We start from the raw sequence: 111,475 nt of genomic DNA, 5'->3' as shown, positions 1-111,475 counted from the left end.
GACGGCCCACCCGCGATGCCCGGATCGGACAGCCGGCCGGGCGGGTCCTCGACGCCCAGGCCGCGCAGCGCGGAGTCGAGCAGGCCGTCGTCGGTGAGGACGACCTGCCGGATGACGCTGACCACCACCGAGCTCAGCACCACGGGGGTGAAGAACACCCTCCGCGGCGCGACGTGGAGCCGGGTGGGCCGGTCGAGCAGCTGCGCGATGAGCAGGCCGCCCACGTTGGCCGGCACCATCACGATGACGGTCACCACGACGGTGTTCGCCAGCGCCTTGAGGAACTCGGCGTCGCCCAGCGGCTCGGTGTAGTTGCGCAGCCCCACTCGTCTGGTCGGCGGGTTGAACGGGTTGCGGTTGGTCAGGCCGTAGTACGCGGTCATGCCGATCGGCACCAGGACGAACAGCAGGTACGCCAGCAGCCCGGGAAGGGCGAACAGGGCAAGGTGGTGATCCTGCCGCTCACCCGCCGCCGGCCGCGGACGGGGGCGGCCGCGAGGGTCAGGCGGCCGGGGAGGGTGGGCGGTGCGCCGCGTGACGGTGCCGGTGGAGCTCCTCGCGCGGGGATCGGGGGAGTCGGCCCCCGGGACCTGACGGCTCCGGCGCCGTCGTCGCCCCGCCGCCGTCCCCGCGAGGCGAATGTCCAGGCTTCTTCGCCGGCCGCGTGAAAAGCGCGCGGCAGCGCGTACCCGTGCGTGTCGAGCCGGACACGAAGGGTAGTCGTCCTTTGGGGGGATTCCCGCGAGGGCGGATGTGACGACGGCGATTCGTGAGACCAGGTGGAGGGCTTCGGGCATGGAGACGGGAAAGCTCGCGGAGGTATTTCTGGACAGCGCCTACGAATCGGTCGGGCGGGCGCGCCGCGAGACGCACGAGGCCCTCGGGCCGGACCACGTCCTGCTGCCGGACGTCGTCCAGGTGGTCTCGGAACTGCTGGCGAACGCCGTGGAGCACGCCGACCGCGGACTGGTGGGCGACCTGATCGGCCTGACGCTGACCGCCACCCTCGACTCCGTCCACGTCGAGGTCTCCGATCCCGGCTCCGCCTCCCGCGCCCCGCACATCCCGCGGGACCTGCCTCCCGGTGCCAGGCGCGGGCGCGGCCTGCTCATCGTCGACCGGCTCTCCGGCGGGCGCTGGGGGACCCGCGAGCACGGCCCGGGGCTGGGCCGGACGGTGTGGTGCGCCGTTCCCTACGTGCGGCCGGAGCCACCCGCGGCGGAGGAGGAAGAGGCGGAGCGGTTCTCGTCGTGGGCCCTCTCGGCGGCCTGCCGGAACTGAGCCGGAACGTTCCCGCAGGCCGGGGAGCCGGGCCAGGAAGCCGGGCGGGGGAGCCGGGCCGGAGCGGGCCATGCCCGCCCGGGTCCCGGAAGTAGTGATCTACTTTGTAAAAGGCGGGGGTCTCACGCCTGCCCCTTGATCTCCAGACGGAGCAGCGCCTTGGCGATCGGATGGGCGGTCAGCCCGATCTGCCACTCACGGGCGCCCAGCTCGCGCAGCCGGGCGGTCACGGCCTCGTCGTCGATGACCGGGGGAGGCTCCCAGGTCAGCCGGCGTACCGCGTCGGGCTGGATCAGGTTCTCCGCGGGCATGTGGTGCTCGTCGGCGAGCGCGGCCACCACGGCCCTGGCGGCGGCCAGCCGGCGGGCGGCCACCGGGTCGCGGTCCATCCACCGGTTGGCCGGCGGCGGTCCGTCGCCGGGGGTGCTGGGCTGCGGCAGCTCCGCCTCGGGCAGCGAGCGGGCGGTGCCGATCGCGGCCAGCCAGTCGCGCAGATGCCGCCGGGCGCTGCGGCCGGTGAACGGGGGGATGTCGGTGAGCGCCTTGGTGGTGCGGGGCAGCTCCAGCGCGGCCGTGACGATCGCCGAGTCCGGCAGGACCCGGCCGGGGGCGACGTCGGACTCGCGGGCGAGCCCGTCGCGCAGCGTCCACAGCTCCCGTACCACCGCCAGCCCGCGCAGCGAGCGGACCTTGTGGATCCCCGAGGTACGCCGCCACGGGTCGGAGCGCGGGGCGGGGACCTTGTGCGCGAGCACGGCGGCGAACTCCTCACGGGCCCACGCCAGCTTGCCGCTGGAGACCAGCTCCTCGTACAGGACGTCGCGGAGCTCGATCAGCACCTCGACGTCGAGTGCGGCGTAGCGCAGCCAGTCCTCCGGCAGCGGGCGGGTGGACCAGTCGGCGGCCGAGTGGCCCTTCTCCAGCCTGAATCCGAGGACGTTCTCCACCATCAGGCCGAGCCCGACCCGCTCGTAGCCGAGCAACCGGCCGGCCAGCTCGGTGTCGAACAGCTCGCGCGGGTGGAAACCCAGCTCGGCCAGGCACGGCAGGTCCTGGGAGGCCGCGTGCAGCACGATCTCCGCGTCGGCCAGCGCCGCGTCTAGCCCCGACAGGTCGGGGCAGTGGATGGGGTCGATCAGGGCGCTGCCCGCGCCGGCCCGGCGCAGCTGGACCAGGTAGGCGCGGCCACTGTAGCGATAGCCGGAGGCGCGCTCGGCGTCGACGGCGACGGGGCCGGTGCCCTCGGCGAAGGCGCGCACCATGCGTGCGAGAGCGGCCGGGTCCTCGATGACGGGTGGGATTCCCTCGCGAGGTTCCAGCAGCGGGACTACGGTCGTCTCATCGGTCACGTTCTGAAGGGCTCCGGATCTTCGCGACGGCGCGGCGGCAGCGCCGCCACGTCGGGTGGCAGGGGTGGTATGCCCGCGGCAAGGCACATCAGGTCGCACCAGGCGGCGACATGGCCGGAGAGGTCCTCCTGCAGCGGCGACCAGGACGCGCGCAGCTCCAGCTCGGTGGTCACCGGGTCTTCGGCCTTGTTGCCGAAGCCCTCGGAGACCGCCCGGGTGACGGTGCCTCCGGCGGCGGCGTAGCCGGCGTCGTGCGCGTCGAGCGACTCGGTGAGCCAGCTCCACGCGACGGGCCCGAGCAGCGGGTCCTCGGTGATCTCCGGCTCCATGTCGGCCCGCACGTAGGCGACGAGCCGGAACTGGCCGTCCCAGCCACGCTGGCCGTCGGGGTCGAAGAGCACGATGAGGCGGCCGACGGCGAGCTCGTCGTCGTCGCGGTACACCGACGCGCCGATCGCGGCCGAGTAGGGGGCCAGGCGCTGCGGGGCCGGGATGTCCTCCAGCTCGATCTCGGGCCTGACCTCCGCGGGGCGCATGCTCGCCACCGCGCGCCTGAAGGCGGCGGGAGCGGGCGGCGCGTCACCGACGGTCATATCGGAAGCGTAGGTCGAAACTGAGCGCATGGGGACCACTGGGGTATGTGTAGGAGCCATTGGAGCCGATCAAGCCGCTGCCGGAGGCCTGCGGAGGGCGGGGACGACCCCGCCGACGGGAACTCCTGGAAAGAGCGCGCGACCGCGCGTGGCGCCGGCCCGTGCGGTGCGGGGCCGTTCCGGGCTCCCGTCTCGGCCTTGGTCGCCGGAGTGGGGTCGTGGTCGTGGAACCCGTCCGCGGGCGCAGGAGGCACGGTGCTCACCGCGATGTTCGGGTGAACTCCACATGGTGGACATCGCACGGGCCTTTCGTCGGGTCGTGGTCCGACGTTGGCACGTCGCGCCGACATTTCCGCGCAGCGTGCTCGGCGTGTCCCCAAAGTGGTGCGGGAATCGATGCCGCGCGGTGAGTTGGCGAACATTTGGACCAGCCGGGGGCCGGGCCAGGATCGCCGATGGGAGGAACTGTACCCGGAAACATGATCGCTTCGCTCCGCGCGACGGCACTTGTCGCGTACCAACATCGGATTTCAGTGGACGAAGCTCTCAAAACCGGTAAGACACGATCATTGTCATCACTTGGTCGTGCCTGGGTGGTGTGAGGTGGGATCTCATTGGATAGTCGGTGATTTCGTATCGACCTCACCGGTCGGCGGCCTTGGTGAGCCGACCGGTCCCCCGACGTGGCACCCTGGTGGGGTGACTTCCGAGCCCGCCGACTCCGCTTTCCTGCGCGCCTGCCGCCGCCGGCCCGTCTCCCACACCCCGGTGTGGTTCATGCGCCAGGCAGGGCGCTCGCTGCCCGAGTACCGGGCGCTCCGCGAGGGGGTGCCGATGCTCACGGCCTGCGCCACCCCCGAGCTGGTCGTGGAGATCACGATGCAGCCGGTCCGCCGCTACGGCGTGGACGCGGCCATCCTCTTCAGCGACATCGTCGTGCCGCTCAAGGCGATCGGCGTCGACCTCGACATCAAGCCCGGCGTCGGGCCGGTGGTGGCCGCGCCGATCAGGGACGCCGAGGCGGCCAGGGCGCTGCGCCCGATCGAGCCGGACGACGTCTCCTACGTCACCGAGGCCGTCCAGGCGCTGACGAAGGAGCTGGGCGCGACCCCCCTGATCGGTTTCGCGGGAGCGCCGTTCACGCTGGCGTCCTACCTCATCGAGGGCGGCCCCTCCAAGAACCACGACCACACCAAGGCCATGATGTACGGCGAGCCGGAGCTGTGGCACGCCCTCATGGACCGGCTGACCGAGATCACCCTGGGCTTCCTGCGCGTGCAGCTCGCGGCCGGGGCCTCCGCCGTCCAGCTCTTCGACTCCTGGGTGGGGGCGGTCTCGCCCGACGACTACCGCGAGTTCGTCCTCCCCTACACCAGCCGGATCTTCGCGGGCCTGGCCGGCCTGGACGTCCCGCGCATCCACTTCGGCGTCGGCACCGGCGAGCTGCTCGGCCTGCTCGGCGAGGCGGGGGCCGACGTCGTGGGCGTCGACTGGCGGGTCCCGCTCGACGAGGCCGCCCCGCGGGTCGGTCCTGGCAAGGCGCTGCAGGGCAACCTGGACCCGGCGATCCTGCTCGCCCCGTGGGAGGTCGTGGAGCGCCGCGCGGGCGACATCCTCGCCCGCGCGTCCAAGATCGAGGGTCATGTGTTCAACCTGGGGCACGGAGTGCTGCCCGGCACCGATCCCGACCAGCTGGCCCGCCTCACCGACTTCGTCCACGAGGCCTCGGCCCGCTGACCGTCCCGCTCGCCGAGGCCCGCTCACCGGGGTTCGTCCGCCGGGGTTCGTTCGCCCGGCCCCGTTCCCCGGAGGCGTTCACCCGGGGGTGTCGTTCCTTCGCGGGCTCATGGGGACGGGCCCCTCGTCGTCCTCCACCCTGTCATCGCCGTCGTCGACCTCCCTCTCCCTGTCCTCGACCGGCGCGGGGTCCGGGTCCGCCGGCGCGGGAGCGAGCGGCCTGTCGCCCCGCCCGCCGCGGCGCAGGCGCAGCAGGAAGGCCAGCACCAGCCAGACCAGGCCGATCAGGACCAGCCAGGGGAGCAGCACGCCCAGCAGCGTCAGGCCGATCTTGACGGCGGCGACGAAGGCGCTCCACCCCGTTTCCAGGCCGCCGAAGAAGCCGGACGGCTCGTCGTCCTCCTCCTGGACCACCGCCGCCGGGCCGACCAGGTTCAGCGTCAGCGTCGCCATGCTCGTCTGCGAGGCGAGGGTCCTCTGCCTGGCCTGCAGTGACTCCAGCTCGCTCTCGCGGTTGGAGACCTCCCGCTCCACGTCGAGCACCTCGCCGATGGTGTTGGCCCGCTTCAGCAGCGTGCGCAGCGAGTCGAGCGCGGCCTTGGCCGACTTCAGCCGGCTCTCCACGTCGGCCATCTGCTCGGTGACGTCCTTGGTGTTCTGCTGCAGCGACTCGCGCGTGCCCAGGTCCTTGCCCAGGCGGTCGAGCGTTCCCGGGTAGTTCCCCGGGGGGATCTTGAAGACCAGCGTCGCGGAGCCCTCGCCGTTGGAGTGGGCGTCCGACCTCTCCCTGGCCAGGTAGCCGCCCGCGGTGGTGACGATCTGCCGGGCGCGGTCCGCCGCGGCGGTGACGTCCTTGGCCCTCACCGTCATCTCCGCGGTGTAGACGATCGCCCGGTCCTCCGGGACCACCTTCACCTGGGCGGTGTTCTGGGAGTCGGACTGGGACGCCGGGGACACCGGGGACGCGGAGGACGCGGCGGCATCCCTGGCGGCAGACTCCCCCTCGGGAGCCCGCATGTCGGAGTCGGCGGCGGGTGCCGCGGCGCCGGACGTGCTCTGTAACTCGCCGCCACCGCAGGCGGACACCAACAGCGCCAGGCCCACCAGGGGGACCGCCAGGCGCGGGCCGTACCGGAATCTGCTCATGAACATCATGACGGCGGGCGCGGCGGAGGGGTTCGGCGAAGGGCAGTCACGATGGCGTCACGTTCTCCGCGCCGTCGGGTCACGGGGGCGCCGGGCGGGATGCGCGGGCGGGCGGGGGGACCGATACGGTCGGGTCATGGAAGGCAAGCGGAGGCATGTGGTGGTCGTCGGCGGCGGGATCGCCGGACTGGCCGCCGCGTGGCACCTGCGGCGGCACGGCGAGCACCTCAGGGTGACCGTCCTCGACGGTGCCTCGCGGATCGGCGGCAAGCTCCACGCCACCGAGGTGGCGGGTGTCGCGATGGACGCGGGGGCCGAGGCGATGCTCGCCCGGCGGCCCGAGGGCAAGGAACTGGCCAGGCTGGCCGGGCTGGGCGAGGAGCTGAGGCTCCCCGGCACCACCAAGGCGGGCATCCTGACCAGGGGCGTGCTGCGGCCCATGCCGGAGGGGCACGTCATGGGCGTCCCCTCCGACGTCCTCGCGCTGGCCAGGTCGGGCGTCCTGAGCCCGGCGGGCCTGGCCCGGGTGCCGCTGGACCACGTCCTGCCGGCCACGCGCGTCACCAACGACGTGTCGGTGGCGGCGTACATCCGGGCGAGGATGGGCGAGGAGGTGGTCGACCGGCTCGTCGAGCCGCTGCTCGGCGGCGTCTACGCGGGCAGGGCCGAGCGGCTCTCGCTGGACGCGACCATGCCGAGGATCGCCATCGCGGCCAGGTCCGAGCGGTCGCTGCTCACCGCGGCCAGGGAGATCGCCGCCGACGCCCCCAAGGACGCCGGACCCGTCTTCACCACCCTGAGCAGGGGGATGGGCAGCCTGCCCGAGGCCGTCGCCGCCGCCTCGGGGGCCGAGATCAGGACCGGTGTCACGGTCCGGGAGCTGCGCAGGACCGAGGACGGCTGGCTGCTGGTCACCGGCCCCGTCCCCGCGCCTGAGACCGTCGAGGCCGACGCGGTTATCGTCGCCGTTCCGGCCCCCGCGGCGAGCCGCCTGCTCGCCGCGGAGGTGCCCCGGGCCGCCGCCGAACTGGCCAGGATCGAGTACGCCAGCATGGCCATCGTCACCCTCGCCTATCCGCGCGAGGCGTTCCCCAAACCGCCGACCGGCAGCGGCTACCTGGTCCCGGCCGTCGACGGGCGCCCGATCAAGGCCGCCACGTTCAGCTCGGTCAAGTGGCCGCACCTGGCGGAGAGCGACCCCAACCTGGTCCTGCTGCGCTGCTCGATCGGCAGGATCGGCGAGGAGGCCGTGCTCCAGCGCGACGACGCGGAACTGGTCGCGCTGGCGATGGCCGAGATGGTCGAGGTCATGGGCGTGCGCGGGCTGCCCCGCGACTCCCGGGTGACCCGCTGGGGAGGCTCCCTGCCGCAGTACGAGGTGGGCCACCTCGACCGGGTGGCCCGCATCCGGGCCGCCGCGGCCGACCAGCCGGGCCTGGCCCTGTGCGGTGCCGCCTACGACGGCCTCGGCATCCCCGCCTGCGTCGCCACCGCCCGCACCGCGGCGGCCCGGATTCTCGACCACCTGGACCCCGCGGGAGAATGGCAGGACAGCACCGATTCGTTGACAAAGGGGTGACGATGACGGACGGGAACCCGCGGCCCAAGGCGCGCGACCTGAACCAGGTGATCCGCTACACGATGTGGTCGGTCTTCAGGATGAAGGAGCACTGCCCGGGACACCGCGAGGGCATGGCCGCCGAGGTCGAGGAGCTCATGGCCCAGATGGGGCGCAAGGACGTGGTCACCCGCGGCCTGTACGACGTGGCGGGCTTCCGCGCCGACGCCGACTTCATGTTCTGGTGGCACGCCCCGACGGCCGAGGACCTGCAGGAGACCTACTCGCGCTTCCGCCGCACCGGCCTGGGGCAGCTGGCCGAGCCGGTCTGGTCGGCGATGGCGCTGCACCGCCCGGCCGAGTTCAACAAGTCACACATCCCGGCCTTCCTGGCCGAGGAGGAGCCACGGGCGTACGTGAGCGTCTACCCGTTCGTGCGCTCCCTGGAGTGGTACCTGCTGGACGACGCAGACCGCCGCCGGATGCTCGCCGAGCACGGCAGGATGGCCCGCGACTATCCCGACGTGCGGGCCAACACCGTCGCCTGCTTCTCGCTGAACGACTACGAGTGGATGCTGGCGTTCGAGGCCGACGAGCTGCACCGCATCGTCGACCTGATGCGCGTCCTGCGCGGCGCCGAGGCCCGGCGGCACACCCGCGAGGAGATCCCCTTCTACACCGGGGTCCGCAAGCCCCCGAGCGAGCTGATCGCGGCACTGCCTTGACGCGCTCCCCGGCCTGAAGGCCGGGGATTCAGCCTGTGCCGCGTCAAGCGGCACCTCTGAGGCTTCCTGCGCAGGCTTCGCGCGTTCCCGCGCCACCGCCGGGTCCGGCCCGGCGAAGGCGCGGTTTCCGCGAGCCTCGCGAAAGCCGTGAGTCCCGCGGACTCCGCGGATTCTGGGGGTTCGGCGGGTTCTGGGAGGTTCGGGAGTTCCGCCAGGTGAAGGATGTGTCTCCTGGGACGACCCCGCGAAAAATAATCCCGTGAAGGTCTCTTTACCGCTCCTTGGCTTTGTCATACTCGGGGAAAATCACCTGTCTATGTGAGGCCAAGGGTGAAAAGGGGCGAAGGTCTGGCACGATCCAGGCGGCGTGCTCGGGGGCGCCGGAGGAAGAAGTCTCGCTCGCACGTTCTCGAGGTCTCGGTGGCCGTCGTCGCCTTCGCGGTGGGGGCCCTCGCGGTGAGCGGGTGGTTCTCCGGTGGGGCGGCCCCCGCGGGCGGGACGGCTCGGGCGCCGGTTCCCGGCGGCGTGGCCGCCATGGCGCCCCCCGGGGCCCCGGCGGCCGGCACGGTGGTCGCCGCCGATGTGGACGGGAAGGGTGAGGGGAGCGAGGAGACGGCCGAGAAGCGGGCCAAGGCCGAGAAGAAACGCCAGAAGGACAGGGAGACCGAGGCGTCGGGGCCTTCCAGGCACACCGACAAGAAGGCGGTGGCCTACTTCGAGAGCCGTAAGGTGACCAAGCGGATCAAGGACATCCGCATGGTCGGCGGCTATCTGCGGATATATACAGACTTGCCGGAGACGGCGGACAACTCGAAGCAGGCGATCAAGCTCTGCGAGGCGGGCGTCGACTATCTCGTCGGAGAGCTCGGCATGCCCAGCCCCGTCGTCTTCGTCCAGGCCGAGTTCGGGGAGAACGGCAACCCGGTCCTGGCCAACGTCCTCGGCCCCGACGACGCCGACTGCCGCCTCACCTACCCGAGTCCGCGATAGTCGACGCGGGGGGCGCCGGGGTCACCCGGACCCTGGTCCTGCCGCAGATCGAGCAGCGCTGGGTGACCACCCGGCCGATGGTCTCGATGATCTCCCATCTGTGGCGGAGATGCACGGGAGCTCCTTAGGTGAACACGCTACGGATGTGTCCGAGCACTACGCGTCATCTCGCTCTGCCCCTCCTGGAGGCGATTAACCTCCGGACGGAGCGAGGCGGCCGTCCGAGCGCGGGAAGGCCCCGCCGGAGGTCGGTCCGGCGGGGCCTTCCACAGGTGAGCCGGTAGCCTACTCGACGGGCTCCAGCCTCAGCGAGATGGAGTTGATGCAGTAGCGGTCGTCGGTGGGCGTCCCATAGCCCTCGCCGTGGAACACGTGGCCGAGGTGCGAGTCGCAGGTCGCGCACCTGACCTCGACGCGGGTCATGCCCATCGAGCGGTCCTCGATCAGCGTCACGGCCTCGGACTTCGACGGCTCGTAGAAGCTGGGCCAGCCGCAATGACTGTCGAATTTGGTATCGGACCGGAACAGTTCGGTGCCGCAGGCCCGGCAGCTGTAGACGCCCACTGTCTTGGTGTCGACGTACTCGCCGGTGAAGGGACGCTCGGTCCCCGCCTGGCGGAGCACGCGGAACTCCTCGGGAGAGAGCTGGACGCGCCATTCGGCGTCGCTCTTTACCACCTTGTCCATTCCACCAGCCTATGCGGTCGCCGAAGCGGGCGGAGGGGCGAGTCCCGGCGTCGGGCGCCTGGCACGTACGCCCGGCTGATACGCCCGGAAAAAATCTTGATAGGCGAAGCATCCTTTGATGACCGTTTTGGCGTCTTTAATGGTGTGGAGGGTGGTTCACCTTCCCGTTGAGGGGTGAAATCATCTGCCGGTCGTCCGCGTACCGCGGATCGGCCACAATGCCGCCGTCCGGGTGGCGCGCCAGCGCCCGGACACCGGTGGGTACGGCAGGTGATTGTGCGGTCCGTCCCGTCGAGTGCCCGGTCCCGCCGCCGTGGCGGCTCCGGGGCGGACCTACCCGTTCTCAGGCGGTTCCCGTCCCGCCGCGACGGCCCGGTTTTCGGCTGGTCTACGGTTGGTCCCGACCGGCGGGCGGACGCCCGCGCCTCCCCTCACCCAGGACGGGCTCCCTTGAGCGACCGCGACCACGACCACGACCACGATGCGGCCCCCGTCGACCCCCGCCCGGCCGGCCGTTCCCACATCGGGGTCAGCTGCAGCTTCGTCTGTCACGACGGCGAGGGCCGGATCCTCCTGCACCTGCGTGGTCCCGGGGCGAGGGACAGCCGTGAGGTGTGGGACTCGGGGGCGGGCGAGCTCGGGTTCGGCGAGGACTTCGAGGAGTGCGTCCGGCGCGAGGTCGGCGAGGAGTTCGGCGCCACCGCCCTGGACGTGGTCCAGGTGGGGGTGGCCAACGTGAGGCGGACCTCGGGCGGGCTGCTGACGCACTGGGTGTCCGTCCAGTTCGCGGTGCTGGTCGATCCGCGGGAGGTCACGCCGTCGGAGCCTGACCGCATCGGGAACCTGACCTGGTTCGGTGAGGGAGAGCTGCCGACCGGCCTTCACCCCGCGCTGCCGGGCCTCCTCGCCCGCGCGGCCCCCCACCTCGGCTGGTCGGCCGCGCACGCCTGACCGGGTACGTGCCCGGGGGCCTCACCCCGCCGATGACGGCGCCGCGGAAGCCTCCTCGCCCGCCACGGGGTCCGGCCGTGCGCGGAAGCCTCCCGGACGCGCCTGCCCGGCGGGGGCCGCGGGAGCCGGGCGGGCGGCGGAGGCGGAGCCGGAGGTCAGCCCTGGCGGCGCCGCCCGAGGGTGAACGACATGTTCACGCTGACGATCCCGACCCACATGAGCACCAGGATGAACCCGAGGAGCGAGTCGCCCAGGCCGGAGTAGGACACCGCGATCGTCCCCGGCACCCCGAGCCCGAGGGAGATGATCGCCAGGGCCAGCCGCTGCCCGGCGTCCACGGAGGGGCGGACCCCGGGGCTCTCCGTGCGTGCGCGGGCGGCGAGCCGGTCGTCCACCCGCTTGTCGATCTCCTGGTCCACCTTCTCCAGGAAACCCTCGACGAGGGAGTCTTCGTATTCCGGCCCGAGGTGCCGGCGGGCCTCGAGCGAGGCGCGCAGTTCGTCACCGGAGGAAGAGGTTCGAGGCATATTCGAGATATATCGTTTCTTTGTCGGGATGTCCATACGAACGGCGTCACGACCCCTCGCGCCGCCGGACGTACCGCGTGAAGAGGAACCCCTCGTCCTCCAGGACGTGGGCCAGGCGCAGGCGCGCGAGCGAGGACGGGCCGTCGAGGACCCTGGCGGCGTCCCCGCCGATCAGCACCGGGCTCACCGTGAGGCAGAGCTCGTCGACCAGGTCCGCGGCGGCCAGCTGGGCGTTGACCTTCGGGCCGCCCTCGCACAGCACCCGGGTCAGGCCGCGCTCGGCGAGCTCCCGCATCGCCAGCGCCGGATCCACCCGCTCGTCCCCGGCCACGATCACGTCGGCGTGCCTGGCGGCCTCCTCGCGACGCTCCCTGGGCGCGGCCTCGCAGGTGATGACGATCGTCCGGGCGTACGGCTCCGCCTCGGCGAACAGCGGGCCCGACAGGTCGAGGTCGAGCCCGCGGGTGATCACCGCCACCGGGGGGACGGCCGGGCGGCCCTCGCGCAGCCCTCGCCACGACGGCCTGACCCGCGCCGGGCCGTACCCCTCGGCCCGTACGGTCGCCGCCCCGGCCACGATGACGTCGGCCAGCCCGCGCAGCACCCAGAAGACGTGGCGGTCGCCCCTGCCGGACAGCTCGCCCGACAATCCCTTCAGCCAGGTCCCGCCGTCGGCGCTGGCGACCATGTTGATCCGGAGACAGGGACCGGCCGGGTAGGCGTAGGCCCGCGCGAGGTCGACCTCGGCAGAGGTCTCGGGATGGATGAGGCGCATCGCCCTACCTTCGCACGAAGGCGATCTGTGAGCTTTCCCGGCATGGTCGATAACGGTTGTGACGGCTTGTAGTGACTTCGGACGGCTCCCGATACATGATTCATCCTTGGAGACACGGGGAGGGCTGTGTGGGGCTTGTCGCGATCGTGACATGGTTGATCACCGCGATGGTCGGGATCTACCTGCTGTACCTGTGGCTCTCCGGGGGAGGGCTGCGCCAGCAGGCGACCAAGGTCACTCGGTTTCCGACATTGCTGATCTTCGCTCATCCGGTCCTGGCGGTCTCCGCCCTGGCCTGCTGGGTCGTCCACGTGCTCACCCTGGATCCGCTCTTCGCCTGGTTGTCGTTCGGCGTGCTCTCGGCCTCCGCGCTGCTGGGCTTCACGATGTTCACCCGCTGGCTGGGCGGTGGCCGCCACGCCCGCGGTGCCGAGCAGCGCTTTCCCATGGTCGCCGTCCTGCTGCACGGCGCCGTGGGGGTGGTGACCTTCGTGCTCGTCCTGCTCACCGCCGCGGTCGCGTCCGGCGCCTGAGAGGCCTCAAGGGCGCCCAAGGGACCTTCGAGGGCACCCAGGAGACCTGGAAAGACGCCTGAAAGGCCTCAAGCCGCCAAGGGATCGAGAAGGATCCCAGGACGCGCGAGAGGCCTCGAAGCGCTCTACAGGCGCGCGCAGCGCAGGATCCGCACCGAGCGCGCGGTCACCTCCACCGAGGCCTCGGCCGGCCACGACTCCTCGGCGAAGGGGGCCTCGGCCGGCCCGTCGTCCGCGGTGTCCAGCACGCGCTGCCACCGCTTGCCGTACTTCGCCTCGGGAAGGTTGAAGGACATGTCCTCGTGGTGGGCGTTGATCAGGAGCAGGAAGGAGTCGTCCGTGATCCGCTCGCCGCGCGTGCCCGGTTCGGTGATGGCGTCGCCGTTCAGGAAGACGGTCAGCGACTTGGCGTAGCCGGTGTGCCAGTCGCCGGCCGACATCTCCTCGCCGGCCGGGGTGAGCCAGACGATGTCGCGGGTCCCGTCGTCGGCCTTGTGGCCGTGGAAGAAACGGCGCCGCTGGAAGACGGGGTGCTCGCGCCGCAGCTTGGACAGGCCCCTGACGAAGTCGAGGAGCTCCCCCTCGGTGTTGACCAGCGACCAGTCGATCCAGGAGATCTCGTTGTCCTGGCAGTAGGCGTTGTTGTTGCCGCGCTGGGTCCTGCCGAACTCGTCGCCGGCCAGCAACATCGGCACGCCCTGGGAGATGAACAGGGTGACCAGGAGGTTGCGGCGCTGGCGCCGGCGCAGGCTCACGATCTCCGGGTCCTCCACCGGGCCCTCGGCGCCGCAGTTCCACGACCGGTTGTCGTCGGTGCCGTCGCGGTTGTTCTCCTTGTTGGCCTCGTTGTGCTTGCGGTCGTAGGAGACCAGGTCGGTCAGGGTGAACCCGTCGTGGCAGGTGACGAAGTTGATGGAGGCCACCGGGCGGCGCCCCGAGATGGCGTACAGGTCGGCGGACCCGGTCAGCCGGGAGGCGAACTCCGGCAGCGCGGACCCGCTCCCGCGCCAGAAGTCGCGCACGCTGTCGCGGTACTTGCCGTTCCACTCCATCCACAGCGGGGGGAAGTTGCCCACCTGGTAGCCGCCGGGCCCCACGTCCCACGGTTCGGCGATCAGCTTCACCTGGGAGATCACCGGGTCCTGCTGGATCAGGTCGAAGAAGGCGCTCAGCCGGTCGACGTCGTGCAGCTCGCGGGCGAGGGCGGAGGCCAGGTCGAACCTGAAGCCGTCCACGTGCATCTCCAGCACCCAGTAGCGCAGCGAGTCCATGATCAGCTGGAGGGCGTGCGGCGAGCGGACGTTGAGGGAGTTCCCGCAGCCGGTGTAGTCGAGGTAGTAGCGCCGGTCGCCGTCGTGCAGGCGGTAGTACGACCGGTTGTCGATGCCGCGGAAACCCAGCGTGGGCCCCATGTGGTCACCCTCGGCGGTGTGGTTGTAGACCACGTCGAGGATGACCTCGATCCCCGCCTCGTGCAGCGCCCGCACCATCGCCTTGAACTCCAGCACCTGCTCGCCGCGCTGGCCCGAGCCGGAGTAGGCGGCGTGCGGGGCCAGGTAGGCGATCGTGTTGTAGCCCCAGTAGTTGGTCAGCCCCCGGGCGACCATCGCGTGCTCGGGCACGTACTGGTGCACCGGCATCAGCTCCACCGCGGTGACGCCCAGGCTCAGCAGGTGGTCGATGACCGCCGGGTGGCCCAGCCCCGCGTAGGTGCCGCGCTGCTCCTCGGGCACCGCGGGATGGCGCATCGTGAGCCCGCGCACGTGCGCCTCGTAGATCACGGTCTGGTGGTACGGGGTCCGGGGCGACCTGTCGTTGCCCCACTCGAAGAACGGATTGATCACCACGTTCTTCGGCATGAAGGGGGCGGTGTCCTCGTCGTTGCGGGTGCCGGGATCGGTGAACTGGTACGAGAACATCGCCTCGTTCCACTTCAGGTCACCCTCGACGGCCTTGGCGTAGGGATCGAGGAGCAGCTTGGAGGGGTTGCACCGGTGCCCCTGGGAAGGGTTGTAGGGGCCGTGGACGCGGTAGCCGTACCGCTGCCCCGGCATGATCCCCGGGACGTAGCCGTGCCAGACGAACCCGTCGACCTCGGTCAGCTCGACACGCTCCTCACGGCCGTCGTCTCCGAAAAGGCAGAGTTCGACACGCTCCGCTACCTCGGAGAACAGTGAGAAGTTGGCACCCACGCCATCCCAGGTGGCGCCGAGCGGATAGGACTCTCCCGGCCAGACTGCGCGCATGTGACCCCGTTCTCCTCTGGTCCGGCTCCCTTGTGCAGGCTGTATCTCGCCCCTGTCACTTTAAGGTGGTATTGAGGAGTTTCGTATCCGGGGTATGGAGTGCTTTCCGTACCTACCCTTTTCCGTGCACGCCGTGCGACCACGCGTGACCGGAGGGGTACGCGTGGCCGCGAAGGCGTCGTGGCCGGCCCGCCGCCGGCCACCCTCGGTGACCGGTTCGAGGCGACCGTCCACTCCGGGCACCCCACCCGTGGTGAGCGCCCGGAGGGACGGTTCGACCGCGGTCAGCCCGATCGCGGAGGCAGGGCCGCGATCAGCTCAGCAGCTCGGCGTTGAGGCTGATCGTCGTGCCCGAGAGGGCCTTGCTCACCGGGCAGTTCGCCTTGGCGGTCTCGGCCGCCTCCTGGAACTGCTCGGCCGTCAGGCCGGGAACCTGGGCGCGGACCGAGATGACGATCCCGGTGATGCCCTCGCCCGGCTGGAAGGTCACGTCCGCCTTCGTCTCCACGGTCTGGGGCGGGGTGCCGGCCTGGGCCAGCCCGTGGGAGAGAGCCATCGAGAAGCACGAGGAGTGGGCGGCCGCGATGAGCTCCTCCGGGGAGGTCTTGCCGTTGGCCTGCTCGGCGCGCGAGGGCCAGGACACGTCGAACGTGCCCACCCCGGAGGAGTCGAGGGAGACGCTGCCCGAACCGTCGAGCAGCGCGCCCTTCCACTGAGTCGTCGCGGTACGTGTCGTCGCCATGGCGATTGTCCTTTCGATCATGAACCGTTGGCCATGACCGACCCTACTCGGCGCCGTGACCCGGCCGTGTCCCGGAGCACCCGTTGCGCCGGAACCCGGAGGGCCGGAGTTCAGAACGAGGCGCGCTCGACGAGGACGTCCAGGTCCAGGCCGGTGGGCAGGGTGCCGAAGGCGCGGCCCGCGTCGCCGGACAGGCGGGAGACGCAGAAGGCGTCGGCCACGGCCGCGGGGGCCAGCCGGACGAGCAGGGAGCCCTGCAGCACCAGCGCCATGTCCTCGGCGACGCGCCGGGCCCGGATCTCGAGGTCGGTGGTGTCGTCCAGGGACTTGCGCAGGCGGTCGGCGGCGGCGTCCAGGTGCCGGTCGGCTCCGGCGGCGAGCGCGACCTCGGCGAAGAACGCCTCCTGGGCCTCGGGCTCGCGGCCCAGGGCGCGCAGCACGTCCAGCGCCGCGACGTTCCCCGACCCCTCCCAGATGCCGTTCAGCGGCGATTCGCGGAACAACCGCGGCATCTGGGACTCCTCGACGTAGCCGTTGCCCCCCAGGCACTCCAGCGCCTCCGCCGCGTGGACCGGGGCGCGCTTGCAGACCCAGTACTTGCTCACGGCCAGCGCGGTGCGGCGCAGCGCGGCCTCGGCCTGGTCGCCGGCGATGGCCCGGTCGGTGGCCCCGGCCAGCCGCGTCATCAGGACGGTCGCCGCCTCCGACTCCAGGGCCAGGTCGGCCAGGACGTTGCGCATCAGCGGCTGGTCGGCGAGCTTCCTGCCGAACGCGCCGCGGTTCCCGGCGTGGTGGACGGCCTGCGTGACGCCGTACCTCATGCCGGCCGCGGAGCCGATCACGCAGTCCAGCCGGGTCATGTTCACCATCTCCAGGATGGTCCGCAGCCCCCGGCCCTCCTCGCCCACCAGCCAGGCCGTCGCGCCGTGGTACTCCACCTCGGCGCTGGCGTTGGACCTGTTGCCCAGCTTGTCCTTCAGCCGCATCAGATGGACGGCGTTGCGGGTCCCGTCGGGAAGGACGCGGGGGAGCAGGAAGCACGACAGCCCGCCGGGGGCCTGGGCGAGGACCAGGAACACGTCGCACATCGGGGCGGAGTTGAACCACTTGTGGCCGGTCAGGACGTAGCTCCCGTCGCCCTGCGGTTCGGCGCGGGTGGTGCCCGCGCGCACGTCGGAGCCGCCCTGCTTCTCGGTCATCGCCATCCCGGCGAGCACGCCGCGCTTGCCGAGCGGCGGGCGCAGCCCGAAGTCGTAGCTGCGGGCGGCGAGCAGGGGCTCCCAGTCCGCGGCGAGCGCCGGGCTGTGGCGCAGCGCGGCGATCGAGGCGTAGGTCATCGAGATCGGGCAGCCGTGCCCGGCCTCGACCTGGCCCCAGACGTAGAACTTGGCGGCGCGGGCCACGTGCGCGCCCGGCCTGGCGCTCGACCACGGGGTGGCGTGCATGCCGTTGTCGACGGCGACGGTCATCAGCTCGTGCCAGGCGGGGTGGAACTCCACCTCGTCGATCCGCCGCCCGTACCGGTCGTGGGTACGCAGGACGGGCGGGTGCTCGTTCGCCAGCCGCCCCCAGTCCTGGGCCTGCTCGGAACCGGCGAGGAGGCCGAGCCGGCGCAGTTCCCCGGTGGCCCACCCCGCGCCCTCGCGGGCCACGCCCTCCATCAGGGCGGCGTCGGCGGACACGTCGTGCCCGGTGAGCGGATGAGCCTGGTTGAAGACGTCATGGGTCACGTGCGGCCTCCGGTGAATCATCCGGCTCGTCGCCGGCTTCTGTGCCTATCTCAACACCCTTCCGGAGGGGGAGCGCCCTTTATTGGGGTCTATATCCGATTTTCGTCCATAGTTGGACACCGGCCTCCGGAAGTTCACCCCGGCGTACGCGGGACGGGCCCGTCCGCGCCCCGACGACGCCGGGGCGGGGACCGGGCCCGAGTGCGGAGCGGCCGGCTCGCGGGTCAGGGGTTCTTGACCAGATCGCGGATGTAGTCGTCGTCCTCGTCGCTCTCGGCGAGCACGCGGTCGGCGCCCCGCTGGGCCCGCGCGTCGCCCCGGGTGGCCAGGCCGCGCGTGGCCTCGGCGACCGTGTTCAGGTCCTCGTCGTCGAGCCTGGCGGCCAGCGCGTCGCGGATCCGCTCGCTGTCCTGCGGGGCCTCCGACAGGCCCGCCAGGCCCATGGTGGCCCAGTCGCGCACCTCCGCGTCGGGGTCCTCCGTCATGGCGATGAGCAGCGCGAGCCCCTCGGCGTCGCCCGGAGGCAGGACGGCGGCCAGCGCGGCGGGGTCGGCCTGCGTGCGGGTCCAGCCGTCGGCGTTGATGATCTCCAGCACCTCGGGCAGGGCGCGCGGGTCGGCGTGGTGGCCGAGCGCGCCGAGCACCGAGCGCAGCACCCGCTCGTCGCCCTCGGTGGCCGCCATCCGGCGCAGGATCGGCAGCGCCTCCTCCAGGTAGGGCTTCTCGTCGCCGGTGAACCCGAACTGGGCGAGCACGTCGACGGCGAACTCCCGCTTGCGCGGATCCTCGTTGGAGCACAGCCGCGCCGCCGCGTCGAAGGTCTCCCCGTCACCGCGCCCGCTCAGCGAGCTCGCCACGGTCCACCAGGTCTCGGCCTCCTCGTCGATGTCCCGGTAGGGCATCGCCCGCTCGACCAGCTCGTCGAACGGCAGCCGCTCGCCCGTGGCGTCCTCCAGCAGGGTGGCGACGGCCGCGTGCCCGCGCTGGCAGGTGAGCTCGGCCAGGCGGGTCCCGTCGGGGCCCACCGCCGCGACGGTCACCAGGTCGGTGCCGTCCTTCGCCCTGCTGCGGCCCACGACGAACTGCGAGTCCTCGGGGACCTGCTCGGTGAGCTGCTCCAGGAGCGCGCTCTCCAGCTGGGTGCCCAGCCAGTCGTAGGCGATGGACAGCGGCGTGTCGCCGTCGCCGTCGGGCCGGTCGGCCTCGGCGCCCGCCTGCAGCAGCGCCTGCACGACACCCAGGGCGCCGCGCCGGGTGGCCAGGGTGAGCGCGGTGTCGCCGGTCTCGTTGGAGTCCTCGGGGTCCGCCCCGGCGGCGAGCAACGCGTGGAGCGCGTCGGCCCGTCCGTTGGCGGCGGCCCAGAGCAGGGCGGTCCACCCGCCGGCCTCCCGCCCCGACACGTCGGCACCGGCGGCCAGCAGCGCCTCCAGGGCCTCGACACGGTCCAGGGCGGCGGCGGCCGACAGGGGCAGCCCTCCGTCCTCACCACCGCTGATCCGGTTGGGATCGGCTCCGTGGGCCAGCAGCGCGCGCACGACGGCCACGCGGCCCCGGTTCGATGCCAGGTAAAGGGCGGTGGGCTCTTCCGCGCCGTCGGGGTCGGCGCTCGTGCCGCCCTGCAGCAGCCGCTCGGCCCGCTCGGCGTCGTTGGCCGCCACCGCGTCCAGAAGTTCTCGGTACATGCCTCCGGATCATATGGCGTGCCTCCCCGGCTCGGCCGTACGCCGGCCTCGCGCCCGGCGACGAGGCGTCATCCGATGTGTTTATCGGGCTTCCTCCTTCCGAGGGATCCTCTATGGGGCCAACTCGCGATATGTTGTGAGTTATGAATGATCCCGGGGAAATGCGGGTCTCGGACGCGGAGCGGGAAGCCGCCGTGGAGTCGTTGCGGGTCGCCTCCGTCGAGGGCCGTCTGACCCTCGGGGAGCTGACCGAGCGCACCGAGGCGGCCTACACCGCCCGCACCCAGGCCGAGCTGGCGGTGGTCACCTCCGACCTGCCCGGCGGCCACCCGGTGCCCGCGCCCGCCTACTCCCCGCCCCCGGCGGAGCGGAGCGGCCAGGCGCGGCGCTGGTTCGTCGCGGTGATGGGCAGCTCCAAGCGGCGCGGTTCGTGGCGGATCGACAAGCCGCTGGGCGCCGTCGCCGTGATGGGCGACGTCGTGCTGGACCTGCGCCAGGCCGAGGTCCGCACCGGGGGAGTGGTCGACATCATGGCCACCGCGGTCATGGGCGACGTGAAGATCATCGTTCCGGACGGGGTGGACGTCGAGCTCGACGGCATCGCCGTCATGGGGGACAAGAAGGTCCAGGTCATCGAGGCGCCCCCGGGCACGAACGCGCCGCTCGTCAGGGTCAGGGCCTACGTCCTCATGGGAGACGTCAAGGTGGTCGGGGACGCCAAGGCCAAGCCCCTCAAGAAGGCGTGGGCCGCCTGGCGGGAGCAGTGGAACGAGCTGCGCGGCGAGCTCACCGGCGAGTCGGGGCCCTACCAGGTCGGACCGGGCTCCCACCAGATCCACCCCTCCCACCAGGAGTGGTCGCGGCACCCGCACCCGTGGCCTCCGGCGCCGCCCCAGCCCCCGCAGCCGCCCCGCCACTGAACGCGGCCCCGCTCTCGCCGCCCGCACGGGGACTCCGAGCCTTCGGCGGGTGAGCTCCGGGACACGTGCAACGTCCGAGGATCCCCGAGGCGTAGTGATCGGTGACACACACCGACAGTGAGGATCCCCGATGCGAGATCGGGCTGACTTCGAGCACTACGTGGAGCAGCGCTCGGCCCGCCTGTTACGGGCCGCATACCTGCTGTGCCGCGACCGGGGCACGGCGGAGGACCTGTTGCAGACGGCCCTGGCCAAGGCGTGGCTCGCCTGGCGGAGGGTGGGCGACGATCCGGACCCGTACGTCTACCGCATCCTGGTCAACACCCACGCCACCTGGTGGCGGCGCAGGTGGCGCGGAGAGGTGCCGAGCGCGGTCCTCCCCGAGGCGCCGGACGGCGACACGGTGGACGCCGTGGTGACGCGAGAGGCGGTCCGGCAGGTCCTGGCCGGACTTCCCGGCAGGCAGCGGGCCGTGATCGTCGCCGGCGTCCACCGGCGCGTCCGCGCGATCAGGCGTCGCCGCCGCTGGGTGGCGGGCGGCGCGGTCGCGGTGGCCCTCAACACACCCGCGGGCGGCGTCACGGACGACCTGGACGTCTGGACCGGCGTCATGGCCAGACCGTCCCCCACCGTCCCGACGACGTCACAGCCGCTGGGCGGACCATACCCCGGGGACGAGGTCGCGAGCGGCGGCTACAGGACCGGCGGGACGCGCGAGAGACTCCGGATCGAATCCGGGAGCGAGCTGCTGGGGGTGACCGTCCACTGCTCCGGGCCGCTGCGGCGAGCGATCGTCTGGATCGGCGACGGCCCTCCCCGACGGCACCTCTGCGGAACCGGTCCCGACGGATACCCCATGACGATCTTCAGGGAGACCCCGGGCGGCCAGGCGATCCGAGGTGGGGATCGCCTGGCCGGGGGGCGGTTCGTGTCCGCGGTCGTACTGCCCGGCGAGGTCGACAGGGCCGGCCGGACGGCCGGTGAACTCGTCGAGGAGATGGACGGCTTCTTCGAGGGATGGGAGGAGCAACTCGCCGAAGCGAAGTCCTTCCCTCTCGATTGGGCGCTCTCGGTGCGGGAGATGATCCCCTCGGTCTGCCGGGACAACGTACGCCAGCTGGATCCGCGCACCGGAGAGATGGTCCGCCTGACCTGCGAGGGCGGAACCACACCGCCGGGCGGTCCCTGAGATCCGCGCGGCTCCGCCCCCGCCGGCGTTCAGGCCGTGGCGAGCACAGGATGCCGGCGCGTGGCCCGCTCGTAGCGTTCGAGCAGCACCGCGGCGACCTCGGGGGCGGCGCCCAGCACGTCGGCGACGGCGTCGGCGCCCGCGGCCAGGGTCTCGCGGCGGATCTTGTCGGCGAAGTGGCCGGGGGCGAGCAGGTAGGGGGCGACCACGATCCGCGAGGCTCCCGAGCGTCGCAGGCGCAGCACGGCCTCCTCGGGGGTGGGGCCGGCGGCCGAGGCGTAGGCGGCGGTCACCGACCGCCAGCCGCGCGCCCTCGCCCAGTCCCCGGCGATCCCGGCGACCGTCGCGTTGGCCCGCCGGTCGCTGGAACCGGCCGAGACCAGCACCACGGCGGTGCCGGGCTCGCCCGGCTCCACGCCCGCCTCGGCCAGGCGCCGCTCCAGCGCGGTGACCAGCAGCGGGTGCGGGCCCAGCGTGGCGCCCGCGTGCACGCGCAGCAGGGGCCTGCGGGCCGTCGCCTCGGCCAGCGCGCCGGGGATGTCGACCCGGCTGTGGTAGGCCTCTGTGAGCAGCAGCGGCAGCACCGCAGCCTCGGCCAGCCCCGACAGCGCCATGGGAAGCGTCGGGGAGGCGTGGTCGAGGTAGGCGGTGCGTACGAGAAGCTCGGGCCGCGCACCCCGTACCAGGTCGAGCAGGTCCTCCACCGTCGCCGCGGCGCGCGGGTCACGGGACCCGTGCGCCACCGCGACCAGCGGTGTCCCGACAGCGGCGCCGGGGGCACGCCACGTCATACGTGCAGCCCGCACTCGGTCTTGCCCATGCCCGCCCAGCGACCGCTGCGCGGGTCCTCTCCCGGGGCGACCTGGCGGGTGCAGGGGGCGCAGCCGATCGAGGGGTAGTTGTCGTAGTGCAGCGGGTTGATCAGCACCCCGTTGTCGGCCATGTAGTTGTCGACGTCCTCCTGCGTCCACCGGGCGATCGGGTTGATCTTGACCATCTGGCGCTTGGCGTCCCACTCGACGACCTTGACGCCGGCGCGGGTGACGGCCTCATCGCGGCGGATGCCGGAGACCCAGGCGAGGTACGGTTCGAGGGCGCGGTTGAGCGGCTCGACCTTGCGCAGGTAGCAGCACAGGTCGGGGTTGCGCCCGAACAGGCGCGGACCCAGGTCGCGCTCCTGCTCGGCCACCGTGCGGGACGGCTTCACGTCGATCACGTTCACGTCGTAGACCTGCTGGACGGCGTCACGGGTGCCGATCGTCTCGGCGAAGTGGTAACCGGTGTCGATGAACAGCACGTCCACGCCCGGCTTGACCCGGCTGACCAGGTCGATCAGCAGGGCGTCGCTCATCGAGGCGGTCAGGCAGAGCCGGTCGCCGAAGGTCGCCGCCGCCCAGCGGATGATCTCGAGGGCCGAGGCGTCCTCGAGGAACCGCGCCGCGGACTCGACGATCTCCTGCAGATCGAGCGTCCCCCGCTGCTGACGTAATCCGACTTCGATGTCCACCAGTGTCATCGCTCGCTCACCCAATCCTCGTTCGCCGCGCGGGCAGATCGTGCCGCGCGGACCACTGCGCTCGTCGTCGTGCCGGGATCCGGCCGGGGTCCGGCCGGATCCACCGTGCGGGCCGTGCGGACCGCGGTGACCTCGCCGGCCGGAGAGGTCACCGCGGTCATCGCGTTCGCCGCGCCGGATTCGCCGCGCGTCACGAGCGCACCCCGATTCCGAGAAACTTCAATTTGAAGGCGCGCACGCACGACCGGCAGTACCAGCCGCCGTCGCCCTCGTAGGGCTCCAGGTCTTCCTCGCCGCAGTACGGGCAGTGGAAGGGAACGGCTCGCTCGCTCATCCGCTCCTCCTCGTCCCGGTGCGCGTCCGGCTCGTCTGGTTCGTCCGGCCCGTTCCCGGGAGGACGGCGTACCGGCCGTTCACTTCAGGTCCGTCTCGTCGGCGCGCTGCACCCAGTCGGAGAAGGTCTCCTCCTCGTCCTTCTGCTTCTCGAAGTTGCGGAGCACGCGCTCCACGTAGTCGGGAAGCTCCTCGGAGGTGGCCTTCAGGCCGCGGACCTTGCGGCCGAAGCCGGGGTTGACGCCCAGCGAGCCGCCCAGGTGGATCTGGAAGCCCTCGACCTGCTCGCCCTTGTCGTTGACGACGAGCTGGCCCTTGAGACCGATGTCGGCGACCTGGATGCGGGCGCAGGAGTTGGGGCAGCCGTTGACGTTGATGGTCAGCGGGCTCTTGAAGTCGGGCAGCCGCTGCTCCAGCTCGTCGATCAGGTCGGCCGCGGTGACCTTGGTCTCGACGATGGCCAGCTTGCAGAACTCGATCCCGGTGCACGCCATGGTCTGGCGGCGGAAGGTGGAGGGGTTGACCCGCAGGTCGCCCGCCTCCAGCTCGGCGACGAGGCTGTCGACCCTGTCGGGCGCCACGTCGAGGATGACCATCTTCTGCTCGACCGTGGTGTGCACCCGGTCGGAGCCGTGCCGCTCGGCGATGTCGGCGATCAGGTGCAGCTTGTCGCCGTCGAGGCGGCCGACCTTCGGGGCGAAGCCGACGTAGAAGTTGCCGTCCTTCTGCGGGAAGACGCCCACGTGGTCCCTGCGGCCGCCGCGCGGCGGCTCGGGCGCCGGGCCGTCGGGCAGGGTGTATCCCAGGTATTCCTTCTCCAGGATGTCGCGGAACTTCTCGACACCCCAGTCGTTGATCAGGAACTTGATCCTGGCCCGGTGGCGCAGCCGGCGGTAGCCGTAGTCGCGGAAGATGCCGATCACGCCGCCGTAGGCGGGGGCTACCTGCTCCGGGGTGAGGAAGACGCCGAGCCGCTTGCCCAGCATCGGGTTGGTGGACAGGCCGCCGCCCACCCACAGGTCGAAGCCGCGCTCGCCGCTCTCGTTCACGACGCCCACGAACGCCACGTCGTTGATCTCGTGCACGGTGCAGTGCGCCGGGCACCCGCTCACCGCGGACTTGAACTTGCGCGGCAGGTTGGAGAAGGCCGGGTCGCCGATGTAGGTGTCGTGGATCTCCTGGACCAGCGCGGAACCGTCGATGACCTCGTCGGTGTCGATCCCGGCCAGCGGGCAGCCCAGGATCACCCGCGGGGTGTCGCCGCAGGCCTCGGTGGTGGACAGGCCCACCGACTCCAGGCGCTCCCAGATGTCGGGGACGGCCTCGATCTCGATCCAGTGCAGCTGGATGTTCTGCCGGTCGGTGACGTCGGCGGTGCCGCGGCCGTAGAGGTTGGAGATGTCGGCGATGACGCGCAGCTGGGCCAGGTTGAGCCGGCCGCCGTCGATCCTGACGCGGAGCATGAAGTAGCGGTCGTCGAGCTCCTCCGGCTCCAGGATCGCGGTCTTGCCGCCGTCGATCCCGGGCTTGCGCTGGGTGTAGAGGCCGAACCAGCGCATCCGGCCGCGCAGGTCGGCGGGGTCGATGGAGTCGAAGCCGCGCTTGGAGTAGACGTCGATGATCCGTTGACGGACGTTGAGGCCGTCGTCGTTCTTCTTGTTCTCCTCGTTCTTGTTCAGGGGCTCGCGGTAGCCGAGAGCCCACTGACCTTCGCCGCGCGGGCGCTTGTGATGTCGATTCGCCGACCGGGCTGGGGTCGTCATGTGCGCGTCCTTATTGTGGCTCGATGGAATGATTTCCGGACGCGCACCGGCGGCACCTCCCGCCTCATCGTCGAGTGCGGGGGTTGATTACTCAGAAGAGGACGCCTGTTACGCGGCCGAGCTGGGTGAAATCAGCAGGGGGCGACGGTTAACGGACGTCACAACAGATGGCACTGTGGACACGCAGGAGGTCGACGTGGCGTCGCACGACGAGCAACGGGTCCGCTGGCATGTATACGACGATACCCCGGGCGTCGTGGATGTCCAATGTCAGTTCCACTATCTGGACGGGAACGTGGACGTCCGGTCGCGGGCGTAGGGATCCGGACCCGCGCCGGAGCACGGGGGCCGGGAGCGTCCGGAGTGCGGGGGTGCCGGCCCGCGCTGAGCGCCGGCCCGGCAGGGGAACCGGTCCGGCGCGGACGTCAGCCCGGGGAGGAGACCGGTCCAGAGGGGACACCGGTCCAGTGAGGAGACCGGTCCGGCGGGGACACCGGCCCGGCGGGGAGACCGGACGTTCCGCGGGCCGGGTCGTGGGTCATCCCTGGCGCGGCCAGTCCAGCGCCGACTCCCTGGGCTCGGGAGCGGGCTGGTGCTGGCAGTCGCACCACGAACCTCCCCGGCACTTCTCGTGCCGCCGCTCCTTGCAGTCTTCGCAGATCACGTGCAGTCCTCGCAGATCATGGGTCCATTCTGCGCTGTTCCTTCCAGAATATTACTCGGTTATCCTTGTCCGGGTCGAGACAGGGAGGCGTCATGGGGCTGATGGACGAGCTGCTGGCGGATCTGCGCGCCGAGACGGCCGAGTTCGACACCATGATCGGAGGCCTCGGCCCCGGCGAGTGGGAACTGCCCACCCCGGCCGAGGGCTGGGCGGTCCGGGACCAGGTCGGCCATCTCGCCTGGTTCGACGACGCCGCTTCCCTCTCCGCCGTCGATCCCGAGGCGTTCCGCGCCGCCCTGCCCGCGTTCCTCGCCCGCGGGGACTCCGCGGTGGACGAACTCGCCGCCGCCTCGCGCGGGCTGACCGCCGCCCGGCTCCACGAGTGGTTCCGCGAGGCGAGGGCCCGCTGCCTGGAGGCCTTCGCCCGGCTGGACGCCGGTGCCAGGCTGCCCTGGTACGGGCCGGAGATGTCGGCCGCGTCCTTCGTCACGGCGCGCCTGATGGAGACCTGGGCCCACGGGCAGGACGTGGCGGACGCGCTCGGTGTCGAGCGCGTGCCGACCGCCAGGCTCAGGCACGTGGCGACGCTCGGGGTGCGCGCGATGCCGTACGGCTTCGCGGTGCGCGGCCTGGAGCCGCCGTCGCGCCCGGTGCGGGTGGAGCTGACCATGCCCGACGGGTCGCCGTGGGAGGCCGGGCCCCCGGCCGCCGCCGACGTGGTCCGCGGGCCCATGCTCGACTTCTGCCTCCTGGTGGTCCAGCGCCGCCACCTCGCCGACACGTCCCTGCTGGTGCGCGGCGAGACCGCCCGGACGTGGACCGCGGTCGCCCAGGCCTTCGCCGGGCCGCCGGGCAAGGGGCGGGCCCCACTCGGGTGATCCGGCTCTTCCTGCCGATCATCGGCATCCCGCTGGGCCCGGCCGGCCTCAAGCCGATCCCGGTCTCCCCGCTGCCGCTGGGCGCGCGCATCGTCGACGCCGGCGACGCCGGGGCGTTCCACCACGGGTAGGTTTCGCCCCAGGCGGCGCGGGCAGGTGCGTGAGATTGGATCGTTGCCCGCCCGACTCGTGATCAAGCGCGGCTAGGAATACCGTTGTGTGGCATGACGTCCACTGATGCCCCGGCCCATCGGCCCGGGCCCGAGCGGCGCCCTCCGCGCGGGCCCGGGGTTCGCTGGCGCGCCGGGATCGCGTGGATCCGCGGTACGGACGTCTGGGCCAGGTTGCGGGCGTTGCGCGCGTGGATCCGCGGCACCGACGTGTGGACCCTGATCGTCGCCACCACGAACGCGGGCATCACCTATCGCGTCACCGGCCTGGCGGGCGAGGCGGCCTTCTTCGCGCTGCTGTCGCTGCCGCCGTTCATGCTCGGCCTGATCGGCGTGCTCGGCCAGCTGACCCGGGTGTTCGGCCCCGAGACGGTCAAGAACGTCAGCGTCTGGATCGACCAGCAGGCCCACCTGCTGTTCACCGACAGCGCCGTGGACACCGTCGTCACCCCCCTTCTCCAGGACGTGCTGAAGCCCGAGAACCAGGTCTCGCTGATCTCCCTGGGCTTCCTGCTCGCGCTCTGGTCGGGCTCGCGGGCGCTGTTCGTCTACGTCGACCTGATCTCGGTCGCCTACGGCCTCGGCGAGGAGCGCGGCATCATCCGCACCCGCCTGATGTCCTTCGGGTTCTATCTCGCGGGCCTGCTGATCGGGCTGGTGGTCATGCCCGTGCTCGTCCTCGGCCCGGCCGCGCTGCGCGGGGCCCTGCCGGCCGACTACACCGTGCTGGTCGACATCCTCTACTGGCCGGTGGTGATCATCGGTTCGGTGATCTTCCTTACCCTGCTCTACCACGTGAGCGTGCCCGTACGCACGCGCTGGTGGCGCGAGCTGCCCGGGGCGTTGCTCGCGCTCGTCATCTGGATCGTCTGCGCGGCCGTGCTACGCGCGGTCCTCGCCGCCTGGTTCTCGCCGGTCTCCATCTACGGCTCGCTCGCCGCCCCCATCGCCGTGCTGCTGTGGCTCTACATCACCGCGCTGGCCGTGCTCATCGGCGCCACGCTCAACGCCGAGGTCGACCGGCTCTGGCCTGTCGAGGGCGCAGGTCGCGCCGGGCGCGGAGCCCAGTCCGCTATCGTCTAAACCGCGACTGGCGCATAGGGTGGGAGAGACCACCGGGGAGCGAAAGGGCGAGGAGGCCGAGCGCCTGGGTCTTCGCGCGATGTCGACGATGACAGGGGAGTGAAGGCGCATGAGCGCTCTTTCCAGCGTGGATCCGCAGATCGCCGAGCTCATCAGGGCCGAGGAGCGGCGGCAGTCCGACACCGTCAAGCTGATCGCCTCGGAGAACTACGTCTCCAAGGCCGTCCTCGAGGCCACGGGCACCGTCCTGACCAACAAGTACTCCGAGGGCTACGCCGGCAAGCGTTACTACGAGGGCCAGCAGGTCATCGACCAGGTCGAGACCCTCGCCATCGACAGGGCCAAGGCCCTGTTCGGGGTGAACCACGCCAACGTGCAGCCCTACTCGGGCTCGCCCGCCAACCTCGCCATCTACCTGGCCTTCCTGAAGCCGGGCGAGACCGTGATGGGCATGGGCCTGCCGTTCGGCGGTCACCTGACCCACGGCTGGTCGGTCTCGGCCACCGGCAAGTGGTTCAACCCGGTCCGCTACGGCGTGCGGCAGGACACCGGCCGCGTGGACATGGACGAGGTACGCGAGATCGCCCTCCGCGAGCGTCCCAAGCTGATCTTCTGCGGTGGCACCGCGGTCCCGCGCACGATCGACTTCCCGGCCTTCGCCGAGATCGCCCGCGAGGTCGGGGCCGTGCTCGCCGCCGACATCGCGCACATCGCGGGCCTGGTGGCCGGCGGCGCCCACCCCTCGCCTGTCGGCCACGCGGACGTCATCTCCACCACCACCCACAAGACCCTGCGCGGTCCCCGGGGCGCCATGCTCATGGCCACCTCCGACGAGCACGCCACCGCCCTCAACAAGGCCGTCTTCCCCGGCCTGCAGGGCGGGCCGCACAACCACACCACCGCGGCCATCGCGGTGGCGCTCAAGGAGGCGTCGACCGACGACTTCAAGGACTACGCCCGCCAGGTCGTCCTGAACGCGCAGGCGCTGGCCGAGGAGCTTCTGGGCCGGGGCTTCGACCTGGTCTCCGGGGGCACCGACAACCACCTCATCCTGTTCGACCTCACCCCCAAGGGCATCGGCGGCAAGCCCGCCGCCCAGGCCCTGGACAAGGCCGGGCTGGAGACCAACTACAACAGCGTGCCCTTCGACACGCGCAAGCCGTTCGACCCCTCGGGCATCCGTATCGGCACCGCGGGCGTGACCAGCCGGGGCATGGGCGTCGCGGAGATGCGGCAGATCGGTGCCTGGATCGACCAGGTCGTCACCGCGCTGGCCAAGGACGAGGAAGAGGCCAAGCACGTGATCACCCGCGTCCACGGCGAGGTCAGGGAGCTCACCTCCCACTTCCCCGCCCCCGGTCTGTGACCGTGCCCGTGGCGTCCGGACCGCCGTTCTGATGACCTTCGCGGTTCGCGAGGTCTCCGGGGCGCCGTGACGCGCCGATCGACCACGTCGAGCGGGACGAGCAGGACGAGCGGGACGAGCGGGACGAGCAGGACGAGACGCCCGGCCGGGGACTCCCCGGCCGGGCGTTCTCGCGTCGCCGGGCGCCGTGGCGGCCGGAAGGTCCACCCCGGGGACGGAACCCGCCGCGCGGCACCGGGGCGGAGCGCGCCGGGCGCCGGCGGCGCCCGGGATTTCCGGGCCTCGGCCGTGGGAGGCGCGCCAAATGTGTTTGCGCCACAGGGGTGGCACTGCGCTAAGGTTCTCCCGAAGACGCCGTTCGAGAGACGCGCGGCCACGAGGCGACAGGAGGTGGGGACTATGCGGGTTGTTCTGGTGAGCCTGCCGTCCGTCAACCTCCGGGTGCCCGCCTAGCCGATTCGCGACAGGGCACCCGGCCTTCCACAAGGGTGCTTACGTTGTCTTCGCCAATCGTCTCTTCTTCATCCGTTCTCACCGCGCTCGGCTGGAACGACTCCTTCGCCGCCGAGCTTCCCGAGGGCCTGATCCCCGCCCGGGTGTCCCGCGTCGATCGCGGTGCCGCCGAGGTGCTGACGGCCTCCGGTCATCTCCGGGCCGACTACGGCGCCAGGGTGCGGCGCGACGCCGCCGCCGATCCCGTGGCCCTGCCCTGCGTCGGCGACTGGGCCGGGCTCCGCCGCCTGGCCGAGGGCCGCTTCGAGCTGGAGGCGCTGCTGCCCCGGCGCACCGCGTTCGTGCGCGGCGGCGTCGCCAGGGTCTCCAGGGGCGGGCTCTCCGGGGACTCCCAGGGCCAGGTGCTCGCCGCCAACGTCGACGTCGTGTTCGTCGCCGAGCCCGCCCTGCACGCCACCGACACCGCCGACCTGGGCAGGATCGAGCGGCTGCTCGCGCTCGCCTGGGAGAGCGGTGGCCGTCCCGTGGTGCTCGTCACCAAGTCCGACCTGATCGGCGAGGGCCTCGACTTCCTGATGGACGAGGTCGCCTCGGCGGCGCCGGGTGTGGACGTGCACCCGATCTGCTCCGTCACGGGCGAGGGCGTCGACATCGTCCGCGGATACCTGGGGGGCACGCGCACCGCGGTGGTGCTCGGCGCCTCGGGGGCGGGCAAGTCGACGCTCGTCAACGCCCTGGCGGGGGAGGGGGTCATGGAGACCCAGCAGGTCAGGGCCGGTGACGGCCGGGGCCGTCACACCACCGTGCACCGCGAGCTCATCCCGCTCGCGGGGGGCGGGCTCATCATCGACACCCCGGGCATCCGCCGCGTCGGCCTGTACGACATGGGCGAGGGCGTGGACATGGTCTTCTCGGACCTGGAGGAGCTCGCCGAGCGGTGCCGGTTCGGCGACTGCCGCCACGACAGCGAGCCGGGCTGCGCCGTGATCGCCGCGATCGAGGACGGCACGCTTCCCGAGCGGCGGCTGGAAAGCTGGAACAAGCTCCAGAGGGAGGCCGCGTGGATGGCGTCCAGGAGTGACGCGCGGCTCCGCAAGGAGCTGCAGAACAAGTGGAAGGTCATCCACAAGGAGATGCGGAAGACGGGCCGTAACCGGCCCTGAGCCGAGGGGAAAACCCGCCGTGCGGTCACCCGTCCTAGGGGCCGCACGAGCGGGGCCCGACACGACAACGTGTGATCTCGCAGGGGGTGCGCGAGATCACACGTGCGGGGGAAGCCGGGTGGAGGTACTGCTCAGGCGACGGCACTGATGCCGGCGCTGGCGGCGCGGCGCATACGACGGCGACGCTCGGAGGCGCGCTCGTCCTCGTTCAGACCGCCCCAGGTGCCGTACTTCTCCGGACGGGAAAGCGCGTAGTCCAGGCACTCTGCGCGAACGGGGCACTGGGCGCAGATCGCCTTGGCCTTACGCTCACGGATGTCACGCTCGGGCTGGCGCTCGCCGTCGGGGCCGAAGAAGAGCACGAGGTCCTCGCCCCGGCACGCGGCGTCATCCTGCCAGCCCCAGCTGGGCCGAGGCCGGGCGGTCTGCCGACGTACCTGAGACATGAGAAAACCACCTTATAGTGAGAGGTATTTCTGGTTAATGCCGCATTGGACGCTTGTGACGTCCCTGGGTCCAACGCCTGGATTGGCCGTGATGTTCCCTCAGGTCAGGTCAGAGCGGACGTGGCGTACCGCACAGGGGTGAGCCTGTCCAGCGTGACCAGCCGGTAGGTAGTGATCGTATCGGCGCAAGCCGTACCGCATGGCGTTGTCAGCGTCATGGGCTCAACCACTACCCGAAAACGAGCGCCACTACCGCGCACAAATGCCTCGGTGACGGCGCCGTCCAACCTGGAGGATTCCACGGCCACTCCGCCAACCGAGAGATCACCCGTATGAATGCGGATGAAATGCTCAGCGGCCTGCAGTGGCTCAGGGATGCCTGCGCGTCCCCGGAAACGGTCGAGGATGACCTCGCCGGACCGGTACGCGTCGGCTGCCGCGATCGCAGCAGCCTGAGACATGCTGCCGTAGTAAAGCCCGTGTGGCAAGCACACGAGGTTGGCGGCGTATCGATCGCCGCCAACATGTGATGTTTCCCATACTGTGTCCGGCAACGTTTTTGCCAAGGACCGAGCTAGGGGTAGTCCAATGCGGGCGCAGCACGCGTTGCGCTTGGCATGCGTGCAGACCAGAAAAACCGGCTCACTCACAAGTATGCAGGACTCCGGGACCACTCCGGCCACCACGCTGTCAAGGTTAAGATCGTCCGGATCTGCGATGACGCCTTCGGCGATCCATGGCTCGGCGGACCCGGAGTCGGCGACCATGACGTGGATGCCGGTTTCCTCGAGGTTCCTGCGTCCGGGACGACGGATCAGCTGGGGCCGGATGCCGAGCCGCGTGGCGCGTTTGATAAGGATGTGGACATCCTCGGGGAGGCTGCAGTCCTCCAGGTGGGAGGCCCAGGGGCCGGAGTGCTCGATGAGCAGCCAGAAACGGGCTCCGACGGTCGCGCTGGCGTGGACCGGCAGCTCGCCGGTGTGACAGCCCGGTGGGTGCGCGCACCCCTTGACCGTCGTATCCGCCCTGCTCACGACACTCCCCGCGCTCACGCTCTCTCCTCGCTCTGACTTAGGTAAGACTAACCTAACAGCCTGATCGACGTGGCGAAGAGTAAAACGATCACAGGGATGTAAAGGCGATGCGCCCGCCGCGGGGAGTACGCAGAAGGCAGCCGGCGTCCGCGGGAGGCGGCCGTGTGCCTGCGGGAGGCGGGTGTTCGCGGGAGAGCGCGGAGGAAGCCCGCGGGGAGGGATCCCCGTGGGCTCGGCGGCCTCCCGGGCGCCGGTGGACGGGCGCGGGCGTCAGTAGGCCAGCGCGGCGCGTGCCAGGGGAAGGGCCGCGGCGCGGTCCTGCGGGACGAGGCCGATCCTGGTCCGCCGGTCGAGGAGATCGTCCACGTCCAGGGCGCCCTCGTGCCTGACCGCCCAGACGAGCTCGGCCCCGGTGACCCCCGTCGGCCCGGACTCGGCCAGCCAGGGCTCCTGCGCCATCAGGGCCCGTACGGCGCCCGCCTCGCTCCCGTACCGCTCCAGCAGCCGATCCGGCTCCCGGACCTTCTCGCCGTCCGCGCCCTTCCCGCTCTTCGTTCCGCCCGCGCCGTTCGTGCCGCCCGCGCCCTCGGGGCCGTCCGCCGGGACGGCCCCGACCAGGGGCAGTTCCGCCGTGCGGCTGCGTCCCGCGTCGAGCCGGCCCAGCGACACGGCCCGGTCGACCGCGTCCTCGGCCATCCGCCGGTACGTGGTCAGCTTGCCGCCCACGATCGTCACCATCCCGTCCGGCGTGGTCAGCAGCGCGTGCCTCCTGGACAGGTCGGCGGTGCGGCCGTCGGCGGCGAGCAGGGGCCGCAGCCCCGCGTAGGTCCCGGCGACGTCCTCGCGCCGGACCGGCTCCTCCAGTACGGAGTTCAGGACGGCCAGCAGGAAGGTCACGTCCTCCTCCGGCACCGGGGGGACGTCCGGGACGGGGCCGTCCACCGGCTCGTCGGTGAGGCCGACGTGGACCCGTCCGTCGGGCTGGGGGAGAACCAGGGCGAAGCGATTGCTCTCCCCGGGAATCGGCACGTGCAGTCCCGCGGCCAGGCCCGGCAGCGTCTCGGGCCGCAGCACCAGGTGGGTGCCGCGCGAGGGGCGCAGCCGGATGCCCGGGTGCAGCCCGGCGGCCCAGACGCCGGTGGCGTTGACCACCGTCCTGGCCCGGATCGTGAAGGTGTCCCCGCCGAGCTCGTCGCGGACCAGCGCGCCGTCGCCGGACAGCTCCAGCGCCCGGCAGCGCGTCAGTATCCTCGCCCCCTGGGCGGCGGCCGTCCTGGCCACGGTGACCACCAGGCGGGCGTCGTCGGCCAGCCGCCCGTCCCACGACAGCAGGGCGCCGCGCAGTCCTCGCGAGGTCAGCGGCGAGGCGAGGGCGAGGGCCTGCGCGGCGGAGATCCGCGAGGGGCCGGGCAGGAGGTGACGCGGCGTGCGCGCGGCGATGCGCAACCCCTCGCCGGCGCGGTACCCGGTCATCACCAGTGCCGCGTGACGGCGGGAGACCTCAGGGACCAGCGGCAGCAGGTAGGGGTGGGCCCTGACCAGGTGCGGCGCGGTGCGCCCGAGCAGGTGGCCGCGCTCCACCGCGCTCTCGTACGCCACCCCGACCTGCCCTTTGGCCAGGTAGCGGAGCCCGCCGTGGATCATCTTGGAACTCCACCGGGAGGTCCCGAAGGCCATGTCGTGGGCGTCGATCGCGGCCACGGAAAGGCCCCGGGAGGCCGCGTCGAGCGCGACCCCGGCGCCGGTGGCGCCCAGACCCACCACCAGCACGTCCACCACGAGGTCGCGCACCTCGGCCAGCTCGCGTTCGCGGCGGGCGGCGTTGAGGGAGGAGTTCACGGTCGCAGATACCTTTCCAGGAGCGTGGTGAGCTCGGCGTCCAGGTCGTCCAGGTCGTCCAGGCCGACCGGGCCGAGCATGGTCGGGCCCGAGATCAGGAACGACTGGGCGGTCAGCAGCACGGCCCTGGACAGTCTCGCCGGGTCACCGGGGCGCACGGCGCCCTCCCGCTGGCCCCGGACGATCGCGGCCTCGACGAGCGTGAGCATGGCCTCGTGGCTGGCGCCCCTGCGGTCGAGCAGGTAGGGCAGGAGCAGCTCCGGGTCGACCTCGACGATCTTCCGCCAGAGCGGGTGGCCGCGCAGCGCCCGCACCACCGCCACCGACGAGGCGACCGGGTCCTCGGTCGCGAACCGGTCCGCGACGCGCACCCACTCGCGGGTCATCAGGTCGGCGACGAGGGTGCGCACGTCGGGCCAGCGGCGGTAGATCGTCATGCGGGAGAGCCCGGCCCTGCGCGCCACGTCGGTGAGCGTGGTGCGCCGCACCCCCACCGCGAGGACCGTCTCCCGGGCGGCGTCCAGAACCCGGTCGGTGCGCTCTGCGTCTGCATTGTGACGAATAGACGTCATATGTCACAGTGTAAGGGTGGAAAATCCGACGAGTGCTGCAGATCCCATGCTCTGGTCCGGCTGGGGTGACCCCGGCAAGGCCGCCGACCTGCCGGAACCGGTCAGAAAACTGCTCCAGGACGTGCTGGGCGTGCGCCCGCGGCAGGACCGGGCCGCCGAGCTCGGCGAGGTGCGGCTGCCCGCCGTGACCCTCTCCCCGCCCGTCCTGGCGGAGCTGCGCGGCGTCGTCGGCGCCGGCCACGTGCGCTCCGACGACGAGGCCCGCGTCCGGCACACCCGGGGCAAGTCCACCCCCGACTTGATGCGCATGCGCGCCGGAGACGGCTCCGACGCGCCCGACGCCGTGGTGCTGCCCGGTTCCCACCGGGAGGTGCTGGAGGTGCTGGCGGCCTGCGCCGCGCACCGGGTCGCGGTGGTCCCGTTCGGTGGCGGGACCTCCGTGGTCGGCGGCCTGGTCGCGGACCGGCGGGGCTTCGCCGGTGTCGTCGCGCTGGACCTGGCCAGGCTGGACCGGCTGGTCGCCGTCGACGCGGAGTCGATGGTCGCCGAGATGGAGCCGGGACTGCGGGCCCCGGAGGCCGAGCGGCTTCTGGCCGGGCACGGATTCACCCTAGGTCACTTCCCGCAGTCGTTCGAATACGCCACACTGGGGGGCTTCGCCGCGGCCCGCTCCAGCGGCCAGGCCTCGGCCGGGTACGGGCGCTTCGACGACATGGTGGTCGGCATGACCGTGGCCACTCCGCGCGGCACCCTGGAACTCGGCCGGGCGCCCAAGTCGGCGGCCGGGCCCGACCTGCGCCAGGTGATCCTCGGCTCCGAGGGCGCCTTCGGCGTGATCACCTCCCTGCGGCTCCGCGTCCGGCGCGCGCCCGCCGAGCGGGTCTACGAGGGGTGGCGGTTCGCGTCGTTCGCGGAGGGAACGGCCGCGCTGCGACACCTCGTCCAGGAGGGTGTCGTGCCCACCGTGCTGCGCCTGTCCGACGAGACCGAGACCATGGTCGGCCTGGCCCGCCCCGGCGAGATCGGCGCCTCGCCGACCGGCGCGGGCTGCCTGGCGATCGCCGGGTACGAGGGCTTCTCCGAGGTGCGCGCGCTGCGGGAGCGGGTCGCCGCCGTGCTGTCGGGCCTCGGCGGCGTCCACCTCGGCACGGAGCCGGGGGAGTCGTGGGCCCGCGGGCGCTACTCCGCGCCCTACCTGCGCGACTCGCTGCTCGCCGCCGGGGCGACCGTCGAGACGCTGGAGACGGCCGGGTTCTGGTCCAACCTGCCCCGCCTCTACGACGCCGTACGGCTCTCGCTGCACGCCTCGCTCGGCTCGCCGCTGGTGATGTGCCACATCTCCCACGTGTACGGCACCGGCGCCTCCCTGTACTTCACGGTCGTCACGGCGCAGGGCGACGACCCCGTCGGGCAGTGGGAGGCGGCCAAGCGGTCGGTCAACGAGGCGATCGTCGCCGCCGGGGGCACCGTCTCGCACCACCACGGCGTCGGCCGCGACCACCGGGAGGCCTACGCGACCGAGATCGGCGACCTGGGCGTGGAGATCCTGCGCGGGATCAAGGACCGGCTCGACCCCGAGGGCGTCCTCAACCCCGGCGTTCTCGTCCCTCCGGGGAGGTGACGGGTACGGGTTCGACCGGGGAGGGGCGATCGGGAGGGTCCGGCCGACGAGCTCGTCCCGGAAGGTCAACCGGCGACCACGAGCTTCTCCATGGCCTCGCGGAGCGGCCCGGGGATCCCGGCCGGCCGGCGTGTCTCCCGGTCGACGAACACGTGGACGAAGTGGCCCTCCGCCACGACCGTCTCGCCGTCCTCGCGGAACAGCCCCAGCTCGTACCGGACGCTGGAGCGGCCCAGGCGGCCGACCCGCAGCCCGACCCTGACGGCCTCGGGGAAGGACACCGAGGCCCGGTAGACGCAGTGCGACTCGACGCACAGGCCGATGGCGTCGCCGCCGTGGATGTCCAGGCCTGCGGTCCTGATCAGCCAGGTGTTGATCACCGTGTCCATCATCGAGTAGTGGACGGCGTTGTTGACGTGGCCGTAGACGTCGTTGTCCTTCCACCTGGTCGGAACCGTCTCCCAGTAGGCGTACACAGTAGAACCATATTCCAGAGGGGGTCGCTCCGGGTCCGCCTGACGATTTCCGAACAAGCCTGCCTTGATAGTGAAATTTCACTTCATTGAGTGATCCATCAAATCTAGGATCACCAGCGTGACGGCATACGGACTCCCTCCCGTTCTCGGCCTCGACCGCGGGGATCCGACCGAGCTCGGCCCCTACCGCATCGCCGGCCGCCTGGGCAGGGGCGGGATGGGCACGGTCTACCTCGCCGAGGGGCCGTCGGGGCCGGTGGCCGTCAAGGTGATCAACGCGCACCTGGCCGCGGACCGGGAGTTCGTGGCCAGGTTCAGGAACGAGGTGGCCGCGGCGCGCAAGGTCAGCCGGTTCTGCACCGCGCCGGTCCTGGACGCCAGGCTGGAGGGCGAGCCGCTCTGGGTGGTGACGGAGTACGTCGCCGGCCCCGACCTGGCCCGCGTGCTGCGTGACCACGGGCCGCTGAGCGGATCCAACCTGGAGGCGCTGGCCGTCGGGGTGGCGACCGCGCTCACCGCGATCCACGGCGCGGGGATCGTCCACCGCGACCTCAAGCCCGCCAACGTGCTGCTCTCCCCGCTGGGGCCGCGGGTGATCGACTTCGGCATCGCGCGGGCCCTGGCCGCGGAGGACGGGCAGACCGCGACGGGCCACATCCTCGGCACCCCCGAGTACATGGCCCCCGAGCTGGTCTCGGGGGAGCGGGCGGGCCCGCCCGCCGACGTCTTCGCCTGGGGATGCGTGGTGGCCGCCGCCGCGACGGGCAGGTCGCCCTTCTCCTCCAGGACCGTCCCCGAGGCGCTCTACCGCGTCGTGCACGACGTTCCCCGGCTGGACGACGTCGACCCCGCGCTGCGCGGCGTGGTCGAGGCCGCGCTCGCCAAGGACCCCGCGGCCCGGCCGACCGTCAGGGAACTGCTGGCCGGGCTGGTCGGGCGGAGCGACGCGGAGGACACCGCCAAGGTGGCGGGCACGCTGCGGCTGAACCTCTCCGGCCTCGTCCCGCAGGCCGCGCGGACCGTCGTGGACCCGGCGGACGGGCCGGGCGGCGCGGGCCCGGCGGTGTGGCGGTGGCGCCCGGTGGTCATCGGGGCCGCGGCGGCCGGAGTCCTGCTGCTGGCGGCGGTCGCCGTGGTCGGGAGCCGCCTGGTCTCCGGCGGACCGCCCGAGATCACCGACGTGCTGTACCGGGAGGGCTTCTCCGCCGACACCTCGGGCTGGTCCAGCGGCCTCACCGGCCTCAACACCTCGTACGGCTACACGGGGGACGGCCGCTACACGATGCTCACCGACGGCTCCAGCGTCGACCGGTGGGCCGGCGCGGTCGTCAACGCCGAGATCCCGGACCGGGTGCTGATCGGCGTCAAGACCGAGATCGTCCAGGGGGGGAGGAACGGCGCGTGGGCGGGGATCTACTGCGAGTACTCCAAGGACAGGAATCCCGAGAACTCCTTCTACTACTCGCTGGAGTTCGGCCCGGACGGCAGGGCCAGGATCGGCAAGGCGGTGGCGGGAAGGACCTGGGACCTCACGGCCGACCTGCCGATCCCGGGATTCGGCAAGGGCCCCGTCACGCTGCGGGCACGGTGCGAGCGCGGCGACGGTGAGGTGCGGGTGGGACTGTGGGCCGGTGACCACCTCGTGGCGGAGGTGGTGGACACCGAGGTCAAGGAGGCCACCGGCCGGCCCGGCTTCGGCCTGCACGTCCAGCAGCGTTCCGACGCGGAGGCCGCGACCCGGGCGTACTTCGACGACTTCGAGATCGGCCGCCTCCCCTGAGCCGTCGCGGGCCTTCTCGCGTTTCCCCGTGCTTCCCCGTGCTTTCCGAAGAGGACGTGCGGCCCTTTAAGATCATTGCCAAGATATGGGACATGGTTGACATAGGACAGGCGGCGGAGCGCGGGCGTGAGGCCTCCTCCCGGGTGTCGAAGGAGGGCGCGGGCTGGTCCTGCGCCCAGACGGGTACCTTCACGGACCTGCTGCCCAGCAAGGAGACCTTCTCCTGGCTGAACCCGCGCACCATCTGGCGGTCGCGGAACGAGGTCCTCGCGATCCTGTTCGGAGACCCCTCGGGGCAGGTGCGGGCGCGCTGGGTGGGCTCCCAGCGGGACCGGGGCGTCGACCCCTCCTTCCGCATCCCGATGGACGTCGGCCCCGAGTTCTCCTTCCTGGTCCTCGGCGACACGGGGGAGGGCGACGCCTCGCAGTACGCCGTGGTGCCGGGCATGCTCAAGATCGGCGAGGACACCGCCTTCGCGGTCGTCGCCAGTGACGTGATCTACCCCACCGGCTCGGGCAACGAGTACGAGGACAAGTTCTTCCGCCCGTACCAGGGCTACCGGGCGCCGATCTACGCGATCCCCGGCAACCACGACTGGTACGACGGGCTCGGCGGCTTCATGCGCGTCTTCTGCGACGCCCCGGCGCTGGCGGCCGAGAACGAGGGGTTCAAGCTGTCGCCCTCGGGGCTGCGCGGCCTGCTCTGGCGCAAGCCCGAGAAGATCGACGAGGCCCGGCTGGCCAGGGCGCGCGAGTGGCGGGCGCGGCCCGAGCAGCGGGTCGTGCAGCCCGCCCCCTACTGGGCGATGGAGACTCCGGGGCTGCTCATCGTCGGCGTGGACACCGGGATCCGCGGTGACATCGACAGGGAGCAGGCCGAATGGCTGCGCACGGTCTCCCGCGACCCCCGGCCCAAGGTGCTGATCACCGGGAAGCCCATCTACACCCGTAACGACCACAAGCCGTCGAAGCTGGCCGGCGGCGGCACCATCGACGACATCGTCACCGATCCCGCGCACAACTACGTCGCGGCGATAGGCGGCGACGTGCACAACTACCAGCGCTTCCCGATCAAGGTCGGGGAGCGGACCATCCAGTATCTCGTGGCGGGCGGCTCCGGGGCCTTCATGCACGCCACCCACACCATCCCGAGGGTCACCGTCGGCGGCCTGGACGAGGACGACTACCGCTGTTACCCGCTGCGCGGCGACTCGCTGTCGTTCTACAGCAGGCTCTACAGCGACCGGCTGCGCATGCGCTGGCTCTACCTCACGCCCGACGAGAGCGCGGCGCTGATGTCCCGCCGGATCGGCAACACCCCGGTGCGGGACACCCCGGCCGTGCCGATCACCCGGCGGATGAGGTGGGCGGCCCGGATCCTCGGTGGCTGGCCGATGCCGCTGCGGCTGCCCGTGGGCAGGACCTTCCACCGCTACCTGTCGGAGCTGTCCGACTGGGACACCCCGCCGTTCTTCAAGAGCTTCCTGCACATCTCGGTGACCCCGGAGGTCCTGACGATCCGCTGCTTCGCCGCCACCGGCTGCCTGCAGCAGGAGATCGAACCCCCGATCGAGGACGAGATCGCCATACCGCTCGTCTGATCGAGAATGTCGTGGCGGCGTGGCAGTGTTGGGGTATGCACGTGTCGGTCGCGGCGGCTCCCGGGGGCGGGGGCGTGCTGCGTGTGGACGGCGAGCCCGCCGGGGCCGTCGCCGATCTGGCCTCGGCCGCCCGCGAGCTGGAGGCCCGGAGCCCGCGCTGGGTCTGGGCCGACACGCGGGAGGTCTACCCCGCGCTGCTCGCCGCCGGGGTGCGGCTGGCGCGCTGCCACGACCTGGTGCTGACCGAGGGCCTGCTCCTGGCCCACGAGGGGCGGTTCGGCGAGCCGAGGTCCGTCCCCGCGGCCCACGCCCGGCTGCACGGCCTCCCCGTGCCCGACGACCACCACGGGCCCGCCGGGGGGCAGGCGCGGCAGGCCACCCTCTTCGAGGAGGAGGCGCCCCCGCCGGACGCGAACCTGATCGCCGAGGTGTACGCCGACCAGCTGCGCCGCATCGAGGCCACCGCCGACCCGCGGCGGTTCCGGCTGCTGGTCGCCGCCGAGTCGGCCGGGGCGCTGATCGCCGCGGAGATGGCCCAGGAGGGCATGCCCTGGCGGGAGGACGTGCACGACGAGCTGCTGACCGGCCTGCTCGGCCCGCGCCCGGTGCACGGCATGCGGCCCGTCAAGCTCCAGGCCCTGGCCGACCAGGTGGCGGCGGCCTTCGGCACGTCGTTCAACCCCGACTCCCCGCAGCAGATCGTCAGGGCGTTCAAGGCGGCGGGCGTGCCGGTCGCCTCCACCCGGGCCCACGACATCAAGCAGGTCGAGCACCCGGGCGTCGCGCCCCTGCTCGCCTACAAGGAGATGGCCAGGTTCTACAGCTTCCACGGCTGGGCCTGGGCCGACCAGTGGGTGCGCGACCACCGCTTCCGCCCCGAATACGTGGTGGGCGGCGTGGTGACGGGCCGCTGGGCCACCAACGGCGGCGGGGCCCTGCAGATCCACAAGCTGATGCGCAAGGTCATCGTGGCCGACGAGGGCTGGACACTCGTCGTCGCCGACGCGGCCCAGCTGGAGCCGCGGGTGCTGGCCGCCATGGCGGGAGACGGCGGCCTGGCCAGGGCCGCCGGGCAGGCCGACCTCTACCAGGCGCTGGCGAAGGCGTTCGGCGGCGAGCGCGACAACGCCAAGCTCGCCATGCTGTCGGCGATGTACGGGGGCACCAGCGGTGACGCGTCCAAGCTGCTGGCCGTGATGCGCCGGCGCTTCCCCCTCGCCCACCGGTTCGTGGAGGACGCCGCCCGGGCGGGGGAGGAGGGCAAGGTGGTCCGCTCCTGGCTGGGCCGCACCTCGCCCCCGCCCTCCGCGGGCTGGCGGGAGCTGGTCTCCGGTCCCGAGGGGGGCCGCGCGGCCCGCGACCGCGGCCGGTTCACCCGCAACTTCGTCGTCCAGGCGACCGCGGCCGAGTGGGCGCTCGCGCTGATGGCCGTGCTGCGCGGCCTGCTGCCCGACCCGGCCAGGCTGGTGTTCTTCCAGCACGACGAGGTGATGGTGCACTGCCCGGCCGACCAGGCCGGCGAGGTCGTCGCGGCGGTCGGCAAGGCCGCGGAGGAGGCGACCCGGCTGCTGTTCGGATCGACCCCGGTGCGCTTCCCCATGCAGGCCGTCGCGGTCAGGTGCTACGCCGACGCCAAATGACGCCCGGCGCCCCGCGCACTCCGGCCCTGACCGCGCTCAGGCGCGGGCCAGGGCCAGCCAGGCACCGGTGACCGTCACCATGACCGCGACGGCCGCGCCGAGCACGCCGTACGACAGGCTGCCGACGATCACTCCGGCGATCACGGTGCCGGTCGCGCCGCAGACGTTCATCAGCAGGTCCGAGAGGCCCTGCACGGGGGTGCGGTGTTCCAGCGGCACGGCCTCGCTGAGCATCGCCGAGCCGGAGATCAGCCCGCACGACCAGCCGAGGCCGAGCAGGACCAGGCCGGCGGTCACCTGCGGGACGTCGTGCGCCCCGGCCCCGCCCGCGAGGACGGCGGCGGCCAGCAGCAGGCCCATCCCCAGTACCAGCACCGGGGTCCTGCCGGCCCGGTCGGCCAGCCAGCCGACCACGGGTGACAGGACGTACATCCCCGCGATGTGCAGGCTGATCACGATGCCGATGACCGTGTACGTCGAGCCGCCGTGGTCGAGGTGGACCGGCGTCATGGACATGACCGAGACCATCGCGGTGTGGCTGACCGCGATCGCGACCAGGGCGCGGCCCGCCACGGGCGTCTCGCGCAGCACCCGCCAGGCGGTACGGAACGTTCTCCCGCCCTTCTCCGGAGAGCCGGCCTGGCCGGACGCGGGGGTGCCGGGAGCCGGAGACGCGTCCGGGGCACGGAGGGCGGCGTGGGCCAGGAGCAGCGGATCGGGGCGCAGGGCGATCACGATGATGCCGAGGGCGACGGCGAAGCCCAGCAGGGCGAGGGCGAACGGGCCGCTGCCCGTCGGCAGCCCGAGTCCGGCGCTGAACCGCTCCGCCGGTCCCGCGAGGTTCGGCCCGGTGACCGATCCGACGGTGGTGGCCCACACCACCAGCGACAGGTGCCGGGCCGAGTGCCCCGGCGGGGACAGGTCGGTCGCGGCGTAGCGCGAGGCCAGGCCTCCCGCGCTGGCCGCGCCGAACAGCACCAGCCCGGCCAGCAGCAGCGGCCACGATCCCAGGCCGACGGCGAGCAGCGAGACCAGGCAGCCGAGCAGGGCGCACCCGTAGGCCAGGGCGAGCCCGGCCCGCCGCCCGCCCCTGCCGGACGATCTCGCGGTGGGCAGTGCCAGCAGCGCGGCGCCCAGCACGGTCGCGGTCCCGGCCAGCCCGCTGAGCGCGGTGGAGCCGGAGAGCTCCTCCACGGTCACCGAGCTGAAGGTGAGCCCCACGGCGACACCGATCCCGCCGCTGATCTGGGCGGCGGACAGGACGGTGAGCGTCCGCCGCTGCACGGCGGCGATCCGTTCCGCATTGGGGGAGCCGCCGGGGTTCGCGGTGTTCGTGGGGTTCGCGGTCACGAGCGAAGTCTGCCATCACTCATGACCGGACCACGAGGCCATTTCGCCGACGGGGCGAGGAGACGGCCGGCGGATCAGTCGACCGGTACGAAGGTGGCGAAGAACGTCTGGAGGATCTCCGAGTTCTTCTCCCAGTCCAGATCCTGGACCCTGAACGTGATCTGGTAGGCGGTCAGGCCGTTGACGGCGATGTAGCGCGTCAGCCCGTGCATCGGGACGCCGTTGGACTGGACGTAGGTGTACTCCCAGTCCGCGGCCTTCCACGTGCGGTAGTTCACCGCCGTCACGCCGACCTCGGTGTATTCGTCCAGGCCCTTCTTGCTCGCCCTGCTCAGTGCCAGCACCGGCTCCGCGACCGGCACCTTGGCGACGACGATGTTCTGTCCGCCGCCCTTCGGCCCGGAGAAGGTGGCCGTTCCGCCGGCGCTCTCCTTCACCGTCCAGCCGTCGGGCACCGCGCCGGAGACGCCGGCGGCGTCCACCCGCTTGAAGCCCTCGGGGACCTCGCTCGGCCCGGCGGGGGTCAGCGGCTCGGCCGCCGTGGAGATCGCCGTGGACGGGGTCGCGGGGGCCGCGGGATCGGAGTTCCCGCCGGGCAGGAAGACGAGCAGCCCGGCGACCACGATGGCCAGCACGCCGCCCCCGCCGAACATCAGCAGGCGGACGTCGGGACCGCCGCCCTCGTTTCCCTGCGCGCGGCGCGCGCTCCCGCGCGCCCCGCTCCGGCCGGGAGAGGTCGGACTCTGCGAGTCCCGTACGGCGGCGCGGGAGGGCGCCTCCGGCGAGGAGGGGGTGGGCCAGAGCGCCGCCTCGCGGGCCCGGGACGCCTCGCTCTGCCCGCCGCGCCGCGGTGCGGCCGGTGGCGCGGACAGCGGCGCGGCCGGCGCGGCGACGGGCAGGTCGCCCGAGAAGCTGGTCAGCGGGTCGAACGGGTTGCCGTCGGGCCCGGTCGCCGGGATGCGCAGCGCGTCGTAGCCGCGCTGGTGCCCGCCGGTCAGGCCGGTGGCCGCGTCGGCGGGCGGCCCGCCCGCCCGCGGGAACCCGCCGGAGGCGGAGGCGGGGAAGGACAGCAGGTCCGCGCGCTGGGATCCCGACGGGCCGGAGAGCGCGTCGTAGGGGAGCGGGTGGCCACCGGAGGAGTCGTTGCCCGAGCCGTACGGCACCCGGATCGGGCCGGAGGGCGTCTCGATGATCCGGGAGGGCATCGGCCCCGACGGCATGTCCAGCGGGGGCATCAGGTGGATCGGCATGGAGTCGCCGGGGACCGGCATCGACGAGGGCGAGGGGGTGGGCGCGCGGTTCGGGGTGCTGGAGCCGTGGCTGCGCAGTATCCGGTCGAGCAGGTCGGACACCTGCGAGGCGCTCATCCGGTCGGCGGGGTTCTTGCGGAGCAGGCCCTCGATGACGGTGATCAGGGCGCCGGCCCGCTGGGGGCGGCTGGGCTCCTGGGTGAGGATCGCGCCGAGTACGGCCACCGCGTCCGGACCCTCGTAGGGAGGCCGCCCCTCGACCGCCGCGTACAGGGTGGCGCCGAAGGACCACAGGTCGGAGGACTGCGTGACCGGCTGGCCCGACAGCCGCTCCGGCGGGATGTAGCCGGGCGAGCCCATCAGCAGGCCGGTCTGGGTGATCGCGACGTCGCCCTCGATCGCGGCGATGCCGAAGTCGGTGAGGACCACCCGGTCGGAGGTGAGCAGCACATTGCCCGGCTTGACGTCGCGGTGCATGATCCCGGCGGCGTGGGCGTGGCGGAGCGCGTCGAGCACCCGGACGCCGATCTCGGCGGCCTGCACCACCGGCAGCGGCCCGCTCTGCCGCACGGCCTGCTCCAGCGACCAGGCGCGGACCAGCTCCATCACGATCCAGGGGCGGCCGTCCTCCTCGACGACGTCGTGGACGGTGACGATGCCGGGGTGGCTGAGCCGGGCCGCCGAGCGGGCCTCGCGCAGCATCCGCCGGTGGGCTCCCTGGGTGCCCGCGTGGTCGAGCCCGTAGGGGAGGATCAGCTCCTTGACCGCGACGTCCCGGTCGAGCAGGACGTCGTGCGCGTGCCACACCATGCCCATGCCGCCACGGCCCACCGGTGACACCAGGCGGTAGCGCCTGCCCACCAGCCTGCCCTGGCCCTCCGGTGTTCCGCCGGCGGAATCGCCGCCCTCAGGCCCCTGGGGGTTTCTCCCGAGCAAGCGATCGGTCATCGTTCCCCGTTCCCCATAACCAGCGCTTTCGTGAGGTGGACACGATAGCGAGATGGCATTTGGTTATGGAAGTTTGCATGCTGAGAAAGCACGTGACGGTATTTGTCAGGATCGGTGTTCTCCGGATCACTGAGGTCTGCGCCCGCGCTCTGACGTCGCCGAATGCTACCGGCGGATGGCGGAATTGTCAGCTTTACCCAATCTTAATAGACAAAAGATCACTAAGACGCCGTATGTTCATGATCGGTCACCTCGGCCGCCGCGGCCAGCGCGGCCAGCGCCGAGGTGAAGGCCGAGGCGGGCGGGCTGACCAGGCCCGCGCCGACCTGTCCGGTCCCCGCGACCCGTCCGGCGATACCGGTGTTCACGGTGGGCAGCAGGCCCGTCCTGGCGACCAGCGTGACGTCGACGCCGACCGGCGTGCCCCGGAAGTCCAGCCCCGGGATCTGGTACGCGGGGTGCTCGGCCAGGGTGATCTCGTACATGGACCGGGTGGCCGCCATCGCGTCCGACACGTCGCCGCCGACGAACCTCACGATCGCCGGGGCCGCGGCCATCGCGAAGCCGCCCAGCCCCGCCGTCTCGGTGATCGTCGAGTCGCCGATGTCGGGGTTGGCGTCGTCCGGGCCGTACGCGCCCAGGTAGAGACCGTCCGGCACGCCCGCGGGGCCGGTGAACCACCGGTCGCCCAGCCCGGAGACCTGGACCCCGAAGTCCGTGCCGTTGCGGGCCATCGCGACGACCATCGTGGAGCCGGGGACGTCCCGGGCGGCGTCCGTGCTGACCTTGCACGCGGCCATGCCCGCGTTGAGGAAGAAGTGGTCGTTGCCGTTGACGAAGCGCAGGACCTCGGCGGCGTGGCCGGGAGCGGCCTCCACCACGTCGGGGGCGAGCTCGCGCACCAGCAGCGAGGTGGCGGCGCGGTTGCGGTTGTGCAGCTCGTCGCCCATCTGCAGGGCCTGCGCGGCCAGCGACCTGAGGTCGAGCGGCCCGCTCCGCTGCAGGGTGGCCTGGAGCACCGGGCCGAGCACCTCGGCCATCCAGCGCAGCCGTTCCAGCACCTCGGGACCGTACGCGCCGTACCGCAGCACCTTGCCCAGGCCCTCGTTGAGCGAGCAGTAGGCGGTGCCGCCGTGCTCGGCGTCGTGGACCTCGAACATCCACATCGACGGGGTGACCACGCCCGCCATCGGCCCGACGGTCCGGTGGTGGTGGCAGGAGTCGAACCGGGCCCGCCCGGCGGCCAGCCGCTCCTCGGCCTCCCCGGCGTCGGCGGCCAGACCCTCCAGCAGCATCGCCCCGATGAGCGCGCCCCGCATCGGGCCCGACGCCCGTTCCCACTCGATCGGCGGTCCCGCGTGCAGGAACGTCCCCCTCGGCAGGTCGAGCACCTCGTGCGCGGGCCGCACCCCGACGAGCTGAGGCCGCGCCGAGACCAGGCGGCCCACGGCCGTCTCGTTGGCGCGGACCCTGCGCGGGTCGGCCAGCACCCTGGCCAGGTCCGCCTCGGTGCCGGGCATCGGCGGGCGCCAGTCCACCCGGACCCGCGGGACGGCCTGCGCGTCCAGCGCCTCGCCGAGCACGTCGGCCCCCACAGTGATCACTTCCGGCTCGCCGGAAAGCATGGACAGCGTCATCAGTTCTCCCTGAACCTGAAAACGGTCAACGGGCGTTCGCGGTGATCCCGGCGGCCGCTCGCGCGGCGTACCCGGCGGCCCCGGCGTTGGACGTGAACACCGCGGCCCCCGCCGCGTTCAGGGCCCCGGCCTGCGCGGCCAGCCCCTGCGGGTCACCCTCGGAGCCGACCAGCGCGACCACCGCCGTGACGCCTCTCGCGACGGCCTCGGCGATCGCGGGCGCGAGCCTGGCGGAGGGGTCGGGGTCGGCGCCGTGGCCGAGCACCACGTCGAGCAGGACGACGTCGCCGGGCGGCACCTCGGCCAGGGCCTCCAGGCGGAGCGTCGGGTCGATCATCGGGTGGGCCCTGCCGACCGTGTAGGCGTCGTCGCCGAAGTCGGTGAACTCGCCGCGCCCGGCGACCAGCCGCCCCTCCACGCACAGCGTCCCGCCCGAGTAGATCCCCCGCAGGTTCCCCCCGGCTCCCGCGCCGCCCGTCCCGGGGACGGGCCAGGAGGGCCAGGTGGGGACAGGGACGCCGAGGGCGCGCAGGGCGGCCTCGGTCACCGAGGTCAGGTCGTCCCGGCCGGGACCGAGCAGGGCGGTCACGACCGGCGTGCCGAGTTTCGCCACGGCCTCCTCGACGGCCCGTGCGACCTCGGGGGCCGGAGGCTTGGAGATCAGGACGATCAGCTCCGTGGCCGGGTCGGCGTCGAGGGCCTCCAGGGCGCGCAGGGTGGACAGCCCGCCCACGTCCGCGGACAGGTCGCGACCGCCCACGCCCAGCACGTGCGACACCCCCACCCCCGCCAGGTCGAGCAGGCAGGTCACCTGCTGCGCACCGGTCCCCGAGGCGGCCACCAGCCCGACCGGGCCCGGCCGCAGGACGTTCGCGAAGCCGAGACCCGCCCCGCCGACCACCGCGGTGCCGCAGTCGGGACCCATGACCAGCACGCCGCGCTCGGCGGCGCGCCTCTTGAGCAGCACCTCCTGCTCGACCGGCACGTTGTCACTGAAGATCATCACGGACAGGCCCGCCTCGACGGCGTCCAGCGCCTCGGCGAACGCGTGCGGGCCCGGCACCGAGACCAGGGCCAGGGTGGCGGCGCGCTCGCGGGCCGCGGCGCGGACGGTCCGCGGGGGGCGCTCGGCGGCACCGCCGCCACCCGCGGACGGGGCCGACAGCGCGGCGAGCAGCCCGTCGAGTTCCGCGGACGCGGCCTCCAGGGCGTCCGCCTCGCCGCGCAGCGCGATCAGCAGGTCGGCGGGATCCGCCCGGGGAAGGTCGAAGCCCAGCTCGGCGGCGATCCCGAGGTTGAGCTCGGTGGCCATCGCCACCACCGCGACCTCCACGCCGGGCAGCGCGGCCGCCGCGCGGCTGACCCGCATCAGGCTCACGGAGTCGTGGTAGACCCCCGTACGCGTCCGGACCACATCAGTACTCGCCATTGCCCCCGCCTTCCAGATCGATCACCGCCGCGAGCCCGATCCGCAGCCCCCACGCCAGGTCCGCCCCGGAGGTGTGGCCCAGTTGCAGGAGGCGGTGCAGCGCCGGCTCCAGGGACTGCCGTCCCGCCACGCCCCGCAGCACGGCCAGCACCTCGCCGCTGGCCTCGCCCCGGGCGGCGCAGTGCAGCAGCGCCGCCGAGATGGGGGTGGTCCTGCCGCGCACGTCGAAGGTGACCGCCGCGGCCAGCCAGCCGGCCAGCCAGACGGCCCGGCCCGCCCCCGCCGCCCCGCCCAGATGGCGCAGCGCGACCAGCAGTCCCGCGAGCACGTCGTCACCGCTCGGCGTGAGCCCGGGACCCAGGCCGACCAGCTGCTCGGCGGCGACCACGCTCTTCAGCAGCGAGCCCTCGGCGCATCCCTGGGCCAGCAGGCCGGCCGCGCCGTTGCCCTCCAGCCCCGGACGCCTCGGCGACCGCTCGCACAGCTCCGCCATCGCGGGCAGCGAGCGGGCCAGCCGCGCGACGTCCACGGCGCCGAGCGGCGGGGCCGGGTTCCACCAGCGGTGGGCCCGCAGGCTGAGCCGCCCGACGTCGATCGAACCGTCGCCGACGGACGCCTCGTCGCCCACCGCGACCTTCGGCATCGGGCCGGTGACCACCATGGCGTTGGGCAGGCGGGTGGCCTCCCCGGTCACCACCGCGATGACCTGCGGTTCCAGCTCGGTGCGTACCTCAAGGTAGACGCCGGCGGGGAAGGCCGCCAGCACCCGCGCCGGGCGGCGGGGCGCCTCCAGCATCCGGCGCAGGGCCGTGCTGGCCGCGCCGGTCCGGTGTGTCCGTACGTGTACGCGCTGCGCCCTCGGGCGCGTCTTGACGCTCATGAGCGCTCCTCGGCCGGCCCCGTGGGTGTGAAGGTGCTCTCTCCAGCGGTTCGCTCGCTCACGGACTCCCCCATCCATTGAGCCGACGGTAGAACGGGCGCGGACACAGGCCGTACGGAGAAAGCTGCCAACAGTCTGCCCAAAGGTTGGCTCTTCCTGACAGACGGGTCCATCAGTCACAATCACCTCATGGAACCCCCCGTGCGCCCGGCGAGCACCGGAACGATCATCCATGGCGTCGCCGTCGGCGAGGTCCTCGGCGTCTCGACACTGGCGGGGGCCCGGCTGATCGCGGGGGAGCGGGGCCTGGACCGCGTCGTGCAGCGCCTCAACGTGATGGAGGTGCCCGACGTCCTGGCCTGGGTCAAGCCGCACGAGCTGCTGCTCACCACCGGCTACCCGCTGCGCAACACCCCCCAGTCGCTCGGCAGGCTGGTGGCCGACCTCGACGAGCGCGGCCTGGCCGCGCTCGCCGTCAAGCTCGGCCGCTATCTCGACGAGCTGCCCGAGGAGATGGTGGAGCAGGCCGACCGGCTGGGCTTCCCGCTCATCCAGCTTCCCGACAACGTCGGCTTCGACGACATCCTCAACCAGGTCCTGACCGACATCCTCAACCGCCAGGCCGCCGTGCTGGCCAGGGCCGAGGAGGCGCACCGGGCGCTGGTCCAGGTCGTGCTCGCCGGGGGCGGGCTGCGCGAGGTGACGGCCGAGGTCGCCGGGCTGCTGGGCGTGGGGGTGGCGGTGCTGGACGGGACGGGCCACGTGCTGGCCGCGGCCGGGCCCGTCGAGCACGTGGCCACGCTGCGCGAGGCCCCTGGGGCCGCCGGAACCCCTGAGGGGCACCACACCTCGGTGCCGGTCGTGGCGGGTGGCCACCACCACGGCAGGATCGTCGCCTGCGGCCCTGTCGGGTCCATCGGTGACGGCGACGTCGGCATTCTGGAACGTGCCGCCACGGTCGCCGCGCTGGTGGTGACCCGGCAGGAGGCGGTCAACGCCGTCGAGAGCAAGTACCGCGCCGACTTCCTGCGCGACGTGCTCACCGGCAGGGCCGGGGGCTCCGAACGGGTCGCCTCCCGGGCCAGGGCCTTCGGCTGGGACCTGCAGCGCCCGGTCACCGTGCTGGTGGCCGAGCTCGACCCCGAGGGTGACGAGCGGGCCGCCCAGGACCGCCTGGTCACCTGCTGGACCGGCGCGATGCGCCGCCACGACGTGCGCGGCGCGGTGGCCGGGTTCTCCCACGAGGTCGTCACCGTCGTGGACGCGTCCGTCGACGCGGGCCGCCTGGCCAAGGACGCCGCGGCGGCCTTCGCCGAGTCCCTGCCCGCCACCTTCTCCACCGGCGCCAGCCGCACCGCCATCGGGGCCGAGGCGCTGCCCGAGGCGTACGGCCAGGCGCTGAAGGCCGCGCGGGTGGGCCGCCAGCTGCACGGCAACGGCGCGGTCGCGCACTTCGACCAGCTCGGCGTCTACCGGCTGCTCTCCCTGGTCAACGACACCGCCGAGCTGCACGCCTTCGTCCGCGAGACCCTCGGGCCGCTCGCCTCGGACGACGACGCGGAGAACGCCGACCTGCGCCGTACGCTGCAGGTGCTGCTGGAGACCAACCTCAACGTGGCCGAGACGGCGCGCAGGCTGCACTTCCACTACAACACGCTGCGCTACCGGATCGGCAAGCTGGAACGCATGCTCGGCGGCTTCACCGAGGACGCCCACCTGCGCCTGAACCTCACCCTCGCCCTGCACGTCCTGCGGATGCGCGGGATCTGACGGGATCTAAGCTGTTCGGCGTGAACGAGACCTTCGAGCTGGACACCGAATACATCCCGCTGTGCGACCTGCTCAAATACTGCGGCGTCACCGAGACGGGCGGCCAGGCCAAGCACTTCATCGCCGACGGCAACGTGCTGGTGGACGGCGAGGTCGAGCTCCGCAAGACCTGCAAGATCCGCGACGGGCAGGTGGTGACCGGCGACGGCTTCGAGATCCACGTGGTCGCGAAGTAGTGCGCGTCATGCGTGACTCCCGCCGGGCCGGCGGGTGCACCGTGCGTGATCCTCGCCGGGCCCGCGGGGGCGACGTACGCGATTCTCACCGGGCGGGTAGATAGGCCGTGCGCGAGGTGTCCACTGGTCGGCCGCTCAGATTTGGCAGATCATGACGGTGTAAGGGCATGCTTTCCGTCCTAACGTGCCCGCAACAGCTGTAAGGGGATTCGCCGGAGGGAAGCCCGCGGGGTGGTCACCGACCGACGGCCCGGTGAAAGGTGGGGCTCGATGGTTGCAGGTTGGACGAAACACGGCGACGGCAGGACACTCGCCCCGGGAGAGGTGGTCAGACCCGACGAGCGGCTGTCGTGGCCGCGCATGGTCGGGTTCGGGGCGCAGCACGTCGTCGCGATGTTCGGCGCGACCTTCGTCTTCCCCCTGGTGATGGGACTCGACCCCAACGTCGCCATCATGTTCTCGGGCGTCGGAACGATCATGTTCCTGCTCATCGTGAAGGGGAAGGTCCCCAGCTACCTCGGCACCAGCGCCTCGTTCGTGGGCGGTGTGCTCGCCATCCGGGCGCTCATGGGCGGCGACACGCCCGCCACCGACGCGATCGTCACCGGCGCCATCCTCGTCGCCGGGCTCGTCCTCGCGCTCGTGGGCGTGGCCATCCACTTCCTCGGCGTGCAGATCATCAACCGCGTCTTCCCACCGGTCGTCACCGGCGCCGTCGTCATGCTGATCGGCTTCGGCCTGGCGTACGTCGTCGCCGACATCTACTGGCCGCAGGACCAGTGGATCGCCCTGATCACGATGACCGTCACCTTCGTCATCATCGTGCTCTTCAAGGGCTTCATCGGCAGGATCGGCATCCTGCTCGGCCTGGTCATCGGTTTCCTGCTCTCCTGGGTGGCCGACAGGGTCTTCGGGAACATCACCGCCTTCAACGCGGCCACCGGCGCGGTCGACACGCACCCCAGGGTGAACTTCAGCGGTGTGGCGTCGGCCGACTGGATCGGCCTGCCGAGCATGCACTTCCCCGACTTCAGGTTCTCCGCCGTGCTGCTGGTCCTCCCGGCGGTGATCGCGCTGGTCGCCGAGAACGTCGGCCACGTCAAGGCCGTCGGTGAGATGACCAAGACCGACGTCGACCCGTACATGGGCCGGGCGGTCGCCGCGGACGGCGCCGCCACCGTCGTGGCCAGCGCCTTCGGCGGCTCCCCGACCACCACCTACGCCGAGAACATCGGCGTGATGGCCGCCACCCGCGTCTACTCGACGGCCGCCTACTACATCGCCGCCGTCATCGCGATCCTGTTCGGACTCTGCCCCAAGTTCGGCGCGCTGGTCGCGGCCACGCCGGGCGGCGTGCTCGGCGGCATCACCGTCATCCTGTACGGCATGATCGGCCTGCTCGGCGCGAAGATCTGGGTCGAGAACCGGGTCGACTTCGCCGACCCCGTCAACCTCGTCCCGATCGGGGCCGGGATCATCCTCGCCATCGGCCCGGTCAAGCATATGATCAGTTCGGACTTCACGCTGGAGGGCATCGCCCTCGGCACCATCGTGGTGGTGGCCGGCTACCACCTGCTCCGGGTCATCGCCGGGCGCGGCGGCACCGGCGGCGGCGCCGGTCCAGAGGTGTCCGAGCCGCAACGAGAGGCCGCCGGGTGAAGCCACCCCCGTTCGAATACCACGCCCCCCGCTCCCTCGGCGAGGCGCTCGACGCCCTCGCCGGGGCCGGGGAGCACGGCAAGGTGCTCGCCGGGGGGCAGAGCCTGATCCCGCTGCTGAACATGCGGCTGGCCGCCCCTGACCACCTGGTCGACATCAACCGGCTGCCGGAGCTGGCGTTCGTCGACGTCGCACCGGACGGTGTCCGGGTCGGCGCCCTGGCCAGGCACGCCCAGGTGGAACGGCACGAGCCGGCCGCCGCCGCCCAGCCGTTGCTGCGCCAGGCGCTCCGGCTGGTGGCCCACCCGGTGATCCGCAACCGGGGAACCGTCGTCGGCAGCCTGGCCCACGCCGACCCCGCCGCCGAGCTGCCCGCCGTCCTCACCCTGCTGAAGGGCTCGGTACGGCTGGCGCGGCCCGGCGCGGTCAGGGACGTCCCCGCGGACGCCTTCTTCACCGGCCCGCTGGAGTCGGCCCTCGCCCCGGGCGAGCTGGCCGTCTCCGCGTTCTTCCCCGCGCCGCCCCCGCGCTCGGGCACCGCGTTCCGCGAGGTCGCCCGGCGGCACGGCGACTACGCCCTGGCCGGGATCGCGGCGCTGGTCGTCCTGGACGACGACCTGAGGATCACCTCGGCCGCGGTGGCGTGCGTGAGCCTCGCCCTCGTCCCGCTGTTCGTCGACGTCACCGAGGCCGTCGGCCACCGCCCGGCCGCCTCGGCCGACTGGGACTCGGCGGCCCGGGTCGTACGGGAACGGGTCGATCCCGAGACCGACATCCACGCGACCGCCGCCTACCGGCGGCACCTCGCCGGGGTCCTCACCGAGCAGGCACTCCGTGACGCCGCCAGGGAGGCCGCGGATGCATGAGATCACGCTGACCGTCAACGGGGTGCTCCGGCAGGCCGAGGTCCCGGCGCGGCGGCTGCTGTCCGACTGCCTGCGGCACGATCTCGGGCTGACCGGCACGCACGTCGGGTGCGAGCACGGGGTCTGCGGCTGCTGCACGGTGCTGCTGGACGGCGAGCCCGTCCGCTCCTGCCTGACGTTCGCGGTCACCGTGGACGGGCGCGACATCACCACCGTCGAGGGGCTCGCCGACGGGGACGGCACGCTCTCGCCGGTGCAGCGGGCCTTCGCCGAGTGCCACGGCCTGCAGTGCGGCTTCTGCACCCCCGGCTTCCTGTGCACGGTGACCGCGCTGCTGCGCGACAACCCGGCGCCGACCGACGAGGAGGTGCTGGAGGGCATCTCCGGCAACCTGTGCCGGTGCACCGGGTACCAGAACATCGTCAAGTCCGTCCACCGCGCGGCCGAGATCATGGCGGAGGAGCCGTGAGCGGGCGTGGCGAACACCCGGGCGGGCGAGGCGGGGGACACGTCCCGGCGGGCCGGCAGGTGAGGCGATCATCATGACCACGAAACTGTTCGGCGAACCGGTCACCCGGCGCGAGGACCCCCGGCTGCTGACCGGGCAGGGCCGCTACGTCGACGACCTGGGAGCCGGGGCGCTGGAGGCGGCGTTCGTCCGGTCCCCGCACGCCCACGCCAGGATCCGCGACATCGACGTCTCGGCCGCCGTCGAGGTCGACGGGCTGGTGGCGATCTACACCTGGGAGGACCTGCCCGGCGCGCTCGCCCAGCCGCTGCCGCTGCTCATCCCGCACCCGGCGCTCACCCACGGCCGCACCGCGTACCCGCTGGCCCGCGAGATCGTCAGGCACGTCGGCGAGCCCGTCGTGATGGTCGTCGCCCGCGACCGCTACCTCGCCGAGGACGCCTGCGCGCTCATCCGGGTCGACTACGAGATCCTCAAGCCGGTGGTCGGCGTGGAGGAGGCCGCGCAGTCCGCCCAGCTCGTCCACGAGGGCGTGCCGGGCAACGTCGGCGCGCACCTGGTCCAGGAGGTGCCCTCGGCCGCCGGGCTCGGCGCGCGCGAGGCGATCGACGCCGCGCCGCACACCTTGTCCTTCCGGCTCGACATCGAGCGCAGCGCGTCCATGCCGCTGGAGGGACGCGGCGTGCACGCCCGCTGGGACGCCGACGACCGGTCCCTGCGCGTCCACTCCAGCACCCAGACCTCCACGAGCGTCCGCATGGCCATCGCGGCCAAGCTCGGCCTGCCGCTGCCGAAGGTCGAGGTGATCGCCCCCGACGTGGGCGGCGGCTTCGGTGTGAAGATCGTGCACCCGTGGCCGGAGGAGATCCTGGTCCCGTGGGCGGCGATCACGCTCGGCCACCAGGTCAAGTGGACCGAGGACCGGCGCGAGCACTTCGTCTCCTCCGCGCACGAGCGGGCCCAGGTGCAGTCGGTCCGGGTCGGCTTCGACGACGAGGGCCGGGTGCTCGGCCTGGACGTCGAGATCCTGCACGACCACGGCGCCTACACGCCGTACGGGATCATCGTGCCGATCATCACCTCCACCCAGCTGCTCGGTCCCTACCGGATCGGCGCCTACCGGGTCGAGTTCTCCTCGATCTACACCAACACCGTGCAGGTCACCCCGTATCGCGGGGCGGGCCGCCCCCAGGGGGTCTTCTGCATGGAGCGGACCATGGACCACATCGCCGAGCATCTCGGGGCCGACCGCACGGCGGTGCGCGCGGCCAACTTCATCCAGCCCGACGAGTTCCCCTACGACCAGGGCCTGATCTTCCAGGACGGCCGCCCGCTGATCTACGACAGCGGCGACTACCCCGAGTCGCTGCGGATGCTCAAGGAGCTGATCGGCTGGGACGACTTCCCGGCGCGCAAGGCCCGCGCCGCCGAGGAGGGCCGCACGATCGGGATCGGCGTCGGCTGCTACGTCGAGGGCACCGGCGTCGGCCCGTACGAGGGCGGGCACGTCCAGATCACCTCCGACGGCCGGGTGCACGTCTCCACCGGCCTCACCTCCCAAGGCCAGGGCCACGAGACGGTGTTCGCCCAGATCGCCGCGTCCGAGCTGGGCGTGCCGATGGAGCGGGTCTCGGTCGTCACCGGCGACACCCGCAGGTTCGGCTACGCGGTCGGCACGTTCGCCTCGCGCGCCGCGGTGATGAGCGGCAACGCGATCGCGCTCGCCTGCAGGAAGGTGAGGGAGAAGGCGCTGCGGATCGCCGCCGACGCGCTGGAGGCCGACCCGCGCGACCTGGAGATCGTCGACGGGGAGGTGCGGGTGGCGGGCACCCCCGGCGCCTCGATCCCGCTGGCGACCGTGGCGGTGCTGTCCAACCCGCTGCGCTACGCCTTCGACGAGGAGGCGGCGAGGGCCACCCAGTTCGCGGGCGCCGCGGCCTACGACCGGCCGCCGGTGGCGGAGGGGGAGGAGCCCGGGCTGGAGGGCCGCGACTACTACTCGCCGATCCGCTCGACCTTCGCCTCCGGCATGCACGCGGCGATCGTCGAGACCGACCCGCTCACCGCCGAGATCCGCATCCTGCGCTACGCCGTCGTCCACGACTGCGGCAGGCTGATCAACCCGATGATCGTCGAGGGCCAGATCCACGGCGGGGTCGCCCAGGGCGTCGGCGGGGCCCTGTACGAGAAGATGGTCTACGACGGCCACGGCCAGTTGCTGAACGCCTCGTTCATGGACTTCCTGATGCCGTACGCCACCGAGGTGCCCTTCATCGAGACCGCCCACCTGGAGACGCCGTCCCCGCTCAACCCGCTCGGCATCAAGGGCGCGGGCGAGGCGGGGGTCATCCCGGTCTCGGCGGTGATCGCCTCGGCGATCGAGGACGCGGAGGGGATCAGGATCGACAGGATGCCGATCTCCCCGTCGGACCTGTTCGACCTGCGTCGCGCCGCCGCGGGCTGACCCCTGGCGTTTTCAGGGTCTGCGGGGCCAGGCCTTCTCGGCCGGGCAGGACCCGTTCCCAGGGGGATGAGGGAATCTTCCCGAACTCCGCGGGATCATCCGGCCGGGCGGTCGTGGTCCCGGACGGTGCCGAACCGGACCGGCGGGGAGCCGCTCCGGGTCATACGTCGCCGGCCGGGAGATGTTGCTCACTCCAGCGCGACAACGGCTGAAGGGCGGAGATCAGCTCTTCGGCGTCGGGCGTGAGGGCGTAGGTGATCTGGACCGGCATGCTGGGGATCACCGTGCGTTCGATGAGCCCGCGGGCCTGGAGTTGCTTGAGCCGCAGCGTGAGCTGCGGATCCGAGATGCCCGGCACCAGGGCGCGGTACTCCTTGAACCGGCGGGCGCCGCGGACCGCGGCGAGCAGGATCGGCCCGGTCCAGCGGGTCCCGATGATGTCGATCGCGCGCAGGATGCGGTGGCAGTGCTCCTCGTCGATCGGAGCGCTGGGCGGCGTAGTCACTTTCCAAATGTAAGTAACTTTGGTGTCCTTTGCCAACCCGGGCCGGCGGATGGATGCTTTTGACGACCGACGAAAGGGAGGGGCGTCATGACCACGCGAACCGTGCCGGCGAGCCGGAAGGTGAACCGGGTTCTCGACAAGGTGGACATCGGTGCGACCGCGATGTCCGATCACAGCGCGATGATCATCGCACCGGGCAACAGCGCCTGGACCGATCCATTCCTGGTGATGGGGGAGGAACTGGTCAACCAACCGGGGTTCGACTGGCACCCGCACCGCGGGCTGGAGACCGTGACCCTGATCCTGGACGGGGCCCTGGAGCACGGCGACAGCATGGGCAACGCCGGTGTGCTCGGGGCGGGGGACGTGCAGTGGATGACCGCGGGGCGGGGCATCATCCACCGTGAGGTCGCCGCCCGCTCCGAGCGGGCCCACATCATCCAGATATGGGTCAACCTGCCGGCGCATCAGAAGATGGTACCCACCCGCTACCAGGACCTGCGGGCCGGCATGCACGCCGTGCACACCGAGGACGGTGTGCTGGTCCAGCTGATCTCGGGGGAGACCGGGCCGGCACGCGGGCCGGCGCTCAATCACTGGCCGATCCTGGGCATGGTGATCACGCTCGACCCGAGGACCGAGTACCGGCAGCTGCTCGACGGGGACCAGCGCGCGTTCGCGTACGTGCTCTCGGGCCGGCTGACGATCGCCGGCCGGACCGTGCACGCCGGGCAGGTCGCCTGGTCCGATCCGGTGTCCCGGCAGGGCGACGCGACCACGCTGACCCTGGCCACCGGCGACGGTGACGAACAGACCAAGGTGATGCTGTTCGCCGGGCGGCCCATCGGTGAGTCCGTGTACGCCAGCGGCCCCTTCGTGATGAACACTCGCGCCGAGATCGAACAGGCCTACCGCGACTTCCACTCCGGCAAGTTCGGCAAGATCCCCCGGCACACACGCCTGCCCGCCGGTGCGTAGTCGGCCGGGGTCGCCGCTTGTCGAACACGCGTGGCAACGCCTCTTCGTGTTCGCGCGGCGGCTTGGAACATCCTCATCGCCTCACCCCCGTACGGGTGAGGGACCAATGCTGTGAAGGGATCCATCCCATGAGCAACACCGACGGTGCCGTTCCCGAGGGACTGGTGCCGGCCGAGGTGCTCGCCTCGACCGGCCCGGTCGCCGTTCACGCGGTGGGCCGCGCGAAGCCCGGTAAGGACAAGGAGTTCGAAGAGCTGATCAAGTCGGTCGTTCCGCTGATACGCGCGGAACAGGGCTGCGAGCAGTACGTGGTCCACACCAGTGACGAGGAACCCGGCGTTTACGCGATCTACGAGCGTTTCTCGAGCGGTGCGGACATGGTGCGGCACATGCGGCAGCCGTTCGTGCAGGAGTACTTCGGCCAGGCGGGCAGGCTCCTGGAAGGGCGACTCGAGGCGAAGTGGCTCCGGCCCCTGGACGCCTGACACGCGATGGCAGGCCCGGTACGGCGAGGCCGGACGGCGCAGACCGTTCCCCTCGCGAGGGTTCCGACACGGGAGCGCGATGCGGGAAGACCGGTCAGCCCCCGGTCACCGCAGGGGGAGCGCCGACCGTGCCGGTCCACTGGTCGTTGATGCGCAGCCGGTCGGCGTCGTTCACCACGAAGATGCCGTTGTGCGGGTAGATGGTGTTGTCCTGCGACAGGTGGACGTAGTGGTACTCCGTGTCGGATCGGTGGCCGGGATCTGGGGCGCCGGGCGCGGCCGGCCTCGCCGCGGGGGTGGCGGTGGAGGCCGGGCCTCCGAGATCGGCTCGCTCGGAGTCTCCGACCGGTACGCGCTACGGGTCGCTGCGGGGGAACAGCCTGTCCAGGTGATAGTCCACCGTCGCCACGACGGCCTCCGGGGTGTGGTGGCCGATCAGCGCCGGGTTGACGAGGCCCTGGACGAGGGCGAACAGGATCGTCGCCTCACGCTCGGGGTCGAGGGTCGCCGGGACCTGACCGTCGCCCTGGGCGATCCTGATCTGCTGGGCGTAGAACCCGATGACGTGGGGCAGGGCGGCCCGCAGGAGGTCCGCGAGGTCGACGGCCACGACCGACCGGGCCAGGTAGGCCAGTGCGATGCGGGCCTCGGTGCGGCGCTCGTCGTCCAGCGGCAGCAACTCCAGGATTGCGGCGCGTACGAGTTCTCGCGGTGAGCCCCGATCCCGGGCGGCGGCGATCCGCAGGCCGATGCGCGCGTTCAGGTGCTCGAGCGCGACCATCAGCATCTCGTCCTTGGTCGCGAAGTAGTGCTGGACCATCCCCATGGACACGCCCGCCTCCGCCGCCACCTCCCGCAGGCTGACGGCGTCCAGCCCGTCCCTGTCGATGACCCGGTGGAGGGCCTCGGCGATGTGGCGCCGCCGCACCTCGTGATCCACCTTCTTCGGCATCCGTTTTTCCCATGCGGTCGTATTGAATGCGGCATCTCTTCTTTTTACAATGCGAGTGCATTGTATTGTGCCGTCCGAGGAGGCCGTGCCCATGCCCGTCTTTACCGCACGCAGTGTCGGCGCCCCGTCGGGCACGGAAGGCCCGCCCGCATGCGAGTGCTGATCATCGGGATCGGCACCCGAGGCGACGTCGCCCCTTACACCGGGCTGGGCTGCCGGCTCCGTGCCGCCGGGCACGAGGTGGCGATCGCGGCCCATGAGCCCCACGCCGAGATGGTGAGGGCGTGTGGACTGGAGTTCCGGCCGATCCCCGGCGACCCGCTCCCCCTCCTTCCCGCGGGCAAGGGGCATGGGCGGACGTCCATGACCGCCAAGGTCGGGATGTTCGCCGAGTACGAGCGCCAGACGGGCGACGGGATCGTGGCCGCGGCCGAACGCGGTGCCGACGTGCTGCTCCTCAACGTGCCGGCTTCGGCCGGAATCCACGTGGCCGAGGCCATGGGGGTTCCGAGCATGGGGGCGTATCTCCAGCCGGTCGATCCGACCGGTGACTTCTCCCCGGTCCTGGGCGCGTTCACCCGTTCGCTGGGCCGATGGGGCAATCGCACGGCGGCCCGGCTGGCGTTCACCACGCCCTCGCCGGTTTATCTGGGCGCCAGAAGACTGCGTGCCCGCCTGGGGCTTCCCGGTGCCACCGCCACCGCGACGTACCGTCGTCGCGAATCCACCCGCTGGCCGGTCTTCCACGGCTTCAGCCCGAGCGTGCTGCCGCGCCCGGCCGACTGGAGGGAGGGGCTCGAGGTGACCGGATACTGGTGGCCCGAGGATCCACCGGGCTGGCGACCGCCCGCGAAGCTGGTCGATTTCCTGGACGCGGGGCCGCCGCCGGTCTTCATCGGGTTCGGCAGCATGGGTTCCGGCCCCCTCGCGCGGGCGGACGAGGTGGCCGTGACCGCGTTGCGGCGGGCCGGGCTGCGCGGGGTGCTGCAGACCGGCACGGCTGACCCGGGCCTCGGCGGTGACGACGTGTTCCATGTCGGAGACGTGCCGCATTCCTGGCTGTTCCCTCGGATGGCCGCGCTGGCACACCACGCCGGCTGCGGGACCACGGCGGCCGGGCTGCGCGCCGGAGTGCCCGCCGTCGGGGTGCCGGCGATGGCCGACCAGCGGCTGTGGGCCTCGCGTCTCGCGGCACTCGGCGTGGGACCGGCCGCGATCCCTCTCGAACGCCTGTCGGCCGGGCGACTCGCGGCCGCCCTCGACGCCGCCGTGTCGGAGCGGTCCTATCGCGACAGGGCCGGGATTCTCGCCGGGCGGATCGAGGCCGAGGACGGTGCCGGAGCCGTCGTCGAGGCGGTGGGCAGGATCGGCGGCTGATCCGGTGGGGCGCCGGCGACGTGCGGCGGCACCGGGCGGCGAGGCTCGTGAGCCGCGGCGGGTCCCTCGGAGGCCGGCGAGCGGCCGTTTACGGAGGGTCGCCGGATCGTCACCATCCGGGATGTGACACCGTGGATGTGTATCTCGTGAACCGTACGCGCCGCCCTCACCGCAGGGGACGCCGGGGCGAAGAGGAGTGATCATGTCGAAGCCGCCGCTTCCCGAGGAAGCAGTCGCCATGCTGAGGAAACCGAATCACGCCGTCATCACCACGCTCCGGCCCGACGGCCAGCCCGTGTCCACGGCCACCTGGTATCTCTGGGACGACGGCCGGATCCTGGTCAACATGGACGGGGGCCGCAAGCGGCTGGAGCACCTGCGCGAGGATCCCCGGGTCTCCCTCACCGTGCTCGACGAGAAGGACTGGTACACCCACGTCAGCGTCGTCGGGCACATCGCCGAGATGCGCGACGACGGAGATCTGACCGACATCGACCGGCTGGCCCGCCAGTATCTGGGGAAGGAGTATCCGGACCGGAACCGCAGCCGAGTCAGCGCCTGGATCGAGGTCGATTCCTGGCACGGCTGGGGCGCGCACAAGGACAGCGACCAGCCCGGCTGACGTTCACTCCCGTCCGGGTGCCGGGCGGCCCGCCGGTCGAGACCGGATCTCGCCCGGCCTGACGGGCCGTCCCCGGACCGAACGCGGCCGGATGCCGAGGAGGCGGGCGGCGCCGGGGCGTCAGGTGACGTTCGTCGCGACGTAGACGGTGTTGGCCGACTCGCCGCCCCGCAGCGGGTTGGGGAAGGTGACGACGTGCGCCCGCGAGGTCGCGAAGACCTCCGCGAGCACGGCGGCGAAGTCCGGGTCCGGCGGGTCGTCCGACCACAGGGCGAAGACACCGCCCGGATGGAGGCGTTCGGCGAGCCGGCGCAGGCCCTCGGGGGTGTAGAGGGCGGCGTGGCTCGGGTGCAGCACGTGGCGCGGCGTGTGGTCGATGTCCACCAGGACGGCGTGGAAGCGCCGGTCCGGGGTCTCGGGGTCGAGGCCCGGACCGGCGGCGACCATCGCGAAGAAGTCACCGTGGACCAGGCGGCAGCGGGGGTCCGACATCAGCCGGGCGCCGACCGGCAGCAGCTCCCGCTCGTGCCACTCGATCACCTCGCCGAGCGCGTCGATCACGACGAGCGAGCGCACGCGGGAGTCCTCGAGCACGGCCTGGGCGGTGTATCCGAGCCCGAGCCCGCCCACGGCGACGTCGAGGTCCGAGCCCGGCAGCGCCGCCAGCCCGAGCCGGGCCAGCTCGATCTCGGCCACCGTGAACAGGCTCGACATGAGGAAGTCGTCGTCGAGTTTGATCTCGTAGACGTCGATGCCGAGCGAGGGTTCGCGCCGGCGCCGCAGGCTGATGGCGCCGATCGGCGTCGGACGCCAGTCGATCTCCTCGAAACGCGCGCTCATCGCAGCCGTCCGTCCATGGCGAAGGAGGCGGCCGGGCCGATGCCCGGGTCGGCCCCGGTGGTACCGGGCCTGAATCTATCCTGGCGGAGGCGTTTCGGTGGTCAGGGCAGGAGGGCGCGGACCTCGGCGAGCAGGTCGCACTGCTCGCGCCAGTCGCCTCCGGCGAATCCCAGGACCACGTGACGCGCCCCTGCCTCACGGTAGGCGGCCAGCTGCTCGGCCGCCCGTGCGGGTTTCCCGGTGACGGGGAGTCTCGTCGCCTCCTCCAGCGGGATGCCGTACCCGGTGATGCCCGAGGCGATGGAGGCGCGGGTGGGCAGGCCGGGTGCCGAGCCGAGGACGCCGGTGGCGCCGATGGCGACGACCGGCTCCGGGCGTCCGTGGGCGGCGGCGAGTTCGGCCAGCACGGCCCTTCCCGAGGCCACCGCGGCCGGGGGGACCATCGAGGGGAACCAGCCGTCCCCGTGGCGGGCCGCCCGCCGCACGGCCACCGCCGACGCGTTGCCGACCCAGATCGGCGGGGGCGTCACGGCCGGTTCGAGCCGCACCTTCGCCGGCTCGTCCGCCAATGTGACGGTCTCGCCGGCCAGCAGGCGCGGGAGCAGGTCCAGCGCGGTGTCGGTCCGCCTGCCGCGCTCGCCGTACGGCACCCCGGCCGCCGCCCACTGCCCGGCTCCGCCGCCGGACCCGACGCCCAGCACCAGCCGCCCGCCCGAGACGTGCTGCAGGCTCGCGATCTGCTTGGCCGACCAGGCGAGGGGACGGATCGCCGGGACGAACACGCTCGCCCCGATCCGGATCCGCGTCGTCGCCCCCGCCGCGACGGCCAGTGCCACGGCGCAGTCCAGCGAGGCCGCCCCGGTGGCCAGGTGGTCGCCGTGCCAGACGCCGTCCAGCCCCGCCTCCTCCGCGTGCCGCGCGGCGGTGCCCAGGTCGAGCCGCTGCTCCCGCTGCACGGCGACGGAAGGCAGGATCACTCCGATGTCCATGGAGGCCATCCTTCAACCTCAAGTCCCCTTGAGGTCAATCCGCGGCGGGTGGCCGGGCGTGAGGGGAGCGCCTCAGGCGGCGGCCCGGGGGAAGACCTGGGCGGGGTCCAGGGCGGCCGCCGCCTTGACCTGCACGCTGATCGGGTCCGCGAGGATCTCCGCCGCTCCGGCCTCGATGCCGTCGAGCGCCTTCCGCGCGATCTCGGGGGCCGGGGTCTTCTGCACGGTCGGGTCCCGCAGGATGTCGGTGTCGGTGAAGCCCATGTGAAGGCTGGACAGCTCCACGCCCCGCGCGGGGAGCGTGTCGCGCAGGCCGTTGGTCGCCATCAGGAGCGCGGCCTTGGTCGACGCGTACGCGGTGTACGACCCGAAACCGGGCGCCACGAGGAGGCCCAGGGCCGAGTTGACGTTCTGGATGTGGCCGCCGCCGTTGCCGGCGATGACCGGGGCGAAGGCGCGCATGAGCCGCAGCGGGCCGAAGAAGTTCACCTCGAACTCGCGGCGGACGTCGTCGAGGTCGTGGGTCAGGATGTCGTCGATGGCGAGGTCCACGCCGGCGTTGTTGATCAGGACGGTCACGTCGGAGGCCTGCTCGGCGGCCGCGGCGACCGCCTCGGGGTCGGTGACGTCCAGCTTCAGGGGCACGGCGTTCGGGGTGGAGACGGTCTTCGGGTCCCGGGCGGCGGCGTACACCTTGCGCGCGCCCCGCGCCAGAGCCTCCTCGACCAGGGCCCTGCCGATTCCGCGGTTGCCGCCGGTGACGAGCACGACGGCGTCTTGGATCTTCATGTGAGCCTCCAGAAGGTGGAAACCGATCGGTTTCCGCCATGGTAAACCGATCGGTTTCCAACGCCAAATCGGGAGGTACCCTTCAGGGGTGAGCACGATCCTGAAGGCCACCCCCCGCGAGCGGCTGCTGCGCGCCGCGGCGGACCTCTTCTACCGCGAGGGCATCACCGCGACCGGTGTCGAGCGGCTCTGCCGGGCGGCCGGGGTCTCGAAGCGGTCGATGTACCAGCTCTTCGAGACCAAGGACGAGCTGGTCGCGGAGAGCCTGGCGCTGCTCGGGGCGGACGTCCTCGCGGACTACTTCCCGGATGAGGCGGCCGGGCTGACCCCGCGCGAGCGGATCGTGCACGTCTTCGAACGGCTGGAGGCGCTGGCCGGAGATCCGGCCTTCCGCGGGTGCCCGTTCGTCGGCACCGCCACCGAGCTCAAGGACCCGGCCCACCCGGCGGCCCTGGTGGCCCGTGCGCGCAAGCAGGAGCTGACCGACTTCTTCGCGCGGCAGGCCGCGCTCGGCGGCGCGGACGATCCGGAGACGCTGGCGAACCAGCTGACGATCGTGTTCGACGGGCTGGCCGCCCGCGCGGTGGTTCGGGGGAGCGGGGTCGGGGGGCTGGCCGTCACCACCGCGTCGGTGCTGCTGGACGCCGGCGGGCTGCGCGCCGGTTAGGCCCGTTCCGGGCCGGGAGCCGGTCGTGGGGAGCGGGGGCGGCCGTCGGTCTCTCGAATCCCCTGGGCCTCCCGGGACTTCCGGGCTTTCCCGGGTCTTCCGGACCGCTCCGGGCCGGAGGCCTGGGCGGTCGTCAGGTGGGAGGGTGTCCGCGGCGGCCGGCGTTCAGCCGCGGGCGGAGCGCCGCGGTTTGGGAGGAGCGCCGTCGGGGTCCAGCTCCTCGACGAGCCGGCAGGCGCTGTGCACCGGGTCCACGCTGTTGGCCTGGACGGCCAGCTTCCGCAGCAGCTCCCGGAACACCGAGCGGTCGGCCGGGTCCAGCGGTGCCAGCACGTGCTCCTCGGCGTGTTCCAGCCGGGACTGCGTGTCGGTCCAGGTCGCCCTGCCCCGCTCGGTGGCGACGACGCGCTTGTTGCGCCGGTCGGCGGGGTCGGGGCGGCGCTCGACCAGGCCGGCCTTCTCCAGGTCGTCGAGCAGGTAGGTCATCACCGTCTTGTCGACGCCGAGGCGCTGTGCCAGCGCGCCCTGGCCGCCGGGCAGCCCCTGGACCGCGGCGACGAGGACCTGGTAGCCGCGCGGGCCACCGGGGAGATGGCTGACCAGCGCGTTCGCGGTCCTGACGTAGGAGCGGAAGACCACCCCGAGTGTCCAGCCCAGATCGGTGTCCAGGGCGTCCGGGGTCTCGGCGCCGGAACGTGGGGTTGCGGGCATGTCACGAGATTACCAGGATCGACGGTCGTCAAGACCTTCTGTTTGACAATTCATCTGCTTTGCATACGATCTGTCGTGCCGCACCATCGCGGCGCCACGCGTCCACGCGTCCGGGAACCCGGGCATCCGGGAGACGCGTGCCGCGCAGCCGAGATGACGCACCGAGGAGAGACATGGCCGACTACGGGCACGAGCTGCTGTTCGGGACCTTCCTGACCCCGATGGCCGACCAGGCCGAGAGAGTCGTCGCGCTCGCCCGGCTCACCGACCAGGCCGGTCTGGACCTGGTGACCGTGCAGGATCATCCGTACCAGGCGCGGTTCCTGGACACGTGGACGCTGTTGTCGGTCATCGCGGCGAGCACCTCGACGGTGCGGGTGTCGCCGAACGTGGCGAACCTGCCCCTGCGCCCGCCCGCGGTGCTCGCCCGCAGCGTCGCGACCCTGGACATCCTCAGCGGAGGCCGCGTCGAGCTCGGGCTCGGAGCGGGCGGCTTCCGGGACGGCATCGCCGCCGTCGGCGGCCCCCGGCTGACCGCCGCCCAGGGGGTCGACGCGCTGGAGGAGGGCATCCAGGTCATCCGAGCCATATGGGCGGAAGGGGGCGAAGCCGTACGGGTGGACGGCCACCACCACCGCGTCTGGGGGGCGCATCCCGGTCCGGCGCCCGCCCACGAGGTCGGCATCTGGCTGGGGGCCTACAAGAAGCGCATGCTCGACATGACCGGCAGGCTCGCGGACGGCTGGCTGCCCACCCACGCCTACGCCGCCCTGGACGCCCTCCCGGCCATGAACGCGATCATCGACGAGGCCGCTCTCGGCGCGGGGCGCTCACCGGCCGACGTACGGCGCCTGTACAACATCGCCGGCACCTTCACCGGTTCCGGCCGGGCCTTCCTCCAGGGGCCGGCGAGCGTCTGGGTCGAGCAGCTCGCCGAGCTCACCCTGGAGCAGGGGATGAGCGCCTACATCCTCGCGAGTGACGACCCCGACGACATCCGGCGCTTCGCCGCCGAGGTCGTCCCCGGCGTGCGCGAGCTCGTGGCCGCCGAGCGCGCCGCCTCGAGCGCGCCGGCCGCCGAGGACCGGTCCCGGCCGGCCGGGACGGGCACGCGGGCCGGTGACCGGAGCGCGTCACCGGCCACCGCGCCCGCCACCTCACCGGCCACCGTCGTGCCCGCCCGCACCGGAGGCGGGGCCCCCGCACTGGGGTTCATGCCGACCCCGGACGACGGCACCCGGCTCACCGACGTCCGGGTCTGGGACGAGTCCACCCGTCCCACCGGCCCGGCCCCCGACCCGGCCCGCACCTACACCGCCAGGGAGCAGGCGGCCGGACGCCATCTCGTCGACGTCCACGACCAGCTCCGCCAGGAGCTCGCCGAGGTCCGGCGGCTCGTCGAGGAGGTCACCGCCGGGGCGATGGATCCCGGCGTCGCGCGCTCGCACATCAACACGATGACGATGCGCCAGAACAACTGGACGGCCGGGGTGTACTGCGAGTCCTACTGCCGGATCGTCACGACCCACCACACCATCGAGGACCAGAGTCTCTTTCCCCATCTGCGCCGGGCGGACCCCAGGCTGGCGCCCGTCGTCGACCGTCTGGAGCAGGAGCACCACGCCATCCACGAGGTGCTCGAAGGCGTCGACCGGGCGCTGGTCGCCTTCGTCTCGGAACCCGACGGTCACAAGGCCCTGTGGGCCGCCCTGGACCTGCTGACCGACGCGCTTCTGTCGCACCTGTCCTACGAGGAGAGGGAGCTCGTCGAGCCGATCGCCCGGCTCGGCGCGCACTGAGGCGGCCGGTACCGAGAGGTGTCCGGTACTGAGACGGCCGGTCGAGGCGGCCGGCGTTCTCAGGACACCTCGGCGACCAGGCGCCTGCGGAAGACCCAGTACGACCAGGCCTGGTAGCCGAGCACGAACGGCAGCGCGATCAGGCCGATCCAGGTCAGCACCCCCAGCGTGTACGGGCCCGAGGCGGCCTCGGCGACGGTGAGGCCGGGGAACGGGGCGGGCCACAGGGCGCCGAACAGGGCGGCGCCGCCCAGCGCGATGGACGAGGCCGTTGCGGCGAACGCCCAGCCGTCCCGGCCGCGCCAGGTCAGCGCGACCCCGGCGGCCAGGGCCGCCATCGAGGCGAGCGCGCCCGCCCACAGCCACGGGGCGGCCGACCAGGCGCCGACCGCCGTACCCGCGACGGGGATGTGCGACAGGGCCGCCACCGCGGCGGGCAGCGCCACCGCGGAGGCGAGCATCGCGGCGCGCCGGGCGCGGGAGCGCACCGGCCCGGTGGTCTTGAGCGCGACGAACACCGCCCCGTGCAGCACGCACACCGAGAGCGAGAACAGCCCGCCGACCAGGGCGGCCGTCGCGCTGCCCCGCAGCAGGTCGGCGAAGACGGCGCCCCACAGGAACGCGGGCAGGGCGCTGCCGGCCAGCACGCCCAGGTCGCACCAGGCGCGGTCGGCGGCGTGCCGGACCTTGCCGCGCCACTCCAGGCCGACGCCGCGCACGATCAGCCCGACGAGGACCAGCACGATCGGCAGGTAGAACTCGCTGAGCAGCCCGGCGTACCAGGCGGGGAAGGCGGCGAACATGGCGCCGACCGCGGTGATCAGCCAGACCTCGTTGCCGTCCCAGACCGGGCCGATCGTGCCCAGGACCTGCTTGCGTTCGGCCTCGTTCCTGGCCAGCGCCGGTGCCAGCATGCCCACGCCGAAGTCGAAGCCCTCCAGCACGAAGTAGCCGGTCCACAGGAACGCGATGACCGCGAACCAGAAGGTGGTGAGTTCCATCGTCGTCGCCTTCAGTACATGAGGGTCGGCTGGAGCCGGGCGTCCGCGCTCTCGTCGTCGTCGCGGGAGGGCGGCGTACGGGGAGCGGCGGGGGCGGCGGGCTCGGGGCCCGTCTTGACGTGGCGCGTGAGCAGTATCGCCTCGGCCAGCGCGAGCGCGCCGTACAGCACCGTGAAGACCGTCAGCGAGACGGCCACCTCGGCCAGGCTGACGCCCGGCGAGACGCTCGCGGCCGTGAGCAGCTCTCCCTGGACGGTCCACGGCTGGCGGCCGATCTCGCTGAGCAGCCAGCCGGAGATCATCGCGATCGTCGGCAGCGGCAGCGCGAGCAGGCAGATCCGGGCGAACCAGGCGGGGACCTCCCGCGGGGTACGGGCGGCCACGGGGGTGCCGCGGCGCCTCCGGCGGGTGAGCCAGAGGCCGAGCACCGACAGGCCCACCGTGGACAGACCGAAGACGATCATCACGCGGAAGGACCAGAAGACCACCGGGAGGTTGGGCCGGTAGTCGCCGGGGCCGAACCGCTCCTCGTACCGTGCCTGCAGGTCCTCGGTGCCCTGGACCACCGCGTTCGGGTCGTCGGTGGCCAGGAAGCTGAGCAGCATGGGCACCTCCAGCCCGGGGACGGGGGAGAACGGCGCGCCGGCGGTGTCGTGCCGGAGTCCCTCGGCCGAGGCGAGCTTCATGGGCTGCTGCTCGTACAGCAGCTTGGCGGACATGTCGCCGCTGCCCGCGACCAGGGCCCCGGCGATCGCCGTCATCACCAGCGCGGCCCGCATCGGGGTCCGCCAGATGCTCACACCTCGCGACGCCGGTGCGGTCCCGCCGGTGGCCGTGGTCGTGGTGGTGCCGGTGGCGGCGGAGGCGGTGTGGCGCTCGCGCAGGAGGTGGTAGCCGCAGACCGCCAGCACGAAGGCGCCCGCCACGACGAAGGCTCCCGCGATCACGTGGGGCACCTGGGCGAGCGCGGTGGAGTTGGTGAGCACCGCCCACAGGTCCGTCATCCTGGCCTTGCCGTCGACCACCTCGTACCCGACCGGGTGCTTCATCCAGGCGTTGGCGGCGAGGATGAAGTACGCCGACAGGTTGGATCCGATGACCGCGGCCCAGATGGTGGCCAGGTGGACGCGTCTGGGAAGCCTGTCCCAGCCGAAGATCCACAGGCCGATGAAGGTCGACTCCAGGAAGAAGGCGAGCAGCGCCTCCAGCGCCAGCGGGGCGCCGAAGACGTCGCCCACGAAGATCGAGTACTCGCTCCAGTTCATGCCGAACTGGAACTCCTGCACGATGCCGGTCACCACGCCCATCGCGAAGTTGATCAGGAAGAGTTTCCCGAAGAACTTCGTGAGCCGCAGGTAGTGCTCCTTTCCCGTGCGGTACCACGCGGTCTGCAGCCCGGCCACGAAGACGCCGAGCCCGATCGTCAGGGGTACGAACAGGAAGTGGTACACGGTGGTCACCCCGAACTGCCACCGGGCCAGGTCTAGCGCTTCCATCGTTCCCCTTCGTTCCCCTCGCGGGCCTGGAGCTCTACAGCTTGTAGTTCTACTTCTAGTAGTACTACGGCTTGTAGAGCTATGGGCGGGAGAGGCGCCGCGAGCTACTGCGATCTTCGTCACATGGTCCGCCGGGAGACCGCACTTCTCCGTTGGACCGAGATCGTCTCCGTCGGCTCGCGACGCCGGCTCTCCCGTGCGCCACCGGGGACCCCTCCCCGGATGTCCCCCGCCCGAAGGGGCGTCCTTCCCGTCGCGCCGGGCGATCCCCGTGCCGCCGTCCCCCGGGGCGTGACTCCATGGTGGGCCGGGCACCCCCCGCGAGGCGTCCGCCTCCGGGGTGATTTCCCGGTACGCCGGGCGGCGGACCCGCCACCCTCGACGACCGGGTTGTTCTCCACACGACCGGGTCAAGCCACTGCAAACGGCTCGCAAGTGCTCCGTAAGGAGCGGTACGGGGACCTGCAAGCCTCTCCCCATACAAAGGAGTCACTCCAGGGGGAAATCGGCAAAGGCCGGTTCGGGGAGGTAAAGGAGAAATCATGATCAAGCGACTTGCCACCGGCCTGCTGGCCACGGCCGCCCTCGGCGCGATCGCGCTCGCCGCGCCCGCCACCGCGCACGCCGCGACCACGGCGGCCCCGGCGGCGGCGACCACCGCCGCGACCGGCTCGTCCGGCTACGACTACAGCGAGAACTGGGGCCACTACTTCTCGTCCAACCACCGGGCCAAGAGCCGCGGCTGGATCGGCGTCGAGTGGGACGACCAGCAGAAGTGGAACCGGGTCGACGTCAAGGGCAAGCTGTACGACCTCGACCACCGCACGTACAAGCAGGGCGGCAAGTGCGCCTACGTGAAGTTCGCCGTCCACCACTTCGGCGACGGCGGCGGCGAGTGGTACGACGGCAAGTCCTACAAGTACTGCAACGCCGGGGGCGCCAAGCACTTCGCCTTCAGCAAGCACAAGGTCGACAGCGTCCGCGTCAAGGTCTGCCAGATCGGCCTGCACAGCTCTTACCCCACCCGGTGCGGCGACTGGGAGTACCTCTACACCGCCGAGAGCGAGTGATCACATATATCCCCGGACGGTCCGTCCCCCGCACCGGGGGCGGGCCGTCCGGCCGGGAACTCCCGCACGGGGGCGGGAGTTCCGCCGTCCGGTCCGGGGCTTCCGCCGCCGCGGCCGGGCGAGCGGTTCACCGTGCCGGCGTGGCGGGCGGCAGCGGCGGGAGAGGCGGGAGAGGCGGGAGAGCCCACGCCTGCCTGATCTGCTGCAGGGTCGATCTGGTCAGCGTGCCGGTCGTGCCGATCTCGCGCTGTGCCCGGGCCAGGGCCGAGAAGGAGCCGGGGAATCGAGGATCGGATGCCTTGACGACCAGTTCTCTGGACAGGTCCGCCGAGAAGATCCTCGACAGGGTGTCCATGTAGTACGCGCGGTTGGCGAGTGTCGTCCCCGACGTCGCGCCGTCCGTGGTCACGGCGGCGTGCCGGGTGACGCGGTCTCCGAGCTCGCCCAGCCCGCCGTGCGCGTGGACCAGATCCGCCTGGAAGAACCGGAGAAGCTCTTCCGAAGCCTCCGTGCCCGTGCCGGCGCTGACGGCGATCCGGGCCAGCTCGCGGTCGATCAGGGCGGCGGTGACCTCGGCCAGCGGACGAGGCCGATCCGGTGTGACGAGCGCGACCGCCGCCCGTGCCGTGCGGAGCAGATCGCGCGGGATGCCGCCGGACAGGCAGTAGAACAGTGCCGCGAACGGCGCGGGCAGGCCGATGACCCTGGTGTCGAGCAGTTTCACGGCGGTGGGGTGGTCCAGCGGCTCGACCCGGACGACCTCGTCGATGGCGCTGTCGAAGGCGTCGCGCCGGCCCGCCGGCGCGAGATCCGCCTCTCTGAGCGCCTCGTCGGAGACCGACAGCACGAACAGGCAGTGCGGCACGTCGAAGACGGCCTTGAGCTCGTTGAGGAAGTCGCGCGCGTCGGTCGCGGGCACGATCCGGTCGAGCTCGTCGACGCCGATCACCAGGCGACGCGCGGGCCTGGCGTCGTCGAGCTCTTTCGCCACCACGTCAAGGAAGTCCGTCAGCGCCTGGACGATCTCCGGGTAGGTGAGCGGCTGGCGCGCGTGACCCGTCCCGCGCCTGACCGACAGCCCCCAGCCGCCCCAGCCCGCGTTCGCGGTCGCCTCGGCCGACCGCGTCTGCAGGTAGCGGATCTGCCGCAGGTTCCTCGAGGCCTCGTTCGACGCCTTGAGGCCGGTGTTCATCACGCGAACGCAGAGTTTGGCGAACAGGTGCAGCATGAACTCGCGCCGATCGTAGACGACCGGCGCCGTCACCTCGACGCTCAGCTTGGCCGCCGCGCCACGGGCGGCCCCGTCGCCCTCCGCGCAGAACGTCCTCAGCAGCTCGGTCTTGCCCACCCCGCGTGGTCCGGACAGCGCGATGCTTCCGCCGTCCATCCCGTCGCTGATCATGATCAGCCTCTTCTCCGCGGAGGTCGGCACGTGGTAGTCCAGCGCCCGTATCCGGCGCAGGCCCGGAGCGGTTCCGATGTCGAGCGTCGTGGCGTACCGGCGCGCGAACTGCGTGCTGATCCGGGTGCTGATCTGCGCGCGCATGAAGCCCAGCAGGCTCTCGTGGAGCGCCTCCCGCCACGCGCTCTCCAGCCAGGAGGCCTGTCCCCTGCCCGCGCTGGAATCGGTGAACTCGGGCGTGAGCTCCACGAACGCGCGGGACCGCTCCTTCCTCAACGGCAGGAGTGCCGCGGCGTAGACGGCCAGGGCGCCGAGGAACACCCACCCCCACCAGCCGTAGGATTCATCCGGCCCCTGCAGACGCTGGTGGACGAGTTGCCAGACCAGTTCCTGGGCGGAGAAGGCGAGATTCGAGGCCACCATCACCGCCACGGTCCAGACCGTCACCGTCACCGTCACCGCCGTCTGCCGCTCCTCGGCCGAGGGAGTCCTCGCGCGTACGGCGGGTGAAAAGAGCCAGAACAGCCACCGGGTGGCGAGGGCCACGAGCGCGCCTATGAGGGGGATCGCCAGGAGCAATCCGACCCCGTTGAGCGCGACGTAGCCCACGGAGAGAGGGCGACGTTCGGTGATGGCCGCCTTGAGCTCGATGTCCCAGCCGCCCACCACGCCCAACGCCAGTGTGGCGAGCAGGGCCGCTCCCCACGCGATGCGGTACAGAATCCAGGTCAGACGTCGTGTGCCGAGCCTGGTCCGCTCCTGGGCGGTGGTCCGGCGGTGTTCCTCCTCCGCGGTGGTGGCCCGGCGGTATTCCTCCTCCGCGTTCCTGGCCTGTCCCAGAATGGACGCTCGCTCGTCCATCGCGGCTTCACGCAGTTCGCCGGCTGACGGCGCGTCGACGTCGTTCATGCTCGCGGTCAGCTCCGGCTCGTCCAGAACCTGGGCCAGAACCTCCGCGAAGACCTTTTCCCGATCGGTGTCCGTCAATCTCCAGCGCCTTCCATGCCGGGTCTTCGCCACAGAATGGCCCGGTATCGCGCCGGCCGCCAGGGACATTCACGAAAACGCGCGAGGACCGGACGGCCGGTCATCGCGTCAGCGGGCCGCCGCCTTCAGGTACGCGCCGAGGTTGCCGATCTCGAAACCCCGGCGCTTGATCTTCGCGACGAGGATCCTGAAGTCGCGGGCGAGGTTCGGGCGGAAGTGAAGCAGCAGGATGTCGCCGGGGCGGAGCTTCTTGTCGGGCACCTGGTAGGCGATCTTCCCACCCGGCTGCACGGTCGCGGTCCAGAGCAGGAGCGCGTCGATGCCGCAGGCCTTGGCGGCCCTGCGGGTCAGGGTGTTGTGGTTGCCGAACGGCGGGCGGAACAGCGTGGGCGCGGTGCCGGTGTGCCTGCGGATCAGCTTGGAGATGCCGCAGATCTCGGTCTTCTGCCCCTCGTAGCCGAGCGCCGGGAGGTTCGGATGGGTCAGCGTGTGGTTCTCGATCGTCGCCCCCGCGTCGCGCAGGTCGCGCACGTACTCCCACTTGCCCGCGCCCAGGAACCTGCCGCCCTGGGCGGTCGGATCGGCCGCGCCCCTGGCCTCCACGGCGTCGCGGGTGACGAAGGCCGCCACCGGGATCCGCTGGTCGCGGACCTGTGCCACGAAGCCGGGATCCTGCTCCCAGCCGTCGTCGATGGTGAGGAAGACGACTTTCCGCCTGGTGGGAATGGAGCTGATCACCGGAGGCAGGCCGTCGCCGGGGCGGGGGAACCGGCCCACCTCACCCGGCCTGGGCGTCACCCCGGGCGGCCCGGCCGGTCTCGCCGCCCGGTCGCCCGCACCGGAGGGGGCCTTCGACGCGTGGGAGGCGCCCGGACCGGGGGTGGCGCCGGCCCCGGTCCTTCCGCCGTCGGGGCTCGTGGCGCACCCGGCGCTCACCGCCAGAGCCGTCGCCGCCGCCGTTCTGATCGTCCAGTATGTCCCCGATGCCATGGGCGACCATCCTGCCAGCAGCCGGGAGTCCGACACAGCGGTCCTGAAAGGAGTGACTCCGGCGGCTATCGCGTGATCATCCGGGAATCATGGCATCTGCCAGGGTAGGGCCAGCACTACCACAAGCTGGGGTGTGAGCGGGGGTTTGGGATTACGGCGGGCACGGAATCCTGGGATGGTCGTCTTGCTTGGTCGACGTCGATCCGTGGCGCCACCGGCTGACGTGATCATGTCGAGTGATCCGGCCCATCTGAGGAGAACCGTGACCAACTCAACCGCGATCGATGACGCGGATCCTCCCGTCGTCCCCGAGAACGCCGTCCCCGGAGAAGGAGAGCGGGGCAGCGATTTCGCGCGCCTGTCGCGCCGGATCGCCCAGGCGGGACTGCTCGATCGGCGCCCCGGTTACTACGCCGCGCGGCTCGGCCTGGTCGCGGCGGCCTTCGTCGGCGGCTGGGCCGCCTTCTTCACCCTCGGTGACTCGTGGTACCAGCTGCTGGTGGCGGTCTTCCTCGCGGTGGTGTTCGCCCAGATCGGGCTGGTCGCCCACGACCTGGCCCATCGCCAGGTCTTCCGCTCCCGCCGCTCCAGCGAGATCGCCGGGCTGGTGGCCGGAAACCTCGCCATCGGCATGAGTTACGGCTGGTGGATGGACAAGCACACCCGCCACCACGCCAACCCCAACCACGAGGACCACGACCCCGACGTCAACCCCGACTTCCTGCTCTGGTCGCGCGAGCAGGCCGCCGCGAGCAAGGGGCTGCCCAGGCTCGTGGGCCGCTGGCAGGCGTTCCTGTTCTTCCCGCTGCTCACCTTCGAGGGGTTCAACCTCCACGTGTCCAGCGTCCGGGCGCTGACGCGCCCGACGATGAAGCACCGGGCCGTGGAGGCGTCGCTGCTCGTCGTGCACGCCGTCCTGTACCTGGGCGCGCTGTTCGCGGTGCTGTCACCCGTCAAGGCCGTGGTCTTCCTCCTCGTACACCAGGCGATCTTCGGCGTCTACCTGGGCTGCACCTTCGCCCCCAACCACAAGGGCATGCCGATGCTCAGGGGCGAGGACAAGCTCGACTTCCTCCGGCGCCAGGTGCTGACCTCGCGTAACGTGCGCGGCAGCGTGGTCCTGGACGTCGTGCTCGGCGGGCTCAACTACCAGATCGAGCACCACCTCTTCCCGAGCATGCCGATGCCCAACCTGCGCCGCGCCCAGCCGATCGTCCGGGCGTACTGCGAGGAGCTGGGGGTCGACTACCTGGAGTCCGGGATCGTCAGCTCGTACGCGCAGGCGTTGCGTCACCTGCACGACGTGGGCGTGCCCCTGCGGTCCGGGAGTCCCGTGCCCGGCTGATCCGTGGTGTCCCGCCCGAGCCGGGCCCCGGCCCGCGTTCCGGGTACGCCGGAGGCCGGTTCGAGGCACTGAGGCAGCACTGACAAGGGCGGGTCCCGCCGGCGGGCAGATGTTGCTGTTATCCGCCCGCCCGGCGATTGCCTAGGGTGCTTGGTGTGAAGCTCGCAGGCAGTGCCGTGCTCGGCATCGACAGAGATCGTGTGTGGTCAGCGCTCCAGAACCCGGCCGTGCTCGTACGCACGATCCCCGGCTGCGAGCGCCTGGAGGAGACGGGGCCGGACACCTACCGGATGACCGTCACCGCGGGGGTGGCCTCCATCAAGGGCGTCTACCAGGGCGAGGTCGCCCTGTCGGAGCCCGAGGCGCCGGCACGGTTCGTGCTCAGGGCCCGGGGCCAGGGTGCCCCCGGCACCGTGGACGCCACCGTGGAGATCCGCCTCAGCGAGGTCGAGGGCGGCACCCGGATCGACTACGACGCCGAGGCCGTGATCGGCGGCATGATCGGCGGGGTCGGTCAGCGCATGCTGGGCTCCGTCGCGAGGAAGACCGCGGGGGAGTTCTTCTCCGCGGTGGAGAGCCACCTCGCCTCGGGGGAGATTCCGGCCGCTCCCGCCCCCGTTTCCGCTCTCGGTTCCGTCCCCGGTTCCGGCGTCCTCACCCGGATCGCGCCGGGCGGCGGTCCGTCGCCCGCCGCACCCGCCGTGTCCGCCGAGGTCGCCGCGCCGGGATCGCCGGTCGCGGCCGGCCGGCCCGGATCCGCGCACGTCTTCGAACGCCCGGCCAAGCAGCCCAGGCCCGGGGTCCCCGCCTGGTCGCTTCTCGCCGCGTTCGGGATGGGCGCGGGCGTCGCGCTCGGCAGCGCGGTGATCGGCTGGCTGCTCGGCCGTACCGGCGGGAGGCGGTGACGGCGCTCCGCGACAGGACGCGGCTCCTCCGGGGGACGACCCTGCCGGTGGGACGCCGCTCTCCGGCGGGAAGCGGCGGGAGGCGGTGACCGTGCCCGCCGGCCCGAGGAGCTGATCACGCCTCGGTGAAGAACCGGCGGTGTTCGGGTCAAGCGGCCCGCGCGCTTGACCGGTGAAACGTGTACCTCCCGGCATTTTGGGATACGTCGGCCACGACGGGTGCCCGGGGGGACATGGAGCCGCTGCTGATCCTGCACGCCGTGGCGGCGGTACTCGCCCCGGCACTGGTGCGCCGCTTCGGCCGGGACGCGTTCTTCCCGCTCGCCGTACCGCCCGCCTGCGGGTTCGCCTACACGGTCCGGATCGCCCTGACCGGCGTCCCGGTCGAGTCGCACCATGACTGGGCGCCCGCCCTCGGCCTGGGACTGTCCTTCCGCGCCGACGCGCCGGCCGCGCTGATGATGGCGCTGGTCACCGGCGTGGGCGCGCTGGTCGTGCTGTACTGCTCGCGCTACTTCGCCGTCACCGCCGAGGGGCTCGGCCGGTTCGCCGGGGCGCTCGTGGCCTTCGCCGGGGCGATGCTCGGCCTGGTGGTCGCCGACGACCTCCTGCTGCTGTACGTGTTCTGGGAGCTGACCACCGTCTTCTCCTACCTGCTGATCGGCCACGACCCCGCGAGCAGGGCCGGCCGCAGGGCCGCGATGCAGGCGCTGACCGTCACCGCGTTCGGCGGGCTGGCGATGCTGGGCGGCATGGTCGTGCTCGGCGAGGCCGCGGGGACGTACCGCATCTCGCGGATCGTCACGGACCCGCCGTCCGGCGGCCCGGTCCCGGTGGCGGTGGCGGTGGTGCTGATCCTGGTCGGCGCGCTGTCGAAGTCTGCGATCTTCCCGTTCAGCATGTGGCTGCCGGCCGCGATGGCCGCGCCGACGCCGGTCTCGGCCTACCTGCACGCCGCGGCGATGGTGAAGGCGGGGGTCTACCTGATCGCCCGCCTGGGCCCGGCCTTCGGGGACCTCGCCGTGTGGCGCTGGACGGCCGTGCCCCTGGGCCTGCTCACCATGCTGCTCGGAGCCTGGCGGGCCCTGCGCGAGTACGACCTCAAGAGGCTGCTCGCCTACGGCACGGTGAGCCAGCTGGGATTCCTGACCGTGCTGTTCGGGGCGGCCACCCGCGACACCGCGATCGCCGGGGCCGGGATGCTGCTCGCGCACGCGCTGTTCAAGGCGTCCCTCTTCCTGGTCGTCGGTGTCGTCGACCGCTCGACGGGAACCCGTGACCTGCGCGAGCTGAGCGGCCTGCGGCGCTCGGCGCCGTGGCTGTTCGCGACCGCCGCCGGGGCCGCCGCCTCGATGGCGGGCATCCCGCCGTTCCTGGGGTTCGTCGGCAAGGAGGCCGCCTTCGAGTCGCTGCTGACCGGGCGGCCCGCCGACACGGCGGTCCTCGCGGGAGTCGTCCTCGGCTCCGCGCTCACCGCCGCTTACAGCGCGCGTTTCCTGTGGGGCGCCTTCGGGAGCGAACCCGGCAGGGAACCGGTGCCGGTGCGCCCCGCCGGCACCGCGACGTTCCTGCCGCCCGCGCTGCTGTCGGTGCTCGGGCTCGCCGCCGCCCCGCTCGCCGGGCGGTACGGAGCGGCGATGGAGGGCTACACCGGCACCTTCCCCGGTCCCGGCCACGGCACCCACCTCGCGCTGTGGAGCGGCGCCCCGGTACCGCTGCTGCTGTCGGCCGCCGCGCCGGCGGGGGGAGCGCTCCTCTTCTGGGTCAGGGAACCGCTGGCCAGGGCGGGGACGGCACTGCATGTGGTCGACTCCGGCCGGGTCTACTGGGCGCTGGTCCGCGGGCTGGGCCGCTTCTCCCTGCAGCTGACCGGTGTCGTCCAGCGCGGTTCGCTGCCCGACTACCTCATGATCGCGTTCGTGTCCCTGGCGGGGATCGCGGCCTTCTCGCTGCTGTACGGGCCCTCGCCCGACCTGCGGCCGGACGTGGTGCTCTGGGAACGCGTCGAGCAGCCCGTCATCGGCGTGCTCCTCATGGCCACGGCCGCCGTCGCGCTCAGGGTGCGCTCGCACATCGTGCTGGTGCTGGTGGCGGGCCTGACCGGGTACGGCACGGCGCTGCTGTTCCTCGTCCACGGCTCGCCCGACCTGGCCCTGACCCAGTTTCTCGTCGAGACGCTGAGCCTGGTCGTGTTCGTGCTGGTGCTCCGCAGGCTTCCCCTCGGTCCCCGGGAGGAGCGGCCCCGGGTGCCGTTCACCGCGCGACTCACCCTCGGCGTCGTGAGCGGCGCGGTGGCGGCCGGGGCGGGGATGCTCGCGATGAACGCGCGGCAGGCGACGCCGGTCGGCACGCTGATGGTCCCGGCCGCGAAGGAGGCCGGGGCCGCCAACGTCGTCAGCGCGATCCTGGTCGACATCAGGGCCTGGGACACCATGGGGGAGACCTCCGTGCTCGTCGTCCTCACCCTCGGCATGACCGGCCTGGTCTTCCTGCGCAGCCGGTCGTACGCGCTGCGGGCCCCGCAGGGCAGGACCGGCGACGACTCCGGGACGTACTGGCTGACGGCCACCCTGCCTCCCGGGCAGCGGGCGGTCATCTTCGAGCTCGTGGCCAGGCTGACCTTCCACACGGTGATGGTGGTCTCGGTCTTCCTGCTGTTCACCGGGCACGGCGCGGTGGGCGGCGGGTTCGCCGGGGGCATGGTGGCCGGGCTCGCGCTGGTCATGCGCTATCTCGCCGGAGGCCGGTACGAGCTGGCCGCCGCCGCGCCGGTCACCGCCGGGGTGCTGATCGGCCTGGGGCTCCTGCTGTGCACGGTCACCGCGTTCTGGGGGATGCTGGCCGGCGCCGGACCGCTGGACATGCTCCCCGCCGGCCTGCGCCTCCCGCTCGTCGGCGACCTTCACCTGTCGACCGTGCTGCTGTTCGACGCCGGGGTCTACATCACGGTGATCGGCATGGTGCAGGACGTCCTGCGCAGCCTGGGCGCCGAGCTGGACCGGCGGATCGACGAGGGAGAGGACCGGTGACCGCCCCGCTGCTGCCCCTCCTGGTGGCCGGCACGCTCGTGGCCACCGGGGTCACGCTGCTGCTGGAGAGGAGCCTGGTCCGGCTGCTGGCCGGTGTCATCCTGCTCGGCAACGGGGTGAACCTGCTGATCCTCACCGCGAGCGGGCCGCCGGGAAGGCCGCCGCTCCTGGGCACGGCCGCCCCGGAGCGAATGGCCGACCCGCTGCCGCAGGCCATGGTGCTCACCGCCATCGTCATCACGCTGGGCGTCACCGCCTTCCTGCTCGCCATGGTCCACCGGTCCTGGCAGCTCACCGGTGCCGACGAGGTGCAGGACGACACCGAGGACCGCCGGGTGCGGCTGCGGGCCAGGCGCGGCGAGCTCGGCCAGGAGGTGCTCTACCGCAGGGAGGCGTACCGGCGGCTGGTCAGGGAGCAGCGCGCCGAGCTCGCCCGCCTGCAGGAGGCCCGCCACGAGCGGGAGCGCAGGGAGACCGCGGAACTGGAACAGCGGATCCTCGACGTGAACGTCGACCTGGGCCACTGGCTGCAGGAGCACAAGGACGAGGGACTGTCCGCCGAACGGCTCGCCGAGCGGTTCGCCGAGGCGCGGCGCGCGGAGGACGTCTCCAAGGAGGGAAGGCAGGAACGCGTCCGGGAGATACGCGCCGAGTTCGCCCGCAGGGAGCGGGAACAGATCGCGCGGGAGCGCGAGATCCGCAGGCGGCTCCACGCCCGCCGTCGCGACGCCCTCCGGCAGATGCGCGCCGCGATCCGCGCCGACCGGGCGCGGCAGGCCAGGGCACAGGACGACACCGACCTGGAGGGGGAGGACTGATGCGGGATCGCGTCCCGCGCGGTGCGGGAGGGAGGTCCGTGACGGACGGGAGGAGAGAGTGCCGGTGGAGGCGCTGATCCCGGTGCCCGTGGTGCTGCCGCTGCTGGCCGCCGGGCTCAAGCTGGCCATCGGCCGGAAGCTGGTGCGGCTCCAGGCGCTCATCAGCGTGGGCACCCTCGCGGTGGTACTGCTCGTGTCGCTGCTCCTGCTGCCGGCCGCCGACCGGGAGGGGCCGCTGGTGGCCCATGCCGGAGGCTGGGGCGCGCCGATCGGCATCGCGCTCGTCGCCGACAGGCTCTCCACGCTGATGCTGGTGGTCTCCTCCGCGGTGACGCTCTGCGTGATGGTCTACTCGCTGGCCCAGTCCCGCGCCGACCAGGAGCACAGGGCCCCGCTGTCGATCTTCCATCCGGCGTATCTGATCATGGTCGCCGGGGTGTCGGACGCCTTCCTCTCGGGTGACCTGTTCAACCTCTTCGTCGGGTTCGAGATGCTGCTCGGCGGCTCGTACGTGCTGCTGACCTTCGGCGGGACCGAGGCCCGCATCCGGGCGGGCGCCACCTACACGGTGGTGGGACTGGCGTCGTCGCTGCTGTTCCTCGTCGCGATCGCGGTCGCGTACGCCGCGACCGGCACCGTGTCGATGGCGCAGCTGGCCGAGCGGTTCGCGGTGCTGCCCCAGCACATCAGGCTGCTGGTCGAGCTGACGCTCCTGCTCGTCTTCGTGGTCAAGGCCGCGATCTTCCCGATGTCGGCGTGGCTGCCCGACTCGTACCCGACCGCGCCCGCCCCCGCGACGGCGCTCTTCGCGGGGCTGCTCACCAAGGTCGGCATCTACTCGATCATCCGGCTGGAGGCGCTGCTGTTCCCCGGCGGCCCGGTGAGCGGCCTGCTGATGTGGGCGGCGCTCCTGACCATGCTGGTCGGGGTGTTCGGGGCGGTGGCGCAGACCGACATCAAGCGCATGCTCTCCTTCACCCTGGTCAGCCACATCGGCTACATGGTGTTCGGGGTCGCGCTGTTCACCGTCGCCGGCATGGCGGGCGCCGTCTTCTACGTCGCCCACCACATCACCGTGCAAACGAGCCTGTTCCTGGTGACCGGCTTGATCGAGCGCCGTACCGGCACCACCTCCCTGAACCGGCTCGGCGGCCTGGCGGGGACGGCCCCCGCGATCGCGGTGCTCTTCTTCGTGCCCGCGATGAACCTGGCGGGGATACCGCCGATGTCCGGCTTCCTGGGCAAGCTCGGGTTGATCCAGGCGGGGGTCGCGGACGGCCGTCCGATGGCCCTGGCCCTGGTCGCGGGAGGGCTGCTGACCAGCCTGCTCACCCTCTACGCGATGGCCACGGCCTGGAACAGGGCCTTCTGGGGGGCGCCGGTCTCGCCGGCCCCGGAAACGACCGCGGAGGGGGGAGCCGTGCGGGAGAGCGGGGAGGGCGAGCCCGGCGCGGCCGGCATGGAAGGGGCGGGAGAGGCGGGAAGCCGGGGGAGCGGGGCGGGGGGCGCCGGGGACATCACCGGTGAGGTCGTCGTCACCGCCGTCGCCATGCCGGCGCCGATGCTCGCCGCCACGGCGGCGCTGGTGGTGCTGGCCCTGTCGTACACCGTGCTGGCCGGGCCGCTGTCCGCCCTGGCCGAGCGGACCGCGGGCGAGCTGCTGGCCCGCGAGCCGTACGTCTCCGCGGTGCTCGGCGGTGAGCGGTGAGGGGGCCGGGCCCGATGATCCCGGTGCCCCGGGTGCTGGGCAGGCCCGTACCGCTGCCACTGGTGGCCTGGCTCACCGCGGTCTGGCTGTCGCTCTGGGGAGACCTCAGCGTGGGCAACGTGCTCGGCGGCCTGCTGGCCGGGCTGATCGTCGTGTGGCTGCTGCCGTTGCCGGTCCAGGATTCCAGGATCCGGCTCCACCCCGTCGGGATCCTCCTGTTCGTCGTCCGCTTCGCGGGGGACCTGGTGGCCTCCAGCCTCCGGGTCGCCTTCTGGGCGCTGCGCCCGGGAGGGCCGCCCCCGGTCCAGATCGTCGAGGTCTGGCTGCGCTCCTCGTCGGAGACGGTGGCCGTGCTGATGACGGTGGCGTTGTCGGCGCTGCCGGGCAGCCTGGTGCTGGAGGCGAACGTCCGGCGGAGGCTGCTGGTGCTCCACGTGCTCGGCATCCCGGGTGACGCGCAGACCGTCGCCCGGGTCACCCGCGAGGACGTGACGCGGCTGGAGAGCCGCATCGTGGCCGCCTTCGGCACCCGCGCCGACCGGGAGGAGCTGCGATGACGGCGACGTGCCGGGAGGGGCGTGACGGCCATGACGCGTCCGGGGGAACCGGGATGACGGTGACCCGTGAGGGGGCCACGATGACGGGGGCGTGTGAGGGAGAGGCGCGATGACGGTGACATACCTGACCGTTCTGGTGCTGCTCGCCGCCGCGGCGGCGATGACGCTCTACCGCCTGGTTCGCGGCCCCACGATGCTGGACCGGGCCGTCGCGCTGGACGTGCTCACCGCCGTCGTCATGTGCGCGATCGGTGCGGAGGCGGCGACGTACCGGGAGTACTCGGCGCTGCCCGTGCTGCTGGTGCTGTCCCTGCTGGGGTTCGTCGGCTCGGTCTCGCTGGCGAGGTTCTTCGCGGCACGCGCCCGGTGACCGCGCTGGATGTGGCCGCCGGCGCGTGCCTGCTGCTGGGGGCGGGACTGGCGTTCGCGGCCGGGGTGGGGATGGTCCGGTTTCCCGGCACCCTGTCTCGCATGCACGCGGCGACCAAACCCCAGGTGCTCGGCCTCCACCTCGTCCTGCTCGCCATGTGGCTGCGCCACCCCCGCTGGACGATCGCCGGCACGCTGCTGCTGATCGCCGTCTACCAGGTGGTGACGGTGGCGGTGGCCGCCTACATGGTGGGAAGGGCGGCGCATCTCGCCGAGTCGCCACGGGACGACGGCACGGCCGTACCGCCCGGTGACGCTCGCGCCTAAGGATCTCCCGGCGTACCGTGTCGGTATGCGTGATGCACGTGCGGAGGACGCGAGGACCGAGGCCAGACGACTGATCCGTGATCTGCTGGGCGAGGAGCGGCCGGACGCGGCCCTGCTGCTGAGCGAGGCGAAGGCGGCGCTGGGCGCCGACCGCGTCGCGCGTTCCGTCGAGCTCGCACGCGGCGCCCCCCTCACCCGCAGATCCACCGAACTCGCCGCGCTGGCCGGCCTGCTGGTCGGCACCCGCGAACTCGGGAAGGAGTGGTGGCGGCAGGAGCGCGGCGGCAAGCTGCCCGCGCCCGACGAGGTGCTCCAGACCTCCACGGCGATCGAACCGTGGACCGATCTGACCGTCCTGGAGATGCTCGCCGCCTGGATCGCCGACGACGCGGCCGACGAGACCTGGGGTCGTCCGGCCGCGGTCACCGACCTCAACTCCTGGCAGGCCGAGGACCGGGTCGAGCTGCCCAAGGACGCGCACCCCGGCCAGCGGGTCGTGGTCTCCTTCGACGCGGGCGGCCGTCTCGACGCGGTGGTCCTGCGCCGCCCCGACGACGAGCTGGGCTCCAACCTCGACTTCGACTCCCTCCGCTACTCCCGTCCCGCCGAGGCCCAGTGGAGCTGGGGCGTCGCCGCCGGGCTCGGCCCCCACCGGCTGGACGAGCACCCCGACCCGTACGAGCAACCGGTCGACGCCAAGGCCGCCGCGACCCTGCACGCCTGGGCGTTGCGACACGGCGCCTCCACCGAGCAGGCCGGTGAGGTGTGGCGCGCCAAGGGCGACGTCGTCGCCTCCATCGAACGGATCGACTGGATGTGGCGCAGCGGCGAGTGGTTCGCCTGGTGGCGCGGGGTGTCCGCCCTGGTCGACGGCGAGCCCGAGCAGCTGGCCGCCCGCCTCGAGGAGATCGCCTCCGTTCCCTAGCGCCCCCGTGAGCACGGGTCGTCGGCGCGCCCCGTGGGCCTGGGCCGTTGGCAAGGACCGGGAGGGCGGGCGTCAGCCGAAGGTGCGCGGTGTCAGATAGTCCGGGATCACGACCTTCGTCCCGGGGCTGACCTCGCGCACCGCCGCGACGAACCCGGCGAGGCTCTTCCTCGACTTCTCGTCGGCCTGCGGCGGGTTCCGCAGTGCCACCTCGAAGTTGTCCCAGTGCACCGGGACGACCACGCGGGGCATGTCCAGGGCCCGCAGGAGGCGCGGCACGTAGTCGTACGTGGACGACGAGGAGGTGGTGGGGATCATCGCGACGTCCGGGGCGAGACCGGTGAGGTTGCGCTCGACGAAGTCACTGCCGCCCATGAAGAAAACCGACGGGCCACCCTTGATCTTCACCTGGAACGCCAGGGTGTCGCCCTCGGGCAGCTCGGAGATGTTCTCCGGCCTGCGCTCCGGCCGGGTCAGCCGGACCCCGGGGAAGACCATGGAGTAGTCGGCGTTGCGGCTGTGCAGCGACGCCACCACCTCCACGACGTAGTCGCCGAAGTCCAGGACCTCCCCGCCCTTCACCGGGCTGAGCAGGTTGCTCTTCACGTCGAACGCCAGCGCCAGGTTGCACGCGGTGGCGGTGCCGACCACCCGTGCCCCGGTCGACGTCGCGATGTGCGGGACGTCGTTGAAGTGGTCCCAGTGCGCGTGCGTCACCAGCACCACCTTCGGCGTGCCCGCGTGCTCGCCGACCGCCTCGGCGTCGACCTCGAGCCGGGTGGTGGGCTTGAACGCGCCCGCCGCCAGGCCGGTGTCGAACCGCGTCACGTACGGGTCGACGAGGAACGTCGACGACCCCACGTCCACGCGCCAGCCCGACGTACCGAGCCAGCGGAACGTCGCGGCGGTCTTCTTCCCGCCCGGACGCGCCGCCGCGGCCCTGGTGGGGGACGGGGACAGGAGGTCTCCGGCAGCCGGTGCCAGCGCGGCCCCCGCCAGCGCCGCCCCCGCCGTCGCCGTCGCGGTGCGCAGGAAACCTCTTCGATCGAATCGGGACATGTCTCTCCTCGGTGCGGATGAACGCACGGTCGTCACCGGTCATCCGGGTGACGACCGCCGGCCGCGTGCGGCCCGCTGAGGACCCAACCATCACGGAGCCGTCCACGTCCAAGATCCTCGACCGTCGTCTCCGATAGGCGAACGCGTATCAGAGCAGCTGGGGAGGGGACCCGGACGGCGTGCGAGAAGGCGGAACCCGCCCGGCGAGTGGGAGAGGTCACCCGGCCCGCAGCGCGTCGACGGCGGTCCGCGCGGCCTGGCCGATCGCCAGGTCGACGTCGATGCGCCGGGTGGGCAGCTGCCCGGTCCGGGTGAACGCCGCCACCGCGTAGCTCTCGCCGGAGGGATACTCGACGACCCCGGCCTCCATGTGCAGGCCGGGCAGCGTCCCCGTCTTGGCGGCCACCCGCGTTCCCGGGGGGAAGCCCGAGGCGATCCGCGTCCAGAAGACCTGCCGTGTCATGTAGTCGCGGACGGCCGCGCACGCCTCCGGCGGCCCGGCCTCGTCCCGCCAGATCAGCCCGAGCAGCCGGGTCATGTCGCGCGCCGTGCTGGAGGTCGTGTGATCGGGATCGAGGACCCGCAGTGCCCGTACCCGCTCGGGGGGCAGCGTCGGGAAGATCCGCGCGAACTCGGCGTCGTCCCGCGCCCCCACGTCCGCGAGCATCGACTCCAGCACCTGCCTGGGCCCGCCGATCACGCGCGTGCGCGCCAGCCCCAGCTCCGCCGCGAGCATCCGCACGGTGTCCAGGCCGATCCTCCGCATCAGCAGGTCGGCGGCGGTGTTGTCGCTGACCTGCATGGCGAAGTGGGCGAGATCGCGCAGCGACATCTCCACGTCGTCCGCGCATCCGGCGGTCCCCCATCCGCCGAGCCTGTCCTCCGCCGTCACGAGAACGCGCTCGGCCGGGTCGAGCTGGCCGGCCGCCGCCTGGCGGGCGAACTCCAGGACCAGGAGCACCTTGAAGATCGAGGCGATCACGACCTGTTCGTCGGCGCGCACGGCGATCTCGCGGCCCCCGGCGACGTCCAGCGCGTGCAGGTGCCCCTCCACCCCGGCGGCCGCGAAGATTCCCGATATCCGTTCCTCTGCCGACATGCCCGCAACGCTATCCAGCCCCGCCGCCGGGTCGTGACGCGCCGCCGGATCATGCCGTGCCACCGGATCGCGGCGCGCCGCGGGTCTGTGACGTGCCGCGGGTCCGCGGACGATCGCCTATCGTGACGCCGTGGACCTTTCCCGGCATCTGCGGCATTTCATCGTCGTCGCCGAAGAACTGCACTTCGGCCGCGCCGCGGAGGTACTGGGCATCGCGCAGCCGCCGCTCAGCCAGTCGATCCAGAGGCTGGAGCGCGAACTCGGTGCCGAGCTGTTCGACCGCTCGCGCCGGCAGATCGAGCTCACGATGGCGGGACGGCTCCTCGTCGAGGAGGCCGGGCGGTTCCTGGCCGGTGAGGAGCGCCTGCGGGCGATGATGCGCCAGGCCGGCGACGGCGAGCTGGGAACCCTCCGGATCGGGGTACCCCCGGAGATCCCGGCCGTGACGCTGCACGCCCTGCTGCGGCACGTCGCCGAGGAGACTCCGGGGCTACGGTTGGAGCTCCACGAGCTCACCATTCCGGAACAGCTGCGCCGTCTGACCTCCGCCCAGCTCGACGCGGGCCTCGTGCACCACCCCGTCGACGTTCCCGGCCTGCGGTCCGGGCCCGTCGTGGAGATCCCGCTGGGCGTGGTGCTGCCCCGCACGTCCCCCCTGGCGCTGGCACGGCCGCGACCGCGGCCGGGGCCGGGGTCACGGCCGTGGGAGATCGAGCTGGCCGACCTCGCCGGGCACGACCTCGTCGTCTTTCCGCGCGAGACCTCCCCCGCGTGGTACGACCGCATGCTCGATGTCTGTCGCGCGGGGGGTTTCTCGCCCGTACGCCTTCAGCACGCCCGCAACCCGGAGTTCCTGCTGGGGCTCGTGCTGGCGGGGCACGGGGTGGCGTTCGAGCAGGAGGCGATGGCCCGCAGGGAGCCCCGGCTGGCCTGGCGCCCCCTGGCCGGTGCCCCTCTCCTGAGGGGGATCTGTGTCGCCTGGCCGGAGCGGTCGGCCCACCCCGCGGCCGCCGGGTTCGCCGCCCTGGCGGCCGGGATCCTCGCCCAGGACGTCACCGCCGGGACACCGCAGGCGGCACCCGGGACGTCCCCGCCGCCCGCCCCCCGCCCCTGGTCCGTCGTCTACGCCCCTTGACGTCCTCCCCGGTCTGCAGGCCGGGGATCCTCCCGTCGCGTCGCGGTTGAGCGGCGCGCGGGGGTGGCACCCCCGGTTCTCGTCCACACCCGATGGAGCCCCAGGCCCGTCGTCCGCGCCCTGTGATCCCCGCCGCCGGTCGCGTTCGGCCTTCCCCTAGACCGCCCGCAGGGGACCTGGAACGGTGACCTCGTCGATCTCGGCCAGTCCGGCGGCGAGGAGCGCCGCCGTGAGGCCGCTGTCGTAGCGGGCGATACCGGCGATCTTCGAGTCCCGTACGGTGAACAGGGTCGCCACGGTCGTCGCGTCGCCGAGAGCCCCGGTGCCGGGGTCGTGCCAGCGGGCCGTCTGCTCGGCCACCAGGTGGGGGAGCCGGACGAAGAGGCGCCGCGAGGTGAGCCGGATGCCCGAGTCCGCGACCCACCGGCGCAGTACGTCCACCCCGTGAGCGGTGCCGCGCGGCCCGGTGATCGCGACATCCTCGGCGGCCATCCCCGCCGCCTCGGCCACCGCCCGCCGGTTGACCGCCTCCTCGAATCGCGTGACCAGGGAGATCGCTTCGTTCACCCGTTCGGTATCGGGAGCGCTGCCATCAAGTGCGTGCATTTTGCACACATTACATGTGTGATTTGCACACATCAAGGGCGAGTGCGATGCTGCGCCCATGCGGACCATCGGTGACCAGGCGCACGACCCGGAGTCCGGTGCCGGGGCCGGTCCCGGCACCGGCTCCGCGGCCGATCCCGGGTCCGGCTCCGCGGCCGACCCCGCGACGCCTCTCGTGCCCGGTGCGTCCTCTGGCTCGGCGGTGGCCCCCGCCCTTTCCGAAAGTCGCCTCCCCGCCGGCGGGCAGGCGGGGCCCGCGCTGTTCGCGCTGGTCCGTTACTGGTCGCGGCGCTGGCCCCAGCGGGTCGCCGGTGACGACGCCGAGGGCGGGCACGTCTCGCGGGTCGTGGTCGTCGACATCATCGGCGGGAGGGGTGAAGGTGGCGAGAGCGGCTGCGTCGGAGGGTCCGGAGGGTTCGGGGAGGCCGGTGTGACGGGCGGGGGCGGTGGCGGTGGGCGTACCGGCGTGCGGGCCGTCGCCGACGCCCTCGGGGTGGACCGCTCCGTGGCCAGCCGCATGGTCGCCGACGCGGTCGCCGCGGGGCTGGTACGGCGCGGCACGATGGAACGCGACGCCCGCCACGCCGACCTGGAGCTGACCGCGTCCGGCCGTGAACTCCTCGCGGCCGCCCGCCGCTGGCAGAACGACACGTTCGACGCCTTCACCGCGCACTGGCCCGCCGAGGACCGCGAGACCTTCGCCTCGCTCCTCGTCCGTTTCGCCGCCGACGCCACCGCGCCACGCCGGGAGTGATCAGGACTCCCCCGGGAGCCTCCTCGCCATCCGCCCGCTTTGCCTGATGCGGCAAGAACCCATGCCGCAAAAAATGCTCTACCAGGACAAGACCCTGGCCCTATCGACGTTCAACATATACGGGTGTAAACACAGATAAAAACACATATAAGTGGCTACAAATCAACACCGCGTTCGCCCGGGGGAGCCTGGCAGAAGATCCCGCGTCACGTACAGGTCATCGAACGGGTGAATGTGGTCGCCGACGACGGATTTCCGGCCATCACCGGAACCGTTCGCCACCGGTCGCGCTGGGGCATACGCAGGCGCGGGCGCGCGTGAAGGGTCGTCGCCGGCGGCGGAAGCGAGTCGAATCCATCGCGTTCGGCAAGGAAAACCGGTCCCGTCGTCGACGGGCCGGAGGCGAGCCGGTGAGGACGATCGTCCGCTCGGGGTTCCGCGAGGTTCCCCTCCGCAGCCAATCAAGATCGGAGTAGGACCGTGTGTCAGCACCTGCCCACCTGTCCGTCCGCGGACGCCCTCGATCATGAGGCGGCTCGTCTCGTGGTCTCTCACCCTGAGCAGGGATGGGGGCTGCTCTGCAACGGTGTGGTGGTCTTCGAGGACACCGGGGAAATCCTGCCGGACGGGCGTGTCGTTCCCGCCCATCGCACTCCCTGCGGGAGGGCGGCATGAGACCGTCCCTCGCCCTCGCCCTCACCATCTGCGCGGTCGCCGTCTCGTTCCCGCGCCCCTCTGCCAGAAGGGCGTCCTGGCCACTCCCGCCCATCCCGGCCGCGGTGCCCAGAGCCCGGCGGCTGATCTGCGGGCAACTGGCCGAGTGGGGGATCGGCGAGCAGGGCGAGATCGCCCGGCTGCTCGTCAGCGAGCTCGTCACCAACGCGTTGCGCCACGCGTGGGGACCGATCCGGCTCGCCGTCTCCTACCAGGAGGGAATGCTGCGTTGCGAGGTGGACGACGCCAATCCCGCCCTTCCCTACGTGCGCGACGCCCACGAGGACGACGAGGGAGGGCGCGGGTTGTATCTGCTCGATCTGCTCTCCGACCGGTGGGGCAGCGAACGCACGTCCCTGGGAAAGGTCAGCTGGTTCGAGCTGGCCATCCACCCGCGTCTCAACGGCACCGCGGCCTGAGGAGGTCGAAGGGAACCTGCCGCGACCCGGCTCGCCGACCACGACAGGAAAGCCTCTCCTCACCGAGGGCAGAGAGGATACGGGGGACGTAGACGACATGGACCGACCGCGCCGCCCGGACGGCGGCACATCACAGGAATCGGCAAGTCAGGCCCGTACGCGCACCGGAAAGGAGTTCCCGGCGATGCGCCAGACACGAATCCGCAAGCGCTCACGACGCCGCGACCGGGACGTACTGGATCTGCGGAGCCCGTCGGGAAGGCCGCTGCCGTACTGACCCCGGACGCCGGGCGTGAACACCCCGCCCGGCGGCGAGCGCGATCCCCGCGGCCTCCGACGTTCCGGTCGGTGCCGGTCGGTGCCGTTCATATGGCTCTCGCCGGGGTGCCACGTGTCCCTGTCCGTCCCGCGTCCACGAACGGCGGGCCGGTCCGTGGAATCAGCGGATCCCGGTGCCGGTTGCAGCGTGGTGTGAAGGTTGAAATCTACTCAGACGTCGTCTGCCCATGGTGCTACATCGGCCACACCCGCTTCGCCCGCGCCGTGGAGCGCTACCGGGCCAAGGGCGGTGAGGTGGAGGTCGAGTTCAGGCCGTTCCAGCTCGCGCCGGACGCGAAGTCCAACGGTGAGCCCACGCTCACGTGGGCCGCGGCGAGGTTCGGCGGGGCCGAGCAGGCCGCGCGGATGTTCGGCAGGGTCACCGAAGTCGCCGCCGAGGACGGGCTGGTGCTGGACTTCGATCACTCGATCCAGGCCAACACCTTCGACGCGCACCGTCTCATCCGGCTCGCCGGAGAGCAGGGCAGGGGTGAGGAAGCGCTCTACGCCCTTTTCCGCGCCCACTTCACCGACGGCCTCGACGTCGGCTCCCGCGAGGTCCTCGCCGGACTGGCCCGCGAGCTCGGCGTACAGGCCGATCTGGACGGGGAGGACGGTGCGGCGGCGGTGAAGGAGGAGCTGGCCCAGGCCCGCGCCATCGGTGTCAGCTCGGTGCCGCTGTTCCTCTTCGAGGGCCAGTTCGCCGTCTCCGGCGCCCAGCCCGAGGACACCCTGCTCGCCGCCCTCGAAGAGGTCGCCGAGCGCACCGGCCGGTCGCCGGCCGCCAGGGCCGTCAAGGCCGCCACGAACGGCGGCGACGCCTGTGACGACGAGGGCCACTGCGCCGTCTGACACCCGCGCCGGGCGGGGTGTCCCCCTCGCCCGGCGCGGGGCTCAGCCGGGCAGGCCGAGCTCTCCGGAGCGGTAGTGGCGACGGCAGAGCACCTGGTAGCGGATCGGGTCGGCGCCCGTGTCGCCGATGACGACCTGCTCGCCGGTACGGACCATCCTGCCGCCGACCACCCGGGCGTTCAGGCGCCCGGGGCGCCCGCACCAGCACAGGACCTCGACCTGCAGGCGGCTGATCTCGTCGGCCAGCTCGAACAGCCGCTGGGTGGCGGGGAACATCTGCGAGCGGAAGTCCGAGGCCAGGCCGAAGGCGTAGACGTCGATGCCGTAACCGTCGGTGAGATCGGCGAGCTGCTCGATCTGGGCGACCGTGTAGAAGCACGCCTCGTCGCAGATGACGTAGTCGATGGGCTCGTGCGCGCGGACCAGGGCCACCAGGTCGAGGTCGTCGACGACCTCGACGGCCTCACTGCCCAGGCCGATCCGGCTGGTGACCTGCGGGGTGCCCGAGCGGTCGTGCTTGGTGAGCACCAGGCCACGCCTGCCCTGGCGGCCGTGGTTGTAGTTCATCTGCAGGGCCAGCGTGGACTTGCCGCAGTCCATCGGGCCGAAGTAGAAGCGCAGCACTCCGTCCCGGGAACCGGCGGGAACGGCGGAAAGGGCAGACAATTCGGTCACGGGGGGCCAGCCTAGTACTCCGGCCGCGTTCCGCGATCTCCACCCCTGGCGATCGGTTCGTCGCCCTCACCAGGCGTCGGAGCGTACGGGATCGCCCGCCGCGCCCGCCGGGACCGCTTCCGGCCCCGCCGCCGGGAACCGGCGAGACCCGGGAACGGGAGAGAGGGAAGAGACGGTGGGAGAACCGAGGGGGCCTCGCCCGATCCCGCGGGCGAGGCCCCCTCGGCCGATGGGTCGGCTCAGAGCTCGCCTGTTCGGCTCAGAGCTCGCCGCTCTCGATCGCCGCCTTGAGACCCGCCTGCGTCGCCTCGTGGGAGGAGACGCCGTTCGTCACGGTGAAGTCGATGAGCAGGATGCTCGCCTCGAAGGTGAGGTGCTCGGTGACGCGCGTCCGCCCGTCGCCCAGGTCCTCGAAGACGATCCTCTGGTGCGTGACGACGTTCGGCAGCGTCCAGGTGTCGGTCTCGTAGTAGAGCTCGTCACGGTGGATGCGCTGCTGCGCGTGCGTGTTGGAGGTGACGGGCAACCCGGCGACCGGGATGTCCTCCACGGCCGTGAAGTTGACGTAGCGCGTCCCGGCGTCGGTCCAGTCCGCGTGGGTGACGACCCGCTTCAGGAACGAGTGCATGCCGAGGTGGTTGTTGATGTTCGAGTAGGCGTCGAACACGTGCTGCACCGGCGCGTCGATCTCAATGGAGATGTCGCGCTTGGCCTGGCTCCGTCCCGTTATCGGGAGGGGGGCGGTCAGACACTCGTAGAACCGGTAGGTGTCCCACGCGATCTGCCACCGCGCGGCGAGCACGGGGTCGGTGTCGGCCCGGGCGGGGGTCGAGAACACGCTGAGAAGGAGGACGGCGGCGGACAGCGGGGCCACGAGGAGCCGGAGAAGCTTCGTCACAGATACCTCTGAAAACCGGATGAGAGTGGTGAATGTCTTCTATCTCATCCGAGTCCTCTTTTACCGCGCCGAGCGTGGATCGTGATCTTCATGTTTCGTGGACGGCTCGCGCTCGTGCACCCGCCTGAAAGATAACGATCTACACCTCGTAGTGAGCTGTGGGGTATATGAGGGCGTTTGGGTGGAAGATGCGCTGGTAGAAGGGGGTGATCCCCCGTCGGCAGGCCCGGGCGTGACCTGACTTGGCCTGGCGGTGAAAACCGTGGGAGATTCCTTTTGGTCTATCGAAAAGTGGGAGAATCTGTGACGACCACCAACAACTCCGCTCCACCCCTCGGCAAGACCCCCGCCGTCGTGACCCCCGGTCCCTCCGGCGCGGAGACCACGGAGATGCCCGCGGCGCTCGCGGCGATGATGACCGAGGACGAGGCCGTCGCCGCCCAGGCCGAGGCGGCTCGCTGGCGGTACGGGTTCTACGTCGTGGTCATGGGACTCGTGGTCATCCTGATCGGCTTCGTGGTGATCGCGCTGCGCGAGGGTGACACGGCCGCGCCGTTCGCCGGGCTCGTCGGGGTCTCGGGCGCGATCATCGGTGCCTACTTCGGCGTGCAGGTCGGCCAGTCCGGCAAGGACCGCGTCGAGGCCGAACTGCGCCGTACGAACGAGATGGCCATCCGCCTCGCCGCCAAGATCCACGCGCACGACGCCGACGCGGTGATCAACACCACCATGGGTCCCCGCCGCCGCTAGGGACCGCTCCCGCCGCCTCCCGGTCCGTGACCGGGAGGCGGCGGGACCGTTTCCGGCGAGGTCGTTCGAGGTCGTTCGAGGTCGTTTCCCGCCAACACTGCCCAAGGACCGGGCACAGCTTCGGCAGGGTCCGCCGATTTGCGGACTCGCCGGGACTGGGTAGACACGGGGGCATGCGCAGCGTCCGTATCGGGGTCGACACCGGAGGCACGTTCACCGACGTGGTCGCGGTGGACGAGCAGACCGGTGAGATCACCACGACCAAGACTCCCTCCACCCCCGCCAACCCGGCCGACGGGTTCATGGAGGGGGTACGGAAAGTCCTGCGGAAGGCGGCCGGTGCGGAGGACGCGGGCGACCTGGGCGACGCGGGCATGGAGGCGGTGTCGGCCGTCGTGCACGGCACCACGGTCGCCACGAACCAGCTCCTCGAAGACCGCATCGCCGACCTGGGCTTCGTCACCACCGAGGGCTTCGAGTTCATCCTGGAGATCGCCCGCCAGAGCGTGCCGGACGGCTACGGCAACTCCTACTTCTGGGTGAAGCCGCCCCGCATCGTCCCGGTGCACCGGGTCAGGACCGTCGGCGGGCGCCTGGACCACACCGGTGCCGAGGTGCGGCCGTTCGACGAGGAGCAGGCCGTCGCGGCGGCCCGCTGGTTCCGCGACCGCGGCATCACCGCGATCGGCGTGTGCTTCCTGCACTCGTACGCCAACCCCGCCCACGAGCTGCGCATGCGGGAGGTCCTCGAACGGGAGCACCCGGACGCCGTCGTCTCGATCTCGTGCGACGTGCTGCGCGAGTACCGCGAGTACGAGCGGTCGGTCACCACCCTGGTCGACGCCGCCGTCAAACCGACCATGCGCCGCTACATCGCCAACCTGGCCGAACGCCTGGAGGCGGCGAGCCGCGCGGGGGACGTGGACGGCCGGGCGTACGCGGAGGGCGCGGGGGACGCGAGCGACCGGACGTACCGGAAGGGTGTCGTGGGTGCGGCGGCGGCGTCGTCCGCGGCGGGGGTCGCGCGTGCGGGGAGTGCCGGGAGGGGGAGCGGCATGCCGTTCTCCGTGATGAAGAGCAACGGCGGTGTGCTGTCCGCGGCCGAGGTCGTACACCAGCCGATCACCACCGTGCTCTCGGGACCGGCCGCGGGCGCGCTCGGCGCCGCGCTGATCGCCGCCACCGCCGGGCACCCCTCGGTGATCACCCTGGACGGCGGCGGCACCTCGACCGACGTCGCGGTGGTCGTCGACGGGGAGCCGTCCCTGACCACCGAGGGCAGCATCGGCCGTTACCCCTGCAAGATCCCGATGATCGACATCGTGACCGTCGGCGCGGGCGGCGGCTCCGTCGCGTGGATCTCCCCCGAGGGCACGCCGAAGGTCGGGCCCAGATCGGCCGGGGCCGACCCCGGCCCCCTCTGCTACGGCCGGGGCGGTACCGAGGTCACCGTCACCGACGCGCACGTCTTCCTCGGCCGGGTCCCCCCGCACCTGCTCGGCGGGGAGATCCCGCTCGACGCCGACGCCGCCCGCGAGGGGATCGAGGCGCTCGCGGGCAAGATCGGGCTGTCCCCGGAACGGACCGCGGCGGGCATCCTGGAGATCAGCGCGTTCAACCAGTCGAACGCCATCCGCCAGATCACCGTCAAACGCGGCCTGGACGTGCGCGACTTCCCCATGGTCGCCTTCGGCGGCTCGGGCCCGCTGCTGGTCTGCCGCCTGATCGACATCCTCGGCCTGCCGTCGGTGATCGTGCCGCCCGACCCGGGCAACGTCTCGGCCTTCGGGCTGCTCACCGTGGACGTCAAGAACGACTACGTGCGCACCTTCGTCACCCGTGACCTCTCCCTGGAGGCCGCAGGGGAGATCTTCGGCGACCTGGAGGGGCAGGCCGCCGCGGCCCTGGACCGCGAGGGTTTCGCCGCCGGCGCGCACGTCTACGCGCGCAGCGCCGACCTGCGCTACTACGGCCAGGCCTACGAGGTCAGGGTGCCCGCGCCGTCCGGCCCGCTGGACGAGGACTGGCGGGCCGAGGTGCTGGACCGCTTCCACACCGAGCACCGCAAGCTCTACGGGTACGGATACCGCGACGACCCCCGGCACGGCGTCGAGTGGGTCAACCTCCGTGTCTCCGGCATCGGCCCGATCACCCGGCCCGTCATCGGGCACAGGCCGCACGGCGACCCGCGGCCCGAGCCGGCCGCCTTCCGCGAGGTCTTCTACGACGAGTGGGGCGCCACCCCCATCCACCGCCGTTCCGACCTGACCGCCGGAGCGCAGGTCACCGGCCCGGCGGTCATCGAGGAGTACGGCTCCACGCTGCCGCTCCACCCCGGCTTCACCGCGACCATGGACGAGTTCGGAAACCTGGAGGTACGCCGTGCATGACGCGGAGCGAACCCGACGCAGTGAGCGGAGTGGTCCGCGAGGGACGAGCGGCCCGCGGAGTGGGCGAGGAGCGGTGAGCGACCGATGAGCACGGAGCGAACCCGACGCAGTGAGCGGAGTGGTCCGCGAGGGACGAGCGGCCCGCGGAGTGGGCGAGGAGCGGTGAGCGACCGATGAGCACGGAGCGAACCCGACGCAGTGAGCGGAGTGGTCCGCGAGGGACGAGCGGCCCGCGGAGTGGGCGAGGAGCGGTGAGCGACCGATGAGCACGCAGCGAGCCCGGCACGGTGAGCGGCCGGTGAGCGGGGCCGACCCGGTGCTGGTGGAGATCGTCGAGGGGACGCTCGCGTCGGTGGAGATGGAGGTCGAGACGGCCATCGCCCGTACCGCCCGCTCACCCATGATCCGCGACGCGCACGACTTCCGCGCCGGCATCCACGACGTACGGCTGCGCAAGCTGACCGGCAGGTCCTACTCGGCGCTGGTCCAGCCGATCGTCAGGGACTTCCCGATCGGCGAGATGAGGCCCGGCGACGTCTTCTTCCACAACGACGTCTACCTGTCCGAGGGCGGCATCGGGCACCTGCCCGACCTGTGCGTGACGGTCCCGGTCTTCCACGACGGGCAGGTCGTCGCCTTCGTGCAGGCGTTCGGCCACCACGACGACATCGGCGGGGCCGTACCGGGCTCCATGCCGAGCAACGCGCGCAGCGTGTTCGAGGAGGGGCTGATGGTCCCGCCGATCAAGCTGTGGGACGAGGGCGTGCCCAACCGGGCGGCACTCACGATCATGACACGCAACTCCCGGATGCCCGACTCCCTCGCCGGAGACCTGGACGCCGAGTGCTCGGCCTGTCTGATGGGCGCCCGGCGGCTGGGAGAGCTGTTCGACCGGTACGGGCGCGAGGCGGTCGAGGCGTGCTTCGACGCGATCATCTCCAACACCACCGAGACGTTCCGCAGGGAACTGCTGGCCAAGATCCCCGAGGGCACGCACGTGTGGGAGGACTACGCCGAGCACGACGGCGTCGACGAGCCCCGCCTGCACACGCAGCGGATGACCCTCACCGTCGACCACTCCGCAGAGGTGCCGCTCGTCATCGACTTCACCGGCACCTCCCCGCAGGCCAAGGGCCCGATCAACCACGCGGGCGACTACGCCGACGGGGTGTTCCTGAAGAAGTGGCTGGCGCCGATCCTGCGCAACCTGGCCGACACCCCCGAGCGGATGGCCGAACTCGACGTCAACGAGGGAGTCGTCCCCCTCATCGAGATGCGGTTCCCCGAGAAGGGCACCCTGCTCACCCCGATCTTCCCCGCCCCCACCAACGCCCGCACGTTCGTGATCCTGCGCCTGCTGGGCGTGCTGGCCGGGGTGCTGGCCAAGGCGACCGGCGGCCGGATGCCCGCCGACCAGGAGACCATCCGCTACACCGGCGTCTACGGCGCCGGCGCCGACGGCACCCCGTACCTGATGAGGGAGGTCCTCGGCGGCGGCTCCGGCGGCCGGTGGTACGCCGACGGCGAGGACACCATCCACGTGGTGCCCGACTCGCGCAACATCCCGGTCGAGTTCGCCGAGTCCCGCTGGCCGTTCCGGGTCGAGCGGCTCGGCCTGGCCCGCGACTCCGGCGGTCCCGGCCTCTACCGGGGCGGCCTCGGCTACGACAAGCACCTGCGGATGCTTCGCGACGCCTCGTTCATGTCCATCGCCGACCGCTCGATCCTGTCGTGCTGGGGCGTGAACGGCGGCCGCGCCGGACGGCCCTTCGTCGTGGAGATCGAGGGCAGGGAGATGGAGGGCCTGGTGGACGACTCGCCGGTCCGCGCGGGCGAGATCATCCGGGTGCGCACCACGGGCGGGGGCGGCTGGGGCTCCCCGCTGGACCGCGACCCCGCCCTGGTGGCCGCCGACGTCCGCGACGGCAAGGTCTCCGCCGAGGGCGCCCGCGACGACTACGGCGTCGTCCTGTACGGCGACCCCGACGACCTCCGGGTGGACGCCGAGGCCACCGCGACCCGCCGCGCCGGGCTCCGCGCCCTCCTCCCGGCCGATCCGGCCGACCGGCCCTTCTTCGACCGGGGTCCGGGCTTCCCCACCCTGTCGGGCGGCCTGCCGTACGCGGAGGTGGACCTCATCTGACGCTCGCGGGGCGCTCATGTGACGCTCGCGGGGCACTCGCGAGGCGGTTCACCTCCGGTGGCGGAGGGTGCGGGTGACGGTGAGCCCGCCGAGGGCGAGGGCGCCGGCCAGCAGGATGCCGGTCTCTGTCCACTGGAAGCGCCAGAACCGGTCGGCCGGATGGTGGTAGACCGCCTTGCGGTAACCCTCGTCGATCAGACACTCCTCCTTCAGCAGCTGGGCCCGTTCCGAACGGGCGTCCACCCCGGCGGGCGGCGGGCAGGTGCCGGCCGGCGGCTCAGCGATCTCCCGGCCGGAGGGGGTGACCCAGGCCTCCCCGACCAGGGTGCCGCCGCCCTCGTAGAGTGCCGTCCAGCCGGTGGTGACGGTACGCACCGGCTCGGCGTAGGAGTCGCGGGAGAAGAAGACGGCCGGAACGGCCACCGCGACCAGCGCCACGGTCACCGCCATCGCGGCCAGGGTGCGCCGGAAGAACGTCCCGGCGGCGGCGCCCAGGACGAACGCGAACAGCCACCACGCGGCCGGGACGACGCCGATGACGGTGAACGTCCCGGGTTCCAGCGACTTGTCGCCGATCACGTCGCGGAACACCGGCAGCCACGCGCTGATCATCGCCGACAGGAGCAGGGCGGCGGCCACGACCATGCCGCCGAGCAGGCAGAGCTTGGTCACGAGCCACCGCAGAGGGGAGACCGACTGGGTCCATGCCAGCGCGCCGGTCCCGCGTTCGAACTCGGCCGCCAGCAGCGGCGCGCCCCAGAAGGCTCCGACCAGCGCGGACCCGGCGACGGGAAGCAGGCCGAAGACCATGAAGACCGGATGGTAGTAGTCGTAGTAGATCGTCGAGTTCACGCCGGAGCACGCGGCGGCGGAGCCGGGGCAGCCGGGCGGGGCCTGGCCGGCGATGTAGGCGGTCGCCCGCAGGCCGGAGATCAGCAGCAGCGCCCCCAGGGCGAGCAGCAGACCGCAGGTCGCCAGGATCTGCGCGCGATGCTGTCGCCAGGTCAGCCAGAGCAAGGAGGAATCCCTTCAGGTGGTACGCCCGGTTCACCCGGGTGGTCCCGCACGAGGGACCGCCCGAACCCGGTGGTCCGGTACCGGTCTCGCACGAGGGACCGCGCGAACCCGCCGGTCTCGTGCCGGTTCCGTACGGCGGAGGCAGGGGGATCAGCGGGTGGAGGTCAGGGTGGGGCGGGGGAGGGCCGCGAGGTCCGGGGCGCGCAGATAGGCCAGCACCGTCTCCTCCAGGTTCACCGGGCGGGTGGTCCAGCGCGGGTCGGGCGGCGGGGTGCCGTCCCGGACGAGCAGGGTGGCCTGCCGCCCCGTCCCGCCCCGCGAGATCACCGGCAGCCGGGCGGCGAGCGCGTCGGCGCCCTCGGCGGGACCGGTCAGCAGGCGGTGCCCGGCCACCAGCTCGTCGATGTCGCCGCTGACCTGGACCCGGCCCCCGTTGACCACCATCAGCCAGTCGCAGGTCCCCTCCAGTTCCGACACCACGTGCGAGGAGAGCAACACGGTCAGCCCTGTCTCGGCGACCGCCGCCATCAGGCCGCGCATCACGTCCTGGCGGGCCAGCGGGTCGAGGTCGGCCAGCGGTTCGTCCAGCACCAGCAGGTCCGGGCGCTTCGCCAGTGCGACGGTGAGCGCCACCTGCGTCCGCTGCCCGCCCGACAGCCTGCCGACCCTGCGGCCGAGCGGGATGTCCAGTTCCGCCAGCCGCCTCCTGGCCGCCGCGTCGTCCCACCGGGGGTTGAGCCCGCGCCCGAACCTGAGCATCTCGGCCACGCTGAAGCCCGCGTACAACGGCTTGCCCTGCGCCATGAACGCGATCCGCCGCAGGTTCTCGCGCACGGGTTCGCCGAACACCCGCACGGTCCCCGTGGTCGGGGCGAGCAGGCCGACGGCCATGTGGAGCAGGGTCGACTTGCCCGCGCCGTTGGGGCCCACCAGCGCGACCACCCGCCCGGACGGCACCGCCACCGAGCAGTCGCGCAGCGCCCAGGTCCGCCGGTAACACCTGCCCAGGGCCTCGGTCTCCAGCGCGTTCACGCGATCTCCTCGCGGGATCCGTGGCCCCCGGGGGCCACGGGGGTCTCGTGGGAGAGGTCGGTCAGGACGGAGGCGACCAGCGCCTCCAGATCCTCCAGGTCCAGACCCGCCTGGCGCCCGTCGCGCACCCAGCGCACCAGGTCGGCGCGCAACCGCGCGCGGTCGCCCATGGAGGTCTGGCCCAGCGACCGCTCCACGAACGTGCCCTGCCCCGGCCGCCCGCTGACCAGGCCCTCCCGCTCCAGCTCGCGGTACGCCTTCAGCACGGTGTTCGGATTGATCGCCAGCTGGGTCACGACCTCCCTGGCCGTCGGCAGCCGGTCACCCGGCCGCAGCACACCGAGCCGCAGCGCGTGCCGGACCTGATGCACCAGCTGGAGGTACGTCGCCACCCCCGACCCCCGGTCGAGGCGGAATTCGATCAACGCCACACCCTTTCACTAATTAAGTAGTGAAAGGGTGGAGCCAGGGTGGGGGAATGTCAAGCCGCGCCGGGCACGCCTTCACGATCGGCGCGCCCCGGTCACGCGAAGGCGCCGGATCAGGGCGGGGTGGCCGCTCGAGGGCCGTCGGATCGGGGCGGTCCGGCCGCGCCCGAGCCGCCTTCCCGGCTCGTGGGGAAGACGCGGCCGAGGTGGTAGTCGATGGCCCGCCGTACCTCGGCCACGGTGCGCCGTCCGTGGAGGACGTCCATGCCCAGCCCGGTGATCCCGGCCACCAGGAGGTCGGCCTCGTGGCGCGGGTCGAGCCCCGGCGCGGCCGTACCCTCGCGCTGCGCCTGCCCGATGACACCGGCGACCAGCTGTTCGAGGGGCTGGGCGTCGTGCAGGAAGACCGAGGCCAGCGCGGGATCGGTGAGGCTGCGGGCGTAGTAGGCGGCGAGCACCCGCAGGGCCGCTCCGCGCTGGTCGTCCAGCGGCAGGAACTCGGCCAGGATCGCCCCCAGCAGGGCACGGGAGTCGGAGGGGTCGACCGAGGCCATCCGTGCCCGGGCGTGCCGCTCGTTGTCCTCGTTCAGCAGCCGGAGCGCGGAGACGAGGAGCCGGTGCTTGCTGTCGAAGTGGTACTGGACCACCCGCAGCGACACCCCGGCCTCGGCGGCGACCTCCCGCATGCTCGCCGCGTCCAGCCCGCGCTCGGCGGCGACGCGCCAGAGCGCCTCGCTGATCTCGCGGCGCCTGGGCGACCGCGCGCCCGGCTCGGGAGCCGGGGGCGCGGGGGGCGGGTTCTTCCGCCGCCGGTACGCCTTCGCCTGGCAGCCGCGCGAGCAGTACGCCGGAGGACGCCCCCGCGTCGCCGCCGGCAGCGGGGCACGGCAGACCCGGCAGGTCACCCTCTTTTCGTCACGCACCCCCACAGCATATTCCCAATAATCTGTGATGTAAGTCGAAGATTGTCCAGATCAGAAGCTTTTCAGTCAACATCCTTTTGATACGTTCGTATCGTTCTCAGACCATGACGTGAGGAGGTCGACGATGAACGAGGCCTGGTACCGGCTCGGGATGCTTCTGGTGCTCGCCGCGGGTGTCTGGGAGGGGCCGCTGGCGATCGTTTTCCGCGTGTTCACCGACAAGGCGCCCGACGTCCTGACCGCGGCCAACTACCTGCCCGCCCCCTGGTGCTACCTCGCGGCGGCGGGCGCGACGATCGCCGCCCTGGCCGTGATCGCGGTTCTGGACGCCGCGCACAAGCGGGTTCTGGCGCGCGAGGAGCGGCCGGGTGGCGGGTGATCGTCGCCGGTTCCGTATTCCGGCCGGGGTGGACTCGTGCGTTGGTCCGGACAGGTGCTAGCCTGGACGTAGTTGCGGTTGTGGTACCCATGAAACTTTGTGTGCACCTGACGGATAACCCTTCAGGTGCATTTTGTTTTCCCGGTCATCTCCGGATGGGCTCATCGCGGCGACGCGAGATCCACGCGGTGTGGATCTCGGCTCTGCCCCCTATCGAAGGAGAATGATCATGGCGACTGGCACCGTTAAGTGGTTCAACGCGGAAAAGGGCTTCGGCTTCATCGAGCAGGACGGCGGCGGCGCCGACGTCTTCGCCCACTACTCCAACATCGCCGCCCAGGGCTACCGTGAGCTGCAGGAGGGCCAGAAGGTCTCCTTCGACGTCACGCAGGGCCAGAAGGGCCCGCAGGCGGAGAACATCGTTCCCGCCTAGTAGCACAGGCACATCACGGGCCGGGGCCCGCACCTCTCTGAGGTGCGGGCCCCGGCTCGTTTCGCGTCCCCGTCCGTACGCCGGGATCCACGGGGCGGTGGGGCCCCTCGTCGGCGTGATCCGACGACAACCGGTGACCCGGGTCAACCTCGGGTGAGCGTCGTCCTCGCGGGCGCGTGGATGTCGGCGGGGAGCAGTTGCTCGGTGAGCAGGCGGCGGATCCGGTCAGGGCTGGTCGCCCAGGGCCGCAACAGCTCCCATCCATGGAAATATCCAAAAATATACGGACTCATCGCCGACGGCCTCAGCACCCTGAGCGCGAGTGCCGCCTCGTCCTCGCTGTACAACGCCCACCGGGTGAGATAGGCGGCCAGTTCCGCCTCGCTCCGTCCTTCGGCCGCCAGGAACGTCGCGTTGCCCCAGACGCCCCACAGCACGTTCTTGGCATGGTGGATCGCCGCGAAGTCGCTCCCGTCCGGCCGGATGCCCACCAGCGGGAAGATGTTCGCGTTCAGCCAGGCCTGCGCCTCGTCCCCGGGGAACAGGAGTTCCTCGGCCAGCAGCCCCAGCCCCTCGCTGAGCACGAACGACGGCGACAACATGAACCGCACGCGCTGGTCCGGGTGGATCTCCTTCAGCATCGACTCGGCGATGTGACCGGGGTGGCCTTCGTGCGCGACGAGATACAGCAGGTCGGCCAGGTTGAAGGGAATTGCTCGGTTGATGTGGATCGTGGACTTCAGCCCGCCCTCGTAGTCGCCCGCACCGTGAAAGGCCACGTCCCGCACGAGCCGGCACTTCACGACCTCCTCCTCGGGCAGCGCGATGATGGTGCCGGTACGAGCACGTGTCTCGGCCACCGCCCTGGCCACCAGATCCGGCAGCCGCTCGATCGGCTCCAGCGTGTGGGCAGCCTGCCATGCCCGAAACCGCTCGGCCAGCGAGCCGGGGGTCTTCGGCAACGCGGCGTCCAGCTCGGCGTGCGCCTGCTCGAACACCGACTCGGGCAGCCGGCGCGGTTCCAGGCCCAGGCATTCCGCCGCGTATTCGGCCGGCGGGAGCCGCGCACCGTTCAGGTAACCGGCAACGGCCCGCATCGCACGCACGTGAGCCCTCAGATAGGCGGACGGTGCGCTGTCCAGCAGCCTGTCGGCGTCCCGTACCAGCTCCGCGGGGGACGCGGGCGGCCGGGCGTCGACCTGGGCGCTCCAACCGGCCGGTCCCCGGTAGATGAGCATGGTGACGTCCGCCAGACGGTCGATCCGCAACGCGAGCATCGCGTAGGCACGCTGCCATTCCACGAGTTCCTCCTTCGTCTCGGTGGTGGTTAAGCTAGCCGTACGGTTTTCCGTACAGTGCACGGAAAGAAGGGGGAGATGCCGGAGTCCATCTGGTTCCGTGACGAGGACCGCTCGCGAAAACCGCGTCTGTCACGTGAACGCGTCGTCGAGGCCGCCATCACCCTGCTCGACAGCGAGGGTGTGGCCGGATTCTCCATGCGGGCCCTGGCCGCCCGGCTGCGCGCGGGCACGATGTCGCTCTACGAGTACGTCACGAGCAGGGAAGACGTGCTGGACCTGGCTCTGGACGAGGTGATCGGCGGAATCGAACTCCTGGAGGCCGGCTCGTGGCGCGACACGTTGCTCGGCCAGCTCACCCAGAGCAGGGCCGTCATGCGACGCCATCCCTGGGTGCCCGCGCTCACCGCCACCCGCCCCCTGCTCGGCCCGAACGCGATGGCCCGCTCCCGTCGCTTCTACTCCGTCCTGGCCGACGCAGGGCTGAGCGGGCCCGCCCTCGTCTCCGCCGTCGGGACGCTGTCGTCGTACGTGAACGGCTTCGTCGCGGCCGAGAACACCTGGTGGGCGACGGTCCGCACCCCCGGGGCCGACGCCGAGATCCGCGGCAGGGTCGACCGCTACCTCGACGAGCACTCCCACCTCGCCCAGGTGACCGACTCCGACTTCGACGGTCAGTTCCTGCTCGGCCTCGACCTCATCCTCGACGGCATCGCCACCCGCCTGCCGTGACCGTCATCCGGGCGGACCCGTCGATCGGCGTCGCCGTCGCGCTCCCGCCGGCCTTTGCCGTACCTCGATCCCCGGCTCGTCCCGGTGCTCGGCTCGTTCGTCCTCGAAGGGCCGATACATGTTGCGGTGCTCGGTTCCTTCGCCTCCGAGGTGCCGATGCGTGGGCGGCCCCCGCTCTCCCCGGCCGGAGCCGTACGGGAGGTCGTGACGAACACGTCCTCATGATCTTGCCCCCTCCCGTCCCGCTCGGTGACGGTATGGGAGATCATGGGTGTGCCCCCGTCCGGGTGTCGTGCCAAGTGGTCTCATGGCAAACGGGCCGGGAACGGGGAGCCCTTGCCGGCCGGGCCGGCCGCCACGCACCGGAGGTTGATCTTGCAGGGAGCACTCGGCGACATCGTCGTCCTCGATCTCTCTCGCGCGCTCGCGGGCCCGCACGCCGCGCAGATGCTCGGTGACCTGGGCGCCCGGGTGATCAAGGTGGAGCATCCCGCGGGAGGTGACGACTCGCGGGGCTGGGGTCCGCCGTTCGTGGGCCCCGACCAGGACATCTCCACCTATTTCCTGGCGGCCAACCGCAACAAACAGTCAATCGCCATTGATCTCAAGTCCGCCGAGGGCAGGTCGCTCGTCGAGCGTCTGGTGCGGCAGAGCGACGTGCTGGTGGAGAACTTCCGCACCGGGGTCATGGACCGGCTGGGCTTCTCCGTCGAGCGGCTGCACGAGCTCAACCCCCGCCTGGTCATCCTGTCGATCACCGGGTTCGGCCACGACGGCCCGGAGGGCGGCAGGCCCGGTTACGACCAGATCGCGCAGGGCGAGGCGGGGCTGATGAGCCTGACCGGCCCGTCGCCCGAGGAGCCGTACCGGGTGGGCGCCTCGGTCGCGGACCTGCTCGGCGGTATCCACGGCGCGTACGGGGTGGTCGCCGCGCTCTACGAGCGGGAGCGGACCGGGCGGGGCAAGGTGGTGCGGACCTCGTTGCTGGCCGCGGTGACCGGGGTGCACTCCTACCACGGGACGGCCTGGACGGTCGGCGGCCAGGTGTCCCGGGCGGGCGGCAACCACCACGCCTCCATCGCCCCGTACGGCGCCTTCCGCTGCGCCGACGGCATGATCCAGATCGCGGCGGCGAACGACACGCAGTGGCACAAGGTCGCCGCCCTGCTCGGGTTGGACGTCGACCCATATGTCACTAAATATGCGAATAACAGGGAAAGATTTACGCATCGGGATGAACTGATCTCCGACATGGAGCGGGCGCTCACCAAGCACGACCGGGCCCACTGGCTGGCCGCGCTCGGCGAGGCCGGGGTGCCCGCCGGGGCCATCAGGTCCCTCGACGAGGTCTACGCCTGGGACCAGACCCGTTCCCAGGGCCTGGTCGTCGAGGTGGACCATCCCGTGCTCGGCACCATCGAGCTGCCCGGACCGCCGCTCCGTTTCGACGGAGACCCTCCCATGCGCCACGGCGCCCCGCCCGCTCTCGGCGAGCACGACGACGAGGTCCTCGCCTGGCTGGAGGCGCGCGAGCGATGACAGGCACACCCCCCGTCCACGCCCGGACGCCGTCCCGCGGAGCGCGGGTATGACCCCGGCACGGCCCGACGCGCGCACGCTGATCGGCACCTTCCTCGACCCGGGTACGTGGCTGTCGTGGGACGAGCCGCCCGCCGACCCCGCCGCGCCCGGTTCGGGGTACGCCGAGGAGCTGGCCGCGGTCCGGGGCAAGACGGGATACGACGAGTCGGTGATCACCGGGGAGGGCCTGCTGGACGGGCGCCGGGTGGCGATCGTCGTGTGCGAGTTCTCCTTCCTGGCCGGTTCGATCGGGGTGGCCGCCGCCGAGCGGCTCACCGCCGCGGTCGAGCGGGCCACCGCCGAGGGGCTCCCGCTGCTGGCCGCCCCCGCCTCGGGCGGAACCCGGATGCAGGAGGGCGCGGTGGCCTTCGTCCAGATGGTGAAGATCACCGCCGCGGTGGCCGCGCACCGCGCCGCGGGGCTGCCGTACGTCGTCTACCTGCGCCACCCCACCACCGGAGGTGTCTTCGCCTCCTGGGGGTCGCTCGGGCACGTCACCGCCGCCGAGCCCGGCGCGCTGATCGGGTTTTTGGGGCCGAGGGTGTTCGAGTCGCTGCACGGCTACCCGTTCCCCGAGGGCGTCCAGGTCTCCGAGAACCTCTTCGCCCACGGCCTGGTCGACGCGGTCGTGTCGGCGGAGGACGCCCGCCGGGTCGCGATACGGGCGCTCGCCGTGCTGTGCGCCCCCCGCCGGGACCTGGACCCCGGGCCCGAGCCGGACGAGCGGGTCCCGACGGTCCAGGCGTGGGACGCGATCAGCCGCTCCCGCCGCGACGACCGCCCCGGGGTGCGGGCGCTGCTCAAGCTCGGCGCCTCCGACGTCACCCCGCTCAACGGCACCGGCGTGGGCGAGAACGACCCCGGGCTGATCCTCGCCCTGGCCAGGTTCGGCGAGGCTCCCGCGATCGTGCTCGGCCAGGACCGGCGGCACCAGCGGATCGACGCCCCGCTCGGCCCGGCCGGGCTCAGGGTCGCCAGGCGGGGCATGCGCCTCGCCTCCGAGCTGGGGCTGCCGCTGGTCACCGTGATCGACACCGCCGGGGCCGCGCTGTCCAAGGCGGCCGAGGAGGGCGGCCTGGCCGCGGAGATCGCCCGTTCGGTGGCCGATCTGGTGATGCTCGACGCCCCGACCGTGTGCCTGCTGCTGGGAGAGGGGGCGGGCGGTGCCGCGCTCGCGCTGCTCCCCGCCGACCGGGTGCTGTGCGCCCAGCACGGCTGGCTGTCGCCGCTGTCTCCCGAGGGGGCCTCGGCATTGCTGTACCGGAGCGTCGACTTCGCCCCGGAGATCGCCGCGGCGCAGGGGGTGAGGTCCACCGACCTGCGCAGGGACGGCCTCGTCGACCGGATCATCCCGGAGTTCCCCGACGCCGCCTACGAGCCGGAGGCGTTCTGCGTCCGGGTCGCGCGCACCCTGGAGCACGAGATCGCGGGACTGCTGGGCCAGGCCCCCGCCGACCGCCTCGCCGCCAGGCTGGCCCGTTACCGGCGGCTCGGCGTGAGCTGAGGATTCCCGGCCCGGGGGACGGCGGCGTCACCCGTACGGATGCCGGACGTCCCCGGGGCCTGGGCGTGGCCGCCGGCGGTTGACCTGAACTTTGGTTGAGGTCTCATCCTGATGACCATGACCACACCGATCACGCCTTCGACGCCGGCCACGCCGGTTACGGCCGGGCGGCGGGAGTGGGCCGGCCTCGCCGTGCTGGCGCTGCCCGCCCTCCTCGCCTCCCTCGAACTGACCGTCACGAACCTCGCGTTGCCCGCCATCGGCAGGGACCTGGCGGCGAGCGGCACCCAGTCACTGTGGATCGTGGACGTCTACGCCTTCCTGCTGGCCGGGTCGCTCATCACCATGGGCGCGCTCGGTGACCGGATCGGCCGCCGCCGGTTGCTGCTGATCGGGGCGGTGGCGTACGGCCTCGCCTCGGTCCTGGCCGCCTACGCGCCCGACGCCGGGAGCCTGATCGTCGCCCGGGGGCTGATGGGGGTCGCCGGATCGACCCTGATGCCCTCCACGCTCTCCCTGGCCACGTCCATGTTCTCCGATCCGCGGCAGCGGGCGACGGCCATCGGGGTCATCGTGGCCAGCGTCTCGGGAGGCACCGCGATCGGCCCGCTGGTGGGGGGATGGCTGCTGGAACGCTTCTGGTGGGGGTCGGCGTTCCTGCTGGCCGTACCCTTCATGGCGGTGCTGCTGGTCGCGGGCCCGCTGCTGCTGCCGGAGCGCAGGGACGCCGCCGCGGGGCGGCTGGACGTCACCGGCGCGCTGCTGTCACTGGGCGCGGTGCTGCCGCTGGTCTACGGGCTCAAGCGGATCGCGGCCGACGGCCCGGAGATGACGTCCGCGGTCGCGGTCGTGGCCGGGCTGGCGCTGGCGGCGGCGTTCGTCCGCAGGCAGCGTACGCTGGCCGATCCCCTCGTCGACCTGCGGCTGTTCGCCGGACGGACGTTCAGTGCCGCGGCCGCCACGCTGGCGTTCGGCATCTTCGTGCTGTGGGGTTCCAACTACGCCGTCGCGCAGTACCTGCAGCTGGTGCACGGCCTGTCGCCCCTGGAGGCGGGCCTGTGGACGGCGCCCTCGGCGGCGGGGGTCATCGCCGGTTCCCTCCTGGCGCCCCGGGTCGCGCGGAGGATCCCGCCCTCCGTCGTGATCGCCACGGGCCTGGCCGTGTCCGCGGCCGGCTATCTCGTGCTCACCCGGACGCAGGGGACGGGCGGGCTCGCCGTCCTCGTGTCCGGGGCCGTGGTCGTCTCCGCAGGGCTGGGGCCGATGATGGCGCTCGCCACCGACCTGGTCGTCGGCTCCGCGCCGCCTCACCGGGCCGGTGCCGCGGCGGCGATCGCCTCGGTGGCGCCCCAGTTCGGCGGCGCGCTCGGCATCGCGGTCCTCGGCAGCGTCATCACCGCGGTCTACCGGAGCCGGATCTCGCCGGCGGAGGTTCCCGAGGCCGCCCGCGACAACCTCAACGCCGCGGTGGCGGTCGCGGGGAGCCTTCCCGGGCGGCTCGCGTCCGGACTCCTCGACACGGCGCGCACCGCGTTCGTCCAGGGCTTCCACCTGACCGCGGCGATCAGCGCCGTCCTGATGGCGGGCGTCGCCCTGCTGGTGGTGATCCTGCTCCGCGAGGACGCCGGGCGGTGAGACGCTCCCGGCCGGCCGACGGGCCGACGAGCCGGCCGGTCAGCGGGCGGGCCCGGCTCGGGACTCCTGGTCGGCCGGCCGGTCAGTGGGGCCGCCCTGCGGTTTCCGGTCGGCCGGTGAGCCCGCTCCGCGGACGTGCCGAGAGCGTTACGGCTCGGCGCCCTCCGGGGTGAGCGGGACGGGCAGGCGCTCGATCCTGATGGAGAAGACCTCGTCGCGGGGGACGACGACCTCGTACGCCCCGTGGTCGACCATCCAGTAGCCCAGTGCCTCGGCCTTCATCCCGCTGTGCCCGGTGTAGGCGATGTGCAGGCTCTCCTCGCCGTTCTCCTCGGAGACGTCGAGGACCAGGCACGGCTCCCCGCCGAACGCGCCGACCGTGCGGACCAGCACCAGCCAGTCGAGGTCCTCCCGGGCGACGACCAGCCGCCAGTAGCCGGTGGCCGCCTCGAAGCCCTTCTGCGCCTCCTCGTTGAACAGCACCACCTCGGCGCTGCCGGGCCCGAGGGCCGCGGCGTACGTACGGCCCAGGTAGCGGGCGGCGAACCCCGAGGCCACCGGCTCGATCTCGGCGCTCATGAGGCGGGCCGCCAGCTCAGGCCGTCGTAGAGGCCGAAGAGGCGCTCCTCGCCGGGGACCACGTGGATGATCTCGGCTCCCGCGGGGATCGGCATGGGCGTGGTGTGGAACTGCGGCACGACGTGCTCCCGCGAGGTGGTGAAGCCGTTTCCGGTGAAGGGCGGTGAATCGTTCCAGTCACCGCCCATGTGCGGGCCGTACGGCACGACGTAGGCGTCCATGTCGCGGGCGAACCAGCGCATCAGATAGATCTCCGGGACCGTCGCGGTCAGCTCCGAGCCCTCGAACCCCAGGTCGAGGCCGGCGAAGAGCTGCGCGGGGGTGGTCAGCCGCGCGCAGTCCTGAACCCGGTAGACGTACCCGGAGATCACGGTGCGTCTGCCGGCCAGATAGGGCACGAGCAGCCGAGGCGGTATGACCTTCTGCATCTGCGTTCTACGCCCAGGTGGCTCACTCACGGTCGGCATTTTACGATCCGCCGACCTGGAGCCGCCGGTGTTCCAGGCACGGCAGGGCATTCCGGGTGGCAATCGTGATCTGCGCGTCGATTTCGCACGTCTGCACGGCGGCTGTGGGTCCCATATCGGTGCGTACCACTCCCATCGGATCGACCAGCATGCTCCGCCCGATCCCGAAGCCGTCGCGGGCCTCCGGGTTCGGCGCCTGGCCCACGGCCGCGACCCAGGTGGTGTTCTCGATCGCGCGGGCCCTGACGAGGGTGGTCCAGTGTTCCTCCTTCATCGGCCCCGAACCCCATGCGGCTATCACCGCGAACATCTCGGCCCCCAGGTCGACCAGGGCCCGGGTGAGCTCGGGGAAGCGGATGTCGTAGCAGGTGACCAGGCCCACCCGGATCCCGGCCAGCTCCACCACGACCGGCGTGTCGCCCGGCGCGACCAGCTCTGACTCGCGGGCGCCGAAGGAGTCGAACAGATGGATCTTCCGGTAGGCCGCCTCGATCGAGCCCGAGGGGCCGATGGCGACCGCGGTGTTGTGGACCCGGTCCTCGCCGGGTTCGAACACCCCCGCGATCACCGACAGGCCGTGCTCCCGCGCCGCCGCGGCCAGCCCGGTGACGAACGGCCCGTCCAGCGGCTGGGCGAGGTCGGTGACGCGTTTGCCGTACCGGGTGAGGGCGGCCTCGGGGAGGATCGCCAGCTCGGCGCCGCCCGCGGCGGCCTCGGCGAGGGCGTCGCGGGCACGGCTGAGGTTGGCGGCGGGGTCTTCGGCCACCGGGATCTGGCAGAGGGCGATGCGCGTCACGGATGTGACCCTATCCGTCTGTTCGGCACTCGTTCCATCCACGTCAGGCTCCGCCACGCCCATTCCAGCGGCCCGTACCTGAACCTGGCCAGCCACGCGCGGCTGAACAGCACCTGAAGCGCCAGGACGGCGACGGAGAGCGCCACGCCGGCGAGCCGGGTCGTGTCCGCGACGAGCAGGGGTACGAAGATCAGGATGATCGGGGTGCTCACCAGGTAGTTCGTCAGCGCCATCCGGCCGAGCGGGGCCAGGACCGACAGCAGCGGGCCGCGCAGCCGGGTCCGCAGCAGGAGCAGCAGCCCGGTGCCGTAGGCCGTGGCGACGGCGAGCCCGGCGGCCGCGTGGACGGACGCGTGGAAGAGGAGGGGGTCCTTGGCGATGCGCAGCCAGAGCCAGGTGAGCGTCACGCCCAGCACCGCGCTCGCCACGAACGCCGGCGGCAGCAGCCACCCGGGCGGCGGGCGCTCCATCAGGAGCATGCCCAGCAGGAACAGGCCGG

General features: G+C 72.1%; 107 protein-coding genes and 1 riboswitch (2 of these 108 running past the window's edge). Of the genes, 55 read left to right on the top strand and 52 right to left on the bottom strand.

Features of this window, described 5'->3' with window-relative positions; all coding sequences use genetic code 11:
• On the bottom strand, positions 1-395 hold the 5' portion of the coding sequence (locus ACTOQ3_RS19450) for a hypothetical protein (RefSeq protein WP_440084782.1). 127 nt of this gene lie to the left of the window's left edge; 395 of the gene's 522 nt are visible here — the first part of the coding sequence; its start codon is at positions 393-395; its stop codon lies off the left edge, out of view.
• A 400-nt stretch (positions 396-795) separates the two neighbouring features.
• On the opposite strand from ACTOQ3_RS19450, the gene ACTOQ3_RS19445 reads away from it, so the two are divergent.
• Positions 796-1,281 (top strand): ATP-binding protein, encoded by a 486-nt coding sequence (locus ACTOQ3_RS19445; protein ID WP_440084781.1) that lies wholly within the window; start codon positions 796-798, stop codon positions 1,279-1,281.
• Between the two features lie 122 nt (positions 1,282-1,403).
• On the opposite strand, the gene ACTOQ3_RS19440 is transcribed toward ACTOQ3_RS19445, so the two are convergent.
• Both ACTOQ3_RS19440 and ACTOQ3_RS19435 read right to left on the bottom strand, forming a co-directional pair.
• Positions 1,404-2,630, bottom strand: a complete 1,227-nt coding sequence (locus ACTOQ3_RS19440) for an HRDC domain-containing protein (RefSeq protein ID WP_440084780.1) — start codon at positions 2,628-2,630, stop codon at positions 1,404-1,406.
• Positions 2,627-3,223, bottom strand: a complete 597-nt coding sequence (locus ACTOQ3_RS19435; RefSeq protein WP_362681124.1) for a DUF3000 domain-containing protein — start codon at positions 3,221-3,223, stop codon at positions 2,627-2,629. Before ACTOQ3_RS19435 ends, ACTOQ3_RS19440 begins: the two co-directional genes overlap by 4 nt.
• Positions 3,224-3,922: 699 nt before the next feature.
• Here ACTOQ3_RS19435 and hemE point away from each other — a divergent pair.
• Positions 3,923-4,960, top strand: coding sequence for a uroporphyrinogen decarboxylase (hemE, locus tag ACTOQ3_RS19430; protein ID WP_440084779.1), 1,038 nt, complete (start codon positions 3,923-3,925; stop codon positions 4,958-4,960).
• Positions 4,961-5,038: 78 nt separating this feature from the next.
• Here the strand turns inward: hemE and ACTOQ3_RS19425 are convergent, their stop codons facing one another.
• Positions 5,039-6,106: a DUF4349 domain-containing protein gene (locus tag ACTOQ3_RS19425; RefSeq protein ID WP_440084778.1), complete on the bottom strand. Its 1,068-nt coding sequence runs from the start codon at positions 6,104-6,106 to the stop codon at positions 5,039-5,041.
• Between the two features lie 136 nt (positions 6,107-6,242).
• Here ACTOQ3_RS19425 and hemG point away from each other — a divergent pair, with 136 nt between their 5' ends.
• The 3 genes from hemG (at position 6,243) to ACTOQ3_RS19410 (ending at position 9,379) form a co-directional block, all read left to right on the top strand.
• Positions 6,243-7,685, top strand: coding sequence for a protoporphyrinogen oxidase (gene hemG / locus ACTOQ3_RS19420; RefSeq protein WP_440084777.1), 1,443 nt, complete (start codon positions 6,243-6,245; stop codon positions 7,683-7,685).
• Between the two features lie 2 nt (positions 7,686-7,687).
• Positions 7,688-8,389 (top strand): hydrogen peroxide-dependent heme synthase, encoded by a 702-nt coding sequence (gene hemQ, locus ACTOQ3_RS19415; protein ID WP_440084776.1) that lies wholly within the window; start codon positions 7,688-7,690, stop codon positions 8,387-8,389.
• Between the two features lie 420 nt (positions 8,390-8,809).
• The gene (locus tag ACTOQ3_RS19410) at positions 8,810-9,379 is read left to right on the top strand and encodes a hypothetical protein (RefSeq protein WP_440084775.1); all 570 of its coding nucleotides are present in this window, start codon (positions 8,810-8,812) and stop codon (positions 9,377-9,379) included.
• Here ACTOQ3_RS19410 and ACTOQ3_RS19405 read toward each other — a convergent pair.
• On the bottom strand, positions 9,357-9,494 hold the full coding sequence (locus ACTOQ3_RS19405; RefSeq protein ID WP_440084774.1) for a hypothetical protein: 138 nt from the start codon (positions 9,492-9,494) through the stop codon (positions 9,357-9,359). The two genes, ACTOQ3_RS19410 and ACTOQ3_RS19405, sit on opposite strands and share 23 nt — an antisense overlap.
• Positions 9,495-9,664: 170 nt before the next feature.
• Positions 9,665-10,066: a peptide-methionine (R)-S-oxide reductase MsrB gene (gene msrB / locus ACTOQ3_RS19400; protein ID WP_440064253.1), complete on the bottom strand. Its 402-nt coding sequence runs from the start codon at positions 10,064-10,066 to the stop codon at positions 9,665-9,667.
• Positions 10,067-10,516: 450 nt separating this feature from the next.
• Here msrB and ACTOQ3_RS19395 point away from each other — a divergent pair, with 450 nt between their 5' ends.
• The gene (locus ACTOQ3_RS19395; RefSeq protein WP_440084773.1) at positions 10,517-11,017 is read left to right on the top strand and encodes an NUDIX hydrolase; all 501 of its coding nucleotides are present in this window, start codon (positions 10,517-10,519) and stop codon (positions 11,015-11,017) included.
• A 155-nt stretch (positions 11,018-11,172) separates the two neighbouring features.
• On the opposite strand, the gene ACTOQ3_RS19390 is transcribed toward ACTOQ3_RS19395, so the two are convergent.
• Positions 11,173-11,544: a hypothetical protein gene (locus ACTOQ3_RS19390; protein ID WP_440084772.1), complete on the bottom strand. Its 372-nt coding sequence runs from the start codon at positions 11,542-11,544 to the stop codon at positions 11,173-11,175.
• Positions 11,545-11,590: 46 nt separating this feature from the next.
• Positions 11,591-12,319 carry a pyrimidine reductase family protein gene (locus tag ACTOQ3_RS19385; RefSeq protein WP_440084771.1) on the bottom strand — a complete coding sequence of 243 codons (729 nt, stop codon included), beginning with the start codon at positions 12,317-12,319 and terminating at the stop codon, positions 11,591-11,593.
• A gap of 128 nt (positions 12,320-12,447) precedes the next feature.
• On the opposite strand from ACTOQ3_RS19385, the gene ACTOQ3_RS19380 reads away from it, so the two are divergent.
• Positions 12,448-12,852: a hypothetical protein gene (locus ACTOQ3_RS19380; protein ID WP_440084770.1), complete on the top strand. Its 405-nt coding sequence runs from the start codon at positions 12,448-12,450 to the stop codon at positions 12,850-12,852.
• A 125-nt stretch (positions 12,853-12,977) separates the two neighbouring features.
• Here ACTOQ3_RS19380 and glgX read toward each other — a convergent pair whose 3' ends face one another.
• The 4 genes from glgX to ACTOQ3_RS19360 all read right to left on the bottom strand — a co-directional run bounded on the left by glgX (position 12,978) and on the right by ACTOQ3_RS19360 (position 19,252).
• Positions 12,978-15,098, bottom strand: coding sequence for a glycogen debranching protein GlgX (gene glgX / locus ACTOQ3_RS19375; protein ID WP_440084769.1), 2,121 nt, complete (start codon positions 15,096-15,098; stop codon positions 12,978-12,980).
• Between the two features lie 313 nt (positions 15,099-15,411).
• Positions 15,412-15,840: an OsmC family protein gene (locus tag ACTOQ3_RS19370; RefSeq protein WP_329083919.1), complete on the bottom strand. Its 429-nt coding sequence runs from the start codon at positions 15,838-15,840 to the stop codon at positions 15,412-15,414.
• Between the two features lie 110 nt (positions 15,841-15,950).
• A complete protein-coding gene (locus tag ACTOQ3_RS19365) occupies positions 15,951-17,591 on the bottom strand; it encodes an isovaleryl-CoA dehydrogenase (RefSeq protein ID WP_440084768.1) in 1,641 nt (546 codons plus the stop codon).
• A 203-nt stretch (positions 17,592-17,794) separates the two neighbouring features.
• Positions 17,795-19,252 (bottom strand): ankyrin repeat domain-containing protein, encoded by a 1,458-nt coding sequence (locus ACTOQ3_RS19360; RefSeq protein ID WP_440084767.1) that lies wholly within the window; start codon positions 19,250-19,252, stop codon positions 17,795-17,797.
• A 143-nt stretch (positions 19,253-19,395) separates the two neighbouring features.
• On the opposite strand from ACTOQ3_RS19360, the gene ACTOQ3_RS19355 reads away from it, so the two are divergent.
• Positions 19,396-20,172 (top strand): DUF1707 SHOCT-like domain-containing protein, encoded by a 777-nt coding sequence (locus ACTOQ3_RS19355; protein ID WP_440084766.1) that lies wholly within the window; start codon positions 19,396-19,398, stop codon positions 20,170-20,172.
• Positions 20,173-20,302: 130 nt separating this feature from the next.
• Entirely contained in the window at positions 20,303-21,361 is a 1,059-nt protein-coding gene (locus ACTOQ3_RS19350; RefSeq protein ID WP_440084765.1) for a SigE family RNA polymerase sigma factor, read from the top strand.
• A gap of 29 nt (positions 21,362-21,390) precedes the next feature.
• Here ACTOQ3_RS19350 and ACTOQ3_RS19345 read toward each other — a convergent pair whose 3' ends face one another.
• From ACTOQ3_RS19345 to ACTOQ3_RS19320, 6 genes are all read right to left on the bottom strand, one after another.
• Positions 21,391-22,152 carry a sirohydrochlorin chelatase gene (locus ACTOQ3_RS19345; protein ID WP_440084764.1) on the bottom strand — a complete coding sequence of 254 codons (762 nt, stop codon included), beginning with the start codon at positions 22,150-22,152 and terminating at the stop codon, positions 21,391-21,393.
• Positions 22,149-22,877: a phosphoadenylyl-sulfate reductase gene (locus ACTOQ3_RS19340; protein ID WP_344746662.1), complete on the bottom strand. Its 729-nt coding sequence runs from the start codon at positions 22,875-22,877 to the stop codon at positions 22,149-22,151. Before ACTOQ3_RS19340 ends, ACTOQ3_RS19345 begins: the two co-directional genes overlap by 4 nt.
• On the bottom strand, positions 22,874-23,071 hold the full coding sequence (locus ACTOQ3_RS19335; RefSeq protein WP_440084763.1) for a hypothetical protein: 198 nt from the start codon (positions 23,069-23,071) through the stop codon (positions 22,874-22,876). Before ACTOQ3_RS19335 ends, ACTOQ3_RS19340 begins: the two co-directional genes overlap by 4 nt.
• On the bottom strand, positions 23,068-23,211 hold the full coding sequence (locus tag ACTOQ3_RS19330; RefSeq protein ID WP_012893136.1) for a hypothetical protein: 144 nt from the start codon (positions 23,209-23,211) through the stop codon (positions 23,068-23,070). The genes ACTOQ3_RS19335 and ACTOQ3_RS19330 overlap by 4 nt, the downstream gene beginning before the upstream one ends.
• Before the next feature lie 79 nt (positions 23,212-23,290).
• On the bottom strand, positions 23,291-24,973 hold the full coding sequence (locus ACTOQ3_RS19325) for a nitrite/sulfite reductase (RefSeq protein ID WP_440084762.1): 1,683 nt from the start codon (positions 24,971-24,973) through the stop codon (positions 23,291-23,293).
• Between the two features lie 538 nt (positions 24,974-25,511).
• Positions 25,512-25,637, bottom strand: a complete 126-nt coding sequence (locus tag ACTOQ3_RS19320) for a hypothetical protein (RefSeq protein WP_440064229.1) — start codon at positions 25,635-25,637, stop codon at positions 25,512-25,514.
• A 92-nt stretch (positions 25,638-25,729) separates the two neighbouring features.
• On the opposite strand from ACTOQ3_RS19320, the gene ACTOQ3_RS19315 reads away from it, so the two are divergent.
• From ACTOQ3_RS19315 to rsgA, 5 genes are all read left to right on the top strand, one after another.
• Complete coding sequence (locus tag ACTOQ3_RS19315; protein WP_440084761.1) at positions 25,730-26,515, top strand: TIGR03084 family metal-binding protein; 786 nt, start codon at positions 25,730-25,732, stop codon at positions 26,513-26,515.
• On the top strand, positions 26,512-26,646 hold the full coding sequence (locus ACTOQ3_RS19310; RefSeq protein ID WP_440084760.1) for a hypothetical protein: 135 nt from the start codon (positions 26,512-26,514) through the stop codon (positions 26,644-26,646). The genes ACTOQ3_RS19315 and ACTOQ3_RS19310 overlap by 4 nt, the downstream gene beginning before the upstream one ends.
• A 93-nt stretch (positions 26,647-26,739) precedes the next feature.
• Positions 26,740-27,768, top strand: a complete 1,029-nt coding sequence (locus ACTOQ3_RS19305; protein ID WP_362681055.1) for a YihY/virulence factor BrkB family protein — start codon at positions 26,740-26,742, stop codon at positions 27,766-27,768.
• Positions 27,762-27,845: riboswitch (ZMP/ZTP riboswitch) on the top strand. (Overlaps the previous gene by 7 nt.)
• Before the next feature lie 32 nt (positions 27,846-27,877).
• Positions 27,878-29,134 carry a serine hydroxymethyltransferase gene (glyA, locus tag ACTOQ3_RS19300; RefSeq protein ID WP_362681052.1) on the top strand — a complete coding sequence of 419 codons (1,257 nt, stop codon included), beginning with the start codon at positions 27,878-27,880 and terminating at the stop codon, positions 29,132-29,134.
• A 497-nt stretch (positions 29,135-29,631) separates the two neighbouring features.
• Positions 29,632-30,750 (top strand): ribosome small subunit-dependent GTPase A, encoded by a 1,119-nt coding sequence (rsgA, locus tag ACTOQ3_RS19295; RefSeq protein ID WP_440084759.1) that lies wholly within the window; start codon positions 29,632-29,634, stop codon positions 30,748-30,750.
• A gap of 131 nt (positions 30,751-30,881) precedes the next feature.
• Here rsgA and ACTOQ3_RS19290 read toward each other — a convergent pair whose 3' ends face one another.
• The 4 genes from ACTOQ3_RS19290 to ACTOQ3_RS19275 form a co-directional block, all read right to left on the bottom strand.
• Positions 30,882-31,196 (bottom strand): WhiB family transcriptional regulator, encoded by a 315-nt coding sequence (locus ACTOQ3_RS19290; protein WP_012893126.1) that lies wholly within the window; start codon positions 31,194-31,196, stop codon positions 30,882-30,884.
• A 104-nt stretch (positions 31,197-31,300) separates the two neighbouring features.
• The gene (locus ACTOQ3_RS19285) at positions 31,301-32,248 is read right to left on the bottom strand and encodes a sucrase ferredoxin (RefSeq protein ID WP_440084758.1); all 948 of its coding nucleotides are present in this window, start codon (positions 32,246-32,248) and stop codon (positions 31,301-31,303) included.
• Between the two features lie 252 nt (positions 32,249-32,500).
• Positions 32,501-34,069 (bottom strand): glycerol-3-phosphate dehydrogenase/oxidase, encoded by a 1,569-nt coding sequence (locus tag ACTOQ3_RS19280; protein WP_440084757.1) that lies wholly within the window; start codon positions 34,067-34,069, stop codon positions 32,501-32,503.
• Entirely contained in the window at positions 34,066-34,641 is a 576-nt protein-coding gene (locus ACTOQ3_RS19275; RefSeq protein ID WP_440084756.1) for a TetR/AcrR family transcriptional regulator, read from the bottom strand. Before ACTOQ3_RS19275 ends, ACTOQ3_RS19280 begins: the two co-directional genes overlap by 4 nt.
• Before the next feature lie 46 nt (positions 34,642-34,687).
• On the opposite strand from ACTOQ3_RS19275, the gene ACTOQ3_RS19270 reads away from it, so the two are divergent.
• Entirely contained in the window at positions 34,688-36,262 is a 1,575-nt protein-coding gene (locus ACTOQ3_RS19270) for an FAD-binding oxidoreductase (RefSeq protein WP_440084755.1), read from the top strand.
• Between the two features lie 65 nt (positions 36,263-36,327).
• On the opposite strand, the gene ACTOQ3_RS19265 is transcribed toward ACTOQ3_RS19270, so the two are convergent.
• On the bottom strand, positions 36,328-36,738 hold the full coding sequence (locus tag ACTOQ3_RS19265) for an acyl-CoA thioesterase (protein WP_362681037.1): 411 nt from the start codon (positions 36,736-36,738) through the stop codon (positions 36,328-36,330).
• 118 nt (positions 36,739-36,856) lie between these two features.
• On the opposite strand from ACTOQ3_RS19265, the gene ACTOQ3_RS19260 reads away from it, so the two are divergent.
• The 3 genes from ACTOQ3_RS19260 to ACTOQ3_RS19250 all read left to right on the top strand — a co-directional run bounded on the left by ACTOQ3_RS19260 (position 36,857) and on the right by ACTOQ3_RS19250 (position 41,759).
• Positions 36,857-38,518 carry a serine/threonine-protein kinase gene (locus tag ACTOQ3_RS19260; protein WP_440084754.1) on the top strand — a complete coding sequence of 554 codons (1,662 nt, stop codon included), beginning with the start codon at positions 36,857-36,859 and terminating at the stop codon, positions 38,516-38,518.
• A 92-nt stretch (positions 38,519-38,610) separates the two neighbouring features.
• Complete coding sequence (locus ACTOQ3_RS19255) at positions 38,611-40,119, top strand: metallophosphoesterase family protein (protein WP_440084753.1); 1,509 nt, start codon at positions 38,611-38,613, stop codon at positions 40,117-40,119.
• Between the two features lie 35 nt (positions 40,120-40,154).
• Positions 40,155-41,759, top strand: a complete 1,605-nt coding sequence (locus tag ACTOQ3_RS19250; RefSeq protein WP_440084752.1) for a bifunctional 3'-5' exonuclease/DNA polymerase — start codon at positions 40,155-40,157, stop codon at positions 41,757-41,759.
• 36 nt (positions 41,760-41,795) lie between these two features.
• On the opposite strand, the gene ACTOQ3_RS19245 is transcribed toward ACTOQ3_RS19250, so the two are convergent.
• From ACTOQ3_RS19245 to ACTOQ3_RS19225, 5 genes are all read right to left on the bottom strand, one after another.
• A complete protein-coding gene (locus ACTOQ3_RS19245; RefSeq protein ID WP_440084751.1) occupies positions 41,796-43,109 on the bottom strand; it encodes an MFS transporter in 1,314 nt (437 codons plus the stop codon).
• Between the two features lie 74 nt (positions 43,110-43,183).
• On the bottom strand, positions 43,184-45,307 hold the full coding sequence (locus tag ACTOQ3_RS19240; protein ID WP_440084750.1) for a protein kinase domain-containing protein: 2,124 nt from the start codon (positions 45,305-45,307) through the stop codon (positions 43,184-43,186).
• Between the two features lie 221 nt (positions 45,308-45,528).
• Positions 45,529-46,944 carry a DUF1116 domain-containing protein gene (locus ACTOQ3_RS19235; protein WP_440084749.1) on the bottom strand — a complete coding sequence of 472 codons (1,416 nt, stop codon included), beginning with the start codon at positions 46,942-46,944 and terminating at the stop codon, positions 45,529-45,531.
• 25 nt (positions 46,945-46,969) lie between these two features.
• On the bottom strand, positions 46,970-48,373 hold the full coding sequence (locus tag ACTOQ3_RS19230) for an FdrA family protein (RefSeq protein WP_440084748.1): 1,404 nt from the start codon (positions 48,371-48,373) through the stop codon (positions 46,970-46,972).
• Positions 48,360-49,253 (bottom strand): DUF2877 domain-containing protein, encoded by an 894-nt coding sequence (locus ACTOQ3_RS19225; RefSeq protein ID WP_440084747.1) that lies wholly within the window; start codon positions 49,251-49,253, stop codon positions 48,360-48,362. The genes ACTOQ3_RS19230 and ACTOQ3_RS19225 overlap by 14 nt, the downstream gene beginning before the upstream one ends.
• A 189-nt stretch (positions 49,254-49,442) precedes the next feature.
• On the opposite strand from ACTOQ3_RS19225, the gene ACTOQ3_RS19220 reads away from it, so the two are divergent.
• From ACTOQ3_RS19220 to cutA, 6 genes are all read left to right on the top strand, one after another.
• Positions 49,443-51,023, top strand: coding sequence for a PucR family transcriptional regulator (locus ACTOQ3_RS19220; RefSeq protein ID WP_440084746.1), 1,581 nt, complete (start codon positions 49,443-49,445; stop codon positions 51,021-51,023).
• Between the two features lie 20 nt (positions 51,024-51,043).
• Positions 51,044-51,259, top strand: a complete 216-nt coding sequence (locus ACTOQ3_RS19215; RefSeq protein WP_362681009.1) for an RNA-binding S4 domain-containing protein — start codon at positions 51,044-51,046, stop codon at positions 51,257-51,259.
• Positions 51,260-51,529: 270 nt separating this feature from the next.
• The gene (locus ACTOQ3_RS19210; protein ID WP_440084745.1) at positions 51,530-52,918 is read left to right on the top strand and encodes a uracil-xanthine permease family protein; all 1,389 of its coding nucleotides are present in this window, start codon (positions 51,530-51,532) and stop codon (positions 52,916-52,918) included.
• Entirely contained in the window at positions 52,915-53,784 is an 870-nt protein-coding gene (locus ACTOQ3_RS19205; protein WP_440084744.1) for an FAD binding domain-containing protein, read from the top strand. Before ACTOQ3_RS19210 ends, ACTOQ3_RS19205 begins: the two co-directional genes overlap by 4 nt.
• On the top strand, positions 53,777-54,253 hold the full coding sequence (locus tag ACTOQ3_RS19200) for a (2Fe-2S)-binding protein (protein WP_350970475.1): 477 nt from the start codon (positions 53,777-53,779) through the stop codon (positions 54,251-54,253). Before ACTOQ3_RS19205 ends, ACTOQ3_RS19200 begins: the two co-directional genes overlap by 8 nt.
• Positions 54,254-54,326: 73 nt before the next feature.
• On the top strand, positions 54,327-56,717 hold the full coding sequence (cutA, locus tag ACTOQ3_RS19195; protein WP_440084743.1) for an aerobic carbon-monoxide dehydrogenase large subunit: 2,391 nt from the start codon (positions 54,327-54,329) through the stop codon (positions 56,715-56,717).
• 160 nt (positions 56,718-56,877) lie between these two features.
• On the opposite strand, the gene ACTOQ3_RS19190 is transcribed toward cutA, so the two are convergent.
• Positions 56,878-57,222: a winged helix-turn-helix transcriptional regulator gene (locus ACTOQ3_RS19190; protein WP_440084742.1), complete on the bottom strand. Its 345-nt coding sequence runs from the start codon at positions 57,220-57,222 to the stop codon at positions 56,878-56,880.
• Positions 57,223-57,309: 87 nt separating this feature from the next.
• Here ACTOQ3_RS19190 and ACTOQ3_RS19185 point away from each other — a divergent pair, with 87 nt between their 5' ends.
• Positions 57,310-58,200: a pirin family protein gene (locus ACTOQ3_RS19185; protein WP_440084741.1), complete on the top strand. Its 891-nt coding sequence runs from the start codon at positions 57,310-57,312 to the stop codon at positions 58,198-58,200.
• A 128-nt stretch (positions 58,201-58,328) separates the two neighbouring features.
• A complete protein-coding gene (locus tag ACTOQ3_RS19180; protein ID WP_440084740.1) occupies positions 58,329-58,685 on the top strand; it encodes a putative quinol monooxygenase in 357 nt (118 codons plus the stop codon).
• A 355-nt stretch (positions 58,686-59,040) separates the two neighbouring features.
• Here ACTOQ3_RS19180 and ACTOQ3_RS19175 read toward each other — a convergent pair whose 3' ends face one another.
• The gene (locus ACTOQ3_RS19175; RefSeq protein ID WP_440084739.1) at positions 59,041-59,637 is read right to left on the bottom strand and encodes a TetR/AcrR family transcriptional regulator; all 597 of its coding nucleotides are present in this window, start codon (positions 59,635-59,637) and stop codon (positions 59,041-59,043) included.
• 150 nt (positions 59,638-59,787) lie between these two features.
• Between ACTOQ3_RS19175 and ACTOQ3_RS19170 the strand changes: the two genes are divergently transcribed.
• The gene (locus tag ACTOQ3_RS19170) at positions 59,788-61,014 is read left to right on the top strand and encodes a glycosyltransferase (protein WP_440084738.1); all 1,227 of its coding nucleotides are present in this window, start codon (positions 59,788-59,790) and stop codon (positions 61,012-61,014) included.
• A gap of 202 nt (positions 61,015-61,216) precedes the next feature.
• Positions 61,217-61,636 (top strand): PPOX class F420-dependent oxidoreductase, encoded by a 420-nt coding sequence (locus ACTOQ3_RS19165; protein WP_440084737.1) that lies wholly within the window; start codon positions 61,217-61,219, stop codon positions 61,634-61,636.
• A 120-nt stretch (positions 61,637-61,756) separates the two neighbouring features.
• Here ACTOQ3_RS19165 and ACTOQ3_RS19160 read toward each other — a convergent pair whose 3' ends face one another.
• The 3 genes from ACTOQ3_RS19160 to ACTOQ3_RS19150 form a co-directional block, all read right to left on the bottom strand.
• Entirely contained in the window at positions 61,757-62,476 is a 720-nt protein-coding gene (locus ACTOQ3_RS19160; RefSeq protein ID WP_440084736.1) for a spermidine synthase, read from the bottom strand.
• 101 nt (positions 62,477-62,577) lie between these two features.
• Positions 62,578-63,465, bottom strand: a complete 888-nt coding sequence (locus ACTOQ3_RS19155; RefSeq protein WP_440084735.1) for an LLM class flavin-dependent oxidoreductase — start codon at positions 63,463-63,465, stop codon at positions 62,578-62,580.
• A gap of 72 nt (positions 63,466-63,537) precedes the next feature.
• Complete coding sequence (locus ACTOQ3_RS19150; protein WP_440084734.1) at positions 63,538-64,254, bottom strand: SDR family oxidoreductase; 717 nt, start codon at positions 64,252-64,254, stop codon at positions 63,538-63,540.
• Positions 64,255-64,342: 88 nt separating this feature from the next.
• Between ACTOQ3_RS19150 and ACTOQ3_RS19145 the strand changes: the two genes are divergently transcribed.
• Positions 64,343-64,921 (top strand): TetR/AcrR family transcriptional regulator, encoded by a 579-nt coding sequence (locus tag ACTOQ3_RS19145; RefSeq protein WP_440084733.1) that lies wholly within the window; start codon positions 64,343-64,345, stop codon positions 64,919-64,921.
• 165 nt (positions 64,922-65,086) lie between these two features.
• Here the strand turns inward: ACTOQ3_RS19145 and ACTOQ3_RS19140 are convergent, their stop codons facing one another.
• On the bottom strand, positions 65,087-65,632 hold the full coding sequence (locus ACTOQ3_RS19140) for a MarR family winged helix-turn-helix transcriptional regulator (RefSeq protein WP_440084732.1): 546 nt from the start codon (positions 65,630-65,632) through the stop codon (positions 65,087-65,089).
• A gap of 173 nt (positions 65,633-65,805) precedes the next feature.
• On the opposite strand from ACTOQ3_RS19140, the gene ACTOQ3_RS19135 reads away from it, so the two are divergent.
• Entirely contained in the window at positions 65,806-67,431 is a 1,626-nt protein-coding gene (locus ACTOQ3_RS19135) for an LLM class flavin-dependent oxidoreductase (RefSeq protein WP_440084731.1), read from the top strand.
• Between the two features lie 59 nt (positions 67,432-67,490).
• On the opposite strand, the gene cydB is transcribed toward ACTOQ3_RS19135, so the two are convergent.
• Positions 67,491-68,432: a cytochrome d ubiquinol oxidase subunit II gene (gene cydB, locus ACTOQ3_RS19130; RefSeq protein ID WP_440084730.1), complete on the bottom strand. Its 942-nt coding sequence runs from the start codon at positions 68,430-68,432 to the stop codon at positions 67,491-67,493.
• Positions 68,433-68,443: 11 nt separating this feature from the next.
• Positions 68,444-69,928, bottom strand: coding sequence for a cytochrome ubiquinol oxidase subunit I (locus tag ACTOQ3_RS19125; protein ID WP_440084729.1), 1,485 nt, complete (start codon positions 69,926-69,928; stop codon positions 68,444-68,446).
• Between the two features lie 542 nt (positions 69,929-70,470).
• On the opposite strand from ACTOQ3_RS19125, the gene ACTOQ3_RS19120 reads away from it, so the two are divergent.
• Positions 70,471-70,998: a hypothetical protein gene (locus tag ACTOQ3_RS19120; RefSeq protein WP_440084728.1), complete on the top strand. Its 528-nt coding sequence runs from the start codon at positions 70,471-70,473 to the stop codon at positions 70,996-70,998.
• 127 nt (positions 70,999-71,125) lie between these two features.
• Here the strand turns inward: ACTOQ3_RS19120 and ACTOQ3_RS19115 are convergent, their stop codons facing one another.
• Complete coding sequence (locus ACTOQ3_RS19115) at positions 71,126-73,387, bottom strand: hypothetical protein (RefSeq protein ID WP_440084727.1); 2,262 nt, start codon at positions 73,385-73,387, stop codon at positions 71,126-71,128.
• Positions 73,388-73,495: 108 nt separating this feature from the next.
• Positions 73,496-74,377: a polysaccharide deacetylase family protein gene (locus ACTOQ3_RS19110; RefSeq protein WP_440084726.1), complete on the bottom strand. Its 882-nt coding sequence runs from the start codon at positions 74,375-74,377 to the stop codon at positions 73,496-73,498.
• 262 nt (positions 74,378-74,639) lie between these two features.
• Between ACTOQ3_RS19110 and ACTOQ3_RS19105 the strand changes: the two genes are divergently transcribed.
• From ACTOQ3_RS19105 to ACTOQ3_RS19065, 9 genes are all read left to right on the top strand, one after another.
• On the top strand, positions 74,640-75,722 hold the full coding sequence (locus ACTOQ3_RS19105; RefSeq protein ID WP_440084725.1) for a fatty acid desaturase family protein: 1,083 nt from the start codon (positions 74,640-74,642) through the stop codon (positions 75,720-75,722).
• A gap of 155 nt (positions 75,723-75,877) precedes the next feature.
• Complete coding sequence (locus tag ACTOQ3_RS19100) at positions 75,878-76,627, top strand: SRPBCC domain-containing protein (RefSeq protein WP_440084724.1); 750 nt, start codon at positions 75,878-75,880, stop codon at positions 76,625-76,627.
• A 233-nt stretch (positions 76,628-76,860) separates the two neighbouring features.
• Positions 76,861-79,656, top strand: a complete 2,796-nt coding sequence (locus ACTOQ3_RS19095; protein WP_440084723.1) for a Na+/H+ antiporter subunit A — start codon at positions 76,861-76,863, stop codon at positions 79,654-79,656.
• The gene (locus ACTOQ3_RS19090; RefSeq protein ID WP_440084722.1) at positions 79,653-80,474 is read left to right on the top strand and encodes a Na(+)/H(+) antiporter subunit C; all 822 of its coding nucleotides are present in this window, start codon (positions 79,653-79,655) and stop codon (positions 80,472-80,474) included. Before ACTOQ3_RS19095 ends, ACTOQ3_RS19090 begins: the two co-directional genes overlap by 4 nt.
• Before the next feature lie 64 nt (positions 80,475-80,538).
• Positions 80,539-82,182 carry a Na+/H+ antiporter subunit D gene (locus ACTOQ3_RS19085; RefSeq protein ID WP_440084721.1) on the top strand — a complete coding sequence of 548 codons (1,644 nt, stop codon included), beginning with the start codon at positions 80,539-80,541 and terminating at the stop codon, positions 82,180-82,182.
• Positions 82,183-82,196: 14 nt separating this feature from the next.
• Positions 82,197-82,739 (top strand): Na+/H+ antiporter subunit E, encoded by a 543-nt coding sequence (locus ACTOQ3_RS19080; protein ID WP_440084720.1) that lies wholly within the window; start codon positions 82,197-82,199, stop codon positions 82,737-82,739.
• A gap of 109 nt (positions 82,740-82,848) precedes the next feature.
• Positions 82,849-83,109, top strand: a complete 261-nt coding sequence (locus ACTOQ3_RS19075) for a monovalent cation/H+ antiporter complex subunit F (protein WP_440084719.1) — start codon at positions 82,849-82,851, stop codon at positions 83,107-83,109.
• A complete protein-coding gene (gene mnhG, locus ACTOQ3_RS19070; protein WP_440084718.1) occupies positions 83,106-83,435 on the top strand; it encodes a monovalent cation/H(+) antiporter subunit G in 330 nt (109 codons plus the stop codon). Before ACTOQ3_RS19075 ends, mnhG begins: the two co-directional genes overlap by 4 nt.
• A gap of 25 nt (positions 83,436-83,460) precedes the next feature.
• A complete protein-coding gene (locus ACTOQ3_RS19065; protein WP_440084717.1) occupies positions 83,461-84,360 on the top strand; it encodes a hypothetical protein in 900 nt (299 codons plus the stop codon).
• A 72-nt stretch (positions 84,361-84,432) separates the two neighbouring features.
• On the opposite strand, the gene ACTOQ3_RS19060 is transcribed toward ACTOQ3_RS19065, so the two are convergent.
• Both ACTOQ3_RS19060 and ACTOQ3_RS19055 read right to left on the bottom strand, forming a co-directional pair.
• Positions 84,433-85,419: an MBL fold metallo-hydrolase gene (locus ACTOQ3_RS19060; RefSeq protein ID WP_440084716.1), complete on the bottom strand. Its 987-nt coding sequence runs from the start codon at positions 85,417-85,419 to the stop codon at positions 84,433-84,435.
• A gap of 217 nt (positions 85,420-85,636) precedes the next feature.
• Entirely contained in the window at positions 85,637-86,518 is an 882-nt protein-coding gene (locus ACTOQ3_RS19055; protein ID WP_440084715.1) for a serine hydrolase, read from the bottom strand.
• Between the two features lie 130 nt (positions 86,519-86,648).
• Here ACTOQ3_RS19055 and ACTOQ3_RS19050 point away from each other — a divergent pair, with 130 nt between their 5' ends.
• Positions 86,649-87,653, top strand: coding sequence for a LysR family transcriptional regulator (locus tag ACTOQ3_RS19050; RefSeq protein WP_440084714.1), 1,005 nt, complete (start codon positions 86,649-86,651; stop codon positions 87,651-87,653).
• Positions 87,654-87,809: 156 nt separating this feature from the next.
• Here ACTOQ3_RS19050 and ACTOQ3_RS19045 read toward each other — a convergent pair whose 3' ends face one another.
• Positions 87,810-88,259 (bottom strand): nuclear transport factor 2 family protein, encoded by a 450-nt coding sequence (locus tag ACTOQ3_RS19045; protein WP_440084713.1) that lies wholly within the window; start codon positions 88,257-88,259, stop codon positions 87,810-87,812.
• Between the two features lie 58 nt (positions 88,260-88,317).
• Between ACTOQ3_RS19045 and ACTOQ3_RS19040 the strand changes: the two genes are divergently transcribed.
• From ACTOQ3_RS19040 to ACTOQ3_RS19025, 4 genes are all read left to right on the top strand, one after another.
• Positions 88,318-89,013: a MarR family winged helix-turn-helix transcriptional regulator gene (locus tag ACTOQ3_RS19040; RefSeq protein WP_440084712.1), complete on the top strand. Its 696-nt coding sequence runs from the start codon at positions 88,318-88,320 to the stop codon at positions 89,011-89,013.
• A 480-nt stretch (positions 89,014-89,493) separates the two neighbouring features.
• On the top strand, positions 89,494-89,688 hold the full coding sequence (locus tag ACTOQ3_RS19035; RefSeq protein WP_440084711.1) for a DUF5999 family protein: 195 nt from the start codon (positions 89,494-89,496) through the stop codon (positions 89,686-89,688).
• A complete protein-coding gene (locus ACTOQ3_RS19030; RefSeq protein WP_440084710.1) occupies positions 89,685-90,146 on the top strand; it encodes an ATP-binding protein in 462 nt (153 codons plus the stop codon). Before ACTOQ3_RS19035 ends, ACTOQ3_RS19030 begins: the two co-directional genes overlap by 4 nt.
• 471 nt (positions 90,147-90,617) lie before the next feature.
• Entirely contained in the window at positions 90,618-91,316 is a 699-nt protein-coding gene (locus ACTOQ3_RS19025) for a DsbA family oxidoreductase (RefSeq protein WP_440084709.1), read from the top strand.
• Between the two features lie 42 nt (positions 91,317-91,358).
• Here ACTOQ3_RS19025 and ACTOQ3_RS19020 read toward each other — a convergent pair whose 3' ends face one another.
• A complete protein-coding gene (locus tag ACTOQ3_RS19020; protein ID WP_440084708.1) occupies positions 91,359-91,991 on the bottom strand; it encodes a thymidine kinase in 633 nt (210 codons plus the stop codon).
• A gap of 259 nt (positions 91,992-92,250) precedes the next feature.
• Positions 92,251-92,889, bottom strand: a complete 639-nt coding sequence (locus ACTOQ3_RS19015) for a hypothetical protein (protein WP_440084707.1) — start codon at positions 92,887-92,889, stop codon at positions 92,251-92,253.
• A 303-nt stretch (positions 92,890-93,192) separates the two neighbouring features.
• On the opposite strand from ACTOQ3_RS19015, the gene ACTOQ3_RS19010 reads away from it, so the two are divergent.
• The 3 genes from ACTOQ3_RS19010 (at position 93,193) to ACTOQ3_RS19000 (ending at position 98,172) form a co-directional block, all read left to right on the top strand.
• A complete protein-coding gene (locus tag ACTOQ3_RS19010; protein WP_362680870.1) occupies positions 93,193-93,639 on the top strand; it encodes a hypothetical protein in 447 nt (148 codons plus the stop codon).
• Between the two features lie 173 nt (positions 93,640-93,812).
• Entirely contained in the window at positions 93,813-96,029 is a 2,217-nt protein-coding gene (locus ACTOQ3_RS19005) for a hydantoinase/oxoprolinase family protein (RefSeq protein WP_440084706.1), read from the top strand.
• A 262-nt stretch (positions 96,030-96,291) separates the two neighbouring features.
• Entirely contained in the window at positions 96,292-98,172 is a 1,881-nt protein-coding gene (locus ACTOQ3_RS19000; protein WP_440084705.1) for a hydantoinase B/oxoprolinase family protein, read from the top strand.
• A gap of 48 nt (positions 98,173-98,220) precedes the next feature.
• Here the strand turns inward: ACTOQ3_RS19000 and ACTOQ3_RS18995 are convergent, their stop codons facing one another.
• The 4 genes from ACTOQ3_RS18995 to ACTOQ3_RS18980 all read right to left on the bottom strand — a co-directional run bounded on the left by ACTOQ3_RS18995 (position 98,221) and on the right by ACTOQ3_RS18980 (position 101,572).
• A complete protein-coding gene (locus ACTOQ3_RS18995) occupies positions 98,221-99,189 on the bottom strand; it encodes a hypothetical protein (protein WP_440084704.1) in 969 nt (322 codons plus the stop codon).
• A 150-nt stretch (positions 99,190-99,339) separates the two neighbouring features.
• Complete coding sequence (locus tag ACTOQ3_RS18990; RefSeq protein WP_440084703.1) at positions 99,340-100,221, bottom strand: ABC transporter ATP-binding protein; 882 nt, start codon at positions 100,219-100,221, stop codon at positions 99,340-99,342.
• Positions 100,218-100,652 (bottom strand): GntR family transcriptional regulator, encoded by a 435-nt coding sequence (locus ACTOQ3_RS18985; protein ID WP_440084702.1) that lies wholly within the window; start codon positions 100,650-100,652, stop codon positions 100,218-100,220. Before ACTOQ3_RS18985 ends, ACTOQ3_RS18990 begins: the two co-directional genes overlap by 4 nt.
• Before the next feature lie 110 nt (positions 100,653-100,762).
• The gene (locus tag ACTOQ3_RS18980) at positions 100,763-101,572 is read right to left on the bottom strand and encodes a TetR/AcrR family transcriptional regulator (RefSeq protein ID WP_440084701.1); all 810 of its coding nucleotides are present in this window, start codon (positions 101,570-101,572) and stop codon (positions 100,763-100,765) included.
• 124 nt (positions 101,573-101,696) lie between these two features.
• Here ACTOQ3_RS18980 and ACTOQ3_RS18975 point away from each other — a divergent pair, with 124 nt between their 5' ends.
• Entirely contained in the window at positions 101,697-101,951 is a 255-nt protein-coding gene (locus ACTOQ3_RS18975; protein WP_440084700.1) for a hypothetical protein, read from the top strand.
• A 229-nt stretch (positions 101,952-102,180) separates the two neighbouring features.
• Entirely contained in the window at positions 102,181-102,384 is a 204-nt protein-coding gene (locus ACTOQ3_RS18970) for a cold-shock protein (protein ID WP_049562746.1), read from the top strand.
• A 143-nt stretch (positions 102,385-102,527) separates the two neighbouring features.
• Here ACTOQ3_RS18970 and ACTOQ3_RS18965 read toward each other — a convergent pair whose 3' ends face one another.
• On the bottom strand, positions 102,528-103,685 hold the full coding sequence (locus tag ACTOQ3_RS18965) for a hypothetical protein (RefSeq protein WP_440084699.1): 1,158 nt from the start codon (positions 103,683-103,685) through the stop codon (positions 102,528-102,530).
• Positions 103,686-103,760: 75 nt separating this feature from the next.
• Here ACTOQ3_RS18965 and ACTOQ3_RS18960 point away from each other — a divergent pair, with 75 nt between their 5' ends.
• The 5 genes from ACTOQ3_RS18960 (at position 103,761) to ACTOQ3_RS18940 (ending at position 109,134) form a co-directional block, all read left to right on the top strand.
• Positions 103,761-104,414: a TetR/AcrR family transcriptional regulator gene (locus ACTOQ3_RS18960; RefSeq protein ID WP_440084698.1), complete on the top strand. Its 654-nt coding sequence runs from the start codon at positions 103,761-103,763 to the stop codon at positions 104,412-104,414.
• A 54-nt stretch (positions 104,415-104,468) separates the two neighbouring features.
• Positions 104,469-104,639, top strand: a complete 171-nt coding sequence (locus ACTOQ3_RS18955) for a hypothetical protein (protein WP_440084697.1) — start codon at positions 104,469-104,471, stop codon at positions 104,637-104,639.
• Between the two features lie 150 nt (positions 104,640-104,789).
• Positions 104,790-105,953 carry a CaiB/BaiF CoA transferase family protein gene (locus ACTOQ3_RS18950; RefSeq protein ID WP_440084696.1) on the top strand — a complete coding sequence of 388 codons (1,164 nt, stop codon included), beginning with the start codon at positions 104,790-104,792 and terminating at the stop codon, positions 105,951-105,953.
• Positions 105,954-106,002: 49 nt separating this feature from the next.
• Complete coding sequence (locus ACTOQ3_RS18945) at positions 106,003-107,499, top strand: carboxyl transferase domain-containing protein (protein WP_440084695.1); 1,497 nt, start codon at positions 106,003-106,005, stop codon at positions 107,497-107,499.
• A gap of 117 nt (positions 107,500-107,616) precedes the next feature.
• On the top strand, positions 107,617-109,134 hold the full coding sequence (locus tag ACTOQ3_RS18940) for an MFS transporter (RefSeq protein WP_440084694.1): 1,518 nt from the start codon (positions 107,617-107,619) through the stop codon (positions 109,132-109,134).
• Positions 109,135-109,281: 147 nt separating this feature from the next.
• On the opposite strand, the gene ACTOQ3_RS18935 is transcribed toward ACTOQ3_RS18940, so the two are convergent.
• The 4 genes in view from ACTOQ3_RS18935 to ACTOQ3_RS18920 are tightly spaced (at most 10 nt apart) and all read right to left on the bottom strand, a layout consistent with a single transcriptional unit that may run on beyond the window.
• On the bottom strand, positions 109,282-109,713 hold the full coding sequence (locus ACTOQ3_RS18935) for a hypothetical protein (protein WP_440084693.1): 432 nt from the start codon (positions 109,711-109,713) through the stop codon (positions 109,282-109,284).
• Complete coding sequence (locus ACTOQ3_RS18930; RefSeq protein WP_362834929.1) at positions 109,710-110,171, bottom strand: hypothetical protein; 462 nt, start codon at positions 110,169-110,171, stop codon at positions 109,710-109,712. The genes ACTOQ3_RS18935 and ACTOQ3_RS18930 overlap by 4 nt, the downstream gene beginning before the upstream one ends.
• 10 nt (positions 110,172-110,181) lie before the next feature.
• Positions 110,182-110,976, bottom strand: coding sequence for a carbon-nitrogen hydrolase family protein (locus ACTOQ3_RS18925; RefSeq protein ID WP_362680824.1), 795 nt, complete (start codon positions 110,974-110,976; stop codon positions 110,182-110,184).
• Positions 110,973-111,475 carry the final stretch of a DUF418 domain-containing protein gene (locus ACTOQ3_RS18920; RefSeq protein ID WP_440084692.1) on the bottom strand. It continues 568 nt past the right edge of the window, so only the last 503 of its 1,071 coding nucleotides appear in the window; its start codon lies off the right edge, out of view; it ends in the stop codon at positions 110,973-110,975. Before ACTOQ3_RS18920 ends, ACTOQ3_RS18925 begins: the two co-directional genes overlap by 4 nt.

Origin of the sequence: Streptosporangium sp. LJ11 (genome assembly GCF_051918945.1) — a bacterium.
GTDB lineage: Bacteria > Actinomycetota > Actinomycetes > Streptosporangiales > Streptosporangiaceae > Streptosporangium.
Note: the sequence above shows the minus strand (reverse complement) of the source record. Positions and strands in the feature narration are given on the sequence as shown.

What these genes read in the sequence shown, in the direction of transcription:
- ACTOQ3_RS19445 (WP_440084781.1), top strand. Translation starts at nt 796, where the DNA reads ATGGAGACGGGAAAGCTCGCGGAGGTATTTCTGGACAGCGCCTACGAA.
- ACTOQ3_RS19435 (WP_362681124.1), bottom strand. Translation starts at nt 3,223, where the DNA reads ATGACCGTCGGTGACGCGCCGCCCGCTCCCGCCGCCTTCAGGCGCGCG.
- ACTOQ3_RS19425 (WP_440084778.1), bottom strand. Translation starts at nt 6,106, where the DNA reads ATGAGCAGATTCCGGTACGGCCCGCGCCTGGCGGTCCCCCTGGTGGGC.
- hemG (WP_440084777.1), top strand. Translation starts at nt 6,243, where the DNA reads ATGGAAGGCAAGCGGAGGCATGTGGTGGTCGTCGGCGGCGGGATCGCC.
- hemQ (WP_440084776.1), top strand. Translation starts at nt 7,688, where the DNA reads ATGACGGACGGGAACCCGCGGCCCAAGGCGCGCGACCTGAACCAGGTG.
- msrB (WP_440064253.1), bottom strand. Translation starts at nt 10,066, where the DNA reads ATGGACAAGGTGGTAAAGAGCGACGCCGAATGGCGCGTCCAGCTCTCT.
- ACTOQ3_RS19390 (WP_440084772.1), bottom strand. Translation starts at nt 11,544, where the DNA reads ATGCCTCGAACCTCTTCCTCCGGTGACGAACTGCGCGCCTCGCTCGAG.
- ACTOQ3_RS19385 (WP_440084771.1), bottom strand. Translation starts at nt 12,319, where the DNA reads ATGCGCCTCATCCATCCCGAGACCTCTGCCGAGGTCGACCTCGCGCGG.
- glgX (WP_440084769.1), bottom strand. Translation starts at nt 15,098, where the DNA reads ATGCGCGCAGTCTGGCCGGGAGAGTCCTATCCGCTCGGCGCCACCTGG.
- ACTOQ3_RS19370 (WP_329083919.1), bottom strand. Translation starts at nt 15,840, where the DNA reads ATGGCGACGACACGTACCGCGACGACTCAGTGGAAGGGCGCGCTGCTC.
- ACTOQ3_RS19365 (WP_440084768.1), bottom strand. Translation starts at nt 17,591, where the DNA reads ATGATTCACCGGAGGCCGCACGTGACCCATGACGTCTTCAACCAGGCT.
- ACTOQ3_RS19360 (WP_440084767.1), bottom strand. Translation starts at nt 19,252, where the DNA reads ATGTACCGAGAACTTCTGGACGCGGTGGCGGCCAACGACGCCGAGCGG.
- ACTOQ3_RS19355 (WP_440084766.1), top strand. Translation starts at nt 19,396, where the DNA reads ATGAATGATCCCGGGGAAATGCGGGTCTCGGACGCGGAGCGGGAAGCC.
- ACTOQ3_RS19350 (WP_440084765.1), top strand. Translation starts at nt 20,303, where the DNA reads ATGCGAGATCGGGCTGACTTCGAGCACTACGTGGAGCAGCGCTCGGCC.
- ACTOQ3_RS19345 (WP_440084764.1), bottom strand. Translation starts at nt 22,152, where the DNA reads ATGACGTGGCGTGCCCCCGGCGCCGCTGTCGGGACACCGCTGGTCGCG.
- ACTOQ3_RS19340 (WP_344746662.1), bottom strand. Translation starts at nt 22,877, where the DNA reads ATGACACTGGTGGACATCGAAGTCGGATTACGTCAGCAGCGGGGGACG.
- ACTOQ3_RS19330 (WP_012893136.1), bottom strand. Translation starts at nt 23,211, where the DNA reads ATGAGCGAGCGAGCCGTTCCCTTCCACTGCCCGTACTGCGGCGAGGAA.
- ACTOQ3_RS19325 (WP_440084762.1), bottom strand. Translation starts at nt 24,973, where the DNA reads ATGACGACCCCAGCCCGGTCGGCGAATCGACATCACAAGCGCCCGCGC.
- ACTOQ3_RS19315 (WP_440084761.1), top strand. Translation starts at nt 25,730, where the DNA reads ATGGGGCTGATGGACGAGCTGCTGGCGGATCTGCGCGCCGAGACGGCC.
- ACTOQ3_RS19305 (WP_362681055.1), top strand. Translation starts at nt 26,740, where the DNA reads ATGACGTCCACTGATGCCCCGGCCCATCGGCCCGGGCCCGAGCGGCGC.
- glyA (WP_362681052.1), top strand. Translation starts at nt 27,878, where the DNA reads ATGAGCGCTCTTTCCAGCGTGGATCCGCAGATCGCCGAGCTCATCAGG.
- ACTOQ3_RS19290 (WP_012893126.1), bottom strand. Translation starts at nt 31,196, where the DNA reads ATGTCTCAGGTACGTCGGCAGACCGCCCGGCCTCGGCCCAGCTGGGGC.
- ACTOQ3_RS19275 (WP_440084756.1), bottom strand. Translation starts at nt 34,641, where the DNA reads ATGACGTCTATTCGTCACAATGCAGACGCAGAGCGCACCGACCGGGTT.
- ACTOQ3_RS19270 (WP_440084755.1), top strand. Translation starts at nt 34,688, where the DNA reads ATGCTCTGGTCCGGCTGGGGTGACCCCGGCAAGGCCGCCGACCTGCCG.
- ACTOQ3_RS19255 (WP_440084753.1), top strand. Translation starts at nt 38,611, where the DNA reads ATGGTTGACATAGGACAGGCGGCGGAGCGCGGGCGTGAGGCCTCCTCC.
- ACTOQ3_RS19250 (WP_440084752.1), top strand. Translation starts at nt 40,155, where the DNA reads ATGCACGTGTCGGTCGCGGCGGCTCCCGGGGGCGGGGGCGTGCTGCGT.
- ACTOQ3_RS19240 (WP_440084750.1), bottom strand. Translation starts at nt 45,307, where the DNA reads ATGACCGATCGCTTGCTCGGGAGAAACCCCCAGGGGCCTGAGGGCGGC.
- ACTOQ3_RS19235 (WP_440084749.1), bottom strand. Translation starts at nt 46,944, where the DNA reads ATGACGCTGTCCATGCTTTCCGGCGAGCCGGAAGTGATCACTGTGGGG.
- ACTOQ3_RS19230 (WP_440084748.1), bottom strand. Translation starts at nt 48,373, where the DNA reads ATGGCGAGTACTGATGTGGTCCGGACGCGTACGGGGGTCTACCACGAC.
- ACTOQ3_RS19225 (WP_440084747.1), bottom strand. Translation starts at nt 49,253, where the DNA reads ATGAGCGTCAAGACGCGCCCGAGGGCGCAGCGCGTACACGTACGGACA.
- ACTOQ3_RS19220 (WP_440084746.1), top strand. Translation starts at nt 49,443, where the DNA reads ATGGAACCCCCCGTGCGCCCGGCGAGCACCGGAACGATCATCCATGGC.
- ACTOQ3_RS19210 (WP_440084745.1), top strand. Translation starts at nt 51,530, where the DNA reads ATGGTTGCAGGTTGGACGAAACACGGCGACGGCAGGACACTCGCCCCG.
- ACTOQ3_RS19200 (WP_350970475.1), top strand. Translation starts at nt 53,777, where the DNA reads ATGCATGAGATCACGCTGACCGTCAACGGGGTGCTCCGGCAGGCCGAG.
- cutA (WP_440084743.1), top strand. Translation starts at nt 54,327, where the DNA reads ATGACCACGAAACTGTTCGGCGAACCGGTCACCCGGCGCGAGGACCCC.
- ACTOQ3_RS19185 (WP_440084741.1), top strand. Translation starts at nt 57,310, where the DNA reads ATGACCACGCGAACCGTGCCGGCGAGCCGGAAGGTGAACCGGGTTCTC.
- ACTOQ3_RS19180 (WP_440084740.1), top strand. Translation starts at nt 58,329, where the DNA reads ATGAGCAACACCGACGGTGCCGTTCCCGAGGGACTGGTGCCGGCCGAG.
- ACTOQ3_RS19175 (WP_440084739.1), bottom strand. Translation starts at nt 59,637, where the DNA reads ATGCCGAAGAAGGTGGATCACGAGGTGCGGCGGCGCCACATCGCCGAG.
- ACTOQ3_RS19170 (WP_440084738.1), top strand. Translation starts at nt 59,788, where the DNA reads ATGCGAGTGCTGATCATCGGGATCGGCACCCGAGGCGACGTCGCCCCT.
- ACTOQ3_RS19165 (WP_440084737.1), top strand. Translation starts at nt 61,217, where the DNA reads ATGTCGAAGCCGCCGCTTCCCGAGGAAGCAGTCGCCATGCTGAGGAAA.
- ACTOQ3_RS19160 (WP_440084736.1), bottom strand. Translation starts at nt 62,476, where the DNA reads ATGAGCGCGCGTTTCGAGGAGATCGACTGGCGTCCGACGCCGATCGGC.
- ACTOQ3_RS19155 (WP_440084735.1), bottom strand. Translation starts at nt 63,465, where the DNA reads ATGGACATCGGAGTGATCCTGCCTTCCGTCGCCGTGCAGCGGGAGCAG.
- ACTOQ3_RS19150 (WP_440084734.1), bottom strand. Translation starts at nt 64,254, where the DNA reads ATGAAGATCCAAGACGCCGTCGTGCTCGTCACCGGCGGCAACCGCGGA.
- ACTOQ3_RS19140 (WP_440084732.1), bottom strand. Translation starts at nt 65,632, where the DNA reads ATGCCCGCAACCCCACGTTCCGGCGCCGAGACCCCGGACGCCCTGGAC.
- ACTOQ3_RS19135 (WP_440084731.1), top strand. Translation starts at nt 65,806, where the DNA reads ATGGCCGACTACGGGCACGAGCTGCTGTTCGGGACCTTCCTGACCCCG.
- cydB (WP_440084730.1), bottom strand. Translation starts at nt 68,432, where the DNA reads ATGGAACTCACCACCTTCTGGTTCGCGGTCATCGCGTTCCTGTGGACC.
- ACTOQ3_RS19125 (WP_440084729.1), bottom strand. Translation starts at nt 69,928, where the DNA reads ATGGAAGCGCTAGACCTGGCCCGGTGGCAGTTCGGGGTGACCACCGTG.
- ACTOQ3_RS19120 (WP_440084728.1), top strand. Translation starts at nt 70,471, where the DNA reads ATGATCAAGCGACTTGCCACCGGCCTGCTGGCCACGGCCGCCCTCGGC.
- ACTOQ3_RS19110 (WP_440084726.1), bottom strand. Translation starts at nt 74,377, where the DNA reads ATGGCATCGGGGACATACTGGACGATCAGAACGGCGGCGGCGACGGCT.
- ACTOQ3_RS19095 (WP_440084723.1), top strand. Translation starts at nt 76,861, where the DNA reads ATGGAGCCGCTGCTGATCCTGCACGCCGTGGCGGCGGTACTCGCCCCG.
- ACTOQ3_RS19080 (WP_440084720.1), top strand. Translation starts at nt 82,197, where the DNA reads ATGATCCCGGTGCCCCGGGTGCTGGGCAGGCCCGTACCGCTGCCACTG.
- ACTOQ3_RS19075 (WP_440084719.1), top strand. Translation starts at nt 82,849, where the DNA reads ATGACGGTGACATACCTGACCGTTCTGGTGCTGCTCGCCGCCGCGGCG.
- ACTOQ3_RS19065 (WP_440084717.1), top strand. Translation starts at nt 83,461, where the DNA reads ATGCGTGATGCACGTGCGGAGGACGCGAGGACCGAGGCCAGACGACTG.
- ACTOQ3_RS19060 (WP_440084716.1), bottom strand. Translation starts at nt 85,419, where the DNA reads ATGTCCCGATTCGATCGAAGAGGTTTCCTGCGCACCGCGACGGCGACG.
- ACTOQ3_RS19055 (WP_440084715.1), bottom strand. Translation starts at nt 86,518, where the DNA reads ATGTCGGCAGAGGAACGGATATCGGGAATCTTCGCGGCCGCCGGGGTG.
- ACTOQ3_RS19045 (WP_440084713.1), bottom strand. Translation starts at nt 88,259, where the DNA reads ATGCACGCACTTGATGGCAGCGCTCCCGATACCGAACGGGTGAACGAA.
- ACTOQ3_RS19040 (WP_440084712.1), top strand. Translation starts at nt 88,318, where the DNA reads ATGCGGACCATCGGTGACCAGGCGCACGACCCGGAGTCCGGTGCCGGG.
- ACTOQ3_RS19030 (WP_440084710.1), top strand. Translation starts at nt 89,685, where the DNA reads ATGAGACCGTCCCTCGCCCTCGCCCTCACCATCTGCGCGGTCGCCGTC.
- ACTOQ3_RS19005 (WP_440084706.1), top strand. Translation starts at nt 93,813, where the DNA reads ATGCGCAGCGTCCGTATCGGGGTCGACACCGGAGGCACGTTCACCGAC.
- ACTOQ3_RS19000 (WP_440084705.1), top strand. Translation starts at nt 96,292, where the DNA reads ATGAGCACGCAGCGAGCCCGGCACGGTGAGCGGCCGGTGAGCGGGGCC.
- ACTOQ3_RS18975 (WP_440084700.1), top strand. Translation starts at nt 101,697, where the DNA reads ATGAACGAGGCCTGGTACCGGCTCGGGATGCTTCTGGTGCTCGCCGCG.
- ACTOQ3_RS18970 (WP_049562746.1), top strand. Translation starts at nt 102,181, where the DNA reads ATGGCGACTGGCACCGTTAAGTGGTTCAACGCGGAAAAGGGCTTCGGC.
- ACTOQ3_RS18960 (WP_440084698.1), top strand. Translation starts at nt 103,761, where the DNA reads ATGCCGGAGTCCATCTGGTTCCGTGACGAGGACCGCTCGCGAAAACCG.
- ACTOQ3_RS18945 (WP_440084695.1), top strand. Translation starts at nt 106,003, where the DNA reads ATGACCCCGGCACGGCCCGACGCGCGCACGCTGATCGGCACCTTCCTC.
- ACTOQ3_RS18940 (WP_440084694.1), top strand. Translation starts at nt 107,617, where the DNA reads ATGACCACACCGATCACGCCTTCGACGCCGGCCACGCCGGTTACGGCC.
- ACTOQ3_RS18935 (WP_440084693.1), bottom strand. Translation starts at nt 109,713, where the DNA reads ATGAGCGCCGAGATCGAGCCGGTGGCCTCGGGGTTCGCCGCCCGCTAC.